The sequence below is a fragment of the Alkalicoccobacillus murimartini genome (genome assembly GCF_030813245.1).
Taxonomy (GTDB): Bacteria; Bacillota; Bacilli; order Bacillales; family Bacillaceae_D; genus Alkalicoccobacillus; species Alkalicoccobacillus murimartini.
On record NZ_JAUSUA010000003.1, the window covers coordinates 56,630 to 171,972 of the forward strand.

The 115,343-nt window shown below is 39.4% G+C and carries 116 protein-coding genes, 5 tRNA genes, 2 riboswitches and 1 other annotated feature (2 of these 124 running past the window's edge); of the genes, 85 read left to right on the top strand and 36 right to left on the bottom strand.

The window, feature by feature from the left end; genetic code table 11:
• Nucleotides 1–611, bottom strand: partial view of an alpha-L-rhamnosidase gene (locus J2S05_RS11110; RefSeq protein WP_306982796.1) — the 5' end (the start) only. 2,065 nt of this gene lie to the left of the window's left edge; only the first 611 of its 2,676 coding nucleotides appear in the window; it begins with the start codon at nucleotides 609–611; its stop codon lies off the left edge, out of view.
• A gap of 214 nt (nucleotides 612–825) precedes the next feature.
• Nucleotides 826–926: riboswitch (purine riboswitch) on the top strand.
• Nucleotides 927–983: 57 nt separating this feature from the next.
• Here J2S05_RS11110 and J2S05_RS11115 point away from each other — a divergent pair.
• A complete protein-coding gene (locus tag J2S05_RS11115) occupies nucleotides 984–2,321 on the top strand; it encodes a 5'-deoxyadenosine deaminase (RefSeq protein ID WP_306982798.1) in 1,338 nt (445 codons plus the stop codon).
• Between the two features lie 1,067 nt (nucleotides 2,322–3,388).
• Nucleotides 3,389–4,039 carry a DUF421 domain-containing protein gene (locus J2S05_RS11120; protein ID WP_306982800.1) on the top strand — a complete coding sequence of 217 codons (651 nt, stop codon included), beginning with the start codon at nucleotides 3,389–3,391 and terminating at the stop codon, nucleotides 4,037–4,039.
• Here J2S05_RS11120 and J2S05_RS11125 read toward each other — a convergent pair.
• From J2S05_RS11125 to J2S05_RS11135, 3 genes are all read right to left on the bottom strand, one after another.
• Nucleotides 4,023–4,364: a hypothetical protein gene (locus tag J2S05_RS11125; RefSeq protein WP_306982802.1), complete on the bottom strand. Its 342-nt coding sequence runs from the start codon at nucleotides 4,362–4,364 to the stop codon at nucleotides 4,023–4,025. The genes J2S05_RS11120 and J2S05_RS11125 overlap by 17 nt on opposite strands.
• A gap of 194 nt (nucleotides 4,365–4,558) precedes the next feature.
• Nucleotides 4,559–4,747 carry a YjcZ family sporulation protein gene (locus J2S05_RS11130; RefSeq protein ID WP_306982804.1) on the bottom strand — a complete coding sequence of 63 codons (189 nt, stop codon included), beginning with the start codon at nucleotides 4,745–4,747 and terminating at the stop codon, nucleotides 4,559–4,561.
• 92 nt (nucleotides 4,748–4,839) lie between these two features.
• Nucleotides 4,840–5,022 (bottom strand): hypothetical protein, encoded by a 183-nt coding sequence (locus J2S05_RS11135; RefSeq protein WP_306982805.1) that lies wholly within the window; start codon nucleotides 5,020–5,022, stop codon nucleotides 4,840–4,842.
• A gap of 162 nt (nucleotides 5,023–5,184) precedes the next feature.
• Between J2S05_RS11135 and J2S05_RS11140 the strand changes: the two genes are divergently transcribed.
• The 5 genes from J2S05_RS11140 to J2S05_RS11160 all read left to right on the top strand — a co-directional run bounded on the left by J2S05_RS11140 (nucleotide 5,185) and on the right by J2S05_RS11160 (nucleotide 5,804).
• Nucleotides 5,185–5,256: transfer RNA gene (locus J2S05_RS11140), tRNA-Glu, on the top strand.
• 178 nt (nucleotides 5,257–5,434) lie between these two features.
• Nucleotides 5,435–5,510 (top strand) — tRNA-Val (locus J2S05_RS11145).
• 25 nt (nucleotides 5,511–5,535) lie between these two features.
• A tRNA-Tyr gene (locus J2S05_RS11150) sits at nucleotides 5,536–5,620 on the top strand.
• 7 nt (nucleotides 5,621–5,627) lie between these two features.
• Nucleotides 5,628–5,702 (top strand) — tRNA-Gln (locus J2S05_RS11155).
• Between the two features lie 29 nt (nucleotides 5,703–5,731).
• A tRNA-Lys gene (locus J2S05_RS11160) sits at nucleotides 5,732–5,804 on the top strand.
• 128 nt (nucleotides 5,805–5,932) lie between these two features.
• Here J2S05_RS11160 and J2S05_RS11165 read toward each other — a convergent pair.
• Nucleotides 5,933–6,097, bottom strand: a complete 165-nt coding sequence (locus J2S05_RS11165; protein WP_306982806.1) for an aspartyl-phosphate phosphatase Spo0E family protein — start codon at nucleotides 6,095–6,097, stop codon at nucleotides 5,933–5,935.
• A 181-nt stretch (nucleotides 6,098–6,278) separates the two neighbouring features.
• Here J2S05_RS11165 and sigW point away from each other — a divergent pair, with 181 nt between their 5' ends.
• The 14 genes from sigW (at nucleotide 6,279) to J2S05_RS11235 (ending at nucleotide 19,534) form a co-directional block, all read left to right on the top strand.
• On the top strand, nucleotides 6,279–6,842 hold the full coding sequence (sigW, locus tag J2S05_RS11170; protein WP_306982807.1) for an RNA polymerase sigma factor SigW: 564 nt from the start codon (nucleotides 6,279–6,281) through the stop codon (nucleotides 6,840–6,842).
• 18 nt (nucleotides 6,843–6,860) lie between these two features.
• Nucleotides 6,861–7,493: an anti-sigma factor family protein gene (locus tag J2S05_RS11175; protein ID WP_306982809.1), complete on the top strand. Its 633-nt coding sequence runs from the start codon at nucleotides 6,861–6,863 to the stop codon at nucleotides 7,491–7,493.
• 133 nt (nucleotides 7,494–7,626) lie between these two features.
• On the top strand, nucleotides 7,627–8,163 hold the full coding sequence (locus J2S05_RS11180; protein ID WP_306982811.1) for a tubby C-terminal domain-like protein: 537 nt from the start codon (nucleotides 7,627–7,629) through the stop codon (nucleotides 8,161–8,163).
• A gap of 217 nt (nucleotides 8,164–8,380) precedes the next feature.
• Complete coding sequence (gene cdaA / locus J2S05_RS11185; RefSeq protein ID WP_306983465.1) at nucleotides 8,381–9,217, top strand: diadenylate cyclase CdaA; 837 nt, start codon at nucleotides 8,381–8,383, stop codon at nucleotides 9,215–9,217.
• On the top strand, nucleotides 9,210–10,448 hold the full coding sequence (locus J2S05_RS11190; protein WP_306982813.1) for a CdaR family protein: 1,239 nt from the start codon (nucleotides 9,210–9,212) through the stop codon (nucleotides 10,446–10,448). Before cdaA ends, J2S05_RS11190 begins: the two co-directional genes overlap by 8 nt.
• Nucleotides 10,449–10,470: 22 nt before the next feature.
• On the top strand, nucleotides 10,471–11,823 hold the full coding sequence (glmM, locus tag J2S05_RS11195; RefSeq protein WP_306982815.1) for a phosphoglucosamine mutase: 1,353 nt from the start codon (nucleotides 10,471–10,473) through the stop codon (nucleotides 11,821–11,823).
• 78 nt (nucleotides 11,824–11,901) lie between these two features.
• Entirely contained in the window at nucleotides 11,902–12,825 is a 924-nt protein-coding gene (locus J2S05_RS11200; RefSeq protein WP_306983467.1) for a zinc-dependent alcohol dehydrogenase family protein, read from the top strand.
• Nucleotides 12,826–13,278: 453 nt separating this feature from the next.
• On the top strand, nucleotides 13,279–13,716 hold the full coding sequence (locus J2S05_RS11205) for a hypothetical protein (protein ID WP_306982817.1): 438 nt from the start codon (nucleotides 13,279–13,281) through the stop codon (nucleotides 13,714–13,716).
• A 77-nt stretch (nucleotides 13,717–13,793) separates the two neighbouring features.
• Nucleotides 13,794–14,252 carry a hypothetical protein gene (locus tag J2S05_RS11210; protein ID WP_306982818.1) on the top strand — a complete coding sequence of 153 codons (459 nt, stop codon included), beginning with the start codon at nucleotides 13,794–13,796 and terminating at the stop codon, nucleotides 14,250–14,252.
• A 189-nt stretch (nucleotides 14,253–14,441) separates the two neighbouring features.
• On the top strand, nucleotides 14,442–15,302 hold the full coding sequence (locus tag J2S05_RS11215; protein ID WP_306982820.1) for a D-alanyl-D-alanine carboxypeptidase family protein: 861 nt from the start codon (nucleotides 14,442–14,444) through the stop codon (nucleotides 15,300–15,302).
• Nucleotides 15,303–15,398: 96 nt separating this feature from the next.
• Complete coding sequence (locus tag J2S05_RS11220; RefSeq protein ID WP_306982822.1) at nucleotides 15,399–16,520, top strand: sensor histidine kinase; 1,122 nt, start codon at nucleotides 15,399–15,401, stop codon at nucleotides 16,518–16,520.
• A gap of 128 nt (nucleotides 16,521–16,648) precedes the next feature.
• Nucleotides 16,649–17,716, top strand: a complete 1,068-nt coding sequence (locus tag J2S05_RS11225) for a D-alanine--D-alanine ligase family protein (protein WP_306982824.1) — start codon at nucleotides 16,649–16,651, stop codon at nucleotides 17,714–17,716.
• On the top strand, nucleotides 17,713–18,858 hold the full coding sequence (gene alr, locus J2S05_RS11230) for an alanine racemase (protein WP_306982826.1): 1,146 nt from the start codon (nucleotides 17,713–17,715) through the stop codon (nucleotides 18,856–18,858). Before J2S05_RS11225 ends, alr begins: the two co-directional genes overlap by 4 nt.
• The gene (locus J2S05_RS11235; protein WP_306982828.1) at nucleotides 18,851–19,534 is read left to right on the top strand and encodes a response regulator transcription factor; all 684 of its coding nucleotides are present in this window, start codon (nucleotides 18,851–18,853) and stop codon (nucleotides 19,532–19,534) included. Before alr ends, J2S05_RS11235 begins: the two co-directional genes overlap by 8 nt.
• 147 nt (nucleotides 19,535–19,681) lie before the next feature.
• On the opposite strand, the gene J2S05_RS11240 is transcribed toward J2S05_RS11235, so the two are convergent.
• The gene (locus tag J2S05_RS11240; protein ID WP_306982830.1) at nucleotides 19,682–20,071 is read right to left on the bottom strand and encodes a MerR family transcriptional regulator; all 390 of its coding nucleotides are present in this window, start codon (nucleotides 20,069–20,071) and stop codon (nucleotides 19,682–19,684) included.
• Between the two features lie 186 nt (nucleotides 20,072–20,257).
• Here J2S05_RS11240 and J2S05_RS11245 point away from each other — a divergent pair, with 186 nt between their 5' ends.
• The 6 genes from J2S05_RS11245 (at nucleotide 20,258) to J2S05_RS11270 (ending at nucleotide 28,686) form a co-directional block, all read left to right on the top strand.
• The gene (locus J2S05_RS11245) at nucleotides 20,258–21,298 is read left to right on the top strand and encodes an NAD(P)-dependent alcohol dehydrogenase (RefSeq protein WP_306982831.1); all 1,041 of its coding nucleotides are present in this window, start codon (nucleotides 20,258–20,260) and stop codon (nucleotides 21,296–21,298) included.
• A 325-nt stretch (nucleotides 21,299–21,623) separates the two neighbouring features.
• A complete protein-coding gene (locus J2S05_RS11250) occupies nucleotides 21,624–21,902 on the top strand; it encodes a hypothetical protein (RefSeq protein WP_306982833.1) in 279 nt (92 codons plus the stop codon).
• Nucleotides 21,903–22,354: 452 nt separating this feature from the next.
• Entirely contained in the window at nucleotides 22,355–24,157 is a 1,803-nt protein-coding gene (glmS, locus tag J2S05_RS11255) for a glutamine--fructose-6-phosphate transaminase (isomerizing) (protein WP_306982836.1), read from the top strand.
• A gap of 253 nt (nucleotides 24,158–24,410) precedes the next feature.
• Entirely contained in the window at nucleotides 24,411–24,941 is a 531-nt protein-coding gene (locus J2S05_RS11260; protein ID WP_306982837.1) for a GNAT family N-acetyltransferase, read from the top strand.
• A gap of 196 nt (nucleotides 24,942–25,137) precedes the next feature.
• The gene (locus J2S05_RS11265; protein ID WP_306982839.1) at nucleotides 25,138–26,154 is read left to right on the top strand and encodes a 2,3-butanediol dehydrogenase; all 1,017 of its coding nucleotides are present in this window, start codon (nucleotides 25,138–25,140) and stop codon (nucleotides 26,152–26,154) included.
• A 597-nt stretch (nucleotides 26,155–26,751) separates the two neighbouring features.
• On the top strand, nucleotides 26,752–28,686 hold the full coding sequence (locus J2S05_RS11270; RefSeq protein WP_306982840.1) for a serine hydrolase: 1,935 nt from the start codon (nucleotides 26,752–26,754) through the stop codon (nucleotides 28,684–28,686).
• Between the two features lie 412 nt (nucleotides 28,687–29,098).
• Here J2S05_RS11270 and J2S05_RS11275 read toward each other — a convergent pair whose 3' ends face one another.
• From J2S05_RS11275 to J2S05_RS11290, 4 genes are all read right to left on the bottom strand, one after another.
• On the bottom strand, nucleotides 29,099–29,797 hold the full coding sequence (locus J2S05_RS11275; RefSeq protein WP_306982842.1) for an ABC transporter permease: 699 nt from the start codon (nucleotides 29,795–29,797) through the stop codon (nucleotides 29,099–29,101).
• Between the two features lie 13 nt (nucleotides 29,798–29,810).
• The gene (locus J2S05_RS11280; protein ID WP_306982844.1) at nucleotides 29,811–30,734 is read right to left on the bottom strand and encodes an ABC transporter ATP-binding protein; all 924 of its coding nucleotides are present in this window, start codon (nucleotides 30,732–30,734) and stop codon (nucleotides 29,811–29,813) included.
• A gap of 94 nt (nucleotides 30,735–30,828) precedes the next feature.
• Nucleotides 30,829–31,764: a sensor histidine kinase gene (locus J2S05_RS11285; protein WP_306982846.1), complete on the bottom strand. Its 936-nt coding sequence runs from the start codon at nucleotides 31,762–31,764 to the stop codon at nucleotides 30,829–30,831.
• Nucleotides 31,761–32,459, bottom strand: coding sequence for a response regulator transcription factor (locus J2S05_RS11290; RefSeq protein ID WP_306982848.1), 699 nt, complete (start codon nucleotides 32,457–32,459; stop codon nucleotides 31,761–31,763). Before J2S05_RS11290 ends, J2S05_RS11285 begins: the two co-directional genes overlap by 4 nt.
• 283 nt (nucleotides 32,460–32,742) lie before the next feature.
• Between J2S05_RS11290 and J2S05_RS11295 the strand changes: the two genes are divergently transcribed.
• From J2S05_RS11295 to J2S05_RS11310, 4 genes are all read left to right on the top strand, one after another.
• Entirely contained in the window at nucleotides 32,743–33,567 is an 825-nt protein-coding gene (locus tag J2S05_RS11295; protein ID WP_306982850.1) for a methyl-accepting chemotaxis protein, read from the top strand.
• Between the two features lie 152 nt (nucleotides 33,568–33,719).
• Nucleotides 33,720–33,977, top strand: coding sequence for a hypothetical protein (locus J2S05_RS11300; RefSeq protein ID WP_306982851.1), 258 nt, complete (start codon nucleotides 33,720–33,722; stop codon nucleotides 33,975–33,977).
• A gap of 87 nt (nucleotides 33,978–34,064) precedes the next feature.
• Complete coding sequence (locus tag J2S05_RS11305; RefSeq protein WP_306982853.1) at nucleotides 34,065–34,958, top strand: phosphotransferase family protein; 894 nt, start codon at nucleotides 34,065–34,067, stop codon at nucleotides 34,956–34,958.
• Between the two features lie 87 nt (nucleotides 34,959–35,045).
• The gene (locus J2S05_RS11310) at nucleotides 35,046–35,645 is read left to right on the top strand and encodes a peptidoglycan-binding domain-containing protein (RefSeq protein ID WP_306982854.1); all 600 of its coding nucleotides are present in this window, start codon (nucleotides 35,046–35,048) and stop codon (nucleotides 35,643–35,645) included.
• Nucleotides 35,646–35,755: 110 nt separating this feature from the next.
• Here the strand turns inward: J2S05_RS11310 and J2S05_RS11315 are convergent, their stop codons facing one another.
• The 4 genes from J2S05_RS11315 to J2S05_RS11330 form a co-directional block, all read right to left on the bottom strand.
• A complete protein-coding gene (locus J2S05_RS11315; protein ID WP_306982856.1) occupies nucleotides 35,756–36,274 on the bottom strand; it encodes a DoxX family protein in 519 nt (172 codons plus the stop codon).
• 356 nt (nucleotides 36,275–36,630) lie between these two features.
• The gene (locus J2S05_RS11320) at nucleotides 36,631–37,221 is read right to left on the bottom strand and encodes an ATP-dependent Clp protease proteolytic subunit (protein ID WP_306982858.1); all 591 of its coding nucleotides are present in this window, start codon (nucleotides 37,219–37,221) and stop codon (nucleotides 36,631–36,633) included.
• Between the two features lie 30 nt (nucleotides 37,222–37,251).
• Entirely contained in the window at nucleotides 37,252–37,911 is a 660-nt protein-coding gene (locus J2S05_RS11325) for an RNA polymerase sigma factor (protein ID WP_306982860.1), read from the bottom strand.
• A 352-nt stretch (nucleotides 37,912–38,263) separates the two neighbouring features.
• Entirely contained in the window at nucleotides 38,264–38,785 is a 522-nt protein-coding gene (locus J2S05_RS11330; RefSeq protein ID WP_306982861.1) for a tubby C-terminal domain-like protein, read from the bottom strand.
• 229 nt (nucleotides 38,786–39,014) lie between these two features.
• On the opposite strand from J2S05_RS11330, the gene J2S05_RS11335 reads away from it, so the two are divergent.
• On the top strand, nucleotides 39,015–39,893 hold the full coding sequence (locus tag J2S05_RS11335; RefSeq protein WP_306982863.1) for an oxidoreductase: 879 nt from the start codon (nucleotides 39,015–39,017) through the stop codon (nucleotides 39,891–39,893).
• A 371-nt stretch (nucleotides 39,894–40,264) separates the two neighbouring features.
• On the opposite strand, the gene J2S05_RS11340 is transcribed toward J2S05_RS11335, so the two are convergent.
• Nucleotides 40,265–40,552 carry a hypothetical protein gene (locus J2S05_RS11340; protein WP_306982864.1) on the bottom strand — a complete coding sequence of 96 codons (288 nt, stop codon included), beginning with the start codon at nucleotides 40,550–40,552 and terminating at the stop codon, nucleotides 40,265–40,267.
• Nucleotides 40,553–40,731: 179 nt separating this feature from the next.
• On the opposite strand from J2S05_RS11340, the gene J2S05_RS11345 reads away from it, so the two are divergent.
• The gene (locus J2S05_RS11345) at nucleotides 40,732–41,559 is read left to right on the top strand and encodes a YitT family protein (protein ID WP_306982866.1); all 828 of its coding nucleotides are present in this window, start codon (nucleotides 40,732–40,734) and stop codon (nucleotides 41,557–41,559) included.
• Nucleotides 41,560–41,640: 81 nt separating this feature from the next.
• Here J2S05_RS11345 and J2S05_RS11350 read toward each other — a convergent pair whose 3' ends face one another.
• A complete protein-coding gene (locus J2S05_RS11350; protein ID WP_306982867.1) occupies nucleotides 41,641–41,988 on the bottom strand; it encodes a DUF3139 domain-containing protein in 348 nt (115 codons plus the stop codon).
• Between the two features lie 275 nt (nucleotides 41,989–42,263).
• On the opposite strand from J2S05_RS11350, the gene J2S05_RS11355 reads away from it, so the two are divergent.
• The 4 genes from J2S05_RS11355 (at nucleotide 42,264) to J2S05_RS11370 (ending at nucleotide 45,739) form a co-directional block, all read left to right on the top strand.
• Nucleotides 42,264–42,965 (top strand): ferredoxin reductase domain-containing protein, encoded by a 702-nt coding sequence (locus tag J2S05_RS11355; RefSeq protein WP_306982869.1) that lies wholly within the window; start codon nucleotides 42,264–42,266, stop codon nucleotides 42,963–42,965.
• A gap of 171 nt (nucleotides 42,966–43,136) precedes the next feature.
• On the top strand, nucleotides 43,137–43,718 hold the full coding sequence (locus J2S05_RS11360; protein WP_306982871.1) for a TetR/AcrR family transcriptional regulator: 582 nt from the start codon (nucleotides 43,137–43,139) through the stop codon (nucleotides 43,716–43,718).
• Nucleotides 43,719–43,867: 149 nt separating this feature from the next.
• Complete coding sequence (locus tag J2S05_RS11365) at nucleotides 43,868–44,869, top strand: NADP-dependent oxidoreductase (protein WP_306982873.1); 1,002 nt, start codon at nucleotides 43,868–43,870, stop codon at nucleotides 44,867–44,869.
• Nucleotides 44,870–44,896: 27 nt separating this feature from the next.
• On the top strand, nucleotides 44,897–45,739 hold the full coding sequence (locus J2S05_RS11370; protein WP_306982875.1) for an alpha/beta fold hydrolase: 843 nt from the start codon (nucleotides 44,897–44,899) through the stop codon (nucleotides 45,737–45,739).
• Nucleotides 45,740–45,836: 97 nt separating this feature from the next.
• Here the strand turns inward: J2S05_RS11370 and zwf are convergent, their stop codons facing one another.
• Complete coding sequence (gene zwf, locus J2S05_RS11375; protein ID WP_306982877.1) at nucleotides 45,837–47,276, bottom strand: glucose-6-phosphate dehydrogenase; 1,440 nt, start codon at nucleotides 47,274–47,276, stop codon at nucleotides 45,837–45,839.
• A 195-nt stretch (nucleotides 47,277–47,471) separates the two neighbouring features.
• Entirely contained in the window at nucleotides 47,472–47,813 is a 342-nt protein-coding gene (locus tag J2S05_RS11380) for a winged helix-turn-helix transcriptional regulator (RefSeq protein ID WP_306982878.1), read from the bottom strand.
• A gap of 178 nt (nucleotides 47,814–47,991) precedes the next feature.
• On the opposite strand from J2S05_RS11380, the gene hxlA reads away from it, so the two are divergent.
• Nucleotides 47,992–48,624 (top strand): 3-hexulose-6-phosphate synthase, encoded by a 633-nt coding sequence (gene hxlA / locus J2S05_RS11385; RefSeq protein ID WP_306982879.1) that lies wholly within the window; start codon nucleotides 47,992–47,994, stop codon nucleotides 48,622–48,624.
• A 3-nt stretch (nucleotides 48,625–48,627) separates the two neighbouring features.
• Complete coding sequence (hxlB, locus tag J2S05_RS11390) at nucleotides 48,628–49,185, top strand: 6-phospho-3-hexuloisomerase (protein ID WP_306982881.1); 558 nt, start codon at nucleotides 48,628–48,630, stop codon at nucleotides 49,183–49,185.
• Between the two features lie 64 nt (nucleotides 49,186–49,249).
• On the opposite strand, the gene J2S05_RS11395 is transcribed toward hxlB, so the two are convergent.
• Entirely contained in the window at nucleotides 49,250–49,528 is a 279-nt protein-coding gene (locus tag J2S05_RS11395) for a hypothetical protein (RefSeq protein ID WP_306982882.1), read from the bottom strand.
• A 243-nt stretch (nucleotides 49,529–49,771) separates the two neighbouring features.
• Between J2S05_RS11395 and J2S05_RS11400 the strand changes: the two genes are divergently transcribed.
• Nucleotides 49,772–50,860 (top strand): response regulator aspartate phosphatase, encoded by a 1,089-nt coding sequence (locus J2S05_RS11400; RefSeq protein WP_306982884.1) that lies wholly within the window; start codon nucleotides 49,772–49,774, stop codon nucleotides 50,858–50,860.
• 156 nt (nucleotides 50,861–51,016) lie between these two features.
• Here the strand turns inward: J2S05_RS11400 and J2S05_RS11405 are convergent, their stop codons facing one another.
• Nucleotides 51,017–51,808, bottom strand: coding sequence for a helix-turn-helix domain-containing protein (locus tag J2S05_RS11405; RefSeq protein ID WP_306982885.1), 792 nt, complete (start codon nucleotides 51,806–51,808; stop codon nucleotides 51,017–51,019).
• 153 nt (nucleotides 51,809–51,961) lie between these two features.
• On the opposite strand from J2S05_RS11405, the gene J2S05_RS11410 reads away from it, so the two are divergent.
• From J2S05_RS11410 to J2S05_RS11450, 9 genes are all read left to right on the top strand, one after another.
• A complete protein-coding gene (locus J2S05_RS11410) occupies nucleotides 51,962–52,771 on the top strand; it encodes a phytanoyl-CoA dioxygenase family protein (RefSeq protein ID WP_306982886.1) in 810 nt (269 codons plus the stop codon).
• Complete coding sequence (locus J2S05_RS11415; protein ID WP_306982888.1) at nucleotides 52,737–53,627, top strand: sugar phosphate isomerase/epimerase family protein; 891 nt, start codon at nucleotides 52,737–52,739, stop codon at nucleotides 53,625–53,627. The genes J2S05_RS11410 and J2S05_RS11415 overlap by 35 nt, the downstream gene beginning before the upstream one ends.
• Before the next feature lie 851 nt (nucleotides 53,628–54,478).
• Entirely contained in the window at nucleotides 54,479–54,928 is a 450-nt protein-coding gene (locus tag J2S05_RS11420) for a GNAT family N-acetyltransferase (protein WP_306982889.1), read from the top strand.
• A 112-nt stretch (nucleotides 54,929–55,040) separates the two neighbouring features.
• Nucleotides 55,041–55,448 (top strand): GNAT family N-acetyltransferase, encoded by a 408-nt coding sequence (locus tag J2S05_RS11425; RefSeq protein WP_306982891.1) that lies wholly within the window; start codon nucleotides 55,041–55,043, stop codon nucleotides 55,446–55,448.
• 134 nt (nucleotides 55,449–55,582) lie between these two features.
• Nucleotides 55,583–55,747, top strand: a complete 165-nt coding sequence (locus tag J2S05_RS11430) for a hypothetical protein (protein WP_306982892.1) — start codon at nucleotides 55,583–55,585, stop codon at nucleotides 55,745–55,747.
• A 114-nt stretch (nucleotides 55,748–55,861) separates the two neighbouring features.
• Nucleotides 55,862–55,962: riboswitch (TPP riboswitch) on the top strand.
• Nucleotides 55,963–56,067: 105 nt separating this feature from the next.
• A complete protein-coding gene (locus J2S05_RS11435; RefSeq protein ID WP_306982894.1) occupies nucleotides 56,068–56,820 on the top strand; it encodes a 3-oxoacyl-ACP reductase in 753 nt (250 codons plus the stop codon).
• A 15-nt stretch (nucleotides 56,821–56,835) separates the two neighbouring features.
• Nucleotides 56,836–58,149, top strand: coding sequence for an LLM class flavin-dependent oxidoreductase (locus J2S05_RS11440; RefSeq protein ID WP_306982896.1), 1,314 nt, complete (start codon nucleotides 56,836–56,838; stop codon nucleotides 58,147–58,149).
• Nucleotides 58,150–58,384: 235 nt separating this feature from the next.
• Nucleotides 58,385–59,125 (top strand): class I SAM-dependent methyltransferase, encoded by a 741-nt coding sequence (locus J2S05_RS11445; protein ID WP_306982898.1) that lies wholly within the window; start codon nucleotides 58,385–58,387, stop codon nucleotides 59,123–59,125.
• Nucleotides 59,126–59,205: 80 nt separating this feature from the next.
• Complete coding sequence (locus tag J2S05_RS11450; protein WP_306982900.1) at nucleotides 59,206–59,961, top strand: class I SAM-dependent methyltransferase; 756 nt, start codon at nucleotides 59,206–59,208, stop codon at nucleotides 59,959–59,961.
• Between the two features lie 81 nt (nucleotides 59,962–60,042).
• Here the strand turns inward: J2S05_RS11450 and J2S05_RS11455 are convergent, their stop codons facing one another.
• Entirely contained in the window at nucleotides 60,043–60,474 is a 432-nt protein-coding gene (locus J2S05_RS11455; protein ID WP_306982902.1) for a PH domain-containing protein, read from the bottom strand.
• A 165-nt stretch (nucleotides 60,475–60,639) separates the two neighbouring features.
• On the opposite strand from J2S05_RS11455, the gene J2S05_RS11460 reads away from it, so the two are divergent.
• Nucleotides 60,640–61,218 carry a YIP1 family protein gene (locus tag J2S05_RS11460; RefSeq protein WP_306982904.1) on the top strand — a complete coding sequence of 193 codons (579 nt, stop codon included), beginning with the start codon at nucleotides 60,640–60,642 and terminating at the stop codon, nucleotides 61,216–61,218.
• 185 nt (nucleotides 61,219–61,403) lie between these two features.
• Here J2S05_RS11460 and J2S05_RS11465 read toward each other — a convergent pair whose 3' ends face one another.
• Nucleotides 61,404–61,760 (bottom strand): DUF2200 domain-containing protein, encoded by a 357-nt coding sequence (locus J2S05_RS11465; RefSeq protein ID WP_306982906.1) that lies wholly within the window; start codon nucleotides 61,758–61,760, stop codon nucleotides 61,404–61,406.
• A gap of 133 nt (nucleotides 61,761–61,893) precedes the next feature.
• On the opposite strand from J2S05_RS11465, the gene J2S05_RS11470 reads away from it, so the two are divergent.
• From J2S05_RS11470 to J2S05_RS11525, 12 genes are all read left to right on the top strand, one after another.
• A complete protein-coding gene (locus tag J2S05_RS11470) occupies nucleotides 61,894–62,310 on the top strand; it encodes a hypothetical protein (RefSeq protein ID WP_306982907.1) in 417 nt (138 codons plus the stop codon).
• Nucleotides 62,311–62,364: 54 nt separating this feature from the next.
• Nucleotides 62,365–62,625: a binding site (T-box leader), on the top strand.
• Nucleotides 62,626–62,692: 67 nt separating this feature from the next.
• The gene (locus tag J2S05_RS11475; RefSeq protein ID WP_306982909.1) at nucleotides 62,693–63,910 is read left to right on the top strand and encodes an MFS transporter; all 1,218 of its coding nucleotides are present in this window, start codon (nucleotides 62,693–62,695) and stop codon (nucleotides 63,908–63,910) included.
• Nucleotides 63,911–64,111: 201 nt separating this feature from the next.
• Nucleotides 64,112–65,758: a glycoside hydrolase family 43 protein gene (locus J2S05_RS11480; RefSeq protein ID WP_306982911.1), complete on the top strand. Its 1,647-nt coding sequence runs from the start codon at nucleotides 64,112–64,114 to the stop codon at nucleotides 65,756–65,758.
• Between the two features lie 267 nt (nucleotides 65,759–66,025).
• On the top strand, nucleotides 66,026–67,282 hold the full coding sequence (locus J2S05_RS11485; protein WP_306982913.1) for an extracellular solute-binding protein: 1,257 nt from the start codon (nucleotides 66,026–66,028) through the stop codon (nucleotides 67,280–67,282).
• 62 nt (nucleotides 67,283–67,344) lie between these two features.
• Nucleotides 67,345–68,220 carry a carbohydrate ABC transporter permease gene (locus tag J2S05_RS11490; protein ID WP_306982915.1) on the top strand — a complete coding sequence of 292 codons (876 nt, stop codon included), beginning with the start codon at nucleotides 67,345–67,347 and terminating at the stop codon, nucleotides 68,218–68,220.
• 26 nt (nucleotides 68,221–68,246) lie between these two features.
• Nucleotides 68,247–69,137 carry a carbohydrate ABC transporter permease gene (locus tag J2S05_RS11495; RefSeq protein ID WP_306982917.1) on the top strand — a complete coding sequence of 297 codons (891 nt, stop codon included), beginning with the start codon at nucleotides 68,247–68,249 and terminating at the stop codon, nucleotides 69,135–69,137.
• 28 nt (nucleotides 69,138–69,165) lie between these two features.
• Nucleotides 69,166–69,597 carry a hypothetical protein gene (locus J2S05_RS11500; protein ID WP_306982919.1) on the top strand — a complete coding sequence of 144 codons (432 nt, stop codon included), beginning with the start codon at nucleotides 69,166–69,168 and terminating at the stop codon, nucleotides 69,595–69,597.
• 16 nt (nucleotides 69,598–69,613) lie between these two features.
• Nucleotides 69,614–70,576 (top strand): glycoside hydrolase family 43 protein, encoded by a 963-nt coding sequence (locus tag J2S05_RS11505; protein WP_306982921.1) that lies wholly within the window; start codon nucleotides 69,614–69,616, stop codon nucleotides 70,574–70,576.
• 49 nt (nucleotides 70,577–70,625) lie between these two features.
• Nucleotides 70,626–72,110 (top strand): alpha-N-arabinofuranosidase, encoded by a 1,485-nt coding sequence (locus J2S05_RS11510; RefSeq protein ID WP_306982923.1) that lies wholly within the window; start codon nucleotides 70,626–70,628, stop codon nucleotides 72,108–72,110.
• A 507-nt stretch (nucleotides 72,111–72,617) separates the two neighbouring features.
• On the top strand, nucleotides 72,618–73,880 hold the full coding sequence (locus J2S05_RS11515; RefSeq protein ID WP_306982925.1) for an ABC transporter substrate-binding protein: 1,263 nt from the start codon (nucleotides 72,618–72,620) through the stop codon (nucleotides 73,878–73,880).
• An 11-nt stretch (nucleotides 73,881–73,891) separates the two neighbouring features.
• The gene (locus J2S05_RS11520) at nucleotides 73,892–74,803 is read left to right on the top strand and encodes a carbohydrate ABC transporter permease (RefSeq protein WP_306982926.1); all 912 of its coding nucleotides are present in this window, start codon (nucleotides 73,892–73,894) and stop codon (nucleotides 74,801–74,803) included.
• Nucleotide 74,804: 1 nt separating this feature from the next.
• Nucleotides 74,805–75,683 (top strand): carbohydrate ABC transporter permease, encoded by an 879-nt coding sequence (locus tag J2S05_RS11525; protein WP_306982928.1) that lies wholly within the window; start codon nucleotides 74,805–74,807, stop codon nucleotides 75,681–75,683.
• Nucleotides 75,684–76,354: 671 nt separating this feature from the next.
• On the opposite strand, the gene J2S05_RS11530 is transcribed toward J2S05_RS11525, so the two are convergent.
• Nucleotides 76,355–77,140: an SDR family oxidoreductase gene (locus J2S05_RS11530; RefSeq protein ID WP_306982930.1), complete on the bottom strand. Its 786-nt coding sequence runs from the start codon at nucleotides 77,138–77,140 to the stop codon at nucleotides 76,355–76,357.
• Nucleotides 77,141–77,351: 211 nt separating this feature from the next.
• Between J2S05_RS11530 and J2S05_RS11535 the strand changes: the two genes are divergently transcribed.
• Nucleotides 77,352–79,748 (top strand): right-handed parallel beta-helix repeat-containing protein, encoded by a 2,397-nt coding sequence (locus J2S05_RS11535; RefSeq protein WP_306982931.1) that lies wholly within the window; start codon nucleotides 77,352–77,354, stop codon nucleotides 79,746–79,748.
• Between the two features lie 43 nt (nucleotides 79,749–79,791).
• Here the strand turns inward: J2S05_RS11535 and J2S05_RS11540 are convergent, their stop codons facing one another.
• Nucleotides 79,792–80,718, bottom strand: a complete 927-nt coding sequence (locus J2S05_RS11540) for an AraC family transcriptional regulator (RefSeq protein WP_306982933.1) — start codon at nucleotides 80,716–80,718, stop codon at nucleotides 79,792–79,794.
• Between the two features lie 122 nt (nucleotides 80,719–80,840).
• Here J2S05_RS11540 and J2S05_RS11545 point away from each other — a divergent pair, with 122 nt between their 5' ends.
• The 6 genes from J2S05_RS11545 to J2S05_RS11570 all read left to right on the top strand — a co-directional run bounded on the left by J2S05_RS11545 (nucleotide 80,841) and on the right by J2S05_RS11570 (nucleotide 85,952).
• A complete protein-coding gene (locus tag J2S05_RS11545; protein ID WP_306982935.1) occupies nucleotides 80,841–81,101 on the top strand; it encodes an Atu4866 domain-containing protein in 261 nt (86 codons plus the stop codon).
• A 21-nt stretch (nucleotides 81,102–81,122) separates the two neighbouring features.
• The gene (locus J2S05_RS11550; RefSeq protein ID WP_306982937.1) at nucleotides 81,123–81,860 is read left to right on the top strand and encodes an SDR family oxidoreductase; all 738 of its coding nucleotides are present in this window, start codon (nucleotides 81,123–81,125) and stop codon (nucleotides 81,858–81,860) included.
• A gap of 312 nt (nucleotides 81,861–82,172) precedes the next feature.
• Entirely contained in the window at nucleotides 82,173–83,126 is a 954-nt protein-coding gene (locus J2S05_RS11555; protein WP_306982939.1) for an ABC transporter permease, read from the top strand.
• Entirely contained in the window at nucleotides 83,116–84,066 is a 951-nt protein-coding gene (locus J2S05_RS11560) for an iron chelate uptake ABC transporter family permease subunit (RefSeq protein WP_306982941.1), read from the top strand. The genes J2S05_RS11555 and J2S05_RS11560 overlap by 11 nt, the downstream gene beginning before the upstream one ends.
• Nucleotides 84,066–84,881: an iron ABC transporter ATP-binding protein gene (locus tag J2S05_RS11565; RefSeq protein ID WP_306982942.1), complete on the top strand. Its 816-nt coding sequence runs from the start codon at nucleotides 84,066–84,068 to the stop codon at nucleotides 84,879–84,881. Before J2S05_RS11560 ends, J2S05_RS11565 begins: the two co-directional genes overlap by 1 nt.
• A 105-nt stretch (nucleotides 84,882–84,986) precedes the next feature.
• Nucleotides 84,987–85,952 carry a siderophore ABC transporter substrate-binding protein gene (locus tag J2S05_RS11570; protein ID WP_306982945.1) on the top strand — a complete coding sequence of 322 codons (966 nt, stop codon included), beginning with the start codon at nucleotides 84,987–84,989 and terminating at the stop codon, nucleotides 85,950–85,952.
• Nucleotides 85,953–86,305: 353 nt separating this feature from the next.
• Here the strand turns inward: J2S05_RS11570 and J2S05_RS11575 are convergent, their stop codons facing one another.
• Nucleotides 86,306–87,358 (bottom strand): hypothetical protein, encoded by a 1,053-nt coding sequence (locus tag J2S05_RS11575; RefSeq protein WP_306982947.1) that lies wholly within the window; start codon nucleotides 87,356–87,358, stop codon nucleotides 86,306–86,308.
• A gap of 168 nt (nucleotides 87,359–87,526) precedes the next feature.
• Here J2S05_RS11575 and J2S05_RS11580 point away from each other — a divergent pair, with 168 nt between their 5' ends.
• Both J2S05_RS11580 and J2S05_RS11585 read left to right on the top strand, forming a co-directional pair.
• Nucleotides 87,527–88,597, top strand: coding sequence for a M42 family metallopeptidase (locus J2S05_RS11580; protein WP_306982951.1), 1,071 nt, complete (start codon nucleotides 87,527–87,529; stop codon nucleotides 88,595–88,597).
• Nucleotides 88,598–88,930: 333 nt separating this feature from the next.
• Nucleotides 88,931–89,731: an alpha/beta hydrolase gene (locus tag J2S05_RS11585; protein ID WP_306982952.1), complete on the top strand. Its 801-nt coding sequence runs from the start codon at nucleotides 88,931–88,933 to the stop codon at nucleotides 89,729–89,731.
• A gap of 58 nt (nucleotides 89,732–89,789) precedes the next feature.
• On the opposite strand, the gene J2S05_RS11590 is transcribed toward J2S05_RS11585, so the two are convergent.
• The 4 genes from J2S05_RS11590 to J2S05_RS11605 are packed head-to-tail and all read right to left on the bottom strand — an operon-like array spanning nucleotide 89,790 to nucleotide 93,732.
• Nucleotides 89,790–90,593, bottom strand: a complete 804-nt coding sequence (locus J2S05_RS11590) for an ABC transporter ATP-binding protein (RefSeq protein WP_306982954.1) — start codon at nucleotides 90,591–90,593, stop codon at nucleotides 89,790–89,792.
• Between the two features lies 1 nt (nucleotide 90,594).
• Nucleotides 90,595–91,626, bottom strand: coding sequence for a FecCD family ABC transporter permease (locus tag J2S05_RS11595; RefSeq protein WP_306982955.1), 1,032 nt, complete (start codon nucleotides 91,624–91,626; stop codon nucleotides 90,595–90,597).
• Nucleotides 91,623–92,648, bottom strand: a complete 1,026-nt coding sequence (locus J2S05_RS11600) for a FecCD family ABC transporter permease (protein ID WP_306982957.1) — start codon at nucleotides 92,646–92,648, stop codon at nucleotides 91,623–91,625. The genes J2S05_RS11595 and J2S05_RS11600 overlap by 4 nt, the downstream gene beginning before the upstream one ends.
• Before the next feature lie 4 nt (nucleotides 92,649–92,652).
• Entirely contained in the window at nucleotides 92,653–93,732 is a 1,080-nt protein-coding gene (locus J2S05_RS11605; RefSeq protein WP_306982959.1) for an ABC transporter substrate-binding protein, read from the bottom strand.
• 254 nt (nucleotides 93,733–93,986) lie between these two features.
• Between J2S05_RS11605 and J2S05_RS11610 the strand changes: the two genes are divergently transcribed.
• On the top strand, nucleotides 93,987–94,349 hold the full coding sequence (locus tag J2S05_RS11610; protein ID WP_306982961.1) for a VOC family protein: 363 nt from the start codon (nucleotides 93,987–93,989) through the stop codon (nucleotides 94,347–94,349).
• 250 nt (nucleotides 94,350–94,599) lie between these two features.
• Here the strand turns inward: J2S05_RS11610 and pdhA are convergent, their stop codons facing one another.
• The 3 genes from pdhA to J2S05_RS11625 all read right to left on the bottom strand — a co-directional run bounded on the left by pdhA (nucleotide 94,600) and on the right by J2S05_RS11625 (nucleotide 97,338).
• The gene (gene pdhA, locus J2S05_RS11615) at nucleotides 94,600–95,667 is read right to left on the bottom strand and encodes a pyruvate dehydrogenase (acetyl-transferring) E1 component subunit alpha (RefSeq protein WP_306982964.1); all 1,068 of its coding nucleotides are present in this window, start codon (nucleotides 95,665–95,667) and stop codon (nucleotides 94,600–94,602) included.
• A gap of 128 nt (nucleotides 95,668–95,795) precedes the next feature.
• The gene (locus tag J2S05_RS11620) at nucleotides 95,796–96,428 is read right to left on the bottom strand and encodes a YpmS family protein (RefSeq protein WP_306982967.1); all 633 of its coding nucleotides are present in this window, start codon (nucleotides 96,426–96,428) and stop codon (nucleotides 95,796–95,798) included.
• Nucleotides 96,429–96,432: 4 nt separating this feature from the next.
• Entirely contained in the window at nucleotides 96,433–97,338 is a 906-nt protein-coding gene (locus tag J2S05_RS11625; RefSeq protein WP_306982968.1) for a GDSL-type esterase/lipase family protein, read from the bottom strand.
• 324 nt (nucleotides 97,339–97,662) lie between these two features.
• Between J2S05_RS11625 and J2S05_RS11630 the strand changes: the two genes are divergently transcribed.
• The 3 genes from J2S05_RS11630 (at nucleotide 97,663) to J2S05_RS11640 (ending at nucleotide 100,556) form a co-directional block, all read left to right on the top strand.
• Nucleotides 97,663–98,643 (top strand): aldo/keto reductase, encoded by a 981-nt coding sequence (locus J2S05_RS11630; RefSeq protein WP_306982969.1) that lies wholly within the window; start codon nucleotides 97,663–97,665, stop codon nucleotides 98,641–98,643.
• A 154-nt stretch (nucleotides 98,644–98,797) separates the two neighbouring features.
• Entirely contained in the window at nucleotides 98,798–99,787 is a 990-nt protein-coding gene (locus tag J2S05_RS11635; RefSeq protein WP_306982971.1) for a phosphotransferase, read from the top strand.
• A 4-nt stretch (nucleotides 99,788–99,791) separates the two neighbouring features.
• Nucleotides 99,792–100,556, top strand: a complete 765-nt coding sequence (locus tag J2S05_RS11640) for a kanamycin nucleotidyltransferase C-terminal domain-containing protein (RefSeq protein ID WP_306982973.1) — start codon at nucleotides 99,792–99,794, stop codon at nucleotides 100,554–100,556.
• A 249-nt stretch (nucleotides 100,557–100,805) separates the two neighbouring features.
• Here the strand turns inward: J2S05_RS11640 and J2S05_RS11645 are convergent, their stop codons facing one another.
• From J2S05_RS11645 to J2S05_RS11655, 3 genes are read right to left on the bottom strand one after another with little or no spacing between them, the layout of a single operon-like run.
• Nucleotides 100,806–101,279 (bottom strand): FixH family protein, encoded by a 474-nt coding sequence (locus tag J2S05_RS11645; RefSeq protein WP_306982975.1) that lies wholly within the window; start codon nucleotides 101,277–101,279, stop codon nucleotides 100,806–100,808.
• A 26-nt stretch (nucleotides 101,280–101,305) separates the two neighbouring features.
• A complete protein-coding gene (locus J2S05_RS11650) occupies nucleotides 101,306–101,638 on the bottom strand; it encodes a c-type cytochrome (RefSeq protein WP_306982977.1) in 333 nt (110 codons plus the stop codon).
• A gap of 1 nt (nucleotide 101,639) precedes the next feature.
• Complete coding sequence (locus J2S05_RS11655) at nucleotides 101,640–103,016, bottom strand: PepSY-associated TM helix domain-containing protein (protein ID WP_306982979.1); 1,377 nt, start codon at nucleotides 103,014–103,016, stop codon at nucleotides 101,640–101,642.
• Between the two features lie 110 nt (nucleotides 103,017–103,126).
• Between J2S05_RS11655 and J2S05_RS11660 the strand changes: the two genes are divergently transcribed.
• The 6 genes from J2S05_RS11660 to J2S05_RS11685 all read left to right on the top strand — a co-directional run bounded on the left by J2S05_RS11660 (nucleotide 103,127) and on the right by J2S05_RS11685 (nucleotide 110,825).
• Complete coding sequence (locus tag J2S05_RS11660) at nucleotides 103,127–104,140, top strand: S66 family peptidase (protein WP_306982981.1); 1,014 nt, start codon at nucleotides 103,127–103,129, stop codon at nucleotides 104,138–104,140.
• Nucleotides 104,141–104,340: 200 nt separating this feature from the next.
• Complete coding sequence (locus J2S05_RS11665; protein WP_306982983.1) at nucleotides 104,341–105,696, top strand: cytochrome ubiquinol oxidase subunit I; 1,356 nt, start codon at nucleotides 104,341–104,343, stop codon at nucleotides 105,694–105,696.
• Nucleotides 105,686–106,699 carry a cytochrome d ubiquinol oxidase subunit II gene (locus tag J2S05_RS11670; protein ID WP_306983468.1) on the top strand — a complete coding sequence of 338 codons (1,014 nt, stop codon included), beginning with the start codon at nucleotides 105,686–105,688 and terminating at the stop codon, nucleotides 106,697–106,699. The genes J2S05_RS11665 and J2S05_RS11670 overlap by 11 nt, the downstream gene beginning before the upstream one ends.
• A gap of 28 nt (nucleotides 106,700–106,727) precedes the next feature.
• Nucleotides 106,728–108,461 (top strand): thiol reductant ABC exporter subunit CydD, encoded by a 1,734-nt coding sequence (cydD, locus tag J2S05_RS11675; protein WP_306982985.1) that lies wholly within the window; start codon nucleotides 106,728–106,730, stop codon nucleotides 108,459–108,461.
• Nucleotides 108,458–110,176: a thiol reductant ABC exporter subunit CydC gene (gene cydC, locus J2S05_RS11680; protein ID WP_306982987.1), complete on the top strand. Its 1,719-nt coding sequence runs from the start codon at nucleotides 108,458–108,460 to the stop codon at nucleotides 110,174–110,176. Before cydD ends, cydC begins: the two co-directional genes overlap by 4 nt.
• 40 nt (nucleotides 110,177–110,216) lie before the next feature.
• On the top strand, nucleotides 110,217–110,825 hold the full coding sequence (locus J2S05_RS11685; protein ID WP_306982988.1) for a DUF1349 domain-containing protein: 609 nt from the start codon (nucleotides 110,217–110,219) through the stop codon (nucleotides 110,823–110,825).
• 54 nt (nucleotides 110,826–110,879) lie between these two features.
• Here the strand turns inward: J2S05_RS11685 and J2S05_RS11690 are convergent, their stop codons facing one another.
• Nucleotides 110,880–111,491: an FMN-binding negative transcriptional regulator gene (locus tag J2S05_RS11690; protein WP_306982990.1), complete on the bottom strand. Its 612-nt coding sequence runs from the start codon at nucleotides 111,489–111,491 to the stop codon at nucleotides 110,880–110,882.
• A 166-nt stretch (nucleotides 111,492–111,657) separates the two neighbouring features.
• Here J2S05_RS11690 and J2S05_RS11695 point away from each other — a divergent pair, with 166 nt between their 5' ends.
• The 4 genes from J2S05_RS11695 to J2S05_RS11710 all read left to right on the top strand — a co-directional run.
• Complete coding sequence (locus tag J2S05_RS11695; protein WP_306982991.1) at nucleotides 111,658–112,026, top strand: ArsR/SmtB family transcription factor; 369 nt, start codon at nucleotides 111,658–111,660, stop codon at nucleotides 112,024–112,026.
• A 3-nt stretch (nucleotides 112,027–112,029) separates the two neighbouring features.
• Complete coding sequence (locus J2S05_RS11700; protein ID WP_306982993.1) at nucleotides 112,030–114,156, top strand: heavy metal translocating P-type ATPase; 2,127 nt, start codon at nucleotides 112,030–112,032, stop codon at nucleotides 114,154–114,156.
• A gap of 396 nt (nucleotides 114,157–114,552) precedes the next feature.
• Entirely contained in the window at nucleotides 114,553–115,218 is a 666-nt protein-coding gene (locus J2S05_RS11705; RefSeq protein ID WP_306982995.1) for a DsbA family protein, read from the top strand.
• 4 nt (nucleotides 115,219–115,222) lie between these two features.
• A protein-coding gene (locus J2S05_RS11710; protein ID WP_306982996.1) for a disulfide oxidoreductase crosses the window boundary here: on the top strand, nucleotides 115,223–115,343 show its 5' end (the start). Its footprint extends 299 nt past the window's final position; the window shows 121 of its 420 coding nt (coding positions 1–121); the start codon lies at nucleotides 115,223–115,225; its stop codon lies off the right edge, out of view.

The following is a 115,343-nucleotide window of genomic DNA, read 5'->3' on the forward strand; positions in this document are numbered from 1 at the left end:
AGAGTAAATGCAAGGACATTCTCTCCGTTTCTAATGAAATCAGTGACGTCGTAGGTTTGATACTGAATGCGATCATTATAGTTCGTCCAACCAGGAGCAAAGTAAGTATCACTGATTCGTGCTCCATTTAACCTGGCTTCGTATAGACCTGCAGCTGTAGTGTATAATCGGGCGCTTTTTATATTCGGTAGCTCATACGTAAAGCTTTTTCGAAAACGAGGTGATTGATCTGGGTGTATAGCTGAAGGGGGGATCGTAATCCATTCGGCCTGCCAGTTTGATTCTGACTGCAGCCCAGTTTCAAACCATAGATCCTTTTCCCAGTCACTTTCTTCATCTTCTGACCAGACTTTCACTCGATAGTAGTAGCGTGTTGTAGGTGTTGCTTCAAAATGTGGCATGTTAACATGAATCGATTCACTGGATTCAATTCTTCTTGAGTCGGCGAGGATAGATGTGAAATTAGAGTCGAGGGACACTTGGATTTGATACGCGTTTTGTACCATAGAGCGACGAGTAGAAGATAATTCCCAGCATAGTCTCGGTTTCTGACAGTCAATTCCTAATGGTTGCTGCTGGTATTCACACCGTACATTCTGAATAGATAGCAAAAGGCATTCCTCCTATTAGTGATTGTGTAAGTATTATTTCATGCGTAGCTAGTTATAGTATAAAGCAAAGAAAGCGCTTACGCATTATTCTTGGATGCATTATTTAGTAAGCCAGCTCATAGAAAAGTTAATGAAACGTTTGTTTAAAACATTGTTCGTAACATTATGTAACGGGGGTATTGTCGACTCTTTGGTTTTGACCTAAACTAAACATATAGTTTTATATGGTGGTCATCGTATAACCCCAATAATATGGATTGGGGGTTTCTATTAGGAGCCTTAAACTTCCTAGCTACGAGAATAGGTTTGCCCTATTTTTGTGGCTATTTTTTGTGGGCAAATCTTCTTTTATTTAAAAAAGGAGTGATCGAAGTGGGAAGCATTTTAATTAAGCAGGCTGAGATTGTAACGATGAACAAGGACGAGGAAATATTTATTGGGGACCTTTTGATTGAAGGAACGGTCATCAAAGCGATGGGTAAGAACCTTGGTGATATACAGGTGGATAAGGTAATTGACGGTCGAGGAAAAACGGTGATTCCTGGTTTTGTACAGACGCATATTCACCTATGCCAAACAGCTTTTCGAGGCAAAGGCGATGATCTTGAACTAATGGATTGGCTACAGAAGCGCATTTGGCCACTTGAGGCTGCGCACGATGAGGAGTCGATTTATTATTCAGCGATGCTTGGAATAGGTGAATTGATTCAAAGTGGCACGACCTCTATTGTGGATATGGAGACTGTTCACCATACAGATTCAGCCTTTCAAGCAATTGCTTCTACAGGAATAAGAGCTCTTGCTGGAAAAGTGATGATGGATAAAGGAACTGAGGTACCAAAGGCATTGCAGGAAAATACCCAGCAATCCATTCAAGAAAGCGTAGATCTGTTGGAGAAGTGGCATAATCATGACCAAGGAAGAATCCAATATGCATTTACACCGAGATTTGTTGTGTCATGTACAGAACCTCTCTTGAAGGAAGTTCAAAAATTATCGGATCATTATCAAGTGAAGGTGCACACACATGCGTCAGAAAACCGTGGAGAAATAGAAATTGTCCAGGCGGAGACAGGCATGAGAAATGTGGTGTACCTCGATCATTTAGGATTGGCGAACGAACGATTGATCTTAGCTCATTGTGTCTGGTTAGATGCACAAGAAAAACGGATCTTAAAAGAGCGTGGAGTAAAGGTGACCCACTGCCCAGGTTCGAATTTGAAATTAGCATCAGGCATCGCCGAAATCCCTGATCTACTCAGTCAGGACATTGCTGTCAGCCTAGGCGCAGATGGAGCCCCGTGCAATAACAACCTAGATATGTTTAACGAAATGAGAATGGCTGCTCTTATCCAAAAGCCAATACATGGCCCAACCGCGATGAACGCACGGACGGTTTTCCGAATGGCGACTCGTGGAGGCGCAAAAGCAATTGGACTGGAAGATGAAATTGGCAGCCTTGAAGTCGGCAAGAAAGCAGACATCGCCATTTTAGACCTGAACGATTTTCATACGTATCCTTCCTTTGATGTAGATACCATCTCCCGTATTGTCTACTCAGCAACACGGGCAGATGTAGAAACAACGATTATCAACGGACGAATCGTTATGGAAAATCGCATGATGAAAACATTAGACAAACAGCTAGTCCTGAGCGAATCCAATCGAGTCATGAAACGCTTAGTTAAGCGACTTCCGAAGATTTCTTAGAAGGGTTAGAGTTTATCAAGAGGTTTCGGGGTGGGACCAAGATGGATCGGAATTTAGTAAGAGGCGGAAGGCGATAGTAAGAGCGATCATATTTTATTCAAGAAGGATTCAAGCTTAATTAAGAGCCGAGACCTGTTATCAAGAGCTCTGCTGGAGTTATCAAGCGGAGGACCGAATTTAGTAAGAGCGAGAAGCGGGTTTCATTAAGTTCACGTGACCAAAGGAATAAAAATGGACATTTTTATGAAGGGCATTGGATGATGAGGGCGTATCAAGAAGCTTCGTGCTGAGACCAAGATGGATAGAAGTTTGGTAAGAGGTAGAAGGCGATAGTAAGAGCGATCCACTTTTAATCAAGACAGATCCAAGCTAATCAAGAGCCAAGGTCTGTTATTAAGAGCTTTGCTGGAGTTATCAAGCGGAGGACCCAATTTAGTAAGAGCGAGAAGCGGGAACTATCAAGTTCAAGTGACCAATGGATTAAAAATGGCCATTTTTATGAGGGGCATTGGATGATGAGGGCGTATCAAGAGGCTTCGTGCTGGGATCAAGACGGATAGAAGTTTGGTAAGAGGCAGAAGGCGATAGTAAGAGCGATCCACTTTTAATCAAGACAGATTCAAGCTCAATCAAGAGCCAAGGTCTGTTATCAAGAGCTTTGCTGGAGTTATCAAGCGGAGGACCCAATTTAGTAAGAGCGAGAAGCGGGATTCATCAAGTTCACGTGACCAAAGGAATAAAAATGGAAATTTTTATGAAGGGCATTGGATGATGAGGGCGTATCAAGAGGCTTCGTGCTGGGATCAAGAAGGATCGAAGTTTAGTAAGAGGCAGAATGTGATAGTAAGAGCGATCCACTTCTAATCAAGATAGATCCAAGCTCAATCAAGAGCCGAGGTCTGTTACCAAGAGCTCGGCTAGTATCACCAAGAAGTTTTACAACTGAACTAAGAAAAACCCATTCATTCTTCTCGAGTGAATGGGTTTTTGGTGTGTAAGTCCATGAATACTCCACCAACTCCGACAAATACTATAACCAAATCACTCTGTCGGAAGGGGATAGAAGTATGGAAGCTATACTTATTGCATTACTTCGCACAGCTATTGTTTTTTTCATGATTCTGTTTTTCTTTCGTTTAACGGGTAAAAAAGATATTGGAGAAATTAGTGTTCTTGATATTGTGGTTACACTCTTAATTGTTGATATAGCGGTCATCATGATTGAGGACACAAACATTCCAATTTTAAAAGGTTTGGCTCCGGTACTCTTATTGTTTGCGATTCAGTATACATTTTCTCGCCTTTCTTTAAAGAACCAGAAGTTTCGAGATATAGTGGATGGAAGACCGGTCCTTATTATTCGAGAAGGTGAGCTTCAACAGGAGAATATGAAGAAGCAATCATACAATCTAGATGATGTGTTACTTCAACTCCGAACAAAAGATATTTTTGATATTCGTGAGGTGGAGTATGCGTTGTTAGAGACTTCAGGCGCATTATCGGTTTACAAAAAAGGAGATCAATATCCCTTTTCTTTGCCATTCATTTTAGATGGGATGGTTCAAGAAGAGCATTTAAGTATCCTTGGAAAATCTTCTGATTGGCTAAAGAAAGAATTAGAGGCAAGAGGATATTCCAACTTTGAAGATGTGTTCTATTGTGGATTCACGAAAGAAAAGTATTTGTATATTGCTCCGAGAATTACCGATCAGAGTTAAAAAAAGAGCGTACATTCATTTGGAGAACTTCTTCAAGATCCTCTAGACGAATAAGATAATAATCAATATCAGCGGGCATTGAGACTTCTAGATCTTTTGAGGCTTGATCAGTATGTAAGATGAATTGATTCTGATCGGCAGGTCTTATTGCAAGTGCAGCCTGAGTGATTGTGACAATGGTTAGCTCATCATGGAAATCTTCAGCTTCCATTCGTTCAAAAGGAGCGGATAGGTTAACGGTTAGTGAACCAAATGTGTTGGGTGCAGGAAGTAGCAGCCATTGTGGCAGAAGGTTCCCGTCTAGTTCTTCGTAATAGACTTTCATACCATCACTCCTCTGTGTATTCATATGTACAGTATAAAGCACAAACAACCAAGTAAAAAAGAGCCGTCTCAATTTGGGTGCATTCTTGTAAGAATGGCCTTGAAATGAGACAACCCTTTATATTTTATGGCATACAGAATTTCACCAATACTTCTGTATTAAAAGAATTGGTGAGTCGTACATACTACCTCTTATTATTTACAATAAGAAGCACCAATGATAACAAGTAGGATGAAAAGAACAACGATTAGTGCAAAGCCGTTGCCACAACCGCCGCTGTAACCTCCTACAGGTCCTTGCTGTCCGTAACCGTAACCACCGCCACAACCATAATCACAACCGCCGCCGTAGTTACCACCGCCATTACCACCGAAGAAGCCCATGCGTACACCGCCTTTCAAAGGGAATACTTTACTTTATGCAATGACTAACATTTGGCTACGGATGTGGGCTTATTTTTAAATGATCGGGCTAATTACCTACTTTTAGTCAGCTGGCTTTTCTTCAGGCCTGTTACCGCTCCAACAAGATTTATATCGATACCGTAATCAAGCATACATTCAGCTACTTCGAGCTTGGTTTCTTCTCTTGTGGAATACCGGACTCGTTCTAATACAGCAAGGAAATCAGCCTGTGTAAGCTGTGCCTCCGACTTCATAAATCATCATCCTTTAGCGTTTCTTTTTAGTATAACGAATGTATGTTCGTATGGAAAGCAGAAAATAATAGAAATATTTTTGAAAAAAGTTTTGAAAAACGCTTGTCTTATTTATATGGATTGGGTATAATACTTTTTGTCAGTGTTTCAGACACTTGATCTGGCCCGTTGGTCAAGCGGTTAAGACACCGCCCTTTCACGGCGGTATCACGGGTTCGATTCCCGTACGGGTCATCATTATCTAATTGATATTGAGCGAATGACGAAAAGATTCGCAGCGTATCTAAGTTGGCAAGAAGAAGCAAGAAGGTCGAGGACATGAGTTTTTGAAGAAGAGAGCGTACCTTAGTACGTGACTGACTGAAAAAACGTAATGGACGAAGAGATTCGTAGCTTATTCGCAGCCAAAAGTGGAGGATTAGCTCAGCTGGGAGAGCATCTGCCTTACAAGCAGAGGGTCGGCGGTTCGAGCCCGTCATCCTCCACCATTTATTTTTTCAACATCTTTAAGCTGGAGGGGTAGCGAAGTGGCTAAACGCGGCGGACTGTAAATCCGCTCCCTACGGGTTCGGCAGTTCGAATCTGCCCCCCTCCACCATTTTTGTTGGGCTATAGCCAAGCGGTAAGGCAACGGATTTTGATTCCGTCATTCCCTGGTTCGATCCCAGGTAGCCCAGCCATTTTTTAAAAGGCACCACTAAGTAAACATGAGCCATTAGCTCAGTTGGTAGAGCATCTGACTTTTAATCAGAGGGTCGAAGGTTCGAATCCTTCATGGCTCACTCTTTTTTTATTTTACTAATAAATTAACGAACATTATATAATGAGAAGCTTTATCTTCTACTGGGAGTGAAGCTTCTTTTTTTGTGCACAATAAAAAAACATCTCATAAGTTGAGATGTCTATGTGACTAGCCTGCAATAGTTGTTTTATATTCATTAAGTAAGTGATCTAGCTCTTGGCTACGATTAATCATATCTGGTGAGCTTAGCTCTAATGACAGCGCCATTACGTTTAAGTCGTGGCGTACTCTTTCTATATTTGTTAAGAGCGTATGTGTAGTCTTTGAAGTCATTTCACATCACCCCTTTTCTGGGAAAATAGTCCGATTTTAGTGTGGACATTACTTAAGTACCCGATTTTTCTTCATCCAAACGTCTTTTTTCTGATAAAATAAAAAAAGTACATATATATTGTGAAACTTTTTTATAGCCGGTACGTAAACGGTACAGATTGAAGCAGTCAGGGGTATTTCTATGGACACTCTAATAAAGAAATTGATAAAAGAAGTGAAAAAAGGGGACACTGAGGCCTTCAGTGAAATCGTTGATCTATTTAAGGATAAGGTATATCAAGTAGCTTATCGAATGGTCGGACATCCTCAAGAAGCACAAGATGTAGCGCAAGAAGCTTTTTTACGTGCCTATACAAACCTTGATAAGTACGACATGAATCGCAAATTTTCCACGTGGCTGTTTCGTATCGCGACAAATGTGGCCATTGATCGTCTTAGGAAAAAGAAACCGGATTTTCATCTTGAAGATAAGGTGAAAGGAACTGAGGGATTGACGTATGAGTCGCAACTTGCGGCTGATCAAGACCTGCCTGAGGATCAAGTGGTAACGTTGGAGATGCAGGAGTGGATTCAATCAGAAATTAATCAGTTGCCGCTGAAATACAGGTCGGCCATTATTTTGAAATATATAGAGGATCTCTCACTTAAAGAAATTAGTGAAATCCTTGATATGCCAATCTCGACAGTGAAAACAAGAATTCATCGAGGGCGAGAGGCACTTCGGAAACGTATGAGGAATGTTTAGAAAAGGAGGCATATTTCTATGTCGTGCGAGTCACATGTACAAGGCTTAATTCATAAATATTTAGATGGAGATGCAAGTGAAGTAGAGAAAAACGAACTCTATCTGCATGCTGAGACCTGTGAAGAATGTGATTTGCATCTTCGTGAGCTAAAGAAAGTCATCGCATTTACGCAAAGTGCGTCTCATATTGAAGCTCCTGCTAATTTTACAAATCAGGTTATGGCGAAATTACCGCCTAAAAAGCAATCATTTAAATGGAAAAATCAACTAAGCAAGCATCCGATTTTGGTTGCGGCTGCCATCTTCTTTTTATTAATGTCAGCATCGTTCTTCACATCTTGGTCAGGAGATGCTGATAAAGTAACGGTTTCTGGCTCGGGTAATATTCAAATCAACAAAGAAACGGGTGTTGTCACAATACCTGCTGGTGAGACCATTGAAAGCGACCTGGTAGTCCGCAATGGACAATTGGTGGTAGAAGGTAATGTTGAAGGTGACGTTCTTTTAGTCAACAGCAAACCGTACTATGCATCAACGGGGGAAGTAGCTGGTGAGATAGAGGAAGTCAACCAAGCGCTGGAATGGGTATGGTATAACACCAAGCATTTCTTCAGCGAAGTGGTATCTGTTTTTGATTCAGATAACGAATAAAATAAAAAGTAAACGAAGGATCCTCATCTGTATCAAAGGTGAGGGTCTTGTTTTTATGGTGAGAAGTGTACATGTTTGAGCTTGTTGATTAAGTGGAAAATACTAGGTAAAAGGCAGTGTGAAAGGGAGATACATGAAATTCACATATCAGTTACCTAATTATAAGGCGAGCCTTAACGAAATAGACGTGGTAGATAGTACAGAAAGTGTGGTAGGTACCCTTCAACGTTTTGGGCAAAATACGTTTATTGAAAAGGTTGCGCGGCACGTATCAGCTACTTTTGTCTCAAATGTAAAGGTAACAGTCCCTGGATCTCATGACATCTACACGCTACAGTTAAATCATCAGATAAAAGCACTTGTCTCAACTGCCGAGTGGACAATTAAAGAGAACGGGAAAACGATTGGCTCGATAAAAGAAAAAGGTGTTGGCAGAACGTTATTCATGGATCTTATGGGTGAGAGAGTGAAGGCGAAAGCTGAAATTGGATCCTTAAGGGAGATCAAATTCTTTCAGATGAATGGCCGTAAAGAACGGCTTATTGCGGAGGGGAAACGCACCCTACATGTAACAAGACCAATGATGACTCTATCCATTAATCAAGAGCGCACATCGATTATGCCGCAGTTACTTGCGGCCCTAAGTTTTGTACATAGTAATCAAGTATGATGCTAAAACCACAGTTTTTCATATCTTCTCCTTTCTCTTCCATCTCAAATAGTGAGATTATATGGTATAATGAGGCAGCTAATGTCGTAAGGTAAGTGTATGGTATTTTGATTGCGCTTGCGTTAGCTGATAGAGAGACATTAAGTTGGACAAGTTTTATGTCCAATTCACTTGAGTAGAGTAGATTGATTTGTTTGGAGGAAAGGCAATGCTGGCTATGCTTCCGTTTGATTCGCCATTTGAAAATGTTGGTTGGCTGAGCTATATTGGCCAGATTATTGATATATTGCTTGTAACATACGTGGTTTACAAGTCTATTATGATTATTAGAGGAACGCGTGCTGTTCAATTGGTAAAAGGTATCACGGTTATTCTAATTGTTTGGTTTATAAGTGGTTTCTTTGGTCTGAGGACACTTGAGTTTATTATGTCTCAGACACTTACATATGGGTTACTGGCAATTATCATTATCTTTCAGCCGGAGCTTAGAAGAGGTTTGGAGCAGCTTGGGAGAGGACGTTTCTTTTCAAGTCGAACGACTCCTAAAAATGAGCCTGTACAGAAGTCTATTGATGCCATTATTAAATCATGTACATATATGGGAAAAAGACGTATTGGGGCTTTGATCTCCATTGAGCGTCAAACAGGATTGAGTGATTATGCAGAGACAGGGATACCGATGAATGCTAATCTCACCTCTGAGCTTCTCATTAATATCTTTATACCGAATACACCGCTTCATGATGGAGCCGTTATCCTTAAAGATCAGACGATACTAGCTTCAGGCTGTTATCTGCCTTTATCGGAGAATCCATTTATTTCTAAGGAGCTTGGAACAAGACACCGTGCTGCTCTAGGAGTAAGTGAGGTGACAGACTGTATCACCATTATTGTCTCTGAAGAAACGGGTAATATTTCTGTGACAAAAAATGCGGATCTTCATCGTGATCTCTCGGAAGAGCAACTGCGAGAGATCCTAGAGAAAGATATGCTTTCTGAAGAGAAGGCGTCAACACATTCGCGCTTCAAGTGGGGAGGGAAGAAAAATGGATAGGTTGTTCAATAGCCATTGGTTTGTACGCGTCATCGCTTTTTTTGTAGCGTTAATGCTATTCGCCATGGTCAATCAGGACAACCTTGGCAACCAGCCAAGTGTACTGCCGACCATTAGCAACAGCTCCTATACACTTGAAGAAGTTGATCTACAAGTACTTTATAATGAAGATGATTTAGTGTTAACAGACGCACCAGCCACGGTCCAGGTTAATCTTAGCGGGTCAAGGAGTGCGCTGGCCTATTTTCAAATGATGAGACCTGCCTATGAAGTGTTCATTGACGCGAATGAGCTTGAAGAGGGAACACACCGAGCTCAAATTCAGTATAGAGGATTCCCTAGTGAACTATCTGTTTCGGTGACACCGTCTGCTGCAACCATTGAGCTTCAGGAGATTCAGACGTCATCCTTCCCAGTTCAAGTTGATCTCATCAATGCAGATAATGTTGAAGAAGGATACACGGTAGGGACACCAATTGTTACACCAATTAATGTGGATGTGACCGATGCCAGAGAATGGCTTTCCTATGTCGAATCTGCGAAGGTGTTTGTAGACATGGAAGGTGCAGACAGTACGATCGAAGACGAATACCCGGTTCATCTATATAACTCAGATGGACTAGAGCTTGAAGTGGAATCGAATCCTAACTTTGTAACTGTGCGTGTACCAGTTACTAGCCCAAATAAATTGGTGCCTGTTAGTATTAAACGAACAGGCGAGCTACAAGATGGCTTAAGTATTGAGAACATTGAGCTTGAACCAGGAGACGTCACTGTTTATGGACCAAGTGATTACATCGAGAATCTAGATTCTTTAAGTGGCGTAGAGCTTGATCTTAGTGAGATAGAAGAAACAACCACTGTTGAGCTGGATGTGCCTGTGCCTGAAGGGGCAGAGCGTGTTGAGCCTGAAACGATTTCAGTGGAAGTAACATTGGGTGAAGAGGAAGAACGTGAGCTGTCTAGTGTACCTCTTACGATTATGGGCACAACAGATGATAAAACGGCGGTCTTTCAACTAGAGCAACCGTCCAGCATCAGTGTCATGGCATATGGAACAGAAGAGCAATTGGATCGTATGAGCACCTCAGATTTTCAGGCATATGTTGATATTAGCGAAGTCTCTTCTGGAGATAAAGAAGTCCCAATTGAATTCAATGGGCCACAAAATATTCGATTTGAAACAGAAGACTCAGATGCGCTACTGACAGTTACTGATCAGTCAGAGTAGGAGAGTCGAAGGAGCGATAACAATGGGAAAATATTTTGGAACGGATGGTGTCAGGGGAGTAGCGAATACAGAGCTAACACCTGAGCTTGCCTTTAAGCTAGGACGAATAGGCGGATATATTTTAACTAAACATAGTGAAGGTCAACCACGTGTAATCATTGGAAGAGATACAAGAATCTCTGGAGAAATGTTGGAGAGTGCGCTAGTTGCGGGCCTTCTATCAATGGGCGCAGAAGTCATGCGCCTTGGTGTCATTTCGACTCCGGGAGTAGCTTTTTTAACAAAGAATATTAGTGCGGATGCAGGTGTCATGATTTCCGCATCACATAACCCGGTACCTGACAATGGGATTAAATTTTTTGGACCAGATGGTTTCAAGTTAAAAGATGACCAAGAAACGGAGATTGAAGCACTTCTTGATGCGGAAGAGGATACATTACCTCGTCCAACAGGTGCGGCCCTTGGTCAAACCAACGACTATTTTGAAGGTGGACACAAGTACATTCAATTCTTGAAGCAGACGGTTGAAGAAGACTTCACTGGTATCCATGTGGCGCTCGATTGTGCAAACGGAGCTGCATCTACTTTGGCGCGCCATGTATTTGCTGATCTGGATGCAGATATCTCAGCTATGGGTAGCACACCGAACGGCATTAATATCAATGAAGAGTGTGGCTCGACCCATCCAGAAAAGCTAGCTGAATTTCTATTAGAAAAAGAAGCAGATATCGGATTAGCCTTTGATGGCGATGCAGACCGTCTAATCGCAGTAGATGAAAACGGAAAAATCGTCGACGGTGACCAGATTATGTATATCTGTGCTAAGTATTTCAAGGAACACGGTCGATTAAACAACAGTACCGTTGTTACAACAGTGATGAGTAACCTTGGTTTTTACAAAGCACTAGAAGAAGCCGGAATCGATACGAAGCAAACAGGTGTCGGTGACCGTTACGTGATGGAAGAAATGCGTAAGGGAAGTTTTAACCTTGGTGGAGAGCAATCTGGACATATCATTTTCCTTGATTACATCACAACAGGAGACGGAATTTTATCTGCCCTGCAGCTTGTTAACATTATGAAAATGACAGGCAAAAAACTTTCTGAGTTAGCAGAGCCTATGCAAGTTTTCCCGCAAAAGCTAGTTAACATTCGAGTCACTGATAAGAATGCAGTCGAAGAAAATTCACTGGTAAAAGCAGCGATTGATAAAGTAGAAGAAGAAATGAACGGCAACGGACGTGTGCTCGTTCGCCCTTCTGGAACAGAACCTCTTGTCCGTGTCATGGTTGAAGCCGAGACCGAAGAGCAATGTAATCAATTTGTAGAGGACATTGCTGTGGTTGTGCGCGCAGAAATGGGCTTAGCTGAATAATAGAATGAATCATAAGCCGTTCTCCTTGCATGTCTAGGAGGCGGTTTTTTTAGATGGGGTGAGTACCAATTGCAGATAATGTGTGAACAATTTGGAGAGCCAAAAAAGGTTCTGACCATTAGGGATCAGGAACAGCTAGTTTTGGAGGAACATCAACTTCGTGTGAAAATGATCTATGCCCCAATTAATCCATCAGATCTTATCCCAATAAGAGGCTCCTATGCCCAACGGATCTCACTCCCTTATATACCTGGCTATGAAGGAGTTGGCAAAGTGGTGGATGTAGGCTGTGGTGTATCTGAAACTTGGATAGGTAAGCGAGTGTTGCCGTTACGTGGAGAAGGAACGTGGCAGGAGTATGTCACGTCTCCAGCAGAATGGGCAGTAGAAGTACCAGAAACAATGTCTGACTTCATAGCCGCACAGGCTTATATCAACCCATTAACAGCGTGGATCATCGCTACAGAAACCCTTGATCTCCAGCCAGGAGAAACGATCGCAGTGAATGCAGCAAACTCTGTATTAGGACGATTGCTTATTCAACTATCCCAGCACCTAAGGTTTAATGTTATAGCGATTGTTAGACGAACAACTCAGGTGGACGAGCTCCAACAACTAGGAGCGTATCAAGTCCTTTTGAAAGACATCGATTCAGTGGACGCAGCCATAGACATGGCAGGAGGAAGCTCTGGAACCGAACTTGCCTGCTGTGTAAAATCAGGAGGAACCTGCCTAAGTGTTGGACTTCTATCAGGAAAACCAATGGATGTGGCCAGTGTACTCGCTCGCAAACACATTAACCTAAAGATGTTCCATCTCCGACATTGGAATGCCAAAACAACCACTGAACAATGGCACAAAGCCTTTTTGATGATCAAAAAGCTACTTGAACAAGACATTATTCAAATTAAGAGCCCGTGCGCTATTTACTCATATCAAGACTGGAAAGAAGCCGTCGTTGAAGCAGAGAATAGGCAAGGTAAGGTATTTCTGTCTTTTTAGAAAAGAACCTGTGTCTGCGTAAGTGAAAACCGCTCTCCAAAGCAGGAGAAGCGGTTTTTTGTATGGGAAAATGCAGAGAGTGAAGGTGGGATCTAGCGTGGGAAGAAGAGGATCTAACGTGTAAAGAGAGACTCTAGCATGGGAGAAAGAGGATCTAACGTGTAAAGAGAGACTCTAGCATGGGAGAAAGGGGATCTAACGTGGGAAGAGAGGCTCTAACATGGAAAGAAGAGGTTCTAACGTGGAAAGAAGAGCTCTAACATGGGAAGAAAGGGATCTAACGTGGAAAGAGAGGCTCTAACATGGGAAGAAAGGGATCTAACGTGTAAAGAGAGGCTCTAACATGGGAAGAAGAGGTTCTAACGTGGGAAAAAGCAGCAGCCCCCTACTAAATTAAGCTTGGTACTAAATTCAATTAGCTCTATAATAAAAGGAAAACCTAAGGAGAATTAGATGAAACATCCATTTGAATTCTTACCTCTCGTACTTATTGTGGTTCTTACTGCTGGTTGTTCTAATGAATCTAAGTTGAATTCTGATGCTTGTGTTCAATTTGATCGAGAGCCTTTTGACTTTGACAGAGCGGTGGAAAGCGTAGATTTATTGGCCCATGTGAAAATCTCTGAACTGCACTCGGTTATTCATGAACATGGAGTGAATGCGCCGGTTTTTGAAGTGGAGATTTTAGAGGTTATCAAAGGTGAATCAGGCCAAGAAACAATCACAGTTTTTCAGGATAAAGAATGTGAGTTCGATCTATTTGAAGAGGGAGAGGAATGGATACTCTTTCTAAATGAGTACGTGGACTTTCCAGAAGCGGAATACTGGATTGAAGGATCAAAAGATGGTGTGTTTCGAATAGATGACGCTGTTATTGAAGAGATAAGGTAGGAAAAATGAGTCAATGAGGGATTTGAAGACTATCCAAAATAGTAAAGAAATCATTCATTTGAAATGGGGAACTAAATGTGAAAAAACTGATTTTCTCTCTATCCATCCTATCGATAATAATGTTGACCGCCTGCACAGAAAATCCTGAGGCAAAATTAAAAGAAGATATCTCAACCTTTAAAACCTCTGTATGTGCAGAAGTATCAATGGAGGCATTCATATTTGATGAGGCGGTAGAGCATGTAGACTTGATTGCTCATGTGAAAATGAACGAGATTGTAGGGATTCGTAAGAGAGAACTGCCTAAGGCCATATTCGAAGCTGATATTCTAGAAGTGATTAAAGGAGAGACAGACGAAGAGAAGATAACGATCATGCAAGAAAATCTATGTGGATTTGATCTCTTTGAAGAGGGAGAGGAATGGGTGCTCTTTTTGAATGAAACAGTGGATGCTCCAGAAGCTGACTATTGGATTGAAGGATCTTACCAAGGTGTCTTTGAGGTGGGAGATGAGATGGTAGAGAATCTTAAATAACAAAAGAAACAAAGAAGGGCTATTAAATAATTGGGTACGAGTCTTAAATAAAACCGTTATTGAGTAGAACTCGATGACGGTTTTACACATTTTATGGAGTCGTGTCTAACCACTTTAGAATTCTTAAGTTTTTCTTTGCAATTTCTTATGTTTTCATCGGTAAGCTCTGTTAATAAGGAGTTGATGGGGATGATAAAAAGTATGTTCACAATGGGGTGCATAGGGTTAGGGCTATTGTTTTTTTTGGTACCTATATTTCAGGCTGATAATGAACCAACATTGCTGTTAGATATGAATAAAGACATGAATCTGATTGAATCTGAGATTAATAAGGCGGTACCAGTTGCAAGTATTTCAAAAATAATGACAGAGTATCTTGTTCTCGAAGAATTAGAAGCAGGCACGATTACATGGGAAGATTCCGTTCGAGTAAGTGAGTCGGCAGCTAATAAAGAGGGCACACGAATTGAGGTTTCGGAAGGTGATGTTGTTTCAGTGCGTGATTTGTACATGGCTATGCTTCTCCCATCGGCGAATAATGCAACAACTGCGTTAGCTGAGCATCTTGCTGGTAGTGAAGTAGTTTTTGCTAGTCGCATGAACGAAAAGGCTAAGGCACTAGGTTTAACAAATACAAGCTTTGTAAATTCGACTGGTCTTAGTGAGATAGATACAAGAAGTAACCAAATGAGCGCGCGGGATGTAGCGTTGTTAGCGAAAGCCTTAATAACTGATTTTCCTAATGTTCTTCAGGATACATCAAGATCCTCGTACAAGCTTGATTATTCAAATGAACGTATTTATTCAACTAACCACATGTTAACGAAATCTTCTCTGGCTTTTGATGGGCTTGATGGATTAAAGACAGGCTATACAAATGAGGCGGGATATTGTTTTGTGGGGACGGCAGAAAGAGGTGGACAACGGTACATAACTGTTGTGTTAGGGACTTCAGAATATGATTCGCGCTTTATCAAGACTCAAAAGTTGTTATCATTCGCATTTGATCAGGGTTACGTCCCTACATTAGAGGCTTCTATCGGAAATTAGAATGAGGGTTCGCTCTGGAACGAATAGTGAATGGTATGATGGGTTTGTACGATACGGAGAAGACATTTACAAAGGTATATAGAGAGGAAGAGATTATTGAATAAGAGATATATGAGTCTTGTCTTTAAATGGGCAATGTTTTTGCTGATAAGTGGTTTTTTTACTAGTGTAGTTATTGCGGGGCTTTACTTTATCTATCGTATGACTTCTTCAAATGGATATGTAAATGTATTTGATCGTATTGCTGTGTCCTTTGCCGAAGTCGTATCTTTTTATTCAGATCAATTCTTTTCTCTGGTTTTTATTTTATTTTTTGTAGGTATTCTATTTAGTTTTTTAATAATCAGTCATAGATATATCTGCTATTTTGTTAAGCTGGAGAAAGACCTAGACCGGATGGCTAATGGTCAACTTACTCAACGATTAGAAGTTAAGGACAATCATGAATTTGGTCAATTGGCCAGGCAGGTTAATCAACTAGTTGAAAAGCTTGAAAAAACGGTTTATGAAGAGAGAGTTGCTGAACAATCGAAAACAGAACTCATTACAAATGTCTCTCATGATTTACGAACACCACTCACTTCAATTATGGGATACCTTGATTTGATTGAAAGAGATCAATATAAAGACGAAGTCACATTACGCTATTACACAGATATTGCATACGAAAAAACCAAACAAATGAACACGATGGTAAATGATCTATTTGAATATATTCGTACGAACAATCCGAAACTGATTCTGAATAAAGCGCACATCGATTTGAAAGAAGTCATTAATCAGTTGGCCTCTCATTTTTACCTTCAAATGAATGACGCAAAATTAAATCTCAGGTTGCACCTTCCGGATGAAGAAGTGAAGCAGCTTGTAGATGGAGAAAAACTTTCAAGAGTATTTGAGAATATCATTAGTAATGCGATCAAATATGGATCAGACGCTCCATTTATTGATCTTACTTTAAGTTGTGATTCTAAAGGATCCGTAATCGAAGTTCGGAATTATGGAGAGCCTATTGCTCAATCTGAGCTTCCGTTTATATTTGAACGGTTCTATCGTGTTGATCAATCACGCTCTAAAGACACAGGTGGATCCGGTTTAGGCCTGGCGATTGCAAAGAATATTGTTGAATTACATGGTGGTTCCATTCGAGTGACAAGTGATCAGGCAGGAACAGCTTTTACTGTAACACTACCTATTGAGAAGGCTCCTAAGGACTAATTCCTAGGGCTTTTTCTTTTGGTTTAAAAAATATTAATTTCTTTATGTTTCTTAAGATTTTCTTTCCGGTTTCTTTAACGGCTTTCCTTATGATGAAGATATTATAAGAAGTTAGGGGAGATTATAAGATGGAAAGAAGAACGGTAGCCGTCCTTTTTGGTGGAGTATCAACGGAACATGAGGTGTCACTGCAATCTGCTGCGGCTATTATTGAATCGATTCCTACAGCCAAATATAATGTAATTAAAATTGGTATTACTAAGAATGGTAGTTGGTATAAGTTTGATGGTATTAGTAAACAAATTAAAAATAAAAGCTGGGAAAAAAGTCCTTTTCTAAAAAGAGTCGTTATTAGTCCGGATCATCAGAAGCCAGGTTTAATTGTACTGGATGAGTCAGAACTAACCTATCTTAATATTGATTGTTACTTTCCTGTTCTTCATGGGAAAAATGGTGAGGATGGAACCATTCAAGGGTTATTTGATATTTCAGATGTTCCATATGTTGGTTGCGGTACTCTAAGCTCTGCTCTTTGCATGGACAAAGTATTCGCTCAGCAAATAGTAAGAAGTGAAGGCTTGCGCACAACGGAATTTATCTCTTTTCATAAGCATCAATACCGTTACCAAGAGGTAAAGACGTGGGCAAAGGAACAGGTTGGGTATCCAATCTTCGTTAAACCGGCTAATTCTGGTTCATCATATGGAATTACAAAAGTATCGAATGAGTTGGAGTTACATGCTGCAATTGAAGAAGCTTTTACCTTTGATGAGAAGGTCCTTTGTGAGGGAGCTATAAAAGGAATGGAAGTCGGGTGCGCAGTATATGGTAATGAGTCTCCTGAAGCTGGGCTAATAGGAGAAATTGAACCTAGTAAGGAGTTTCTTGATTTTAACGATAAGTATCTTTTAGGTGAGATAAAACAATATGTTCCTGCAAGACAGGAGCAATATCTGCTGAGTAAAGTGCAAGAACTAGGTATTCAAATTTATCAATTATTAGGCTGTAAAGGGTTAGCGAGAATTGATTTTTTTATTCAAAACGATGGTGAAATCATTTTTAATGAAATTAATACGATGCCCGGTTTTACGATGTCAAGCAGATACCCAACAATGATAGAAGCATCTGGCATCTCATATCCAGAATTACTTAATGAATTAATTGAGCTTGCTATTAGCAGGGGTAAAGCATCGTGAACCATCCTAGAGCCTGGGTAGATATTCATCTTAATCGTCTCAATCATAATGTTCAGCAAATAAATGCCTTAATCTCTAAGAAAACTAAGATTATGGCTGTTGTCAAAGCGGATGCATATGGTCATGGCTTAGAGCAGATCGTCCTAAGCTTACACAAGGTAGGAGTCACATCCTATGCTGTGGCAACGCTTGAAGAAGCCATTGAGGTAAGGGGCTTACTTCCTACAGCAGACATTTTGATTCTAGGTTTAACGCCTATTCATAATGTCTACCTGTTAGCTCACCACAGATTGATCCAAACGGTGTTTTCCGAGAGTTATGTGAAATCATTGGCTGCTGCTGCTACTTCAGCTGGCATTTTAATTGAAATCGAGATTAAAGTGGATACTGGAATGAACCGAATTGGCTTTGCTTACGATCAGATAAATGCCATTAAAATAGTATTTTCCTATAATAGTCTGAGAGTGAATGGAATCTATAGTCATTTGTCTGTAGCAGATAGTTTTAAGCCGGAAGACGTGGCTTTTACTCAGGTCCAGATTAATAGGTACGAGCTATGCTTAAAAGAACTGGATGGTTTTTCGTATGGTCGCACTCATCTGCAAAATAGCGCAGGAATTATTAATCAATCACATCTACAATTTGATTATGTGAGGCCTGGAATTATGCTTTTTGGGATTCCGTCTGGTGAAGTAAAAAAAGTAGATTTAAAACCAGTTTTAGAACTGAAAGCAAGCATCTCTATGATCAAAACAGTTAGGGCAGAAGAATATATTGGATATGGTCGTATTGTCAAATTTACGAAACCAAAGAAAATTGCAACCGTCTCCATTGGATATGCAGATGGTTACCCCAGAAGTTTATCCGGTAAGGGGGTGCCTGTTCTAGTGAATGGGCAATATGCCAATTTAGTTGGAAGGGTGTGTATGGATCAACTGATGATTGATGTAACTAATATAGATGGAGTAAGTGAAGAGGATCAAGTAATATTAATAGGGACTAGTCAAACCAAGAGAATCATGATGTCTACAATTGCAGAACAGACTCATACCATTACCAATGACCTCGCGTGTCAATTTTCGCTCCGCACGGTTAGACTATATACAACAAGTAATAAGAAGGATGTGGAAACAGTTGTCTAAGCATATTTTGATTGTAGATGATGATCATGAAATTGCTCATCTAGTAAGTATTTCTCTCAAAAATGAAGGATTTACGACAACGACAGCAAGTAATGGAGTAGAAGCACTTAGAAAAATGGATGAACATCAAATTGATTTAATTGTCTTAGATGTTATGATGCCTGAAATGAATGGGTTAGAGTTCTGTCAAACGGTTAGACAAACTCAAGACCTGCCTATTCTGATGATTAGCGCCAAATCAGAAGATATGGATAAAATTACTGGGATTATGACTGGTGCCGATGACTACTTAATCAAACCTTTTAATATCCTTGAGCTTATTGTCAGAATAAAAGCCTTATTAAGAAGAGCCTACTACTATCGAGATGTACCAAAAGACAACTCGTTACTCGAGTTGGGGGAACTTACTATTAATAAAAAGAAATATCAGGCAATAGTTGGAGGATTGGAAATTAAACTAACCTCAAAAGAATTCGAGATCTTATATTTACTAGCAAGTAACGCGGGCCAAGTATTTGACTCAGAAACAATTTTCCAACGCGTATGGAAGGAGAAGTATTACGATTCAAACAATACGGTCATGGTTCATATCAGCAATTTACGAGATAAGCTGGAAAAGGCACTAGGCTACAAAGTCATACAAACAGTTTGGGGAGTAGGGTATAAAGTTGAATAACTATATAGGAGTAAGGAGAAAGCTCCTATACACGCATCAGATCCTTCAAAACTTAAAACTATACATAAGTATTTTTATCATGAGCAATATAACATGTCAGAAGCTACTCATTATCTGCAAACAAGATAATAAATAGCTTCTATTCCGTTATTTTTTATGAATAGCCTCAGTTCCGGCTTCCAATGCTGTCATGTAATAGTGACATTTATGATTAATGATGTCCATGGTCTGTTTTAATTCTTCCATCTGAGCTTCTACAGTGGCTTTTCGTTCCAAAAACATCTCATATCTTTGCTTTAAGGTTGAATCACCCTCAGCACACCATCCGATAAATCCTTTAATTTCTTTTATCGGCATCCCACTAGATTTAAGGCATTGTATGATCTTTAATGATTCTAAGTCAGATTCTTTGAACAGACGAGTTCCACTTGGAGAACGCTCCACAAAAGGCATGAGCCCTTCCTTATCATAGTAGCGCAATGTATGTACGGTTAAATTCATTTCTTCTGCAACTTCGCCAATTGAGTAAGTCATCATCCTATCTCTCCTATTCGTAAACTATAGAGTTCGAGTTAACTTTAGCTTTAGTGTATCTTAGCATATGCATCTTTAACGATCCATATCAGATCTTTTTACTTGACCTAGAGTTAACTTTAGGGCTTACGCTAGTGTTGTTAGAGAGCAGGTTTCTCTATAAAACAAAAATGTTGGAGGTTCGATACTATGGTAAAAGCAAAGGCTCGTGCAGTAGATGGTCCAGATAAGGGATTTCGGGAAGCGGAGATTACTAGGCGTGACCTCGATCAACATGACGTTCTGATTGAAATTAAGTTTGCAGGCATATGCCATTCAGATATCCACACGGCTCATGGAGAATGGGGAGAGGTCAATTATCCGTTAGTTCCTGGACATGAGATTGCTGGGATTGTCACAGAGGTTGGTCCTGACGTAACCAAGTATAAAGTTGGTGACCGTGTAGGTGTTGGTTGTATGGTTGATTCATGTGGAGAATGTGAGAACTGCCAAAAAGGGGAAGAACAATACTGCAATAAAGGGAATATCCCTACATATGCAGGCGTTGATAAATATGGCGAGCCTACACAAGGTGGATATTCTACTCATATCGTTGTGACGGAAGGGTTTGTTGTTCAGATTCCTGATAACATTGCGTTAGATGCCGCAGCACCACTACTTTGCGCCGGGATTACTACCTATTCCCCATTAAATCGTTGGGAAGCAGGCCCAGGCAAAAAAGTAGCGGTCGTTGGTTTGGGAGGACTTGGACACGTAGCTGTTAAGATTGCACATGCGATGGGAGCTGAGGTAACCGTCCTTTCACAAACATTAAACAAAAAAGAAGATGGATTAAAATTTGGAGCAAAAGAGTATTATGCAACAAGGGAACCAGAAACGTTTGAAAAACTTGCAAATACGTTTGATCTAATCATCAATACGGTTAGTGCAAAAATCGACGTGGGTGCTTATATTAACTTGCTAGCCCTTGATGGAACAATGGTTAACGTGGGTGCTCCTGCAGAACCATTATCTGTTCATGTTATGTCATTAATAGGACGTCGCCGTTCATTTGCGGGATCGATGATTGGTGGAATTCGTGAAACACAGGAAATGTTGAATTTCTGTGCGGAGCATAATATCGCACCGGATATAGAAGTGATTTCTGCCGATGAGATTGATACAGCCTACAAACGTGTCCTAGGATCAGATGTCAAATACCGCTTTGTCATTGATACGAGCACAATGTAACTTAAACAAAAGGAAGGTGTCCCAACATTACATTGGGGCATCTTTTTTCTTCCATTAACACCCAATAAGCTGCATATATGTTAAATTATATAGGAGAGGTGATAGGGGGAGTTTGATTGAGAGTCATTCGATTACTATGTTTCTACTGTATCATGTTCATTGGAGGCTTATTGTTCGTCTCTTTCATTTTCGGTATGGGAGATCTAAGAAACGAATACTTACCATATGCTTTATTGGTATGTGCTGTATTATCAGCTATACACGTTGCTTTACCTAGTGATCAAGAGAGCAAAGCCAAAGAGATAGGAAAGGTTGATCAAAATTCATGAAAACAATAAGGAATTTAACGTTAGTTTTTTTTGTTTTATCATTTATTTTAATTGTCATAAGAGCGATTAACCATCTAAGGTTAGATCATGGAGAAACGACTAGTATGTGGTATATGATCTTGATCAATTTATTTTTTGCGTTGGCCGTTTCTTTCACTATCATAGACAGACAAAAAGAGGAGAAGGGGAACAAAGCGATTTGGATGTATCGATTCATGTGGGTCATTCCGGTGATATTAATCGTGAGAGTTGTACTTGAGGTTATTTATGTTTGATGGTCTCTTTAATTGAAATAAAAAAAGCCTTCCAAATGCCACAAAATTAGACAATTCCCCGAATCCCACACCACTCGTGAGTTTCCCGCATACACTACACGGTACACCCCACTCACAGCTTAACAATCTTGATTGACGGCACTTAGTCAATCGGGTATGATTATCCTGGATTAGATGAGAGGAGGATCGCAAGTAGTACAGCAACATAAAGCGCCTGAACTGCCCCACGATCGGAATTTTGGGTCAGTTGACGAGGAGAGGGTTTATCGATTTTTTCGGCGGATGCCCTCCGGCTGACGCATGACAGCCGCCAAGCTTCTGTAAAAAACATCAGGGTGACCTGATGGACAAAGCCAGAAGTGCCATGCCCATATAAAAAAACTAAAATTGATAAGAGTGGGGGCAAGTATGCCCTCAGGTTGCTTGCCCCCGACTATGGGAGGTAACCATTTATGTGTGGAATTGTAGGTTATGTAGGAACGGAAGATGCAAAGGAAATCTTGCTTCAAGGACTTGAAAAGCTTGAGTACCGTGGCTATGACTCAGCCGGTATTGCCCTGACTAACGGAGAGGGTGTACATGTATTCAAGGAAAAAGGACGTATTGCTTCCTTACGTGAAGTTGTAGACAATGATACCAGCGCAACAGTTGGAATTGGACACACTCGCTGGGCAACGCATGGCGTACCAAGTCAGTTGAATGCACACCCGCATCAGAGCACGAGTGCCCGTTTCACCCTCGTACACAATGGTGTCATTGAGAACTATAAAGAATTAAAAGCAAACTACTTAAATAATAAAGAGCTAACAAGCGATACAGACACAGAGGTTATTGTTCAAATCATTGAGCATTTTGTTGAACAAGGCCACAGCACAGAACAATCGTTCCGTGAGACATTATCTCTTCTTAAAGGATCATATGCTCTTGCATTGATTGATAAAGAAAACAAAGAAACTGTATTTGTCGGCAAGAACAAAAGCCCACTTCTAATTGGTGTTGGAGAAGATGTGAATGTTATTGCGTCTGATGCGATGGCTATGCTTGCTGTAACTAATCAGTTTGTTGAGATCATGGATCAGGAAATTGTGATTGTGAAGCGTGATTCTGTAACAATTGAAACCCTTGCTGGAGTGAAAGTAGAGCGCGAGCCTTATACAGCAGAGCTAGATATGAGCGATATTGAAAAAGGAACGTACCCTCACTTTATGCTGAAGGAAATTGATGAGCAGCCATTTGTGATGCGTAACATCATCCAAAAGTATCAAAATGAAGATGGTGGCCTTCGTATCGACGCAGATATCCGTGAAGCTGTAAAAACAAGCGACCGTATCTATGTTATCGCAGCTGGAACAAGCTATCACGCAGGTCTTGTAGGTAAGCAGCTCATTGAAAAGCTAGCTAACCGTCCAGTAGAAGTGCATATTGCCAGTGAGTTTCTTTACAATATGCCAATTTTATCAAAGAACCCACTCTTTATCTTCATCTCTCAAAGTGGCGAAACGGCCGACTCAAGAGGTGTATTAGTCGACGTGAAGAAGAAAGGCTACAAAGCCTTAACGATCACAAACGTACCAGGATCTACGCTTTCTCGTGAAGCAGACTTCACTCTTCATACGTATGCTGGACCTGAAATTGCTGTAGCCTCTACAAAAGCATACACAGCTCAAATCGCTGTATTCGCGATTCTTGCTGTAGATGTTGCCCGTTCTGCTGGTATCGAGCTTGATTTCGATCCCATTCAAGAACTAGGTATCGTAGCAAACGCAATGGAAGTCCTAACAGCGCAGAAGGAAGAAATGGAGAAAGTCGCACGTGACTTCCTATCTGTTACACGTAACGCCTTCTTTATCGGACGCGCATCTGACTACTATGTAGTCGTTGAAGGTGCCCTGAAGTTAAAAGAAATCTCTTACATCCAAGCAGAAGGATTTGCTGGAGGAGAGCTTAAGCACGGAACCATTGCCTTAATTGAAGAAGGCACACCAGTCTTTGCCTTAGCAACACAAGAGCACGTCAACCTAAGCATTCGCGGAAACGCCCAAGAAGTAGAAGCACGCGGCGCCCACGTCTGCACCATCAGCATGGAAGGCACAAACGAAGCCGACGACCAAATCGTACTTCCACGCGTGCACGAGCATTTGACTGCTCTAGCCGCTGTGATTCCAATGCAGTTGATCTCTTACTACGCAGCATTGCACAGAGAGTGTGATGTGGATAAGCCACGTAACCTAGCTAAGAGTGTGACGGTGGAGTAGGTATTACAATTTTCTCTATAGAAATTGTTGAGTTACAAAAAAGATGGTAACTGAATTAGAATAAATTCAATGCCAATTTGTAATTTCACATCAAAGATCCCTCATACTTTATAAGTGTGAGGGATTATTTATTAGGGGATAATTTGTGAAATGTCTAGTTTAGCAACTTGATAGAAAAGAGCCAAATAACGATTATAGTAGATTCGAGATCTAATAAATAGTATAACTTCTGAAATTACCGGGGGATGATATTGTGTTATTTCACAACGGAAATTTAAAAGTAAGACAGTTAGAAAAAGAGGATAATGTTTTATTAGCAAAATGGCTATCAAGCTCATCGGTACTTGAATTCTATGAAGGTAGGGATAACCCTTTTGACGTAGAGAAGGTGAATGAAGTTTTTTACGAGACTGATGATGAAGAAGTTAAATGTATTGTAGAGTATAAAGGCAAAGAAATTGGCTATATTCAATACTATCAATTGAATGATGAAACTAAAAAAGAGTATGGATATCAAGACGAAAATATATACGGAACAGACCAATTCATTGGAGAATTAGAGTTTTGGAATAAAGGAATCGGCACGTTACTTGTGACATCTATGATTAATTTCTTAGTTGAACACAAAAGAGCAGACCGAATAGTTATGGACCCACAAGCAAGAAATATAAGAGCAATAAAGTGTTATGAGAAATGTGGATTTAAAAAAATTAAAGAACTACCAAATCGTGAACTTCATGAAGGGAAATATCAAGATTGTTGGTTAATGGAGTACCATAAATAGGGGTGCTTTTTGTATTGTTCGGTATAACTTTTGTTTTATTAACACGAGCATGTGTCACTAGGTCAGTGAACATATACATATCGAGAGTCAAATAAGGCCTTGGGAGATGTGGTAATTGTAATAAGTAACTAGTATAATAAGTTGGTATTTCAGGGTTATAAATTGACACACTGCAGTCTGAGGAGATAAGAACAATATGAATGCTTTAATGTACTACGGATCAAAAAATGTCAAGGTTGAAAGTATTGCTGAACCAGAGGTTACTCAGGATAGTGTAAAGATAAAAGTTAAATACGCGGGTATATGCGGTACGGATTTACACGAGTATCAACATAAGAGCTTTGTGACGGAAGACAAAATGATTCTAGGGCATGAGTTTACAGGAGAAATTGTCGAAGTAGGCGACCATGTGACTAAATATAAAGCAGGGGACAGAGTTGCTGTTGAACCCATTTGGGGATGTGGCGAGTGTGATACCTGTAGAACAGGAAATTATAATATATGCGCTAATATGAAATCATACGGAATCCATGAGAATGGCGGATTTGCGGAATATGTCGTAGTAAAAGAAGCGAATGTGTTTAAGCTACCGGATACACTCAGCTATGAGCTTGCAGCATTGGTAGAACCAATTGCTGTTGTATTGCAGGCAATAAGAAAAAGTACATTTAAAATTGGAGACAGTGTTGCACTGTTTGGTGCTGGCCCAATTGGATTGCTTCTATCAGAATGTTTAAGAGCAGCAGGAGCAAGTAAAATCTTTGTAGCCGAAGTTAGTGAGGAGCGCAGAGAGTTAGCCTTAAAAATGGGTGCCGATGTTGTGTTAAACCCTGTAAAAGAAGATGTCGTGCAAGTCATCAAAGATCATACCAATGGTGGTGTAGATGTTTCTTTTGATGTTGCTGGAGTAGAAGCGACATTTGTCCAATCAGTAGATGTCATTAAACCTAATGGTGAATTTATGATCGTGAGTATATTCGCAAAGCCTATTAGCTATCACCCCACAACCCAAGTTATTGGTGAGAAAAAAATTAACTCATCTCTGGGTTATAATAACATCTTTGCTCAAGCGATTAATCTGTTATCAAAGGGCTCATTAAATGTCGAACCAATTATCACAAGTACTATCACATTAGACAATATAGTAGAAGATGGCTTTGAAAAATTACTAAATGATAAAACAGAATGCAAAATTTTGGTTCGTCCAAATTGAATGAATCCGAAAACAAGTACCTCGTTAGATCATATCTAATGAGGTACTTGTTTTTATGATGGAGACTAATTATTTGATAACGTATAATCCAACTAATATTACGGCTACGAAAACTATAGAAAGATATACATAACTCTTAATCGCTTTTTTGGGATCTTTTCTATAGGTGAGTGTAAAGTCTATGATAAAAACTACTAAAATTAATGATAAAGCCACATAAGTCGCTTGGGGATGTGGGAAAAACCCGACTATAATAAAACTAAGTATCAATGCTAATACTCCGAATAATCCAGGCATAGGGAAAATCTCTCCTTATATACTATGAATAATAAACTGATTAACAGGTTGTTCAACATCAAATATATTGAAATCATTAATTACTCCGTTGGATACTATCTAACGGGGTACTTTCAATTTTAATAATATAACCATCAAGAATTAATAAACGTACTCGTTTTCACCGTGATTTATACAGCCTAACATCTTTAAACGTTCAACGTGACAAAAACGTGAGATTTACGATAGAGAAATGAAACACTGACTTATTATACTTAGTCTTATAAGAGTCATATCTATCGTAGAGGAGAACAACAAAACATGAAGAAACTAGTATTAACGATGTTGGTGTGGATGATTTTAGCTATGCATTCACCTAATGGATACGCTGAGGAAACAACGACACCATCCGGAATTCCTATCTCGGATATGGAAGAAACGGTTGATCAAATTATGAATGCTCATATTGGAGATGAGGTGCCTGGGGCATCTGTATCCATCGTCCAAAATGGGGAGATTGTTTTACAGAAGGGGTTCGGTTCAGCCAACCTTGAAGAGAATGTACCTGTCGATGCTGAGTCCACCTATATGGAAGCAGGATCAGTGTCTAAATTATTCACATGGACCGCCATTATGCAATTGGTTGAAGAGGGTCAAATCACGTTAGATACGGATATTCGTGAGTATCTTGGAGAAGGCAAATTAAACCTAACCTATGATGAACCTATCACATTTAATCATCTAATGACTCACACAGCCGGTTTTGAAGAGCGTGTGGAAAACTTAATTGTTTATGATGCAAACGATATTTATGAACTGGAGGATTATCTTACTTCTGATAAGCAACCCAAACAAATCTATCCACCAGGTGAAGTCATCGCTTACTCGAATTTTAGTACTAGTCTTGCAGGGTACATCGTTGAGCAAATAACAGGGATGGCCTTTAAGGATTATATTCAACAATTTATTTTAGAACCGTTGGAAATGGATCACTCCACGTTTGATTCACGTTATGAACTAATTCCTGGTCTAATGGAAGATAAGGCGATTGGTTATACTCGAGCAGGTGATCTTTGGTCCGCAAAGCCAACCTCGTATATTAATGATATCCCGGCTGGTGCGTTAATAACAACGGCTAATGATCTGGCTCATTTTATGATTGCTCATTTAGATACACAAGGTTCAGGTCCTTACTCATTGTTTAAAGATCAAGAAACATTAAATACCATGCATCAAACATTATATACTCCTCACCCGGAGCTTTCTGGGAATGCTCATGGTTTTTGGGAGCGCCAGGCAGGTTCTCACCGCCTGCTTGAACATGCTGGTAATACGGATGCATTCAGTTCGATGCTTTCTATTGTTCCGGAAGAGCAATTTGGGATTGTAGTACTGTCCAATATGGATGGGGAAATGGCTGGTATTAGGCGTGAATTAGCCGATGCTCTCATTGGCACATACAACGAGGAACCTTTAGTCTCGCAGGAGTTTAACCATAGTGAAGATGTAGAGGGACGTTATCGGTCAGCTCGCGCGGTAGAGACTGGTGCAATGAAGATCATGCCTTTTTTATCTGATTCAGATTCTGTCATTTCTGCTAATTCAGATGGAAGTATCAATTTAACTGTTGCAGCAATGGGAGTAGACATAGACTACATTGAAACTTCACCTTATCTTTTTGAAAGAGTTAGCTCAGAAAATACAGTACTGGATAACGCAGGAATGAATACGAGTAAGCTGTTCTTTAAGACCGACGAGAATGGCGACGTTGTAATGCTAACAAAAGGAAACATAGCGGATGAGCTACCTGTACCGTTTACGGAATCACTTGTATTTTTCTTTGTATTAATTGGAAGTGCAGCGATTCTATCAATTGTAGGTCTAGTGTGGAGCATCATTCGATACATCAGAAACTATAGACGTGCTAAACGAAATCAACCTCTCATAAAGTCTCTTTTATATCGAGCAGCGACTTTATGGTCGCTAGTAGGGCTCTTGACTGTAATTAATTTCGGGTTGATTCTAGTTCAATTAGCTGGTGATCCATTTCAAGCATGGTCAAACTTTACGATTCAAGTGATCGGTTTTTGGTTCCTAATCCTAGCTGCCTTTGTACTTCTTTATCCTGTGATTAAAGGATGGCGTGCTCAAAAAGGATCGTACATTCTTAAGACCTTTATTGTACTACTAGGTTTATCACTAATCGGACTCTTTTACATCCTGTTCTTTATAAATTTCGTATTCTTAGCTAGCTAAACACCTAAAATCCCATGCCAATCTAAGGTATGGGATTTTAGTTTGTCTAAAGTTTATAAGCATCAAAATCGACCAGAGATGGAGGAGCTACTAGTATTGTTGATGTTGAAGCATCATATACGCCATGCACGTTGCCCGCAAGAAGAGCGGCCAGCCTATCAAGGATAGTAAGAAGAAATAACCACCCGATGAAAGCTAGGGACAGCTTTCATCGGGTGGTTATTATTTCTTTGGAGGTTTTAGCTAAATAAACCTATTTTTTATTGTCTTCCACACAACAAGCGTGCCCCAATCCCAGGAGCGTCATCAAGGCACCTAATCAATCTCCAATCTCCTTACCTTCACTATGAACTTGAATTTTATAGACATAACAAAAGGTCATGAACAACTACCTCATGACCCCTAATGATTCTTAATTCAATTCTAACTGGTTCATGTTACGTATAGTGAATATGATAATTCCAATAGCCATAAACGTTAAAACTATAGGTATATAGAATAGATTCACTAAAGAAAAGTCTGGACCAAAAGAAGAATTTGTGATGATCGTAATAAGCACACCTGATACAATCGTAGCCGGTATAGAGAACTTTCGCATGCCAAAGTAAAGAGGGACAAGGGCCGATCCAGCAGCAGCTAAGTTAAACACCATCATACTCATTAACTCAGGTCTGATAAGCTGCTCACTAAACTCCACGTTAGGTGTTAATTGAAACACTTCATTTAATCCGATAAAACTGAACACGACAAAACATGTGGAAAGAATCATCGTGATTAGCGTTAAGGAAAAGATAAGGATCAGTTTTGTAGCCATTATTTTTTTACGATTAATGGGATACGAAAACATAACAAAGCTTGTTCGATTCTTAAACTCATCAATGATGATTTTTGATATAAGAACAGCTGCAAATACAATGAACGTTCCTCTAACAAGTAATCCACTAAACATAAAGAAATCGTTAGCTGTTCTAAAGATCGTTTCGCTCTCAAGCTTCTCTATTAATGTAAGTAGAGCGAGCATTCCTACTATAATAAGATTAGCGAGAATAGCTCCTTTTATATACCAACCCATTTTGTGTTTTTTTAGTTCTAATTTCATTAAATAGTACAATACAACCCCTCCTTTACTTATCGATTTTATTCAATCCGATTTTCCGAATGAAATAATCCTCTAATGTGGTTTGTTTTGTATTAATCGAATGAATATCAATATCCTTTAATATTAGGGCTTTAGCAATGCTAGCTTGAGGTACATCCGTTGAAAAAATTCGAATGGCCTGACCTTCAACAAATTTGAAATTCGCTATATTTAATTGATCATGTAGAATAACAGAAGCTTTCTTCGGGTCACTTGTTACGAGCTCGATGTATTCCGTATTCTGTTCCTTGAGTAGATCCATAGACGTTTCTTCAACGAGCTTACCTTGTTTAATCATACTGACCGTGTCTGCAATTTGTTCGATTTCACCGATAATATGGCTTGAGATGAAGAGAGTGATTCCATATTCTTTATTCAACCTTTTGAACAATCTTCTCATCGATTGAATGCCTTCTGGATCAAGCCCATTAATGGGCTCATCTAATATAACCAATTCAGGTTTTGTTATGATGGCTCGTGCGACACAGAGGCGCTGTCTCATTCCTAGTGAAAAGTCTTGAGGGGGTTTATGTGATACATTGGACAGTCCAACCCACTCCAAAACGTCAGAGATCGCTTGTTTATTGTGGTACCCCATGTATGCACAATGTAGTTCTAGGTTCTCCCACGCTGTCATTTTTTCATAAAAGATCGGATATTCAATCATACTTCCTATTCGTTTTAGGTAAGTAAATGAATGTTCTTTTATGGGCTCACCAAACATTTCGATCTCCCCATTGGAAGGTTTTATTAAGTTCATGAGCATCTTCATGATGGTTGATTTACCTGCCCCATTAGAACCAAGAAAGCCATAGATTTCACCTTTTTTTATATTGAGGGACACATTAGATACGACATCCTGTCCATCATAGGTTTTGGTTAGATTCCTGGTTTGTACGATATAACTCATGTCTTTCCTCCTTTTTCTTTATCTGCTTCTAGTGTAGTCAGTGAACATTTCTTTTCCCTATCTTAAATCTCACAAAATCCTCAAGAAAAAAGACTTAATCGTGCTCACGCTTTAGTGTGCAAATAAAGGAGGTTTTTTCATAGGGTTTTGAATAGACAGAGATCCTTCCTTGCATCTCCTCGATTAGCCTTTTCGTAATCGTTAAACCCAATCCGCTTCCTTGAAAATCCTTGTTTCTTGATTCCTCAAGCGTATACATACGTTCAAATACCTTTTGCTGATCCGTTTCACTAATCCCAACGCCCTGATCATAGATTTCAAAGGAGACAGATGTGTCATCATAGCTAACGTGTAAGCCGACTACTTTGCCATCTGCCCCATAACGCAGTGCGTTCGATAACAAATTAGAGAGTACCCGGTTTAGGGCCTCTTCATTCGCAAGCACATAGATAGGAGTACTCGGCAGGTCAATGTCTACCTCCAATCCCTTTGCTTCAATCATTTCATAGAACATCAAGATATTTCGTTTACAAATCTCGGTTAGATTGACTCGATCCAATGGGATATTCTGATCTCCAGCTTCAAGCTTAGCCAAATCAAAAAAAGAATGAATCAAGTTGGTGATTTCATCCGTTTTTTTATTAACTTGATTGATAATTCGATTGCGTTCCTCTTCAGACATTGTTGTTTGTTCTTTAAGTAATTCGGTGTAACCTGCTATAACAGTTAATGGCGTTTTTAAATCATGCGAGATATTTGAAAGCATTCGTTTCATTGATTGTTCCGTTCGGATAAACTGACTTGAATGCTCCCTATTTTGTTCAATGAGCTTATTTAATAAGATGAGAAGCTCAGCCATTTCCTTATTTTCCGTCACAATGAGTACCGGATTCCTCGCATGTTCGTCGACGATCTCAGTCAATTGATCCTTTATAGAAACCATTTGCTTATAAAGCGTTCGTTTCGTTTGAATTTGATAGGCGATTACACAGAGTAGAAGAAGTAAAAGTACTATCAGAAAAATGATCATTTAAATTCACCTAGCTTATAGCCGATACCCCATACGGTCTTAATATATAGTGGTTTTGCGGGATCATCTTCAATTTTCTCGCGAAGGCGACTCATATGTACGTTAATCACATGATCATCACCATAATAGTGATCGTCCCAAACGGAGTGATAGATCTGTTCTTTTGTCATCACTTTTTTAGGGTTCTCAAAAAACAGCTTTAATATCTTCCACTCTTTTGAGGTCAAACTAATCTCGTGTCCACTCTTTTTTACAATAAAATTATCTACGTCCATTTGAAGGTCATGTATAGTAATAAGAACTGGAACTTCTTGATGAGTGGTCGCTTTATATTGGGTAGATCGTCGAATGACTGCTTTCACTCTAGCTAAGAGCTCGATCATGGAGAAGGGCTTCGTTATGTAATCATCTGCTCCGAATCCTAACCCAACGGCCTTATCTGCTTCTCCGTCCTTAGCTGACATGATAATGACCGGAACAAAACTATTCTGTCTAATAACCTGCAGGAAATCCATTCCACTCATCTCAGGTAACATCAGATCAAGAAGCACCAAATCATAGCTATCATTCTCGAAACGCTGAATCGCTTCCTTACCAGTGAATACAGGATCAACTTTGAAGCCTTCCTTAGTTAAATAAGTTCGTACCATATCACTAATGGCTACATCATCTTCCACAAGTAAAAGTCTCTCCATATAAGTAACACCGTCTCTCGTTATAAATTAAAGATAATTTCTATTAGATCATATAAAAATTAATTAAGGAAGCTCGTTTTTATGTAACGCGTCTTTTAACGATTACCCCAAGTGAAACCTGTATCTCATTGTTCACGAATGGTTGAAATAAGATTAGGTGTTTTATGATTCGAGATTTTTACATGAAATACCTTACTATTATTCGACATTTTTCTGCAAATTTCGTTGCTTATCTCCGATATATTCCTCATACGCTTATAGATAGAGAGAGGAAGATGGAAGAATGGATTTAGTAGAGGGTTTGCAAAAAAATATGCCATTACTAAAGCAGCTATTTAAGGGAGATGTAGCTATTAGTCTTTTAGATGCTAAACACACTTTATATTGGAGTGGGAGCGAATCGTTACAAATGGATATTAAGGTGGGGAGTCCAGTTGAAAAAGGCTTTGAAAACTTTAGTTATATTAAGAATAAAGATGTAACCATTGCTCAATTACCTAAAGAAATATATGGTTTTGCATTTGATATTACGTATATACCCTTTAAAGACGAAAATGATGAGATTGTGGCAGCATTAAGCTTAAATGCAAGTCGAAAAGAGTTAGATCGAATTGAAGAATTAATGGGTGAAACCTCAAATATATCAGATCAGCTTCTTAGTGGAATTCAGCAAGTAGCGGCTCATTCGCAGCAATTATCTGCGACATCAGATCAATTATTAAAAAACGCAGTGAGAACCGTTGATCAGTCAGATGCTGTCACCAATATTACAAACTTTATTGGCGATATATCGAGACAAACCAATCTAATTGGACTAAATGCAGCGATTGAAGCGGCTAGGGTTGGTCAAGCAGGTGCAGGGTTTGGTGTGGTAGCCTCTGAAGTAAGAAAGTTATCAGATGAAACAAAAAAAGCAGCAAATCAAATAGATGATACGTTAAAGAAGATTCAAACATCTATTAAGCAAATGCAGCAAGAGATCAGTGATATAACAGATGCGTCAAATGATCAGGCTCAACTAGTTTCGGATTTTATGAAAAATATAGAAATTTTAAACACTCAAAACAAAGAATTTAAACATTATGTTCATTCTTTAAATAGTTTATGAGAATTTGAACCTCCTTTTGATGATATGGAGGTTTTTTTGCATAATCATCATTAATTAAAGTTTTTCCGTTTTAATTTAGATGAAACCTAAAATAATATGTAACAAACATAGAGTCTGAGAAGGAACTCGATGATTTATATTTTGGTGCGGGGATGGATTTTACGATTAATGGAAAAAATCCTACCTTTGGTAGTGGTAGCTACAGTGAAGAAGTTCTTTCGGCAACGACTCGGACGGCTATTCAAGAAATCAATGTTAATGAAGATACCCCGGATCAGTTCGAACTTGGATTGGTACTTAAGAGAGAGGACGGGGAAAAGTGGTACTTCTCCTTTCCAGTCGAAAAAATTAGTTCCCATGAAGGAGGAGTCGAAATTGATAAGGAGGAGAAAGGCCCTGTGTATATCTAACAGGGCCTGTTTAGTTCATTACAAATCATCCTTTTTTATTTACAATAAAACTAGGGTTTTGTAGACGTCTAAAGGGTGGGGGTTAAGATGGTTATTAATGAAATCATGAACGAATTAAAAGATAAAGAAATCATCAATTCAAGTTCCATTTCGTGTGAGCCATTAAGTGGAGGGACTGTAAGTGAGTTGTATCTCTTAACCACCTTGGATGGAGCGAGATATGTAGTTAAGTTAAATGAATCGCATGTTCTTCAATCAGAAGTTCATTTTCTTGCCTGTTATAAGCACTTAGATCTACTGCCTCATCTACTCTATGTTGATCCGTCTTATCAGTACATTGTGTATACCTTTATTTCTGGTTCTACGAATGGTCCCAAAAGTAAACGTGACATGCTTAAAGTGCTTGTGCAAGGTCTAATAAACAACTATACACCCGTACCCATTGGTAGTGGTTGGGGATGGGTGGATGACGTAACAGATTCATGGGAACAGTTTTTGTTGAGTGAAGTGAATGAAGCAAATACGTTTGTAAATTCACATCTAGGAGAAGGTGAATCCATCTTTGTGCGTAACCTTGTCAAAAAAAAGGGAAGAGCTGGCTTAGACAGAAAGGCAGTTTTACTACATGGAGATTGTGGAGTACATAATTTTATTTTTGAAGATGGAGATTTAAAAGGGGTGATTGATCCTACTCCTGTTATTGGGGAACCTCTTTATGATTTACTCTATGCATTTTGTTCTTCGTCGGATGATTTAACAAAAGAAACAATACTGTCAGCAGCCAATCCAATACTCATTAAAGAAAACATAAGCGAGCAATTATTATTTGAAGACGTATTTATTGTGTTATATCTAAGGTTAGCTATTTGTAGTAGACATCATCCGGATGATTTACCTAACTACCTGGATGCTTTTTTTACTGGAAGGAGATCATCACAGAAACACATCATAGCTCTTCCGATGACCAATAAAGAAATCTAAAATAATATGTAACAACCAAATAAAGCGTTTCGTTCTCTTATAGAAAGGTAGTCAATTAGTAAGACAACATTTTAGGAGGAGAAAAGCATGAAAAAGAAATGGTTAGCTGTTATTCCAGCGGTTGCACTAGTGGCATCACCACTTTCCATTCAGCCAGCATCCGCCTCAAGTGAACAGATCGAACAAGAATCGGACGTACCAAGTGAATTAGAATCGGTATTAAATATTGCACCTGAACATCAGCCTACGTTAACCCAAGGTAGCACTGGAACGTATGGGAATGAAGTTGATTTCGTTCAATTTACAATAAGCCAAGCAGGATTTGAAACAGAAGTAGATGGAGTGTTTGGAAAAGATACGGATGAAAAAGTGAAAAAATTTCAAGCGGAACATGATCTAACGGTTGATGGAGTCGTAGGTTTGAACACATGGACAGCACTTTTCTCTGAGCATTCAGAACAGAGCTTTCCTGTAGAGAGCGCTATATCCTATGCGGAAGAGGCATTAGATAATGATGATCTCATATTTAGCAGTAATGGGGTTCTTCATGAAGATTCAGAAGGAAACGCGTACTACTCTTTAAGAGCTCAAAGCCAAGGTTTAATTGATGGTGGAGGCACAGGTACAGTTGGATATTATGATGTGTATGAAAATGGTGATGTCGTAGAGTCTGAACCACAATCATAATAAGAAGAAAGTAAGTATGTTCTTGCGTGACCAACAACGAATCACCGACTACGTGTTGTCGGTGATTCGTTTTTTATATAAAAGGCGAGCCTTCTATAAAATGTAGCTTATTAAGCGTGTTTCTCATGAACAGTAAGGGTTGGTTTATCGCTTTTTTTGTTCATCATTTGCTTCACACGAGGAGTAAAGCGATCCAGTCCAAGGCGTCCAGCGTTCTTTTTGCTGACAAGAAGTGGAATGGCCATTAATAGCATCAGTGGATTGGTAGACACGGTTCCAGCTAGTAAGAAAGAAGTATTCATAACGCCACCGAAGAATGCGGCGGTTTTAGTGAAGAGACCAATAATTAATGCGGCACCGATTAGAACCTCACCCCACATGACCATAAAGCTAAAGATATCAGCCTGAGGAATGGCTACGTTTTCTAGAAACGCGACATATAATGGATAGGCAACATTTTCCCCTTTTAATACGGGGTTTGCAGCTGAGGCTGCAAGGAATCCACCTGCGTTAAATTCCCCTCCCATGACTTTTCCAATACCTGAACTAAACCACATCCAACCTAGAGAGATACGAGTAACGGTTAATAATACCTGAGCGATTTTAGATGATTGCAAGAATTGTAACATGATGTGTTCCTCCTTTTATTGTGAATGTTTTCACATTCTCTTTATACTCTTAGTATACACGCTTTCATTCATTTGTGAACTAATTCACATGATGATTCACATAAAAGACATATTCATAAAATGGGGCGTCTGTTTTGGGGGAGTGAACAGTAGTGTTTACGCTTTATTTAAGCTTTATAAGTAGTAAAGAATAAGCGGACATTAAATAGAGTAAATCCGTTCTTTTATTTTTGAATAAAAGAACGGATTTACTGATGGTCCAAAGCTTTAAATCATTCTATCTATTCCCTGATCTAGAGCTTGCTCTGCCATATGTTTTCCTAGAAACAACGTCCCACCAAGCAATAGCACTTTCATTAATCAGCTCCCTCTCCTAAAATCGAATCAATAATGCCATAATCCTTTGCTTCCTTTGCCGAAAGAAAGAAATCACGTTCAGTATCGGATGCGATCTTTTTATATGGTTGCCCGCAACGATCGGCTATTAATTGGTTTAATTCTTGTCGTTGTTTGAGGATTCGTTTGGCGTAAATGTCCATATCTGTGGCTTGCCCTTTCATACCACCTAATGGTTGGTGGAGCATAATTTCGGCGTGAGGTAGAGCTAGACGTTTTCCTTTAGTACCGGCGAGCAAAAGTACAGCACCAAATGAAGCAGCTAACCCAGTACAAATTGTCTGCACATCAGGCTTAATATGATTCATCGTGTCCATAATGGCAAATCCAGCTGATATAGAGCCTCCAGGGCTGTTGATGTACATGGAAATATCCTTGTCGGCATCCTGAGATGACAAGAATAAAAGCTGTGCTGTCAAACTATTTGCCAGCGTATCATTTATTTCAGATCCGACAAATACAATACGATCTTTTAATAATCGTGAATATATATCATAGCTTCTTTCGCCAAGATTGGTTTGTTCCATAACGTAAGGAATAGGTACACTCATGAGAAAAACCTCCTATAAATTGATTTTAGTTTAAGCCACCATTTTGCAATCTAATGTAGAATAGATTTTCTGCTGTTGAACGTATAAGGCAGGAATACTCGCATTGTCTGTGAGAAGGCTGGCGATAAGCTGAATGTCTCCTTTTTGCAAAGCCTCACTATATAGCTTTACTCGAAGCGCTTCATCTTCATCTACAGAGTGAACACCCTCTATATCCTCTCTGACATCGTGTATAATTTTTTGTCTTGCACGAAAAAGAGTGGCCTTCACAGCACCTACACTCATATTGGTCAAAGCAGCTATTTCTTTTAAGCTACATCTACATACATCTGATAAAAGAAAAAGGATCTGTTGGTTTATCGTTAGTTTGGTCACAAGCGTATTTAACACATGTCTGAAGTGTAGGGAAGTCATGCGGTCAATCGAGTTTTCAAATGGCTTACAGTTGTCTTCATATGGGACTGTGTTCAGCTTCTTTTTCCGAACCTCATCAATCCACGTATGTTTGGCAATGGTCGTAAAGTACGTCTTTGTTAGTAACTTAGGATTCCTATGCCAACTGCTGTAGGCTTTGACCCATGTGGTTTGCATGAGATCCTCTGCATCATGATGATTGTTTGTAAAACGAACACAAGCTCTCCATGTTGAAGAAGCATATCTTTTCCACTCTTGATTAAACGTTTGATTCATCACCTACACTCCTTTTTAATCGCTTCTTTACTCTTATAACGGAAAACAGGAAGAAAAGGATACGATCCTGTCGTAAAAAGTTTGATACGAAAATATGCTGAACATTTTTTATTAGTAAGGTTATGTTATACATTAGTTTCAATACGACAAAAATCCTGCAATGGCAGGATTTCAGTTCTTTTTGACGTAAAAGTACTAAAAAAATTTAACTTACATTTAAAGGTGAATGTGTAATGTGTCCAATGAAATCAGAGTGATTATGAGGGAGTAAGCCTTATGAAGGAATTTTATTACATAGAAAACAATTTAGATTTTAAAGAAGAAGAGATTAACACAGTTTCTTTCTACAGCCTTATATACTTCTTGATGAGGTATCATAACATCTAAGCAAGCATATTAGCACTTCCACAGGTATATCTAGTTTGTTTGTGGTAGTCATCTCGTACAAAGGAGTGATAAAGTTCAAACCCTTATAAGAGTAAGTATATTGAGCAATCTCTTTATCATCCTGATTATAGATAAACGTTTTTTTGTCCCCTGTGTTTTTGATTATTTTATAATTAAATCCAGAAAAATAGAAGTAATATCTTGGATGAGTGGGTGATTTAGTTTTACACCACATCTCAATCCTATTCTCTAGAGATTCTCCATATGTTATATCCCAAGACGGGTTTTTAAAATGTTTATCTCTCATCTCCGCTGAAACGATCGTACGATTATTCGTATCTATAACCTTGAAATTGTACCTCTTAGTTAAAGAGAAGTAACTCTTGTGCCATCTAGCTAAACCAAAGACTGTCTCACCTATATGGTTAGTTACTGGGGTCACTTTAGTACTATAAACTAATAATGGTACTCTAAATGTATAATTCATTTTTTCCTCCTGTAAATAATACATTTCTAGCCTTATTTATCTGTAATTTTTTTACCCTCCTGTGCTATAAGTAAACTTTAGTGTAAAGGCAAAATATTAGGGTTTATATATTCATAAAAGTAGGCTACTGTATTATGCTAGTGTTGGAGTACGGAACGTCATTGCCCATTTCTATAACAAGTAATTAGATTATCACCATGGCGTATTAAGGATAAATAGGAGCGTATATATGAACCATAAAGTAGTTGTCATAACAGGAGCAAACAGTGGACTAGGCTTAGAAACAGCTAAATACTTTTCAGGTCTAGGACATCAGGTCATTTTAGCAGTGAGAAATATTGAAAAGGGGAGAAAGGCAAAAGAAGAGATAGTACAGTTGTATCCAGAGGCTAATGCTCAAGTGTATCAACTAGATTTATCGAAACTTCAAAGCGTACGAGAATTTGTTGAGACATTATCAAGTCAAGTAGATACGATCGATATACTAATTAATAATGCTGGTGTTATGATGCCACCATACTTTAAGACCGAGGATGGATTTGAATTGCAATTTGCGAGTAACCATCTTGGTCACTTTGCTCTAACTGGTTTGTTGCTCCCTCTACTTGAGAAGGGGGAAGCATCACGAATCGTGACATTATCGTCTATAGCCTATCGAAATGCAGTCATACAGTTTGATAATATGCATGGAAGTCATGGGTATAAAAGTTATACTTTCTATGGCCAAAGTAAGGTAGCGAATTTAATGTTTGCGAAAGAACTAGACAAGCGTTTAAAAGCGAATCACTGTCGCACAATCAGTCTAGCCACGCATCCTGGTATATCTTCAACGAACCTTTTCACATTAGGTAGAAAAAAGACACCATGGTTTGTTAAACCTTTACTGAAGATTGTTAGTCAGCCAGCTGAAAAAGGAGCGCTCCCAGTCATCATGGCAGCAACAGATGAATCTCTTCTTGGTGGCGAACTAATTGGTCCAGATGGTGCTGGTGGGAGAAAAGGAAATCCTACGATAGAAGTACCAAAGAAAGTGACCTATACAGATTCGACAATGGCAGAGCTATGGGATATTTCAGAGGATCTTACCAAAGTAACGTACGATTTTTGAGTAAGAATACAGACTGAGGCATAACCATACAGGTGATATGAAAAGACGAACAAGTTTAATCGTTTGCGCAGCTAAAGCTGACATTTGCTCGTTCGTCAGTAATTCGATCCTTTACGAAGGAGCTAAAACCAGCGTAGGACATACATGTAGATTCCTATGGGAGGATAGGCCTGGGTGAGACTTCGCAGTGCGTAAGCGCAAGGAGGCTCACCAGCCGCCCATGGAAAGCGGAGTGTATGTCCGGAGCGGCGTCCTCACTCTCTTATTTCTAAATGACAAAAAACCGAATCATCTTGCCGTTTAACTCGCATTAATGATTCGGTTTTTTATCTTGCTAAAGCAGTTCTGCCTCAGCCTCATTTCGTCAATTCTCACGAAGCAAAGTGTACACCGAAATAGAAAAAAAAAGCAATCATTACTAATGAAATGAATGTAAGGTTGAGAGCAATGATTGGCATAATCTTATTTTCTTCCTTAGATCTGAAGCTGATTATTAGTAACATAATCATAGCAACAAGACTTACTGGCACAAATAAGTAATATAACGTACCGGTGAATTCATTTAAATAAGGGGCTAAAAGATCAAGTAAAAGGATATTCGAAATTAGAAGGATACTTACAATAAGAATGCTATAGGATCTCCAAGTGATTTGCTTCAATTTTGACTCATCCTTCCAACTGATTTTGTGATTGTTTAGGGTATAGAAAAATCTAATAATTTCTGATACTTTACAATCGGAACGTGGAGGCTTATGATTTGATTTGAAGTAAACAGTATAAATCTAAAAGGAGGCCAATACGCGTCCTTTTTTTATTTTTTGACCATTTGGAGGTTACGATGAAAAACACTATCCTTATGATATCTGGAACAATAATCATAGCATTAAGTATTACACTCTTGGCGATGCCACATTCCATCGCTGACGGGGGAACTCTCGGATTAGCACTTTTAATTTACTATGCGATAGGGTTATCACCCTCTATTGTGGTTTTTGGATTTTTTATTGTCATTTCATTGTTGAGTTATAAGTATTTAGCAAAATCTGTTCTTCTAAAAACGTTGGTGACTGTACCCATGTTATCCTTAGTCACCTATCTAACTGAACCATACGGTATCAAATTGGAAGACCCTTTAGTTGCGGCTGTGTTTTTTGGTCTTTTGTCTGGAGTTGGGTTTGGTTTAATCATTTATTCTGGGAGTTCCATAGGAGGCACTTCAACAATTGCTTTAGTATTACGAAAAAGGTTCGGCTGGGATGTCATATTCACAGCCTTTATCATGGATGTGGTCATTGTATTAGCAGGGGTATTCGTCATCGGTGTCCTTAATACATTGTATACAGTGATTGCATTATTCATTGGTAAAGTAGCTAGTGACTACGTTATTGGTGGATTAGATAGTAAGAAAGCATTCATCATTGTCTCAAGTGAAAATGATGAAATCGCCAAAAAGGTCGTATCAAGTCTTTCGTCTACTGCCACGTACATTAACGGAAAGGGTGTCTATGCAAATCAAGAGCAAAAGATGCTGTACATCCTTATTAAAAATCACAAAGTGATGCAACTAAGAAGAATTGTGAATGAAATTGATCCTGAGGCATTTGTTGTCGTTAACAACGTGAAAGACGTTTCGGGCGGTACTTTTTTTGGCAGTTCAAATACGTAATGTGTGAAACACCCCAGCCATAGGCTGGGGTGTCATTTTTACTCAAAGGTTCGATAACCATAACGTAGCTAGCATCTATTACTAATCTTCACTATGATTACCTACACCTTCGTCACGACCAATCTGCGTAACGCCATCGATATCATTATAGATATACTGATACTCATAGTCTTGTTCATCTGAGAACGTAACAAAGGCTTGGTAAGCTCCCCTTTCATCATTTTTATCGTTTCTCCAATTGTATTCTGATCGAATGGATTCAATCTCTTCATCTTGATAATTTTGTTCTTCAGTCAAATACTCGTAGACACTATCTTCCGTTTGTTCTAGCTGTTCCTGACTTCCATTGAAAAAATTAAATACCAAGATGCCTCCTCCAATTAAGCACATAAGGGTTATTAAGGTAACAAACAATCCTCTTTTTTTCATTATCACTTCACCTCATTTATTTTATAGTAAACACTTTTACTACGTCATTATTCCAAGGAGAACAAGGGTAAGGTGCCATTTTTCTGGAGCCTTTTAATGCCTCCATTTGTTTCTAGTATAGAGATCTCATACCCTGAAATGATTAATGATAAAACCCAAAAGACTATCCTCACGAAGGTATTAAACATATATTCAATCTATTTATTGAGAATTATTATCAGTTAGTGTAGACTAAAAAGTAACGCTTTATAAATTTGAGTAGGGAGGACGATCTAATGCAAATACACTGGATTAAAATTAATAAAATAATAGAAGAAACACCTGAGGTTAAAACATATTTACTCGACTGCCCAGAAGGCTTCACATGGGAAGAAGGTTCCCATACTCATTTTGCACTGGAAGGATTTAATGCAGGAGAGAAACCAAATCGTAGCTTGATTCGGCACATGTCCATTTCTACACTACCGAACGAAAAATCAATTGGGATCACAACACGTATTAGAGAACAGTGCTCTGAATTTAAAACAATCCTAAGAAATCTCAATATTGGCGATGAGGTAGCAGTATTTAAAACCCATTCGAATGTTCCACTTAAAAGAGAAAACAAAAATGTGTACCTACTATCATCAGGTGTCGGGCTAGCAACGTTCAGGCCGCTTGTCCTTGACTATCTTGAACGTGCTGACAACGTTAATCAGGTTCATTCATTAAACATCGATTCGTCAAAAGACTTTTTATTCACCTCTATTTTTGAATCTGCACCTGATAAGAAATTCACCTCTCAGTTTGTCTATAACCGAAATGACTACTATGAAGAAGTGAAACATCTATCTACGGATAAGGATGGACTTTTCTATGTTGTAGGAAGTGACGAATTCCTTGTTCAGAACATCGCATTACTGCGTGAGCAGGGCATTAAGCCAGAACAGATTATACTCGATAAGCACGAACAACAACTACCTGAATTTTTATCTTAATCGATACGATTAAAAGTCTTTAAAATCCCAATTTTTCTCTTATTAAAAGGCAAATTGGGATTTGTTTAATGAAATTTCTTATCTGAACTTGACCAATCATTGTAAAATCATGTACAATTTTTGTTGAATGATCGTTCTAGTAAATTAGAAAAACAGTAAGGGGAAATATAGATGGCTAGAAGCAAGGGATTTGATGAGAAGGTCGTCCTTAAAAAGGCAATGGAACTGTTTTGGCAACAAGGATACGAAAAAACATCTATGCAGGATCTAGTTCAGCATATGGGAATCCATCGCAAAAGCATCTATGATACTTTTGGAGACAAACGATCACTTTTTACAGCTTCGTTAACCAATTATGAAAAGTTTATTGTTGAAACATTTAATGAAATTCTCAGCACTTCAAAACCAGTAAAAGAAGTAATTCGTGATATTTTTACATTTGTTATACAGTCGGCTGAATTAACCGTTTACCCAAAAGGTTGTTTAACTGTAAATGCAGCAGTTGAGTTATCTTCCATAGATCAAGAATTTAATCAACTTGTGACAAGGATGTTTAAAGATACCGAATTAATGTTTGAACATTTACTAATAACTGGCCAAAAGAATGGAGAATTAAACAAAGCGATAGATCCGTATAGTACGTCAAAATTTCTGCATAATAATCTTATTGGTTTCAGAGTGATGGTGAAGACCGATTACACAAAAAAGGATTTAGAAAGTAATATTGATTTAATGATGAAAGTGTTAGATTAGCTTTCTTTTTTCTTTACTTATTGTAGAATGATCGTTCAAAAATAAAGTAGTACTTTTTAATTAGTATGGTTCGTTAGGATACACATACTAAACATCAATAAATGAACGAACGATGTCGGTGTTTTATTTAGAAGGAGGAGAGTTAGAATATGAAAGCAGCTCAAATACAAAAATATTCGAAAAATATTGAAGCGCAGGTTGTTGATATTCCTATACCAAGTATTAAAGATAATGAAGTACTGGTTAAGGTAAAAGTTGCTGCAATAAATCCACTTGAACTATTGAATATTACAGGGAGTGTTAAATTAATACAAGATTACGAAATGCCTCTTGTATTAGGAAATGAACTAACTGGAATTATCGAAAAAGTGGGTAATCATGATTGTGGTTTTAAAGTTGGAGATCCTATTTATACAAGACTCCCTATTGAAAAAATTGGAGCATTTGCAGAGTATGTTGCAGTTGATGCTAAATCTATTTGGCATTTGCCCCAAAATTTAGATTTTGTTACTGGAGCAGGTGCACCATTAACTGGATTGACGGCATACCAAGGTTTAATTGAAGAGTTAGAAGCAAAGAAAGGACAAACAGTATTTATTCCAGGAGGCTCAGGAAGTTTTGGCCAGATGGCTGTTCCTATAGCTAAAGCAATGGGATTAAAGGTTATTGTTTCTGGTAGTCCTTCGGCTAAAGAGAGAACGTTGAATGCGGGTGCAGATCAATATATTGATTACAAAAAGGAAAAGTATTGGGAAGAACTAGATGAAGTTGATTTTATAATTGACACGTTAGGTGCGGATGAATTTGAACGCGAGTTATCCATTATCAAGCCAGGTGGTCGGTTATTAAGTCTTCGTACTGCACCAAATAAAAAGTTTGCCATAGACAAAGGTCTTCCTAAATGGAAGCAATTTATCTTTGGTTTAGTTGGCGGGAAGTTTGATAAGAAAGCCAAGAAAAAAGGTGTTCAATATCGATTCATATTCGTAAGAGCCGACGGTAAACAATTGAAGGAAATCACGAAAATCATTGAGGATAATAATATAGTTCCAGCCATTGATCCTACCAACTTTACAATTGACGATATTAATGAAGCACTAAAATTAGTGGCTAATGGTCATACAAAAGGAAAAGTAGTAATTAAATTTTAAAGAAGGTAAAGAGGGGTAGAAGTAGTAATGACTATTCATTATTCTTATATTGACGCACCTAACTTATTTATCCAAGATCAGCATGGTAAACGGTTTGCTTATAGAGAATTAGGAGAAAAAAAAGGAACTCCAATTATCTTATTGACTCATCTTTCAGCGAATCTTGATAATTGGGATCCTAGGATTATCGATGGTCTTGCAAAAAGTCATTGGGTCATCGCATTTGATAACGTTGGGGTGGGACTTTCAGATGGTAAAGTACCAAACAACATTCCTCAAATGGCAAATGATGCAATCGCATTTATAAAATTATTAGGATTCTCAAAAATAGATTTGATAGGTCTATCCATGGGTGGAATGATTGCTCAAGAACTAATTGTAAAGGAATCAAGTATCGTTCGAAAACTGGTATTAGTTGGTACGGGACCTCGAGGAGGAAAAGGGATCTCCAATGTCACAAATATTACTAACCTTGATTTTGTCCGTTCCATCTTTACTTTTAGAGACATAAAGACCTATCTTTTTTTCCAAAACACAAAGAATGGTAAGAATAAGGCTAAAGAATTTCTCATTCAAATAAAAAAGAGAAAAAACCATCGAGATAAATCAATTAGTTTGAGGGCGTATAGAAGTCAATTAGAAGCAATTAATAAATGGGGCAAAGACAAGCCTGAGGATCTATCCAAGATTGTTCAGCCAACACTAATAATAAATGGAGATCATGACCGCATGGTTCCAACGGAGAATTCTCATGACTTGGCAAATAGAATACCAGGTAGTAAGTTGAAAATATTTGAACATGCAGGACACGGTTCCTTATTTCAATATCCAAAAGAGTTTGTTGAAATAGTAATAAAGTTTTTGAGTTAATGCTGATAGCAGAATTTTACTTTTTAAAGCCAATTGTGAACCCAGGATATCGCTTGTTAGGGGTTCACAATGGCTTTTTCTAATGTTTTAATGCAAATTACCACCATTGAAATCCATATTTATTAACGAATTGATTTGCTGCTTCTGGACCAGTTGAACCTGCTTGATACAGGCGGAGTGGGACCTGATTGTTCTCAAAGTCTTTAATGATGGGTTCAATAAGCTGCCAAGCTAGTTCCACCTCGTCCCAATGGGTAAAGTAAGAAGGATCTCCTTTTATCGCATCTGCAAGTAAGTATTCGTATGCTTCTGGAATTTCCCTGTGGCTAGCTGAAAAATTGATTTTAATCGGTTCTAACTCTCCAGTTAAGGGATGTTTGCTATTCAACTTAAGGGAAACTCCGTCATCCGGGTTGATATGAATAATTAACAAATTTGGCTCAGCATCTTTCGTATTTTCGCTACTACTCAATGAGTTTTTGAACTCGACTACAATTTTGGTTTCTTTTTTATTAAGACGTTTTCCAGTACGAATAAAGAAGGGTACCCCTTGCCATAAGGGTATTTGAATAGAAAGACGAGCTGCAATAAATGTATCGGTGGTTGAAAATGGATCAACTCCGATTTCTTCTCTATATCCTTTTATGACGGAGTCTTCATATACAGCCAAGGGTGAGTATTGACCACGGACAACATCCATTTGGGTGTCTATTTGAATCGACTTCATCAAATGTATTTTTTCCTTTCTTAGTGTTTCGGCTTGGCCTCTCTCAGACATCCGTACAGCTGTCATCATGACTAATTGCAGCATATGATTTTGAACCATATCCCGAATAGCGCCTGTTTGCTCATAGTAAGCAGCTCTCGAGCCTACTCCAACTGTTTCATTTGCTGTAATTTGTACATTAGAAATCATATCTTTACTCCAAATGGATTGCAAAATAGGATTGGCGGAGATGAGTGTTTCCAGATTTTGAACCATAGGTTTACCTAGATAATGATCAATCCTGAAGATTTCCTCTTCACTAAATGCCTGCTGAACGACGTTATTAAGCTTGCGAGCAGATTGGAGGTCGTGCCCAAAAGGCTTTTCAATAATGACTCTCTTCCATCCGGTTGTTTCGCCTAACCGACTCTTTTTGATGTTTGTTGTAATGACATCAAATAATTCAGGAGCTACTGATAAGTAAAAAATTCGATTCTCTTGAATGTTTTTTTCAGATTCTACTCTTTCTACGTGAGTGAATAACGCTTGATAACTTCCTTCTTTGTAAAGATCTAAACGGATATAAGAGAGCTGTTGAACAAACGCTATTTTCTGAAGCTTATCATCTGTCGAGTGTCTTGAGAATTCATACAGTGAGTCAATAACAATCGCTTGAAACTCTTCGTTTGAGAGCGACTCTTTTCCAACGCCAACCACAGAAAAAGACGCTGGAAGCTTCTTGTCCATATAGAGATTAAAGAGCGCAGGAAATATTTTTCGCTTTGCCAAATCTCCAGTGGCTCCAAATAATATAAATGACATGGATTCCATCAAAAACGCATCCTTTATCGTAAAAACTAGTTTTAACTCGCTTGTGCTCACATAGTATAGTTCTTATGTTCAAAACGTGTAAGTACGCACTTTTTTTGCAGATAGTGTGTATTTATTCACTATGTGTGTTAGAAGGAACGACAAAAAAGCAGCTCTCCATAAGTAAGAAGAACAGCTCCAATCGATTATTTAAAATCAATCTTTTTCTAAAACATTCTCAATGTAATCTTTTCCCCACTCATACATTGCATCTAAAATGGGCAATAGGTTGTGTCCATGTTCTGTAAGCGAATATTCAACCTTAGGAGGAACAACAGGGTATACCTCACGATGCAGAATCTGATGATCTTCCAATTCGCGTAACTGGTTCACTAACATACGTTGTGTAATTCCAGGCATAAGGGCCTTTAATTCACCAAAGCGTTTTGTTCCTTGTTTACCTAAATGCCAGAGGATGAGCATTTTCCACTTTCCTCCGATCACAGATAACGTAAGCTCCTTCTCACAGTTAAACGTTCGTTCTCCTAAATTTGGCATGCTTTACACTCCTTATATTCATCCACAGTATACTTTTTTACACTATATGTGTTAAATGTGCGTACTATTAATTTGACGATGTACTTAGTATAGTTGTCTCCAGGCAGATTAGTAAATAGTGAAATTTTAGAGATACTATGAAGGCTGTCAAAAACATTTTCTAAAGGGGATCAATAAAATGAAATTGCAATTAGCGTTAGACCTTGTAAATATACCGGAAGCCATTGAGCTTGTATCAGAAGTTCAAGACTCCATCGACGTAGTTGAAATCGGAACGCCAATCATTAACAGCTGGGGACACGCTGCTGTTCGAGAAATGAAAAAGGCTTATCCACACCTTACTGTATTAGCAGACGTGAAAATCATGGATGCTGCTGGCTATGAAGTTCAACAAGCTTCAGCTGCTGGTGCTGATATTGTAACGATTCTTGGTGCAGCAGAAGACAGCTCAATCCGTGGCGCTGTTGAAGCAGCAAAAAAAGAAGGAAAAGAAATTCTAGTTGATATGATTGCCGTGAAGGATATTGAAACACGTGCAAAAGAACTAGATCAGCTTGGTGCAGATTATATCTGCGTTCACACTGGATATGATCTTCAAGCAGAAGGCAAAGATTCTTTTGAAGATCTACGTAAAATCAAAGCTGTTGTTAAAAATGCAAAAACAGCGATCGCTGGTGGTATCAAGCTAGAGACTCTTCCGGAAGTCATCAAAGCACAACCAGATCTTGTGATTGTTGGTGGCGGCATTACAACAAAAGAAGATAAAAAAACAGCTGCACAAGAAATCAAAGCACTTATCAACAAAGGGTAATGTATGAACACGACTCATTATCTTAAGACCATTATTCAAGAGCTGCAAGGGACTGTGCAGGCCATCTCGGAGACTGAGGCTGACCAGCTAGTAGAAGAAATTCTCAAAGCGAAGAAAGTCTTTGTCGTAGGGGCAGGCCGCTCCGGGTTCATGGGTAAATCCTTTGTTATGCGTATGATGCACATGGGTATTGATGCTTATGCAGTCGGAGAGACGGTGACAGCAAATCTTGAAGAAGGAGACCTATTGATCGTTGGGACAGGCTCTGGAGAAACCAAGAGCTTAGTTCCAATCGTTGAAAAAGCGAAGATCTTAGGAGGCACAATTGCCGCAGTAACGCTTTCTCCAGATTCAACGATCGGGGAGCTTGCAGATTTAACGGTAATTTTACCCGGAGCACCAAAAGACCGAGAAGAAGGCGAATATGAGACCATTCAACCAATGGGCTCACTTTTTGAACAAACCTCACTTCTTTTCTATGATGCAGTGATCCTTCGCTTTATGGAGAAACGAGAGCTGAACTCAAAGCAAATGTATGGCAAACACGCGAATCTTGAATAGAAGAAAATAAACACCTTCCAATCCCTGTATCATCCGGGGTGGAAGGTGTTTTTTATGCATTGAGTTATTTTTTCCGAAGTGAAACGACGATAGCTACAACAGCTGCTAATACAGTCATAAACCATGTGTAAAAATAAGCTAAACCAAGCCCTATGTTGGCATCTAAATAATCTTGTGTGTAGTCATCGTATAGCATATAAATAAGCGGCCCTGCAGAGATCACTAGAAAAACAAAGAACCATATCTTACCCTGTTGTGTTGCCCTATTTAACTGTATAAATAGAAATCCATAAACAATAATAAACAAGAGAATGGTCAGTAACATAATCATCTCAGTACTCATTGTACACCCCTCAAAGTTTAGCTTACTTACGATACCTTATTCCCTGTACAGAGAATTCCAAGCATAACGCTTTAACATAGTAGCAAAGAGACTGGGACATAACCCTATGAATGAAACGTGCAGCGATAGCTATCCTCGGACTATAATTAGGGTTTTATGATAAATAAAGTAGTTAGTAAATTAAAAATGTGTATATATTTGTTAATTGCTATCCGATATAATTAGTATGAAGGAGGGTTTGCTATGAAGGCGTTAATTCCTGCTGAAGAAGTCGGAGTGATCTGCGTTAAATGGTACAGTTGTATTGTGGCACAAGATTATGACGAAGCGGATGCTTTGAGATTAGAAGCGACAGAGTCTATTCAGAACATGTTTCCGGATGATAAAGTAATCGCTTATTATTCACTTATTGAGTACCGTCACAAATTGATGAAAGAAGGGGCAACAAGTCAATTAGATGAATCAAAGCTTAAAAATATCAAAAACTTAGATCCGATCCTTACGTTTTATTATTATTTTATGTCAGGTCTAGGGGGGTTCTATAAAGCTCATTATAAGGATGCTATTAGGCTCTATAATAAGGCAGAGTCATTATTAGAACATGTGGCAGATCCTTTTGAACAAGCTGAGTTTTATCAACGAATTGGTGAAGGCTATTATCGTATTTATCAATATACCTTTGCCGTATCATACATCGAGCGCGCATTAGACATCTTTAAGCAAGATGCTATTTATATAGAAAAAGAATTAGATAATCGTCATTTACTAGCAGCGATAACGTCTGAAAGAAACCAAGAGCGTGAAGCAGAAGATCAATACTTAGAACTAATAGGAGTGGCCAAAGATTACTCATCACCTCTATCCTTGATCTATCAAAGTTTTGCTTTTCACTATCTTAGGAAAAATGACCAAAATCAAGCAAAAAAGTATATAATAAAAGCGTTAGAATCAATCGAACATTCATCTACGATTAATGGGATGAAAAGTAAAGGAGAGCTTGCTTTCATTCATCTACGTATGGGTGAAATAGATCAAGGTCTTCCATTACTAGAAGAGGTTGAAGCTAAAGCGGATAAAGTAGAAGATATTGAATATCAGTTACGTTGTTTGATTAATCGTCACCTGTACATTGATTTTGATAAGTCTAGAGTTGACGAAGGAATAAGGCAGTTGGAAGAGGCAGAATTATATTTTGATGCGATTGAAGTTTGTCAGGATGTTTCAAGATTCTTTGAAGAACGAGATCATCATATTGAGGCTTTACACTACCTGAAACACGCTCTTTACTTAAAAGGATTTCAATTTACTATTGGAGGTGAGGGTACAGAATGAGAAAATTATCATGGATTCTAGCGATTGCTATTATCATTAGTGTTTCTGGTCCTATTGCAACAACCGGAGGATCTAAAGTTGTATCAACTCAAGGACAAGCTAATACTGGTAGATAACAATGCTGAACTCCATTACTGGGGTTCTTTTTTCTTTGTCTCATTCGTTTGTCATCCGGACTGTCTGAATGAACTCTCGGGGTGACATGCCAATATACTTATTAAATTGACGTGTGAAATGGTTATAGTTTTGGAAGCCAACATTAAAAGCAACCTCAGATGCCGTTAAGTTTGTATGGGTAAGAAGGTACGTTGCTTGTTTGATTCTCATTCGGTTAAGAGTAGCTACAATAGACTCACCAGTATTTTCTTTAAAAACGTGTTGTAATCGGGAAGGAGATAGACCTATGCTATTTCCTAACTCTGTGATTTGGATGTTCTCATTCATGCGTGTTGCAAGGATATAAAGTACTTCTTCAACACGGGGGTCCAGCTTGCTATTTTCCTGTTTGGAATACAATAAAATAATTTCACGTAACGAACTCAAACATAATTCGTGCCATAGATGACCTTGTTCACGAAAATCAGAGAGGATTCGTTTAAACGCATCAAAGATACGATCCCTTAACACCTGTTGTTCAAAATGGTGTGTGATTAGACCATCCTGTGGTAAAACGTTCGTATCAGCAAAGCTATTGCTAAAATGTATCCAAACAAACTCCCAATTCTTTTGTTTAGCTGTTCCGTATACATGCGGAACTCTTGGTCTTAGTAATGACAAATCACCAACCCTTAAGTTTTTAATTTGTCCCCCTGCTTCCATATATCCTTCCCCGGCTAAAGTAAAGGTCATTAACCAATCATCCATTCCTTCTAACCGTGTAGTAGAATAGCTATCATTTTCATTGAAATGACCTGCGATTATCATAAAGTTCTTGGGAGCGTTATTCATATCTAATTACCTTCTTTACATTCTTTGATGTAGTAAGTATAACTAAAAACAGCATAATTGTATGCGTTTTCAGCAGGATCGATCATTCTTTTCTAATGGATATAGAGATTACAATGGAATTAGCTTATAACAAAAAAAGGAGGAAAGATACGTATGACTAGTAAAAATATAATCCTAACGAGTGAAGATATAAAACAATTTGAAACAGAAGGATTTGTTATTGTTAAAGGCTTATTTTCTGAAGAGGACTTAGTTGAGATCGATCAAACATTTGAGGAAATCAGTAATCAGATAATACCTGGTTATTTTACGCCAGATTTAAACCCAGAAAATACGGATCCGTTAAAAAGATATCCTAGAGTGATGCACCCGCATAGATTTAACGAAACTGCCAAACGATTTATGCTTCATAAACCAGTGTTAAATGTGTTATCTGAACTATTTAATGAAGAAGCATTGGCTGCACAAAGTATGTTCTACTACAAACCACCTGGTGCACGTGGGCAAGCGCTTCATCAAGATAATTTTTATCTAAAGGTAGAACCAGGTAACTGTATTGCGGCCTGGACTGCAATGGATCAAACAGATCAGGAAAACGGCGGACTATTAGTTGTACCGAAGACAAGTAATTATGAGCTTGTATGCCCTGAATCCTCCGATTCCAAGGAGTCATTTACGACTCACTATGTAAAACCACCTAAGGATAGAAAGCCTATTCCGGCAATTATGGACAGAGGAGATGTACTTTTCTTCAACGGAAATTTGATTCACGGATCGTACCGTAATAAAACAAAAAATCGTTTCCGCCGCTCCTTTATCTGTCATTACGCTAACAGTTCAGCTACATCCATTGGATCTCCTTATCGACCGCTGTTTCGTGCGGATGGTTCAGAAGTAGATATGGACGCAAATCCAGATGGAGGACCATGTGGAATTGAATATGACTCACCGTACATCCACTAAGCGCCTTGAAGTCATCATGTCTTGGTGGGGAATGACAGGATTGCAAATGTGTGAGGAGTTAGGAACTGAAGACAAAGTCCGTCTGATAGCGGAAGCGGGTTACGATGGAATTAATGGATTTCTCCCAAAGGAAAAAGAAGCTGAGAATTGGCACCGTTTATTAGAAAAATATAACTTAACATTCAGTGTGAATGCTTATCCTAAATCAGCTCAAGAGTTGGAGATATTTTTAGAGGATGCAAAAGCATTTGGTAAAGTAGACTTTGTTAATGTGCAGGTAATGAGGCCATTCCTTACAGGAAAGAAAGCCATACACCTATTATCTGATTTAGAAAAAGTATCTCAATCTGTAGGGATTCCTGCATACATTGAGACACATCGTGGAACGATTACACAAGATTTAATCCGAACAGTAGAGTATGTTCAAAGCCTTCAGGATCCTAAGCTAACTATCGATCTCTCACATTATATTCTTGCAGGTGAAATGCTTACTATTCAAGATGAGGCTGAACAAATGATACAGACCCTACTCTCGAAAACTAAAAGTATTCACGCTAGAGTTTCAAATGGACAGCAAATTCAAGTTGCTATACCAGAACCAAGAAAGATTGATCTTCATCAGATGAACTGTCCATTATTAGATCAGTTTCAAGATTGGTGGTTAATGGGTATGCGAAACTGGATGGAGAGTGCGAGTGATAAGGAGGATATGTTTCCATTCATATGTGAACTAGGACCCCCTCCATATGCTATGACATTGTCAAATGCTAAAAAGAGCAATATTGAGACAAGTGACAGGTGGTCACAAGGTTTGTTGTTTGCAGAGATCGCTCGATCGCTATGGAAGCAAGTCTAAAAACATTCACGAATCTCTCATATATCCCATTTATCAATTTTGATAAATGGGATATATGTACGCAATTAATTCTAATCTAATAGTTTTCTTCTGCTTATGATTATGAAAATGATGGAAGCTAAGATACCAATACATGATAATATCATCAAAAAAGGATATGGAAAGAACAGATTTGAAAAAGCATACCTAAAATGATCGATGGCAGTTAACCCCTCTTCAATTCGTAGAGGTCTTCCATCTGAGCCAAGTCTCCGCTGCGTTACAATACTTCCTACGTACCATGTAAGGAAAGCAGAAAAGATAAACAACATGAATGATAGTCCTAAAGTTATAGATGCCAGATAGAATCTCATTTCAACTGTCCTCCTCCTTATCCTATTTATGCTGGTTGGGCTATATCCCATCTTGGTATATAACTGAAATGCTCGTTTATTGTGCCTGGAAGCATGTAGCCCAATAACCATCGATCTATTCAGACTTAGGTAATAGAGAAGTGGGATTTTACTATTGAGATATGAAGAAAAGACCAGCAGATAGACCTTATGCTGGTCTTGTTTATGGTAAATTAAGGTGAGTCGTTCAATATGTACTCATTCATACATAGCTATAACGTAAATAATATTATTCAATCCTAAAACCCTTTGACCAATAAACTAAACAAAGTCTAATATTCATAGTTAAATAATTAAGTTTATCTTAACGAGTTTAACACGGCACTACAAGCATAATATTAACATTCGGAAGATGTAATTCAGTAGAATTAACGTTTTGAAAACATCAAAGTTTGTAATAAAAGGAGTTGGATAATTCTATCGTCTAAAAGACAATATTCTTTAAGGAGAGGTTTTAACATGATTGTCAGAAAATTTCAAAATGAAGATCGTTTGAGTATATTAGAGTTATCCAAAAGGTTTAATAATATTGATTATTTAGCTTTTAGAGATGAACATATAATGTGTGAAAAGCAAGAGGGTCTAGCAATTCAAGCCATTACAAACAATAAGGAAAATGTATACATAGCGGAATGTAATGGAGCCATGTTAGGTTATATAGAACTTGCTATTCAAGAGGATTATTTTACAAATAGAAAGCAAGCATATGTTTCAGCAATAGCTGTTTCCGAAAAAGGTGAAGGAAAAGGAATAGGGAAAGAATTAATGAAACAAGCGGAAGAATGGGCTGCTGATCAGGGTTTGACTGAAATAATCTTAGATGTATTCCTAAATAATAAGAGGGCTGTAAGTGTGTATGAACACTTAGGATATCAAAAAGAAATAGTGAAAATGGTTAAAATATTATAAGTTTACTTTTGATAACGGATTATCCAACTGGCTAATAATGCGAGGAAGAAAAAAACGATCGTACAGTCAAAGTGATGAATTTAATGTCTAGTTTTTTACGAGGGAGGATCACATGCCATTTAATGTTGAAATCAATCTACAGTTAACTCCCGAAGAAGTGCCAGAGTTAAGAGCAAATGTTGGCTGGAGTAGAAGAGATAAAGATTATCCAACTTTATTTGAGCGCTGTAACTTTTGGGCAGGTGTGAAAGATCACAACGACAAATTGATTGCTTTTGGTTATGTTTGTGGCATGGGATTAGAGCATGGCTATATGGAAGATATCATCGTTCATCCTGATTACCAGGGACGAGGTATTGGAGTTCAATTGGTTAAAGAATTGCTAAAGGAAGCTGAGAGATTTGGCTTAGAAATCATAACGGTTTCTTTTGATGGAGACAGATCAAACTTCTATGAAAGATGCGGATTCTCGGTTGGAGCAGGAGGAGTCTGCCAACTAAGAAATGCAACACATACATAACGGTATTCTACATTGAAGTCTTAAAAGACGTAGTCAGTAACTGGAAGAGAATTAAGAGGATCGATAGAGCTTGGATGGAATAAGACAATGGAATAACAAATAGTATATCTAAAGAAAAGGGGGCGGTTCTCTCAATGGATAATCAATATGTTATGGGATGGGGAACACTTGCATTAATAAATGCAGGGTTAGCACAAGGTAAAAATAGAACAGGACTTAATTGGTTTTTGCTTTCTTTAGTTTTGGGACCTGTGGCGACATTCATTTTGTTATTTGTGGAGAAGAGAAGTAATGACTAATAAAAAATCCAAATAGACTTTACGTAGCTATCAATCTACTATATAGTAAAATCAAGATATAATATAACCTAAAAAATACCAACGATTCAAAGGTAAATTAACAATTTTATATGTTTAATGCACTAGGGGTGTTATTTAACTGAGATGAGTACAAACTCAAACCCTTTGAACCTGAACTAGTTAGAACTAGCGTAGGAAAGTGTGAGCACAAATACATATTTGAAGTGGATTCATTTACTATGTATTTACTTGTTTGCGCAACATTCCTACGGGAGTGTTGCGCATTTTTATTTTCCAATAAAATGATAGGAGTGGTTATGATGACGAGAACGGTATTAGTTACAGGCGGTAGTAGAGGATTAGGTTCAACGATTGTAAAAACATTGGCTCACCAAGGGTTTAATGTAGTCATTAATTATAATAAAAGTAAAGATGCCGCAGAAAAGCTTGTGTCTGAGATTGGTGAAGACAACGCGATTGCGATTCAAGCGGATGTAACAAAACGTAATGAAGTAGATCAATTGATAAAAGAAGCTACAGCATATTTTGGTCAAATAGATGTGGTCGTTAACAATGCATTAGTAGACTTTAAATTTGATCCAAGCAAACAGAAGTCATTTACAGAACTGACGTGGGACGATTATCAAAAGCAAGTGGATGGTACCTTGAAGGCTGCCTTTAATATCGTTCAAAGTGTCGTACCTCAATTTATTGAAAGACAAAATGGAATGATTATAAGCATAGGTACCAATCTATTTCAGAATCCTGTTGTACCCTACCATGAATATACAACAGCTAAAGCTGGGCTAATCGGTTTTATGCGTAATATCGCTTCTGAACTAGGTGTACATGGAATAAAAGCCAATGTCGTTTCAGGTGGATTATTAAAAACCACTGATGCCAGTGCTGTTACGACACCAGAGGTTTTTGATTTAATTGCTCAGTCAACGCCATTAAAGAAAGTCACTGAACCTCAAGATGTAGCCAATATGGTCGCTTATTTATCATCGGAACATGCAACGGGTATTACGGGTCAGAATTTCACGGTAGATGGCGGATTAACGATGAATTAATTGAGGTGTAAACACATGACAAAAACCAAAGAAAAACAAGTGCACATAGGGGTTTTACTATATGGTTGTGGCCATCATCAAGCATCCTGGTTAATGCCCAATTCAAGCGTTGAACGGATAGGGGACATCTCTTATTATCAATCTTTAGCTCAATTATCGGAGAAGGGTTACTTTGATGCGGTGTTCTTCGCAGATAATCATTCATTTCAAGGGAACGATTCTAGCGAAATGCCAGCATTTTGGTTTGATCCGATTGTGAATCTAACCGCTATTTCTCAAGTCACAAGTCACATAGGATTAGTATCAACCATCTCAAGTACCTTTGCTAATCCTTTTACAGCGTCACGCCAATTATTAAGCTTAGATCACTTAACAAAAGGACGCGTAGGGTGGAATCTCGTGACATCGATGAGGGATGTAGAGGCATTAAATCATAGCATGAATGAACTCCCTTCACACGATGAACGCTATGAAAAGGCAGACGAATTTGCAGCTCTTATGAATAAACTATTTCTTTCATGGGAACCTGAGGAGTTTGTACATAATCGAGAAGAGGGAACATTAATAAATCCTTCAAACATCAAGCCTTTTCATCACATTGGTGCACATTTTAATGTACAAGGTCCGTCTACTACGCCAAGAAGCCCACAAGGTAGACCTGTGTCAATGCAAGCAGGCGCATCTAAACAAGGTATTGCATTAGCCGCTAAATATGCCGATGCAGTCTATTCAGTGTCATGGAATCTAAAGCAAGCAAAAACCTTTCGCAAAAAATTAGATGAGCAGGTTAAACAAAGTCAGAACAGTCATAGACACATTAAAGTATTACCGGGATTAGTCACATATGTTGGCCGCACGTACGAGGAAGCGCTTGAAAAGAAAGCAGAATTAGATGAGCAATTACCTATTGAGACGGGGTTAAAACAATTGAGCTTTTTTACACAGCAAGACTGCTCTCATTGGGAACTGGATAAAGCAGTGCCCCCATTACCCCCAGTAGAAGAATTTACAGGTCCCGTTGGTCGTTACGAAACCATACTCGAAATGATAAATGATACACAACCAACCGTAAGAGAATTAATAGGATATCTGAGTGCAGGCGGTGGACATCACACACTGATAGGAACCCCTGAGCAAATAGTCGATCAGATGCAAGTCTGGCTCGAAACGGGTGTCGCTGATGGATTTAATTTAATGCCTCCTACATTACCAGGTAGTTTAGATGACTTCGTTGAACTTATTGTTCCTGAAATGCAGAGGAGGGGGATTTATAGGGAAGAATATGAAGGTCAGAGTTTTCGTGAGCATTTGGGGTTGGAAATAAATTAGTTATTAAAAAGATAGTAAGGTAGTAAAGGAATTACACATTTTAAAGATGAAATTATTGAAACAAAGTATCTTTTCTGGCTTATCATGATCTGATAAAAATGAATGACGAATGTGTTTGTTTTGGCAACTAAAAACTCAATACTTATATAATAATTCAAAATCCTGTATATGCAGGATTTTTTCTTTCAATATTGAAGGGTTTAAAAGACATATATCCTGAAAGGTGGCTTTTTCCGTGTATGAATTAGATTTCTACAATAAAGTCGGAAAAATAAATGGCTGGGATTTTAGTCATTTACAGGTTAGTACAGAAGGAGTTAAGTGGAATTTTTATGAAGAAGTTAAGAAGAGGAGTCTACAGTCTGATGTCCTTTTGGATCTTGGTACTGGCGGTGGGGAGAACTTACTAAGACTAGCTCCTGCATTTTTATTTTTAGTTGGAATTGATTTCTCGAGTGGAATGATTGAAAAAGCAAACAAGAATCTTGGTGAATCTGACCACTTGAATATACGCTTCTCTCAGATGAATAACGATGATTTACAATTTCCTCATCAATTCTTTGATAGAATTTCCAGCTGTCATGCCCCGTTTCATTCAATGGAAGTGGCTAAAGTGCTAAGAGATGGGGGAACCTTCATGACACAACAAGTAAGTGAAGCTGATAAGTTAAACATCAAGCTAGCTTTTGGAAGAGGTCAAGCTTATGAAGAAAAGGATGGATCGTTAAAGGAACGCTATGTTAAGGAACTAGAAGAAGCAGGATTCTCGTCTGTTCAATCCTATGAGTATGATTCAATAGAATATTATAAACGACCAGAAGACTTGCTATTCTTACTTAAACATACTCCGATCATCCCTGAATTTGCAGAAGACGATAGTGACATAGACATATTCAATCAATTTATTAAAGAGAATATGACGGAGAAAGGGATTAGAACAAATTCTAAAAGATTCTTATTGGTAGCTAATAAGTAAATAGTTATTCAAATCTTTAAAATGTAAAAGGACAGTTCTATGATAACAGAGCTAAAGAAATAGGGAGGGGCAAGAATCACATGTCTGAAACAAATCTAGAGAAATATCAAAATCCTGAAAAATATGATGAGCTGTATGAGCATTACCAAGATGATTATCTGTACATAATGGAATACGCGCGTCACATTAATCGACCTATCATCGATCTTGCTTGTGGAACAGGCAGAGTAACCATCCCACTGTCTAAAAAGGGATTAACCATGATAGGCGTAGATTTGCACGCGGGTATGTTAGATAGAGCTAAGCAAAAGGCTACTCAAGAGCAACTTGATATCCGATTTGAACAGCAGGATTGCAGCAATCTTGATTTGGGAGTTCAATCTCCGTTGATCTTCATGACGGGTAATTCATTTCAGCATTTTCTCACGAACGAAAGTCAGGATGCGTTATTTGAATCTGTGAAAAAGCACCTGGCATCTGGGGGGGGATTTATCTTTGATACAAGAAATCCTATATTGGCTGAATTATCAGCGGGGGATGTTTCAGAAGAGCGTTATCTGAATTCGAATAATCAAACGGTAATTGAAAAACATACAGAAGAGTACGATCATCATTCTCAGATTTTACATTGTACGACTGAAACAATAATTCAAGAGCGAGAACAGAGTATTCAACAATCAACCGAGTCGATTGCTCTTCGCTATACATATCCATTGGAACTCAAACGATTACTGGCAACGCATGGCTTTGAATGGATAAACATACATGGGTCCTGGAAGAAAACTGTTTTTGAAGAAAGCAGTCCTCAAATGATTGTTCATTGTAAAATTGGATAATTATTTATATAGCTTTAAAGACAAATAAGTAATTTACCCTAGTATACCTCAGCTATGTAGCGTGGATTACTTTATCAGTATTTAATTACGAGTAAATTTTATATGATTATGTTTTTCTTGTAATATACGTACAAATTCCTCGATATTTTCTGGAGCGATGATGAACGTCTTATATGGCTTATATTGTATGATATAGCTTTCTAACGAGAGGGCTGTACTTGAGACTAAGGGCATAGTGTTTCGTTCAATTGTTTCTATTTTCTCAATACTAATTGAACGACTAAAAGGTCCTTGTTTGACGACTAACGTATTCTCTGAAATCCAATAGGAAGTACCGAACCAACACCATAAAAAGTATATGCCAAATGGTATGAGCAAACCCGTTATTACAAAAATAGAGACAAGGTCAGCGTCAAAAATAAAAGGAAATGAAGCACCGAAACCAATTAAAAATAAACCTACTGGTAGCAGAATAAGACCATATAGTAAATCTTTTTTCGGTTTGAATATCATACAATAACACCCTTTTTTTATATGGTTTATCTTTATTATATAGAAAATTTTGGGTGGATGAGAGTTTATTTTAGAATAGTACGCTATTTTAGTTTTACGCATGGATTAAACTGGTTATGGGTATATGTGGAATAAGTCACTCGTAATGCTGAGAGGGGAACATAGATGATGACCAGTTGGGTACGAGTTTGGATTCAGCCAGGGGAGGTTACAAGGGAAAAGATTGAGGGAAAGAGAAATGAAACATTGTCTTTTTTACTTGTTGCCGTTTTTGGAGCCATTTTTTCATTTTTACTGATTGACCAAATAAATCGAGATTTTGATGTGTCGTTTAATCTGTGGATAGCCAGCACAATTGGACTTATAGTCTCTCCCATTTTATTTACCTTGAGCGCTTGGTTCGTAGCGGTAATTGGTAGATGGATGGGTGGAGAAGGGCTTGCCTCTGATGTCAGAATAGCTCTATTATGGGGGCAAATCCTGCCCTCAGTAGCAATTTGGGGTATACGACTTGTAGAATTTCTTATAAATGGGGAGGCTTCTGTCGTTCCTTCATCACGTGATCAATCTCTAGCTAATATGGTTGTGGCTGGATTATCGATATGGATTTGGGTTCTTTCTTTACAAGCAGTTGCCGAAGCGCATCGTTTCTCAGCCTGGAAATCATTATTAATCTACATCATATTCATTCTTTTTCTTTTCTTATTCCAAAGGTTGATGGATTTTATACAGTGGTTGATTTAAGGATTAGGAATTCTTTGAATCAACTTAATGTTTTTATTACATTGAGCTTACAGAAGAGCTAGACATGTAGGGAGCACATTTACTCGGAAGAGATATCTGTAAAAAGAAGCACTTCTCATAAACTTACAGTTGAATAAGGAAGAGTAAAAACACCAATTCTCATTAAAGAATCGGTGTTCTTTTAATTATTTTTCTTTCCGCAAAATCTTCTCCATCTTTTTTCCTTTTGCCAATTCATCGATCAACTTATCTAAATAACGAATTTCACGCATCGTTGTTTCTTCAATATCCTCTACCCGTACACCACAGACCACGCCTTTGATCAAGCTTCGAGATGGATTCATGTTCGTTGCTTCTGCAAAAAACGTCTCAAAATCGGTTTTATTTTTTATCACGACTTCTAACTCTTCCTGGCTATAGCCGGTTAACCAACGGATGATTTCATCGACTTCTTCTTTGCTGCGGCCTTTCTTCTCTGCTTTCGTAACGTAATGAGGATAGACACTTGCGAAGCTTGTTGTATAAATTCTATGTTTGTTCATGAGATACCCTCACTTATCTAATTTTTCTTTAGTGTAGCATGAAAATTAATGGACAACACCTTACGCAGTAGTGAATTAACCTGGTTTGAAGTTTTTTCAAGTAAGGTATATCCATAAAAAGGGGATGTTCTGAATGAAAAGTTTACTATATCTTATATCCTGTACTATTTTTCTTATGGCATGTGGTAATCCTGGTTATGAACCAAGATACTTTTCAGGAGAGTCTGAGCATTTTCAAGGAGAAATCGAGCTAGAATTAAAACCAACAACTGAAGCAACTTTTGAAACAGCGCATGTGGAGCTCACATATAGTGGAGAGGGAGAGTACAAGGGTTCCATAAGAATAGAAACCATTGAGGGCTATGGTATTCCAAGCACAAGTAGCGGAGCATCTCCTAATGAAGAGGGTGTCTACATGAAAGAATACGGGAATTATGGGGTAGAAGGTGCGTACGAAAATGGAGGGAACTTTGGAATAGAAATTCACTGGAGAGATGGGGGAGAGGAACATTCAGAAAGTATCTATTTTGAGGAAATGGATGATAGTTGAAAATTTCTATTTACAAACAACCAACAACAGCGTAGTATAAATAAAAATTCCATATAAAAGGCAATGAAGAGAAGAGTAGGCATATAAGCGGTCTACAGAGACCTCCGGGAGCTGAGAAGGAGGGGTTAGGGAATATGCTGAAACAAGTCTCGGAGCTGTGTATCGGATTGATGAGGTTGATCATGATGGTGCAACGGGTTCTCCCGTTATAGAGATAGAGTATCGCAGGTTATGACCATGCCGTACTTGATGAGGCTTCTTTAGTGATACAAGAAGCAAAATGGGGTGGCACCGCGACGGATACTCGCCCCCAAAACAATTTGTTTTGGGGGTGAGTTTTTTTTATTTGATTTACACATTCAAATAAAAGGGTGGCGTGTCTATGTATAGATGGAAATATCCATTATTGCTTTTAGGTGGGATTGGCGTCTCTAATATTGGTGGATGGGTGTATTTAATTGCTCTGAATCTTATTGTGATTAAAGAAACGGGTTCGGCGCTTGCTGTTTCAATGCTTTATATATTAGGACCGCTTGCAGCGATTTGTACGAATGCATGGGCTGGGAGTTTTATTGATCGAATGAATTCACGCAAGCTGATGATTGGAATAGATGTCTTCAGAGCTATATGTATTGCCTTGATTCCATTTATGCCTTCACTTGTGTATGTATATGTATTGGCCTTTATCATCAATTTGGGTTCGGCCATTTTTGAACCGACTGCAATGGTTTATATGACAAAGTTGATCCCTGAGAAGGATCGGCAACGGTTTAATGCATTGCGTGGATTTATCGATTCAGCTGGTACACTTTTAGGTCCTATGATTGCAGGTCTTTTATTCTGGATGGGCACGCCGTATACAGCGATTCATGTAAATGCGGTAGCTCTTATCCTATCTTCACTTGTTATTCTACTCTTACCAAATGTGGATTCATTAAAAAGTAACGAGATAGAAGAACGGATTACCTGGAGAATGATCAAAGATGATTTTCGTGTAGTCCTCAGGTTCAGTCGAAAGTCCACTTATGTGGTGAAGGTCTATCTTTTATTTTGTGGAACAGTTGTTTTTATGACCGCAATTGATTCAATAGAAGCTGTCTTTGCAAAGGATGTTTTATTCATGTCTGATACGAATTACGGCTTTCTATTAAGTATTTTTGGAGGGGGAATTATCCTAGGTACCATCATTAATTCTGTCTTTTCAAAACAACTGGCTTTAAATTTTCTAATGGGCTTTGGTACGGTATTTTGTGCAATAGGTTATCTCATTTATTATAGCTCAATAAATTATTATAGCGCTGCGATAGGTATGTTCATCATGGGCTTTGCCTGCATATTTGCAAATACGGGTTTTCTGACATTCTACCAAAATCAAGTGCCTGTTAAGATGATGGGCCGATTTAGCAGTATATTTGACATCATAGAATCTGCACTCATTATCGTTTTTGTCATTTTGGTGGGTGGAGCGGCAGAACTCACAGCTATTCGTCCAGTTGGATTAATAGGATCTGGAGGTTTTCTACTACTCGGAATTGTACTATACGTTGTTGTTATGAGGAGAGGGCGGAGGCGTTATTTTAGTAGTGAAAGCTCTGTATAAAGAAGTACCCGAGAAGATAGTAAGTCTTCTTGGGTCTTTCATTACACGTCGGATTTCTTCCTATAGTTACTTCTAACGATATAACACTATTGAAGGGATAAGAGGATAGGGTTAATCATTTAGATAGTTGTACGTATATGCTAATGGTGTTAGCATATAAATGAAAGCGTTATCATAAAACAAGCGAAGGGAGTTTGAACAATGAAAATATCTCGAAGAAGAGGGTGGATTGTTTGTGCCTTGATGATTTGTTTGTTGACGTTGGGATTGTACAGTGAAAATGGAGGGGCTAAGATGAATGGTCATGTGAACGAGGACGCAATAGAATTTCAAAATGCTACTGTACATGACCCATCAATTGTGAAAGAAGGGGACATGTACTATGTGATAGGTTCACATATTGATGGGGCTAAATCTAATGATCTGATTAATTGGGAGAATTACACGAATGGATACACCACTCCTGGTAACACAATGTACGGAGATCTCTCAGAGAATTTGGCGGAATCTTTTTTATGGGCTGGAGAGAATGATGCAGACAGTCGTGGTGGGTATGCCGTCTGGGCACCTGAGGTTATTTGGAATGAGCAATATGTTCATGAGGACGGAACGGAAGGTGCTTATATGATTTACTATAGTGTTTCTTCTACCTATATACGATCAGCTGTTGGTTACGCCGTTTCTAAAGATATGGAAGGGCCTTTTGAGTATGTAGATACAGTGATGTATTCAGGGTTTTATGATCATGAAGCTTATGATCATAATAGTGATGTGAATAAACATTGGGCAAATACGAATATCTCCGACTTAATAGACGAAGGAGTATTTGAGGAACCTAATCCTGAATGGTTCACGGATGATGGTCGCTACAACTATCGTCTTTTCACTAATTCTATTGATGCTAATTTATTCTTTGATGAATCCGGAGATCTTTGGATGACATACGGTTCTTGGGCGGGAGGAATATTTGTTTTAGAAGTAGATCCTACAACTGGTAAGCCAATATATCCTGGTGAGGACGGAGTAACAGAGGATGGAAGAATGATCGATCGGTATTTTGGAACGAAGATTGCTGGAGGGTTTGGACATTCCATTGAAGGTCCCTACGTTTATTATGATGAAGAGGAAGAATATTATTACCTTTTCACAACTTATGGAGGATTAAGTTCGACAGGTGGGTATCAGATGAGAACATTCCGATCAACATCACCTGCGGGTCCATACGAAGACGGATCGGGTCAAGCCGCTGTTTTTCCTGATTCATTAGATGATGGAACAGTACGAAACAAAGTAGATAGTCGCGATCACGAAGGAATTGGAAATAAGTTAATGGGTAATTTTCTTATGGAAGACGGTAATCCAAGTTCGGGCTATGCGTCTCCAGGGCACAACTCAGTGTATGTAGATCCGGACTCTGGTAAGAGATTTGTAGTGTTTCACACACGTTTCCCTGATAGTGGAGAAATGCACGAGCTGCGTATTCATCAACTGTTTATGAATCAAGAAGGTTGGCCAGTGGCTGCGCCTTACCGACACGCTGGAGATGTTGGAGAAAGGGTAGAACGTCAGGACGTTATTGGAGAGTATGAAGTAATTGATCATGGAACAGACATAACTGCTGAAATTAAAAAGCCAAAGAATATCACGTTGGAGAAAAATAATAAAGTCACAGGTGATATGAGTGGAAAATGGAAACGAATGGGGCACAATCGAGCAGAATTAGAAATAGAAGGACAGACATACGAAGGTGTTTTTCTAAATCAATATAACCCGAACGAAGGCAAATACGTTATTACATTTACGTTAATGTCATCAGATGGAGAAGCATTATGGGGGACGTATAAATAAAATGTGAGCAAATCGCGAGAGGTAGACTCTCGCGATTTTTGATGAAAAAAGTCGAAATTATTTGAGTCATTTAACTAAATAAATGGTTGCTAATCATTTAAACTGTCGTTATAATTTGATTAAGTTATACGTACAAATGACATATTTGAATATATTTATATAAATACGTGCGTATAAAAAAGAAAGTCGTTTAATAGAATAGAAAAGGTGCTTTTTTTATTTGTTTTATATGAAAGCGTTATCATATTTGAAATAGGGGGAGTAAAGATGAAGAAGTTAAAAGGGTTATCTGTTCTTCTAGGTCTGTCAGTTATGTTAGTGGCTTGTGGCAACGATGAGTATACGATTGAATTTTGGACACCGTTAACCGGGGATGATGGAGTAAATATGGACGAGTTAGTGAAACAGTATAATGACTCGGATCCAGAATATGAAGTAAATCATGTCATAACGTCTGACATGTATACAAAAATGTATACCGTCCTAAACTCAGGCAGAGGAATTCCTGATCTATCTATTATTCACGCAGATCGGGTACCAAACTTTGTTGATCAAGACTTGCTTGAGCCTATGACTGAAATTATGGCTCTACAGTCGGAGCTAAAAGAAGAGAATTATTTAACAGAAGCATGGACATCAGGTGACGTTGATGGAACGCAATATACGATCCCGTTAGATATCCACGGTAGCGCTATGTACTACAACGAGGATTTACTTGCGAAATATGGTGTTGAAGACTTCTTAGATGATGACGTTGTTACGTTTGAAGAAATGCTGTCATTGCAGGGTCAATTGGATGAGGGAGATTACGTACTAAATGACTCTTTATTAAGCTGGGTTATCTTAGCTCAAATTCAGAATCTTGAAGGAGAAATTGAAGATGAAGCTGGTAATCCTACCGTTAATACTCCTGAAATGAAGCAATCTTTTGAAGCAATTAAGGAGTTATCTGAGGCGGGCATAATGACTCCATACGGGGAAGACGGATATTTAATGTTTCAATCTGGAAATGTTCTATTTTCTACTGATGGAACATGGAGCTCTATAGGACATTCACAGGTCGAAAATTTGAACTACGGAGTGACAAATGTATATGCATTTGAACCAGCAACCTTTCATAACCGCGCCTCTTCTCATCTGTTCGCACTACTAGCTACAGATGAAAGAACTGAGGAGAAAGAAGAAGGCATTGCGGCATTTTTAGAATTTATGAGAGAGCATTCGATTGAATGGGCTGAAGCTGGTCAAATTGTTGCAAGTGTTGATGTGGTAGAAAGCCCTGAGTACACAGAGTATCCGCAATCGTTTTTCACCTCTACAGAAGAGCAAACAGATTCACTACACATTTATACGTATCGCCACTACCCATATGTAGCGGAGGCTCTAGATATGTACTCTGCAGATATTGTGCATGGAGAGATTGATATTGATGAGGGCTTAGCTGAGATGCAACGATTTGTAGAAGATAAAATTCAAGAAGGTGCTCTAGATCTAGAAAATGTGGTAGAGGAAGACACAGAATAATAGAAAATGAGCAGTGTGCGTAGTCGCGCATTGCTCTATATAAAGGAGTGTCAAAATCGGGAATGAAAAAAATTAACTATAGTCCTATATTCTTTGTTGGCCCTCATATTTTGTTGTTTCTAGTTTTTATCTTACTGCCAACCATTTTTGGAATCTACGCATCTTTTACTAAGTGGAATCTGGTTGGAGATCCAGTTTGGGTCGGGTTAGATAATTATCGTACGATTTTATTTAATGAAGATTCAACTTTTTACCATCAATTTTACAATGGTATGAAAAATACATTTCTATTTGTGCTTATATCCGTGCCACTTATGATTATCATTCCGCTGTTAATTGCAGTTGCATTAGAGCATAAGGAAGTTAAATTCAAGAACTTGTTTCAAACGTTGCTCTATATCCCTGGTCTCATCTCAATTTCTGCTGCGTCTCTTATCTGGTCACTTATCTTTAATAAGCAGCTTGGGGTCGTTAATAATTTATTTGGATCAGAGGCAGTATGGGCGTCTACTCAACCCTATGCATGGATTACGATCATTGCGATTACGATATGGGCAGGAATTGGTGGAAATATGATTATCTATCGTGCTTCCATAAATGGGGTTTCACCAGATTTATATGAGTCTGCAGAAATCGATGGGGCCGGTTCTTTTAGGAAATTTATTAATATAACCTTGCCCTCGATTCGCTTTCCATTAATTTTCACACTTGTTATGACTACCGCTGGTTCCTTTAATGTGTTTGCTCAGCCTCTTATGATGACGAGTGGCGGTCCTCAACAAAGTACAACGGTTCTCATGATGTATATTCGTGATTTAGCCTTCAGTCATGGTCAATCCATAGCAGGCGTAGCTTCAGCTATGGCCGTCATGTTAGGTTTGGTCATTCTAGTAATCTCAGCTATTCAATATTACTTAATGAATCGTAATGCTGTATAGATGACAAAATGCAAAGGAGGATCATGATGTCAAATACAACCTTAGCTAAATCAAAACCGTTGAAAGTAAAAAAGAACAGGCGATTTAATCCTTCCATGTACTTAGCTTATACGTTTTTAATTATTGTCAGCGGAGTCTGGTTAATTCCAGTCATATTTGGAATTACAACATCGTTTCGTTCACAAACAGAAGTCGTCAACGAGGGGTTTCGTTTATTACCTGTCAATTGGATCGTCGATAACTATGTAGCGATTTTAGAGAACACTTCTAGTGCGCCTATTTTGCAATGGATTTGGAACTCTATTTTTATCTCAACCACACACACTTTACTCGTCATTGTTGTCATTTCGATTACTGGATATGGGTACACACGTATGAAGTTTAAGGGAAGAGATGCTTTGTTTTTTACGTTATTAGCAATCTCATTTTTTCCAAATGTCGTAAACTTAATTCCTTCTTATAAAATTATTGATACCTTAGGCTGGGTTAATACTCCATGGGCAATGATTGTTCCTGGCTTAGCAGGTATGGGGAATATATTTTTAGTCAGACAGTTTATGAAAGGGATCCCAAAAGAGCTTGATGAATCTGCAAGAGTGGATGGAGCGAGTGACTTTGTCATTTTCTTTCGGATTATCCTGCCGCTAATTAAGCCAGTATTAATTGTATGTGGACTGTTCTCTTTTGTTGGGTCTTGGAATGATTTTCTATGGCCAGTTATTGTGTATACGGACGTACAAAAAATGCCAGTGACAGCGGGATTACTTCTGTTACAGGATGTATATGGTAATTATCGAATGATTGGTCAACTAATGGGGTCTGCGATCCTAGCCATCATTCCAACATTGTTACTATTCTTATTCGCCCAGAAGTACTTTGTTCAAGCGATTAAATTAAATGCAGGTATAAAAGGATAAGGACAAATTTCTAACAAAGGACGGATTCATGATGGTGACGATCAAAAGAGGGATTGAACGAAAGTTACTCATCGTTGGTTCAATGTGGAACGCGTGTACAGCGTTGCTTACCATATTTAGTTACTATAGTTGGTTTGATCAAGAAGGAGCTGCAAGGTTAGAGAGCCAAGAATTAAATACAATGATCGCAGGCTCTCAAATGGTGAACAATATACTTCAAGTTATTATGTTGTTTGGTATTTTCATGTTAATAGGAGCATTAATAAATTTTGTGGTGGCCGTAAAATTGAAAGATCATGAAATTCAAAAAGGCGTTGTTATTTGGATGGTTGTGTGGGGTCTAATATTAATTGTTTCAATGGATATCATCGGATTTTTGATTGTATTATTCGCATTAGTCATTTATTTAGCAAAAAATAAAGCTATTAAACTATCAAAAGAAGAGATGGCACATGAATAAGAGAAGGAGTGGGGAAATGAATAATATTATGCCTTATCAAAATCCTGTAGTTGAGCAAAGAGCAGATCCATGGGTGTACAAACACTCGGATGGTTATTATTATATGACAGCCTCCGTACCCGAGTATGATCGAATTGAATTAAGAAGATCTGAAACGATAAATGGGTTAGGAGTAGCGGAACCTCAAGTAGTCTGGAGGAAGTATGCGACTGGACCTTTGAGCGCGAATATATGGGCACCAGAAATTCATTTTATCGATCAAAAGTGGTACATCAATTTCGCCGCGGCAAGAACAACTGATACCAAAGAGGGACTATTTGATCACCGGATGTTTGTGCTTGAAAACGAAACAGCGAATCCGCTAGAGGGTGAATGGATAGAGAAAGGGCAGATCAAAACCAAATGGGAGTCATTTGCATTAGATGCAACCTATTTTGAGCACAAAGGTATTTCATACTTAGTTTGGCCACAGAAGGATCCAGATATCGTTGGCAATTCTAATCTTTATATTGCGGAACTGGAGAATCCTTGGACGCTTAAAGGGGAGCAGGTCATGATTGCGACGCCTGAATATGACTGGGAAAAGATCGGATTCTTAGTTAATGAAGGACCTGCTGTTATAAAGCGAAATGGTAAGATTTTTATCTCCTTTTCAGCTAGTGCTACAAATCATCATTATTGTATGGGGATTTTATCAGCAGATGAGAATAGTCCATTATTGGACGCGTCATCCTGGCACAAAAAAGCAGAACCTCTCATGACAACAAACGAACAAACTGGTCAGTACGGTCCAGGTCATAATAGTTTTACTGTTTCAGAAGATGGGGAACAGGATGTTTTAATCTATCATGCAAGAAATTATAAAGAAATAACAGGTGACCCACTATACGATCCGAACAGGCACACAAGGGCCCAAGTATTCACATGGGATCAAGATGGATTTCCGGTATTTGGTGAACCGGTACCAGATAAAGAATAACGCAATCTTTGAAAGCGTTCTATTAAACACAAAGAGGGAGAGATTCACGATGAGTCAAAAAGTTGTTATCAATACAGATATTAAAAAAGGAACAATTAATAAAAATATATATGGGCATTTTGCAGAACATTTAGGTCGTTGCATCTATGAAGGATTCTGGGTTGGAGAGGATTCTAGTATGGATCACACAAACGGAATTCGTAATGATGTAGTGGCAGCTTTGAAAAATTTGAACATTCCTGTCTTACGTTGGCCGGGCGGTTGTTTTGCTGATGAGTATCATTGGAAGGATGGTGTAGGTCCTAGAGAAAACCGCAAACGAATGGTCAATACTCATTGGGGTGGTGTGGTTGAAAACAATCATTTTGGTACCCACGAATTTATGATGTTGTGTGAAATGCTTGAAACGGAACCATACATTTGTGGTAATGTGGGGAGCGGAACGGTGCAAGAGATGTCGGAATGGATAGAGTACATGACGTTTGATGGTGAGTCCCCAATGGCTAATTGGAGACAAGAGAATGGACGAGAGAAATCATGGGACCTCAAATATTTTGGCGTAGGAAATGAAAATTGGGGATGTGGTGGAAACATGCGTCCCGAATTCTATGCAGATTTATATCGTCAGTATCAAACCTATGTGCGTAATTATGGTGAAAATAAACTATACAAAATTGCTGGCGGAGCAAATGTAGACGATTTTAATTGGACAGAAACCTTAATGAGAGAAGCCAGTTGGCTAATGGATGGACTAAGTCTCCATTACTACACGATTCCTGGTGACTTTTTCAAAGGAAAAGGTTCGGCCTTAGATACAAGTGAAAAAGAATGGTATATCACTATGCAAAAAGCGCTGCATATGGATGAATTGATTACGAAGCATTCTACGATCATGGACAAATATGACCCAGAGAAAAGAGTAGGGTTAATTATAGATGAATGGGGAACATGGTTTGATGTTGAACCCGGAACAAATCCAGGTTTCCTCTATCAACAGAATACCATTCGTGACTCACTTGTAGCTGGTTTACACTTTCACATTTTCCACAAACATAGTGAACGTGTGCAAATGGCTAACATTGCTCAAACAGTGAATGTTCTTCAAGCGATGATTCTAACAGAAGGCGAAAAGATGATTCTCACTCCAACCTATCATGTTTTTGAAATGTTTAAAGTTCATCAAGATGCTGTGAAGGTAGATATAGATGTTTCAAGCCATTCATATGAATTAAATGGAGAAGAGATTCCAGCGGTTAGCGTCTCTGCCTCTACAAAAAATAATCAAATTCATATTAGCTTTTGCCATTTAGATGACAAGCAATCGACGTCGATAAAAATGGATGTAAGAGGGTTAGGGAAAGAATTAGGTGAAGTAACGGGAAGAATTCTAACAGCAGATCATAAAAATGCACATAATACATTCGAAAATCCAGAACATGTAACACCTGTTGCTTATGATGATTTTACAGTGAACGACCATCAGATAGAATTACGTTTACCACCTATGTCTGTTGGCGTTTTAACAATTGGATAAGCGAAAAGATGAAACAGATCTTTAAGTAACAAGATATTTCCAATGAACACCCCTTTGGATAAAATTGTCTGAAGGGGTGTTTCATATGTATCGGTCTCAATCTTACGTCCTCATATTTACCCTCACTTATTTCAAAGTTTTATTGATCTTAATTTAATAGTATACGGGAGTCAAGATTGTATTATGATCGTGAATCTTTTTTGATGCAGAGAAAAAGATTAAACAGTAATCTGCTTATAAAATAACTAAATAAACTTAGTTTAATGGATAGACAAAGTTAAACATGGCTGTTACAATCTAAAATGAAAGCGCTATCATTAAATATTGAATTTATATTTAAAAGTGTGAAGTCCAAACATGATGAGAAGAAGCTTGAATGTACTGATGGGAAGACTAATTTTTTTTTGCTAAATAATGATAGCGCTTTCATTTTGTCGTTTCACTGCCTAGGAAAGTAGTCAGTCCATTTGATTTAGACAAGTCTAAATAGAAATTGGGAGGTAGGGCATGAAAAAGATAGTTGCGCCATTTTTGCTGTTCATGTTATTGATTATCACAGCCTGTCAGAGCACAGAAGAACAAGAGGAAATAACAGTCTGGAGCTTTACTGATGAAGGAGAGTACGCGGTAGAAGCCTTTCAAGAAAAGTATCCGGATGTGAAGGTGAATTTTGAGTTTATACCAGATAGCCAATATGAAACAAAGCTTCGTTCTGCTTTGGCAACGGGAATTCGGGCACCAGATGTGTTTGCTTTAGAGGCAGCGTATTTGCGTAAATTTATTGATCATCCTTCTTTGGAATCATTAAGTGATGCTCCATACAATGCTGAGGAGTTAGTTGGTGAACATTATGAATACATTCAGGAGTTGGAGAGGGATTCAGAAGGGGTTTTACGCGCCGTTGCCTATCAAGGAACAACGGGTGGTTTTTATTTTCGGAGAGATCTAGCGGAGGAATTTTTGGGAACGAGTGACCCCAAAGAAGTTAGTGCCATGATAGAGACGTGGGACGATATCTTTAATCTAGGCGAGAGAATACACGAGGAGAGCGAAGGTACAATTAGTATCTTGCCTAACTCAGCTTCAATTGGTGATGTTCAAGATGCTCGTGTGGAACAGCCTTGGGTTGTTGACAACGAGTTGGTAATAGATCAAGCCAAAATAGATGCGCTTGATTTAGTTGATCAAGCCATTGAAACCAATTCGTTAGCGATGCTCGACAGTTGGTCTCCTGGCTGGGTAGCATCCATGCAACAGGGTTCCGTTCTTTTTTATCCAGCTCCATCATGGTTTTTAAATCATGTATTGCAATCCAATGCACCTGATACAAGTGGTCAATGGGGATTAGCAAGTGGGCCAGCTGCGTTTAGTGGGGGTGGGACCTTCTATTCCATCTATTCTGAAGGAGAAAATAAAGAGCTCGCTTGGGAATTCGTGAAACACTATGGCTTTGATGAAGAGTTTTTGCAGAATCTAGCGATAGATGAGTCGTACTATACAAGTCACCGCGGGGCAAATGAAGGTGTTGCTGACGAGATTTCAAGTGACTTTTTAGCAGGACAGAATTACTTTGAATTTTTTAACGAAGAATCCGAAAAAGTAGATTCGGTTGTCCGGACTGCATTTGATGGAGATATTGGAGAAATATATGGTGATTTATTAGGGTCGTATGCGAGAGGGAATTTTGATTCGAAAGAGGCTTTTTGGGAACGTTTTAAGCGGGATGTTCAAACTTATTATCCAGAATTAACAATAAATGATGGAATATAAGGAGGAATTCTATGTTCGCGAACCGTATTAACAAAGGCAATTACGGCTACTTCTTTATTGCACCATTTTTTATTGTTTTTATCTTGTTTGGTTTGTATCCCATTCTTTATTCATTTTACCTGAGTCTGACGAATTGGGATGGGCTTAATCCACCGGAGTTTATCGGTCTAGCTAATTACTCCCGTGCTTTTCTGGATCCTTTGTTTCTTCAATCGTTGTTTAATACCTTTTTCATATGGATCGTCTCTGTTATTCCGCAGCTAACAATTAGCTTGATTCTTGCTGTGGTTTTGACTAATCGTTTTCTTCGTGGCAAAGATTTTTTTAGAGCGGTTTATTTTTTCCCGAACATTGTTACAGCGGCCTCTCTTGGACTATTAATTAGCTTAATGTTCGATTGGCAGACAGGTAGCGTTAATCAATTACTGATGTCAGTGGGTTTGATAGATAGTGCAGTTGATTGGAAGAATAATCCTCTTTTTATGCAGATACTCGTTTCTTCGATTCTGTTTTTTCAATACTTTGGTTACTCTATGTTAATCTACATTGCTGGCTTACAAGGAATTTCACCAGATTATGCAGAGGCTGCGAGAGTAGACGGGGCCTCAAAAACACAGATCTTCTTGAAAATTACGGTTCCATTATTACGACCGATTATCATCTTTCAGGTCATTACCTCACTTATTGGTGGTGTGCAAATTTTTGACCAACCTTATATGTTAACAGAGGGTTCTGGATCACCTGATCACGCCACGCTTACAAGTGTTATGTATCTATACCGGACAGCTTTTGAACAGGGTCGATTTGGTTACGGGGCAACCATTGCTTTTTGTTTATTTCTTATCATCGTAACGTTATCTGTGATATCTTACTTGATTGCCAGAGATCGCAGCAGTGGAAAAATCTCGAAGGAGGAGAGATGATATGGAACCAAATAAAGCTACAACCTCACTCAACCAAAACACTGAAGAAGAATTGTTGCGTAAACAAAAGATAACAAACTTCATTTTATATACATTTTTGATAATGCTCGCTGCAGTCTGCTTGTTTCCGTTTTATTTAATGATTATGTACTCCACGCACTCCAATGCCGACATCGCCTCAAGCTTTTTGTATCTACCAGGAACTCATTTGTTAGAGAATTTGTCGAGAATGACTGAGAATGTAAATATATTCAGAGGTTTTATGAACAGCTTTATCATTGCGGGTGGCTCCACCGCGTTAACCATCTATTTTGGAGGCATGACAGCATACGGATTCTCAAAGTTTAAGTTTAAGTACAATACGCCGTTGTTTCTATTTATGTTAGCGACGATGATGATACCAGCCCAGCTTTCCTTGATTGGTAGTTATCGTTGGTTAGGAATGATTGGTTTACTTGATTCTCATGCTGCGATCATATTGCCAGCCGCAGCAAATACCTTTGCTGTCTTCTTTATTAAACAATTTATTGACGGAAGTATACCGAATGAAATACTAGAGTCGGCACGAATTGACGGTGCTGGGGAGTTAAGAATCTTCCACAGAATTATCTTGCCTATGATCGTACCAGCTCTTGCAGCGATAGGGATCTTCACTTTCATTGGATCCTGGAATAACTTTATTAGTCCGCTTGTATTGTTGTTCTCAGAAGAGAAGTATCCATTGCCTGTATTAGTAGCTATGATCCAAGGTTATTACACGACTGATTATGGATTGATGTATTTGGGAGTTGCTCTTTCTGTTGTGCCTATTATTATTGTTTTCTCGATTCTCTCGAAACGAATCATGGGAAGTGTTGCGATAGGCGCAGTTAAAGGGTAGAAGGTAGGCGAGGAGATTAAGCAAGAGCCATCTCTACTTTACCAAGCCGCAGACTCTATTAAATGGGTTCAAAAGATATAAGGATTAAAATGGACATTTTTATCGGACATATTGGAATTTGAGGGTGCATTAAGAGGGATCCCTGCTATATCAAGATGGATAAGAATTTAGTAAGAAGTAGGAGGTGTTAGTAAGAGAGATCTATGTAATACCAAGCTGAATCAAGGTTCATCAAGAAGAAGAGGTCGTTAGTAAGAGGGGTGAGTATGTTATCAAGATAGATAGAGATTTACAAAGAGCTGAGAAACTTGGCAAGAAGTACGTCTCGTTCATCAAGAGCCATCTCTACTTTACCAAGAGACCGACGCTATAAAATGGGTTCAAAGGGCATAAGGAATAAAATGGACATTTTTATCGGACATATTGGAATTTGAGGGGATATTAAGAGGGATTCCTGCTATACCAAGATGGATAGTAATTTAGCAAGAAATAGAAGGCTGCGCCAAGAAAGAGAGATGTTCTATCAAGTTAGATAAAGTTTTACAAAGAGCTGAGTGACCTGACCAAGAAATACGACTAGTTCATCAGGAACCTGCGCCACTTCACTAAGCCGCCAACGCTAAAAAAAGCCAAGATCGACAACTTAGTTGTCGATCTTGGCTTTTGATGTTTTAAACCTCGTCCTTCCAGACTCCTTGTTCAAATTCCTTCATCTGATCTTCTGTGCTTTGTGGAAATGCGGTACGGAATGGGTGGTGATCGGCTGGGATTACTTCAACCATTTTAGCGATCATATCCTCTGGATCATGTTGTTGATCTAGGATTTCTTCTTGTTTAGCGATTGATTTTTCTGGGGTGAAATTTTTATCGGCATTGTACCATTTCCACTTTTCTTCAAACATACGATCGTTAAATCCGGTTTCAAAAGGACCTGGATTAATAGTTGCCACTTGAACATTAAATTCCTTTAACTCTGCTCGCATGGTTTGAGCAATGGCTTCTATCGCGTGTTTAGTGGAGCTATAGGCACCTAGGTAAGGCATTGCGACTACTCCGACTATGGAGCTTAAGAAGACAATTTTTCCAGATTTCTTCTGAACGAACTTTTTCGCGGCAAGCTGTGCGGTTTCTAGTGTGCTGAATACATTGGTTTCATAAATTTCTCGAACTCGATCTACCGGAATTTCTGAGATTGGTCCACCTTCTCCAATGGCTGCATTGGCTACAAATACATCAAACTCAAACTCATCAATTAATGACTGATCTTTTTTGTTTGTGATATCTAATTTTATGACGTTCAGCTCTACTCCAGCTTCTTTAGCCGATTGGCGCAGGCTTGTTATTTGAGAAAGTATTTCTACAGCTGCAATGACATGATGACCTTCTTTGGCAAGTCCAATTGCGGTTCCTTTACCTAATCCAGTACCGGCACCTGTAATGAAAATTGTTTTTGACATGATTAGCCTCCTACATTTGCTGTGTGTAATAGGCTATTCCCATTCTATTTTGTTAGTAAACAGGAGTTTCTGAGAAGGTACGAAGGGGATTCAATTATTATTTTACTCATCAAAACGTATTGACCTCTACAAAGAAAGCGCTTACACTTTTATGAGTAGCTTGTCTTTCCTTTTGAAAGTGGTAAAAAAATATGACGTAGGAGTTGAATCAATGAAAGCTGTGTCGAAAACGGTTCTTTCGTTTCTGGTCTTTGTCTTGTTTTTTAGTCATGTGCAGGTGAGTCATGGTGAGACTGTTGATCCCTCAGAATTAGTCTGGGAGTCGATCACATTTGGTCAATCAACTGATCTTGATTTTGCGGCGAATACGCTGCCAGAGAAGGTTGGTGTGAATTATGCAGACCCTGAGAATCCGGGAACGATCGAAGGGGATATTTTTATGGAAAGCCGTGGCGGGAAGTTAGCGCCTGGGCATGATGGTCTTACATTTTATTATACAACCTTAGATCCAACGACAGATAATTTTGTTCTTGAAGCAGACCTTACCTTTCATCAGTTAGGACCTGAGACTGGAGCAACGCCAAGTGGGCAAGAAGGTGCGGGTATTATGGTTCGGGATGTAAATGGTAGTGAACGTCAAGATCCTATGGTTCCAGGTTTTGAAGAAGTACCTGCTGCTTCCAACTTAGCAGCGGTCGGCTTAATGCGAGGAGGTATTAGTGCACTTGCAAGAAAAGGAGTCGTTCAGCCTTGGGGGAATCCAGGTAGTACGTGGATAAATAACGTCATTCCAGGTGTTCCGAATTTGCCGATGGATACTCCGATACGTTTGAAGCTTGAACGTACAGATACTGATTTTGTTATGACTGCAACGTTTACGCATGTGGAGGGTTCACCTACGTTTGAAAGACGAATAGATGGAGCCGATTTGGTTCAAGAGATGGACCCGGAGGCTATGCAAGTAGGGTTTTACGCTTCTAGAAACGTGGAGATGACTGTTAGTAACGCAAGCATCTCATTAAGTGAAGCCAATACCGTGCCATCTCCCGAAGAACCAGTAGAAGAGCCAGATGTTGCATTTCATGTTGTTTCAGCAGCTGAGACGGGATCAGATTCATATGAGTTAAGAGCATTGGCGAATTATGATGGGAACGTTTCAGTATGGAAAGATGGAGAAGAAGTAGTGACCGAGGAAGAGGTCACAGCAAACGGCGTATTCTCCTATGAGTCAAAACTCAATCAGGATAAGACTTCATTTGAATTAGAATATACACCAAATGGAGCTCCATCAGATCAATTAATAAAACAGAATCTAACAGTAACTAAGAAGATATTTAAAGGTGGAGAAGGTCTATTTGTTTCACCAAAGGGGACAAAGGATGCAAGTGGAAAAAAGAATGATCCACTAGATTTGGAGACAGCTATAAAATATGTGAACCCTGGTGAGTCGATCTTCTTACGAGAGGGAACATACACTAAAGCTATTAATATCAGCAAACCTTATAGCGGGAAAGAAGGAAAGCTGAAATCTCTCGTTCCTTACAAGGGAGAAAATGTGGTGTTTGATGGAAATAATCAGGCTGGAAACTTAATTAGTTTAAATGCAGATTATTGGCATATCGGCGGATTTGAACTGACAAAATCAACGGGTAACGGAATGAGAGTGAATGGTAGCCATAACCTGATTGAGTTGATGACCTTTAGCTACAATCAGAGTACAGGCTTTCAAATTACGGGGAGTGGCACGGACCCAGAACAATGGCCGAGGCATAACTATATTTTAAATAGCGTGGCTCATGATAATCGTGATCCTTCAGACATTAATGCAGATGGCTTTGCAGCTAAGCTTGGAGTCGGGGAAGGAAACGTCTTTCAAGGGAATATCGCGCACAATAACATTGATGACGGTTGGGATCTATACAACCGTACCAATGAAGGGGCCAATATGCCGATCACAATGGACGGGAATATTTCTTATTCAAACGGAAAACTGAGTGATGGCTACAATGAAGAAGGAACGTCTGGCAGTGGGTTTAAGGTTGGTGGTGAAGGACTTCCAGTTGCTCACATCCTAAAAAACAATCTAGCCTTTGATAATAATATGGATGGATTCACTGACAATTTTAATCCAGGGAAAATCATGATGAAGAACAATACATCCTTTGATAACAAGCGGTATAACTATATTTTTAGGATCAATCCATACTTTGAGCCTGAGGATCAGGGTGTATTTACAAATAATTTATCCTTCCATACCGATCCAGAGAATGCCCCTGCTGATTTTGTTTCTGGTGCAGTGGACAAAACCAATTTCTTTTTTGACGGTATGCAAACCGTTAATAGTGAAGGAGTTGTCATTGATGAGTCGGATTTCATAAGCCTAGCGGTACCAGAAGCTTATGAAAGAGATAAGAATGGTAACTTGATTTGGACAGACTTTCTACGGTTGTCTGAGAATAGTTCATTAATTAATGCAGGTGAAGGGGGAAGCTATGTTGGAGCATTACCACCAACAAAAATAGCCAAAAACCCTACACCACCTAAGCGTCCAGTCACTCCGCCTGGACCACCAGTTACACCACCGGGGCATAAGGATAAAGGAAAATAAGAGAGAGCAGTGACCCTTGTTCGTGGGGCACTGCTTTTTTATTTTATAGATTTATTTGATTAATGTTGCGTATTCTTTGCATATCTCTAATTGGAGGTAGACCGAATAGTCGTGCGTACTCACGACTGAATTGAGAAGGACTTTCGTATCCTACTTGGAAGCTTGCGTTAGCGGCATCGATTGTTTGAGAAAGCATAAGTCGTCGTGCCTCTTGTAACCTTAGTTGCTTCTGATATTGAAGGGGAGTTGATCCAGTGACTTGCTTAAAATGATGGTGAAGAGAGGACTCACTCATGTTAGCAATTGAAGCTAATCTTTTTATACCTATGGGGCGTGTAAAGTCCTGCTTAATTTGTTTAATAACATTCACTACACGCTCAGCATGACTGCCAATCATAGCGACCTGTTTCACAGAACGACCCTGATCGCCTTGAAGAATACGGTATAAAATTTCTCGAATCACAGAAGGAGCGAGAACAGAAATATCTTCTGGAGTATCTAATAAATGAACAAGTCTTAAAACAGCATCTAACAAAGAAGAATGTATATTGCTGACAAATAACCCTCTATGTGAATCTGTTTCCTTGATTTTAAGCTGTTCTGATTCCTTGAGTATGTCGAAGATCTGTTTTGATTCAAAATCTAATCTGAGACACAAGTAGGGAAGCTCATCTGATGCCTCAATGATTTCACCTGATAAGGGTAAGTCTACTGATACAACGAGATACTTTGAAGGATCATATTGATAGATTTCCTCCGCCATAATCACGACTTTTGTCCCTTGGGCGACAATGCATAACGCGGGTTTATGAATTTGATATAAGGGTTCCAGCTTATGAGAAACACGAATGAAGTGTAGGCAAGGTATATCAGTGCTGAAAATACCGTCTTTATCACAGAATTGCTGAATGAATTGAGCTAATTCTTTTTGCTTTTCCATGAATGAGTTGCGTACATTTTCTCCTTTCACGATCTCATCTCCTTTTTGGTACATTTTATGGTTTTTCAGAGGATTAGGCAATGATTGTCTGTTATTCGGCTACCTTATAAACATTTTATTCTGCCATAGTAAATGACAAAGGGGGTGAATACATGCCGAATCAGTTTAGTGATGAAGGGCACTCGTATATTGGTATGTGGGTTACACGTGATGGATATATTCGACATGAACTTCTACCTAATGGACGTTATGATGAGGCACGCGGAAATAAGCTTAGTGCTTATCAAGGTACGTATACGATCACAGAGAACCATATTGATTATGTAGACGATACAGGTTTTACAGCGGATGGGGATTTTCGAAATGATGTCCTCTATCACGCAGGAATGATTCTTTATCGTGAAATTAAATAAGAAAAATATGAGGAGGTTATTATGTCTATTCTTGAGGGGAAAGTTATTGCAATTACTGGAGCAAGCAGTGGAATTGGAGAAGCAACGGCACGGCTACTTGCCAATAATGGAGCGCAAGTTGTTTTAGGGGCAAGAAGAACCGAAAACTTAAAGTCCATTACATCATCGATCCGTTCAAAAGGGGGAAATGCAGAATATCAAGTGCTTGATGTTACTAAAGCAGATCAAATGAATGATTTCATAAACTATACAAAAGAAACATTTGGAAAAGTAGATGTGATTATAAATAACGCAGGAGTGATGCCACTATCAAAACTGGAAGCGCTCAAAGTGGATGAATGGAATCTTATGATAGACGTCAATATTCGTGGTGTTCTTCACGGTATTGCAGCAGGACTTCCAATTATGAAGGAACAAGGATTTGGTCAGTTTATAAATATTTCTTCGATTGGTGGCCATGCGGTTTCCCCCACGGCAGCAGTCTATTGTGCTACAAAATTTGCTGTACGTGCTATATCTGAAGGACTTCGTATGGAGGTTGAAGAAGGCATCCGTGTAACGAATATCTCACCTGGTGTAACAGAATCAGAGTTAGCAGAAACGATATCAGACGAGAAGGCTCGTCAAGTGATGAAGGAATATCGTAAAAATGCAATTCCTTCAGAGGCCATTGCCCGTGCGATCCAGTTTGCAATTGAACAACCGGCAGATGTGGATGTCAATGAAATGATTGTAAGACCAACTGCTAGTATTAGTTAAGTAGGTCAATGAGTACACCTGTTGTCTTATAGCTTCCCCAGAAAACGCTGACAGCTACAGTATTTAAAATCAAGGTAGCAAAATAATTAGATTGAAAACGAGCCTATTAAAAGATTTTGTTAATAGGCTTTTTATTATGAGCAAGAGTACTCACACAACCTTATTAAGCTTTTTGAACTCTAGTAATGGTTTCTTTACCCTTGACGTATGGTCAAAAGATGATAACATTAAGGTGGTAATTGATAATGAGTATCATTATTATACATATGTGAGAAGGAGGCAAGCAGCATGTTTCTTTCATGTTAACTGAATATGCGAATCAAATACTTACTGCCATTACTTATTTTATTATCTCTTTCTTCGTTATTTATCGGCGTACAAGACATATCACCGCTTGACCTATTCCGGTTTACAGACGATCAAGTCCAGACCATTCTCATTAGTCGTGTTCCAAGATTGCTTAGCATTCTCATTGTCGGCATGAGTTTGAGTGTTTGTGGATTGATTATGCAGCAACTAACTCAAAATAAATTTGTGTCACCCACAACTGCGGGTACAATGGATTGGGCTCGCCTTGGTATTTTGGTTGCTATTCTTGTATTCTCACAAGCAAGTACCATTGAACGGATGTTTGTCGCTTTTTTATTCGCTTTAGGCGGTACCTTTTTATTTATGAAAATCTTAGAACGTATTCGATTTAAGAACGTCATTTTTGTTCCTTTAGTCGGACTGATGCTTGGAAGTGTAGTTAATTCGGTTACGACATTTTTGGCGTACCGATACGATTTGATTCAAAGCCTGTCTTCATGGATGCAGGGGAGTTTTTCACTTGTTATCCGTGGTCGTTATGAAATCTTATACATAGGCATTCCTCTTGTTGTGATTGCATTCTTGTTTGCGAACAGGTTTACAGTTGCTGGATTAGGGAGGGACTTCTCAACAAACCTCGGGATGAATTACCAGAGGATTATGAATGTTGGATTATTAATTGTTGCCATGATTACCGCAACCATTGTTGTAACGATTGGCTCCATTCCATTTTTAGGCTTAATTATTCCAAATATCGTTTCGATTATGAGGGGCGATAATTTAAAAAATAGTTTGCCTCAAACTGCTTTATTTGGTGCGATATTTTTGCTGATCTGCGATATTTTAGGGCGTGTCCTTATTTATCCATACGAAATTCCAATCGGCTTAATGGTTGGCGTTATCGGGAGCGCAATCTTCCTTTACTTGCTCTTAAGGAGACCTAAACATGCAGCCTAAATGGATTTATATTATATTCGGAGCCGTGTCACTCGGACTAATTCTAACATTTTTGTTTGTTGGTTTAACACCAACAGGGTGGGATTACGCCTTGCCTAGAAGGGGAAAAAGTGTAGCTGCCATTATTATTGTTGGAGGAGTCATCGCTTTTTCTACATTGATATTTCAAACAATCACAAACAATCGAATTTTAACGCCAAGTATAATTGGCCTTGATTCTTTATACATGCTTATCCAAACCACGCTAGTGTTTGTTTTTGGAACGGTAGGGTTGGCCACTATTAGTCGCTATGTGAATTTTGGAATCTCGATTGTTGGTATGGTACTGTTTGCCCTTTTACTGTATGCCTTGCTCTTTAGAAGAGAGCAGCAGAATTTATACTTCTTATTGCTTGTAGGGATAGTATTTGGGACTTTATTTTCAAGCATGTCGACATTTATGCAAGTCTTGATTGATCCAAACGAATTTTTAACAATCCAAAATCGAATGTTTGCTAGTTTTAGCAATATTAATGTCGAGCTTCTCTGGATTTCTATTGCATTAATCGCGCTAACTATTTTGTACATATGGCCCTATTTAAAATACCTTGATGCTATTTCTTTAGGACGCGACCAAGCAGTGAACCTGGGTGTACCTTACGATAAGGCCATTCGGAAATTTCTAATTGTCATTGCCATGTTTGTTTCCATTTCCACAGCACTTGTCGGTCCCATATTATTTCTTGGTTTGCTTGTTGTTAACGTCGCGAGAGAGCTATTAACAACGTATAAACATACCCACTTGGCTATCACGAGCTTACTTGTAAGCATTATTGCCTTAGTCGGGGGAACATTGCTTGTAGAAAGAGTCTTTGCTTATTCAGCGCCACTTAGCGTCATGATTAACTTTGTTGGCGGCGTTTACTTTATTTACTTACTTTTAAGGGGGACAAAAACATAATGACCACTCCAGTGATTGAGCGCGACGTACAGCCATTACGAAAGACGAAACCCATAGCAATAGAAGTAAAAGGAATAAGTAAATCCTACGATGGAAAAAAAGTTCTGGATGACGTTAGTGTCGGCGTGGAAAAAGGGACCATTACATCATTTATTGGTCCTAATGGGGCTGGGAAAAGTACGCTGATCTCGCTCATGAGCCGATTGACGAAAAAGGATACAGGTCAAGTACTTGTAGATGGAAAAGAAATTGATTCATTTCAAAGTAGGGAATTGGCAAAAAAAGTGTCCATTCTAAAACAGGCAAACAACATTAATATTCGATTAACGATTCGTGAGCTTGTCAGTTTTGGACGCTTCCCGTATTCGCAAAATCGACTGTCAAAAGAAGATTGGCTTCACGTAGATGATGCAATTGATTATATGTCTTTGCGAGAGATGCAAGACAAATACTTAGATCAGCTCAGTGGTGGGCAGCGTCAACGTGCGTATATTGCGATGGTGCTTGCTCAAGACACGGACTATATCATTCTCGATGAGCCTTTAAACAATCTAGATATGAAACACTCTGTCTCGATTATGAAGACATTGCGCAATCTTGTTGATAAACGTGGAAAAACAATTTTACTTGTTGTACATGACATTAATTTTGCATCTTGTTATTCAGATAATATTGTGGCGATGAAAGACGGTCGAATTGTTGAAGAGGGTGCCTGTCATGACATTATTAACCCTCAATCCTTGCGTACTATTTATGACATGGATATTGCTATTGAAGAAGTGAACAGTAATCGAATTTGCGTGTACTTTACTTAAATTCAATGAAAAGCAGGTAAGGGAGGTGAGGCAAGTAAGAACACGCTTGCTACATATACAAAGAATATTCCCAATAGAGAGAAAATCACAGGAGGCTATTTTATTATGAAAAAACAATTACTATGGGCATTAACAGCATTTACAGCAGTAGGTCTTGCAGCATGCGGCGGAGATTCAGATTCAGAAGATAACGACACAGGATCTGCGGACGCAGGAGGAGATACACCTGAGACAATTGAAGTTGAGTCGCTAGGCGGGGAAATGGTAGAGGTTCCGGTTAATCCTGAAACAGTGGTTTCTTTTGATAACGGAGTGACTGACTCCATTCGTGCCATTGGTGGAACGATTACGGGTGTACCTAAAGCGAATAATGTTCCTAGTTATTTGTCTGAATTTGAAGGCGATGAGTACGAAGATGTAGGTTCATTGTTTGAGCCAAACTTTGAGTTAATTAATGAAATGCAACCAGACGTCATCTTTATTTCTGGACGAGCTTCTGATAATTTTGATGAACTAAATGAAATTGCTCCAACGGTTTACTTAGCTGTTGACCAAGAAAACTTCATGGAAAGTTTTGAAAGCAATATGCACGTATTAGGTGATATTTTTGATGCACAAGACCAGGTTGATGAACAGTTGGCTGGTATCCAAGAGACAATTAGTGAAGTAAATGATAAAGCATCAAACTCTGATCAGAATGCACTGATCTTATCGGTTGATGAAGGTTCTGTAAGTGCGTTTGGTGAAGGTTCACGTTTTGGTATTATTCATGGTGAGCTAGGTATTGAAGCAGCGGATGAAATTTCAGCAGAAAACCATGGTGAGACAGTCAACTTTGAATACATTGATAGCGTGAACCCTGACAATATCTTTGTCGTTGATAGAGGTGCTTCAATTGGGAACGAAGCGAGTGCTTCAGAGACATTAGACAATGACATTGTTAACCGTACAAATGCTGCTCAAAACGACCAGATCCACGAATTGAATGCTGAGGTATGGTACCTAAGCGGAAGTGGACTAGAGTCTGTTAAAATTATTGTTGATGAAATTAATGAGTATTTCGAAGGGTAATTAAAGGAGCTAGGACAGAACTGTTTTAGCTATCTAAAAACCCGGATCATTATGCTGTTTTACTCGCATAATGATCCGGGTTTTTGTCAATTAGAAATAAGAGAGTAAGGCTACCGCTCCGGACATACACTCCGCTTTCCGTGGGCGGCTGGTGAGCCTCCTTGTGCTGACGCACTGCGAAGTCTCACCTAGGCCTCTGCTCCCACCGGAGTCTCCGTGTATGTCCTACGCTAGTTTTAGCTTATTTGAATGAGATTGAGTTACTGACAACTGAGCAAATCAGCTTTAACTGTGCAATCGATTCAAATTGTTCCTCTTTTTATATCATCTGTATGGTTATGTCCCAGTTCAATTTATTGACCTACTAATGGGTACGTAATGATTTCTTGCTTGGTGTCATTAATTAAGCGTAGCTCCGAGACATGAAAGTCGAGAGCTGCGAGCTGGATCGCGTTTTCGAAGACAGTCTGATCCGCTTCTGTTACGTTTTCGTCGTCCATCGTATATTGAACTGTAGCCACTCCGTTTTCATTTGTTGCATGAACGATTTCGATTCCATCCACTATTGCGGAAGTGTAGAATGCTTCCTCATGATCTACTGTCTTCATCTCTTCGACTGTCTCTGAAAAGGATAAAGGTTCTCCATTTTCACCTTCAACTTGTTCCTCTAACGCTCCACCAGTTAGAAACAAGGTTTGCTCTAATTCCTCATCATAGACTGTATAATAGCCCCGTGTTAGACCTCTTTCGTATTCATCTTCAATAATAATAGGTTCTTGAACGCCTCGTTCAGCGACATAAATATCTTCCTCTCCGTCAGGATTTAAGAAGATAATTTCTTCTATTCCATATAAAGCACTAATTCCAATTAATGAGTCATAGAATAAACTACTTTGTGCGGTTGTTGCTGATAGTTGATTGTCATCTACATTAAAATTCACATAGAGAGTCGGCCATTCTACAGACATTTCAGTAAAGGAGCTAAGAATATCTTGTTCAGAAGGATCACTGTCGATCAGTGATCTCTCTAAGCGGTCTTCAGGTTGCAAGTCTTGCTCTGCATCACGCTTGATATAGAAGGCTGTGTAAAAGGCATTTTCATAGCTAACCATGTGTGTATCAATGAAATAATCTGGTGTTTCTTGAGTTCCGCCATAGGTATCTGGATTATCCTCTTCCTCTTCATTTTCATCTGATGGTTCATCGTCATTATCCTCATTGAGCTCGTTCTCGTCATCATGATCTTCCGGTTCTACTTCTTCATTTTCATCTGAAGCTCTCTCGTCTTCAGGGCTTTCTTCAGCCTGATTGGCATTCATTGTCTCTTGCTCATCCTCTGAGCTTTGGCATCCAACGAGTAGAAATGCGATCGAAACCATACCAGCGGTTTTCTTCATTTTCTTCATTCGTAGCGCCCCCTTTTTTAGTTGGATACCCTTACAAAGTAAAACGTAAAAGCTAATTTCTTCTATTAAGAGGAATTTTTTTCACGCTCCTTTGCTCTTTATTTCGCTTTGCTAAATAAAAAGGTATACTATCCTATAAGAATGGTACCTACTATAGGAGGAATCAGAATGAAAAAATTACTAGAAGAGTTAACGGGATTGCATGGTCCTTGCGGGAATGAGCAGCCAGTGAGTAAATGGGTAAGGGATAGAGTAACGTCTCTTGTTGATGAAGTCAGGGTGGACGCTTTAGGGAATGTATTTGCTACAAAAAAAGGAACGAAGCCGGGTCCAAAAATGGTTATGACCGCACATATGGATGAAGTTGGTTTTATTGTGAAGAAGGTTGAAGCAAATGGGTTACTACGCTTTGAAAAACTTGGAGGAAATGATGACCGTTTATTGTTAACCCAAAAGGTCCAGCTCCGGACGAAAAAGGGGTTATTAACGGGAGTGATTGGCAGTATTTCCGCTCATTACGCAAAATTTGATGATGCAAGCAAGGTGCGAAATCACCGTCAGCTATACATAGATATTGGTGCTAAAAACAAAGAGCAAGTGACTCAAATGGGTGTTGAAGTGGGCACACCGGTTACGTGGAAGCCGAACATGGAGTATCTAGGAGATGAAACGACGGGCCGTTTTGTTGGAAAGGGATTTGATGATCGCGCAGGATGTGCAGTAATGATTACCCTATTAGAGGAGTTAGATCGTACTGACTTTACTGGAACTGTAACGGCTGTGTTCACTGTACAAGAAGAAGTTGGTTTGCGTGGTGCTCAAGTAGCAGCTAGACAAGTAGAAGCAGATGTTGCCATTGCACTCGACACTACAGCTGTAAGTGATACACCTGAGGAAACTATGGATGGTACGCTAGCGATTGGAGAGGGTACGGGAATTAAGGTTCTTGATTTTAGCTTGATCTCTCATCCGGCTGTAAAAAACGCACTGGTTAGTTTAGCTGATGAAAAAGAGATTCCATATCAATTGGAGGTGTTCCCTGGCATTGGCACAGACGGAGGCGCAATGAGCCTTGCTAATAATGGTGTGCCTACAGGGGTGTTGTCCATTCCATCACGCTATGCCCATTCGCCGGTTGAAGTCATTGATATGAGAGACTTGGTAGCAACTAAGGAATTACTTAAAGCATTTATCCTGTCTTTGGAGGAAGCTTCAAGATTCACTTTTATCGAAGAGTAGATGAATATAGGTTAATCAAGTTTTAGAGCATGAGTGTAGAACTCATGCTCTTTTTGTGTTGCTTCTGTATCTTTGAATTGTGGTGATGAGGTCCTTGCCAAGAACAATGGCTGAGGAATCAAGACAAACGCCGATTTACTAACGGGAAGACGGTGTTATTAAGAGGAATCTATGTTTTACCAAGTCAGAATTCAATTGACCAAGCTCGAACCTTCAATACTAAGAGTCAGGTGACTGTTATCAAGAAGGAGACATGTATCTATCCCTTAAATACAGTATAATGATAACTATTATCAGTTGAAGAGTTAATCTACTAACAAAGGAGCTCCTACTATGTTTAAGCAAACAGGCTCTTATCAAATTCCCAATACTGTTGTTTGGGAATGCTCTGATGAGGGATTTCCAAAACGACGAATTTTTATATCAATCCCAACAGGAGAGGTACCAAGTGAGGGATTCCCAGTCATGTTTGTGTTGGATGGGAATGCATGGTTTGCAGCTGTCACGGAAATTAGCCGCTTACAAACTCGACCTCCGCACGGGTACCCTCCTGCTATAATCGTTGGGATCGGTTATGAGACAATGGAGCCATTTTGCCGGAAAAGCCGATTCTATGATTACACAGAACAGGTTGATAGCTCAGAATTAGGATTTTTGAAACAGGTTGAAGCCAGTCAGACAGGAGGTATAAGCCATTTCCTAGATTTCTTAGAGCATATGCTCATTCCTGCTCTTGAAAAGGAATTTCCTCTACATAAAACGGATCGCGCACTCTTTGGGCATTCTTTAGGCGGTTTGTGTGTGGTGCACACTTTGATCAAGAGAAACAATCTTTTCTCGACATACTTGGCAGGTAGTCCATCTATTTGGTGGAAAGGTGGCTATCTTAAAGAGTTGATTCATTCATTTGATCTTAAAGAAAACAAACGAATCATCATAGGTGTCGGGGAAAAGGAAAAAGGGCATATGGTCGATGATGCAAAATGGGTGTATGAACAGTTAGAGAAGCAACCGAATATAGAAGCTCAATACGTTTGTATCGAGGGTACTGGTCATATGACTGTTGTTCCACCTTTTTTAAACTCAGCGCTGAAGTTCTTTTTAGCCAATGGTTTGGAGTCAGGGAAACTATAACAAGCGAAAAAAGAGTCTTCCTTTAATTAGGAAGACTCTTTTTTAGTGAATACGGTGCTTAATTATGAACATGATATCGTCCTTTTGGTATGACCATAGGAGAGAGCGATACAGGGTCCTTAACCACCGTGCATTCAAGGTCAAAAATGTCTTTGACTAATGCGGTTGTGATCACTTCAGATGGTGGACCTTCAGCAATCAGTTCTCCTTCGCGAAGCGCAAAGATATGATCGGCATAGCGAGCTGATAAGTTGATATCATGCAGGACCATAACAATGGTTGTTCCGCGTTTGCGATTGAGGTCTGTAAGCAAGTCCAGAATCTCCACTTGATACGTGATATCTAAGAAAGTGGTTGGTTCATCTAGAAATAGAATATCTGTTTGTTGTGTCAGTGCCATGGCAATCCAGACGCGTTGCCTTTGACCGCCTGAGAGTTCATCGATATTCCGGTCTGCAAGCTCTGTGATATCCATAATTTCCATTGCCTCAGCAACGGCATCGTAATCTTTCTTTGACCATGTTTGGAGCAAAGATTGGTGCGGGAATCTTCCTCGTCCAACGAGGTCCGTTACAGAGATGCCTTCCGGAACAATTGGAGATTGTGGAAGGATACCTAGTACTCGAGCTAGTTGTTTAGGTGGAAATTTGGCAATGGATTTCCCGTCAAGAGTGATGTTTCCTGATTCTGGCTTGATAAGTCTTGCCATCGTTTTAAGTAGTGTTGATTTTCCACAGGCATTCGCGCCAATAATGACATTGATGCGATTGCTTGGGATCACAACATCAATGCCATGCAGAATGGTTTTGTCGTCATAACCCGCTACGATTTGTTCAGTTTGGAACGTATGTGTAGGTTTCATTTTATAAACTTCCCTTTCGATTCATGCGAATGAGTAAGTAGAGCAAGTATGGCGCTCCGAGCAAACCAGTAATGATGCCAACGGGAAAGCGGACTTCAAACATAAACTGTCCAATCAAGTCAGCAGCCAAAACCAGGTTTAACCCAACAAGACCTGATGGGATCACATTTGAAAAGCCAATTCCGACTAGGCGTTTGGCAATCGGTCCAGATAAGAAAGCAACAAATGCAATGGGTCCAGTCGTTGCCGTAGCAATGGCGATCATACAAACTGAGCTCAGAATAAGCAACATCCTGGACTTGTCTGTATTTAGACCAAGTGAAGAAGCTGATTGTTCGCCAAGCTCCAATATACTTAGGTGTTTACCTAAAAGGATGACGATCGGAGCACAGATCAATACCGTTAAGATTAAAGGGAAAATCGCATTCATTTGCGAACCGTTTAGACTTCCGCTGAGCCACCTAAGAGCAGTAGCAATATCTTGTTGAGCACCTATCAAAAGAAAATATGAGATCACCGCACTTAGCATAGCTTGGATACCAATTCCGACTAAAATAAGTCGTCCAACTGAAAAAGACTTCCCTTTAGCTAGTAAGTAGAGGATGACAACGGTAACCAGACCTGCAATGACCGCAGCAATCGAAATGGTTGTATTGCTTGTACGTAGAATCAAAATACAAAATAGAGCGGCCACACTTGAACCTGCCGTTATCCCTAGTATATCTGGGTTAGCAAGAGGGTTTCGCAACATGGTTTGAAAGGTATTTCCTGCGATGCCAAATGCAATACCAGCAAAAAGGCCAGCTAGCATTCTTGGTAGGCGAATGGTATTTACTGCGAATGTAGCTCCATCAACGGATTCTCCCATTAAAACCCGAATCACATCGCTAACTGGGTAAATGGTGTTCCCGATCATTAGCATAGCGATGGAGAGGATACAGGCAAGTAATAGTAGAATGCTATTAACAATGATCCACCGGCGACGTCTTTTTCGTCTGCCTGCTGCTAGGTTTTCAATTATAGTTTGTCTCATAATGATCGCACTTTCATTCTTGTCGCCAAGTATATTAGGATAGGAGCACCTAAAAATGCAGTGAGAACTCCAGCTTCAAGCTCTCCGGGGCTACCAATGATTCTACCACTTACATCTGATATGGTCAGGATAGCGGCTCCTGATAGAGCGGACATAGGAATAATATACCGCAGATCGGGTCCGAGAATAAGCCTCATCAAATGAGTGGATAACAGTCCAACAAATCCAATAGGTCCGGCGAGCGCAGTAGCGGCTCCACATAAAATGACACCCGCAAAAGCCGCAGCCAACCGTAGTACTCCTGTTCGAACACCTTGCCCGGTCGCCACTTCATCTCCAAGTGCTAATGCATTAAGAGCGGGGGCCGTTATAAGAGCTAAGATGACTCCCACAATAAGAAATGGAAGAAACGTAGTAATGGCATTCCAGTTGGCAGATCCGAGGCTACCCACTTGCCAAAATCTAAATTGATCCATGACATACGAGCGAGGAAGCATAATCGCACTAACTAAGGAAGATAAGGCTGCACTTGTAGCTGCACCAGCCAGAACAAGCTTAAGAGGCGTAGCTCCTGCTCGCCCCATCGAACCAATTCCGTATACAAAAATGGCAGTAAGCATAGCGCCAGTGATGGCGAGCCAAATATATTGACCGGCTGTGCTGATATTTAAAAAAGCAAGGCCAATCACAACAAATAAGGCTGCACCTGTATTAACCCCTAGAATACTAGGATCAGCAATAGGATTTCGCGTTACTGCCTGCATAAGCGCCCCTGACACACCAAGTGCCGCGCCACAGAATAAGCTAAAAATAGTTCGGGGAATCCTCTCTCGTACCACGCTTGCTCCATAGGATTCAACCTCTGGATAAAATAACCCAGCTAGCAGATCAGCCTTTGTTACAACCCTAGAACCAAAAATGAGAGAGGCGAGAATACAGGTTAATAGCATGACAAAAGAAAGAATGAGCACCTTCCAAAAATGTTTTGGAAGATGCGCGTTTGTTTTCTTATTCTTATTCAATGGTCTATTCCTCGATCTTGTCGACCGCTTCTCCGATTAAATCTACATATTGATCAATAGTATAAGAGATTGAAAGTGGATTCGGTGTTCCAGCAGCAGCTAAATCAGAGTTCCCATCAATGAAGACAACGGAGCCTCGTTCAATAGCTGGAATTTGTCCTAGACGAGAATCACCTTGTAATGCTTCAAGAAGGTCATCATCACCATACCCAACGATTACATCCGCTTCGTTTAGAGCATCTGCATTCTCTGCACTTAAGCTTAATGAATAATCCGTATCATTCTCAATCATTTCTGAGATTCCCTCAGGAAAAACTAATCCTAGCTCTTGTAAAAATGATACACGCGTATCAACTGGTGTATAAAGGTGCAAGCTTGATAAGTCGTTGGCTGAGAAGTTCACCCATAAAACATTTTTTCCTTCAATTTCAGGGTGCTCTGCAGCTGTTTCTTCAATTAAGCTTTCTGTTTCTTCAACGAGTTTTTCACCTTCTTCTTCCATACCCATACCCGCTGCATTCATTGTAATCTGTTCACGCCACGTTGTTGTCCAAGGAGACGTTGGATACGCTACAACTGGAGCGATTTGGCTAAGAAGATCATAGTCTTCTTGAGTAATGCCAGAGTAAGCAGCAAGAATGACATCCGGATTGGAGTCAGAGATTGCTTCAAAATCAAGACCGTCCGTATCTTGGTACACATTAGGATCTGATTCACCTAGCTCTTCTACTTTTTCTGCTGTCCAAGGTAGAAGACCTCGATCATCCATAATCCCAAAATTTGCTGCTGAGAAACCTACAGGTACGACATCAAGAGCAAGCGCAATATCCTGATTTCCCCATTGAACGGTTGCCACTCGTTCAGGTTTTTCTTCAAGTACAGATTCCCCAAAAGCATGTTCAATTACAAGTGGATATTCAGCACCCGTTTCTTCAGAAGCTGTTTCTGTTTCCGTTGTTTCTGTATTTTCTGCGTCATTCTCCTCAGGAGCATCAGAAGACTCGCTTCCGCACCCTGTAAGTACCACTGCAAGTGCAGCCGAGCTAACTAACCATTTAAATGAGACCGTTTTCTTTAAAGTCATTTTTAATTCCCTACCTTGTCATGGAGTTTTGTTTAACCTATGTGAGTGAATACGTCCGTATATTATGTATTCAATAACAATAATCATTCTCAATGAGTGTATAACCAGATAGAGTAATTGTCAATTGAATTTTTGTACAATAATTACAACTGTTCTCACTAATACTATAATTTTAGAGGAATTTACTTATTAGAAGAGAAGTAAGGGTAGGTTAGAGAATGCGCAGGATTACATTAAGAATAGATTGAAAGAAGGTGAAGGCAATTCATAGATATGAAGGCGTCACATTTCAATTGAGAATTTCAGATTATCAAGAGGGATTGCAGTGGTACAAAAAACTTTTGAACAGAAATCCGGACTTTATTCCCCACGAAGGATTTGCAGAGTGGGAGCTAATTCCTGGAGCGTGGCTCCAAGTAGCGGAAGGCAAACCACCCATTGATTCCGCCCCCATACGTCTAGGAGTCATCAATATTAATGAAGAACGCCAACGCCTCATGCAAGAATTAGAAATACACATCGAAGAAATACAAACCAGAGAAGGCGTGCCTGCCGCATGGTGCACATTCAAGGACCCTTTTGGAAATGACATAGGATTGTATCAGGACCTGTCATAGAGTGTCTACGGAATTTGGGAATGCGCGAAAATGGAAGGAGGGTGCGCGGAAATTTTGAGAATGCGCGGAAATAGGAGGAAAGTGCGCGGAAAAATTAAAGGATGCGCGAAAACGGAAGGGAAGTGCGCAAAAACAGTGAGAATGCGCAAAAAGATGAGGTTAGTGCGCAAAAACCGTAGACAGTGCGCAAATTCAATCACAGCGCATAGCCGCAATACCCCCGACCATGCGCTGCACCCGTGTTCAATTTTTACTCGTAATCCTTACGTTGTTCCTTAATATGAGGTAGTTCCTGTTCATACATATTTTTAAGCAACTCATCTACTTGCTGCTCAGGTATGCTTTCTGCTTTTTCAATCGCTTCTTTTAATTCATCCTCTGCTTGTTTTGCTGCGGCTTCCTCGTCTTCTTCGTTCCATAAATTTTTTTCTTCTAAATAGCTGCGGAAGCGGATTAAGGGATCTCTTTCTGCCCATTTTTCATCTAATTCATCTGAACGATAGCGAGAGGGATCGTCACCTTGTGTAGAGTGGCCGCCATATCGATAGGTGAGGGTCTCGATGAGTGTAGGACCGTCTCCATTCACGGCTCGATCTCTTGCTTCTTTGCAAGCTTGATACATGGCAAGTACATCCATTCCGTCGACTTGGATGCCTTTGATTCCAGCAGCTACGGCCTTTTGGGCGATTGAATTAGCAGCTGTTTGTTTTTCAAAAGGAACCGATATAGCGAAATGATTATTCTGGACAACAAACACACCCGGAACGTTAAAGGCACCAGCAAAGTTAATGCCTTCATAAAAATCACCCTGTGAGGAGCCGCCGTCTCCTATAAAAGCCATGGCTATGTTATCAGGGCTTTTACGTTTTAAACCAAGAGCAACACCCGCCGCTTGAATAAATGCAGCTCCGATGATAATTTGCGGTATAACCATGGGCACATCATCAGGGATTTTTCCACCTTCCATATGGCCTTTTGACCATAGAAAGGCTTGATAAAGAGGAAATCCATGAAACACAATTTGCGGGATGTCTCGGTAACTTGGTAGGATCCAATCCTCTTTATCAAGGGCGAATTGAGAGCCAATCATTGATGCTTCTTGTCCAGCAGTCGGCGCATAAAATCCTAAACGGCCCTGTCGATTTAAATTAATCGCACGTTTTTCCCATGTACGGGTATACACCATACGACGCATGATTTCTCTTAATTGGTCGTCATCTAAATCAGGTATGACTGACTCATTCACGACTTTTCCTTTTTTATCGAGGATTTGTAATGGGTCGGGATCAATCTCTTGCAGATTATTTAATAGGGCCACTCCTATCAATCCTTTCTACTTATTGTTGTATTCCGTTCTATTTACATTGCCTTACACGTTGTATAAACGAAAAAGATCATTTCTAAACAAAAAACCCCTCAGCTTATTTAAAAGCGAGGGGATTCCAATTATTGTTCAATGGGTTCTGCATCGATTCCTAATGTCCGGTAAGGCACAATGATTTTAAATGCTAGATCATCCTGCTCGAGGTTGATCCGTTCTACTTGAACCTGGAAATTACTACGGATATCCATATCCGTGACGGCGACATAGATTTCCTCATCCGCGGGGTTTACGGTAACCCACGGAGGCATCGGCAAGTATCGATCGAGGTATTCCATAATCTTTTGATTTGGGAGCTCAAGTAAACCTAATGAAATAGACTGTTGTCTTAGGATCAGATCTCCATTGTCTTGTACGAACGGTTCAAAGCGAACGGACAAGGGAAGAGTGGTCGAGAAGACTGGTAGCTCTCCGATTAAATGGATGTCTTCATCTATTTCAAGTTGATAGTTATGAGTTGTTCCATCTAAAAATTGGTCAATATATGCATTTGAAAGGTCATTTATATTTTGTTTAGTGGTTTGCACAATAAATTCAGAGCTTCTGCCGTAGTCATTACTTTGATCGGGTGGGTATTCCGCACTTGGTGGTGGCCAGAAGATAAAAATAACCAGACCGAGCACTACCGCGATATTAAGAGAGATCAATCCAATAAACCAAACCTTCCAATTCGCTTTTTTCTTATCTTCAGTCTTCATACACTCATCCTTCGTCTTCACTTAAATAATCTAGTACACGTTGGGCCATAAGTTTGTAACCCGCATCATTCGGATGGAATCGATCATCAGCTAAAAGATCACCTTCAGTATCTTCGCTAAATAAGTCTTCTGTTGGCACGTAGAAAATCTGATCGTTGTCATCAGCGATATTTTCCGTGGTATCATTCCATTCCTCTAGGATTACACCTAATTCCTCCACATCACCAAAGTATTGAAGATAAGGATTATAGATTCCTAGAAGGTAAATATCAGTGTTCGGATTCATTTCAAATATAGTGTCAGTAATTTCATTTAGTGTTTCTTCATATAAATCTCGTTCTTCATAAAATGGATCTAGATTCAAATCAGTAATATTTTCTCTTAACACGCGCATAATATCATTAGCGCCAATTGTAATGAGAACAATATCAGATTCTTCGATAGAATCAACCACTTCCGGCAGCTCTAGACGCTCTAACATCTGAGCCGAACGATTCCCACGTCTACCAAAATTGTTAACTGTGACAACCTGTTCTGATTGATTAATAGACCGATCCAAAATCCCTACATAACCGCCTTCTTCATTCACTGAACCAATTCCTTGAGTCAGAGAATCTCCGATAGCTGTAATCTTGGTTTCCCTATTTGAAAAGAAATGAACCGTGTTTTGAGCAGCTCTTACAATGAAGTCAGATAACGGACCTTGTTCGGTTTCTTCCACATTGTCATCCTCAATGGTCTCCGGTTCTTCCTCTGGAGGATCTGTTTGCTCAGATTCATCAATCTCTTCATTATCAACAATCGTTACCTCTTGAAAGGATGGTTTTGATTGAGTTGAACCATTTATATATATCCCTATTCCAATAGCAATTATCAAAAGTAGTAAAAGAACAATCCATTTTTTCTTCATTTTCATCACACCTATAAGTAGTGGGTTAAGGTTGGTTTCATATGTTGACATATTTCGCACAACATAGCTTTTGCAGAAGTTTATCACGTTTCCTTAGAATTGCCTACAAAAGTCCCTAGTTTACTATTGTATATGAGAAAGGGCAGGACAATCAATGATTTGTGAGATTGATAAATATGGTAGTGAATGTACTTAGTAGAGAGTAGTTGAATTTATCTATATTCTAATCTTTATTCTTGGATAGGGAGAAATATTGATGTTTAATTCCTCCTCAGAAAGGAAATTTTGAATTATAGATAAGTAATCCGAGGAGGAAACATAAACATGAAGCATATAATAAGCCAAAAGATCGGTCTAGGTACAGCACCACTGGGAAATATGTTCCGAGAAGTTCCGGAAGAGGAAGCACAAGCAACGATTGAAGCTGCTTGGAATGCAGGGATCCGTTATTATGACACAGCTCCTTTTTACGGGGCAGGGCTTGCAGAGATTAGGCTAGGTGCATTTCTGTCTAAACAAAATCGCGATGAATATGTATTGAGCTCTAAGGTTGGAAGAGTGATCGAAGAAGAGATAGAGAATAAAGAAGGGTTATTTGAATTTGGACGTGCAAATAAGGTGATTACCGATTACTCAGCTGAAGCTACACACCGTTCAATCAAGCAAAGTCTGGAGCGTTTGAAAACAGATCGGCTGGATATGGTATTTGTACACGATCTATCACCTGATTTTCATGGAGATGAATGGATTGCTAAGTTTGAACAGGCCAGAACAGGTGCCTTTAAAGTTTTAGATGAGCTTCAAGAGCAAGGTGTCATCAAAGGATGGGGACTTGGCGTCAACACAACGATCCCAATCGAGCTTGCGTTACAGTTAGAAGAGGCGCACCCAAGCATTAGTCTGCAGGCGACTCAGTATACACTGTTAGATCATAAGGAAACTTTGCGTCGCATGATGCCCGAAGTCGAAAAGAAAGACATGGGAATTGTAGTAGGAGCACCATATAGCTCAGGAGCACTTCTTGGTGGTGAAAACTATAACTATGGAGAAATTCCTCCAGAAATCAAAGAAAAAATTAAGCAATTTGAGGATATAGCGGAGAGCCATGGAGTTAGTTTAAAAGCAGCGGCTCTGCAATTTTCAACAGCTCATCCCGCTGTGGCCGCAGTGATCCCTGGTTCTACAAGACCAGAACGGATACAAGAGGACCTTGATGCATTAAGTGTCCATATACCAGAGGCTTTCTGGCAGGAATTAATTGAGAAAGAGTTGGTATCTGTATTGGCACCGTTGCCGAAGTCATAATATGATGGAAAGACAACGCCTTATTGGGGTGTTGTCTTATTTTTGGTGGGAAAAAACACGCTCTTAACAGTGACCGTGTTTTTTTATTTAAAGGGAAGTCAGAAATGAATATAGAAGTATGTAGCGAGATCATGTGAAAGAAAGGATTTATATCATGCCAATATCGTTCACTGAAGATGACATACTTCAAGATATTCTCGATACCTGTACAGAGCTTTTTAATCTAACTATTTTAGATGCTACTCCAATCCATCGCGGATGGTTGAACCTAAAATGGAAGGTGAAGACTCAACAGGGCGTGCTATTAATTAAACAATACAATAAGGAACGTTTAAAGAAGTATAAGCTGACTGATATAGAAAGGGCGCTAAATCAACAAAATCGATTACGTAGTGAAGGACTTACAACGCCAAGAATATGGACTTGTAATGGAGAAGTGATACAAAGGTCTAAGTGTGATGAGTTATTTATTGTGATGGATTTTTGTGATGGAAGAATTCTTCGTGCTGGCCAGCTTGAGAAAGATCATATGTTTGAACTTGGCTTGATGACTGGAAAAATGCATGATTTATTGAATGATGGGAGACTGCCACCTAAGGCACATCCCATATTTTTACCTCCTAGACGAGAGCAAAGGCTTCAACACTGGGAGAATCTTCTGAATGATGTTGGTGATCGTACTATATCAACTACGTTGGTAGCGAAAATTGAAACACAAATTGTAGCCACAGAACAGATGGAAGGTGTTTGTTTTGGAGCTACAGGTTGGTCTCATCGTGATTTATGGTTTGATAATCTTCTATTTGAAGACCAGCAGCTTACGTCCATATTAGATTTTGATCGATTAGGCTATGATTATCCTGAACTCGATGTGGCAAGAGCTGTTATTGGCGGGTCATTGTATAAGAATGAATGTGATACGAGTTTAGCTTTAGCATTTTTAGAGGGGTATAATCGATTTCGGACATTCGGCACGGAGCAATTAATAGGTGCATTAAAAGGCTTATGGTACATGGAAAGCGAATGGTGGATAGATCATAATACTGAGCAGTTAACGGGACCACCTGCAAGATTCGCAGAGGAAATGCACTGGCTTGCGAATAACCTGGTAGTGCTCGAGTCAATGTTTCTAACGAAGGAGTGATCATATGTTGCCCTACCCAACACCTACTACACTCAATGAAAAACAAAAATTAGCAATTATGATTAAGGATAAACTGCTCGCGAAATATGATGATACCATCTTAGCTATTGGTCTCTATGGATCTATGGGTTTAGGGACAACAGGACCTTATTCTGATATGGAGATGCACGTGATTACGAGGGAGGGTCACCCTGTTCCTAGTCACGAGCTTATTTACGGTCGGTTTAAAGTCGAGATTAGCTCAATAGAAAAGCAAGCAATGCTGAATCGGGCAAGTGAGATGAGTGATGCTTGGCCTGTTAGTGCAGGATCGTATATACATATTCAGCCCATTTATGACCCGAAGCAAATCTTTGAGGAAGTTAGAAGGCTACCTTTGGAGATTCCTAATGAGCGATTTCGTGAAACGATGAGAGAGTTTATGATATGGGAACCATATGAGACGTTAGGAAAGCTGCGGAATACCTTTCATCATGCAGATAACGCTCATTATATTCCAATGGGTGCGTGTGATTTAACTTGGCAGACTGCAAAGCTGATAGGTTTAGCCAATAAGCAGTATTATAGTACTCGTGCTAGGACGTATGAGGAATCCTTACTCATGAGCTCGAAGCCAGCGGGTTATGAGGAGCTGGCCCGCAAGGTGATGGAGGGAAAACTTGATGATACAGACCAGATCTTTCAATTATGTGAAGCTCTTTGGGCGGGTTTAAATAACTGGTTTGAAGAATTAGGAATTGAGTATCGTACGGAGGAACTTCCTTGGTGAAATAATGTTCATTCATCAAGAGCTATACCTAGATAACAAGAAAGAACAATGGCTTACCAAGAATACATACCCTATAGCAAGATGATTACATATTTAAGCAAGACGCCTACACTATTTAGCAAGAGGAGGTCCCTCTTAGCAAGAAGAAGTAAGGTGTTACCAAGCCAAAAGGAGAACCACCAAGAGCCAGCGTTCACGCTTAGCTATAAACAGCAAAAACCCCCTCCGAATCGGAAGGGGCTCAATACTTTAATGGTGATGATTGCTTTCGCCTTGTTCTTCAGATGAGGCTCCACCTGATTCGTTAAAAGCATTAATATCCTGTTCAGAGACGTCTCCGATGATGATTGGTTTGGTAGGCATGGAGTGCATGTCTCGGGCGGTGACATGAGCTTGTACGAGATAGATGCCATCTGATTCGAATAGGTAATCAATCTGATAAATTCCGTCTGATTGAAGTTTTGCTTCTTCTAAAAATCCATTTTCTCGGTCTTGGTCTTCCCATATTTCAATGACAACGTCTCTTGCGTCATCCACTGGTTCATCGCCTTGTGTTACTTGAACAGGGATCTCTATCTTTTCATTTGTAGGGGACGATTCTGGTAGGTCGATATGGACTTCTATAATTTCAGCTACTGGCATTTCCGTTTCTTCCCCACTATTACAGGCACTTAGAATCAAGATAGGTAAAGCGAGTAGAAGGCCATAGTTCTTTTTCTTCATGTTCAATCATTCCTTTTTAAGATAGATTATTGGGTAGATAGCCAGTTGGCTAGATTCTCCTTATCATCGTCTGAAAGACTGATTGGTGGCATGGTTCCTTGTCCATTCTCGATGATTTCTTTAATTTCTTCCGGTGTAAATGGATTGTCTATAAGAGACGGTCCACTCGCACCACTGAGATCCCCACCATGACAGCGTATGCACGAAGTTGCGTACGTTTCTTGTGCTGCATCAACGTTGATGTCTAAGTCTGTCTCAATTGGATCTTGTTCTGTAATGGTTGAATCGAGTTCCGGTGCAGAGCCACAAGCTGCAAGGAAGAGTAAGAGTACCATCATGATAGATAAACGAAATGTCATATTATCCAGTCCTTTGTTGTGTCTTTTCGTGTTTTGATGAGAAAAATGATAGTTTAGAGAAGATAAAACGATCTAAAAGATAGATACATATAATAGATAATCCAACTAAGGGTAAAATTAGCCCAAGTCCAAGCATAATAAAGAATACGACTCTTGTCACCTTTTTATCTTTAGATCCTGGTGGGGCACCTAGCTTTCCGCTTGGTTTGCGTTTTTTCCACATAACAAATGAACTGACGACAATACCCATCAACCCTAAACAAGTGATCAGACCAAGTACTTGGTTTGGCCAGCCAAATAGTCGCCCTTCATGCAAGGCAATCCCTGCTGATACTAGCTTTGGAATAAGATCGAAATCTTGAAAACTTCTACTTACTAACACTGTGCCGCTATATTGGTCAATGTGCTTTGTAGAAAGGTCCAGACGATTTGTTTCATGAGAAATGGTGTATACACCTGTTGGACCATCAGGTAAGGATAGTGTATAGGGATAGGCCATGTCTTCCATTTCGGCAATGTGAGTTACATCTTCTATTGAGATAGGTAGATACTCGCTTTCAAACTCAGATTCGGGCATCTCCAAATTTTCATTGGCCCATGGAATACCATCTGCTGCGTCCTTTGAGAGTGTGATGGATTCCGGACGTTCCTGCCAAGCATAAGAGTGATCAGGGGCAGTCGAAAGCTTTTGGATTTGTTGGCCTAATACGCCTGACCATGGTAGTCCAGTTGCGATAAGAATTAGAATGAAAATGGATAGCCAAAAGGCGGGAACTGCATGCATATCGCGCCAAAAAAGCCTTCCTTTTTTACGAACTCTTGGTAACACGGTTCCCCAGATAGATGCGCGATTTCGCGGCCACCAAATGTATAAGCCAGTTATTAATAGAATGATAGCCCAACAGGCAGCAAGTTCAACAATTCGGTTTCCGATTGTGCCGGCAATCCAGAGCTCACTATGTATTTTCTTGAAAATAGTCATAAGTCGATTATCATCAGCTAGCTTTCCTTGTATGTCTCCGGTGTAAGGGTTAACAAAAACCGAGGCAGATTCCCCATCTTCGCTGATGAGAAACTCGGTTGTCGCGTCGGGTTCGTCCTTTAAGACAAAAGATGAAATCGAGGCATCGGGATAGGTTTCTTTTACTTGATCTCTTTGAGCGGAAAAGGATAATCGATCCTCAGTTACATGATCAACCACTAAATAATCCTGGTATAAAAAAGCTTCAATTTGAGGTTTAAACAAGTATACGCTTCCACTAAATGCTAAAATAAATAAAAATGGTGCTGAAATAATGCCAGCGTAAAAATGCCACTTCCAAACGACTTGATAGATGGAAGCACTGGTTTGTTTTTTCTTTTTCTTTGTTGTGCTCATGACGATCCTCCTAGTTTTTCAAGCATTTGCTTTAGTCTATAAATAAGATGTTAAATGCAGGTGAAGTTTTGGAAGATAAGAAAAAATAATTTGGAAGGATGCGATAGACCTTGATTACATACCCTCACATGAGAAAAGGCGCCAAAATTGGCGTGACAGCCCCTTCATCCGGTGTACCAATCGACCTGCATCATATTGTGAAGGAAGCCTCCGCTCGCTTAGAAGAGAAGGGCTACCGTTTGCAATATGGAGAGACGGTTTGGACGCAGATTAAGGCTAAATCTGCTTCGGCTGAAAAACGGTCAGAAGAGTTCAATCAGATGATGACAGATAACCAGGTGGACCTAATTATCCCTCCATGGGGTGGCGAGCTGTTAATGGAAACACTAGAGCATCTTGATTTTGAATCGATACAATCGAAATGGATCCTAGGTTACTCAGATGTGAGTATGCTCCTTTTAACCGTGACACTACAGACAGGTATTGCAACCGCACATGGAACAAATCTAGTGGACCTAAGAGGAGAAGAGTATGATGCGACTACGGCGATGTGGGAGCAAGTGCTTTCAACCGAATCAGGTGGCGAGGTCATACAATATTCCTCCGAAATGTATCAAAAGGAGTGGGATTTTGAAAATCCAAGTCCTCACGTTTTTCATTTGACAGAAACAACAGAATGGAAAACGACAACGGGTCAAAGAGTAGAAATTGAAGGTCGTCTACTTGGAGGTTGTGTGGATGTGATTCATCATCTAGTGGGTACTCCATATGGCGATGTAGCAACCTTTAGAAGACGGTTCATTGAAGAAGAGCCAGTGCTTTGGTATTTTGAAAACTGTGAGATGACAACAACAGATTTAAAACGAGCACTCATTCAAATGAAATTAGCGGGATGGTTTGAAGATTGTTCAGGTATCTTATTTGGCAGAAGTGCAGCAAACACTCCAGTTGAGGGGTATACAGCAGAAGATGTGTATCAGGATCTAACCGAAGAATTAGGTGTGCCGGTTATTTATGACATTGACTGTGGACATGTCCCTCCACAGTTAACGTTGATTAACGGTGCTTATGCGAAAGTGGAGTCAGAAAATGGAAAAGGAAAAGTGACGCAGTGGTTTAAATAATGAGTACGCTTAACAAGCAGGGGTGCGGGCATCCTTGTCTTTTTTGCGTTTCATGCCGTTCAAAAAATTTGTCGAAAAGTTGTGTCGATCTTTCAAACATTTGAATGATTTCACCCTTATTTAACAAACTAGTATTAGAATATGCTCAATAGATCACAAACTTTAGTGTGGTCATGGTTGTTAGGTGGGAGGAAGAGTCAATGGAGATGGATACGGTATTACTGAGCCGCTTAATTACGGCTATGACACTAGGATTTCACGTCATTTTTGCGACGATAGGTGTGGGTGTGCCTTTAATGATTTGTATAGCTGAGTTCGTTGGAATCAAAAAGAAGGACAGGCATTATATTCTGCTGGCTAAACGATGGGCGAGAGGGTTTGTGATTACGGTCGCCATTGGTGTGGTAACAGGTACAGCCATTGGTCTACAGCTATCGCTTGTTTGGCCTAACTTTATGCGGGTTGCAGGGAATGTTATTGCCCTGCCTTTATTTATGGAGGTATTTGCTTTTTTCTTTGAAGCGATTTTCTTAGGCATTTATTTGTATACATGGGACAGATTTAAGAACCCAATCATCCACTGGTTGCTTTCTATTCCAGTAGTCATTGGTTCGATGTTCTCGGCCATTTTTATTACAACAGTTAACTCATTTATGAATACACCAGCTGGATTTGTCTTAGAAGGTGGAGATCTCTCCGAGGTAAATCCCATTGAGGCGATGTTTAGTCTCGCTACTCCTTCTAAGGTCTTTCACGTATTAACTTCATCATACTTAACCTGTGCGATTTTATTAGCTGCGATTGCGGCTTTTATGATCCTAAAAAAAGGAGCATCTAGCTATCACAAAAAAGCATTAAATCTCATGCTTGCAGTGGCTTTTGTGTTTGGGGCAATTAATTTGTTATCAGGAGATACATCGGCAAAGTTTCTAGCTGAGCATCAACCGGAAAAGCTAGCTGCTGCTGAGTGGCATTTTGAAACGGAGAAAAATGCAGATTTGATTCTATTTGGTTGGTTGAATGAAGACAATGAACCGACTGGGGTTATCCGTATTCCAGGAGCATTAAGTTTTCTGGCTCATAATGATTTTAATAGTGAAGTCATAGGTTTGGATCAGTTTCCTGAAGAAGAAATTCCTCCACTTTGGGTTCACTATATGTTTGATTTCATGGCTGTAATTGGCATGGTTTTGGTAGCAGTATCATTCTTCTACTTTGTATTAAAGAAACTCAAGAAATGGAACGAGCTAAGTAAACCGATGCTGCTGATGATTGTCAGTACTGGACCACTCGCATTTCTAGCTGTTGAATTTGGTTGGATTTATGCGGAGGTTGGAAGACAGCCGTGGATTATTAGAGGCTATATGACTGTTGCAGAAGGGGCTACCACCTCTCCGTATCTTGGTTTAATGTTCTTCTTATTCTTAGGTTTGTATATTGTTCTTGCAATCGTCTGTTTGACAACATTAACAAAGCTATTCCGACAGAATCCAGTGGAAGCAGAGCTTGAGAGACAGTATCCAGTAAAAAAGGAGAGTGAACATGATGAGCTATGAGATGATTGGAATTTCCGTTCTTTGGATTTTCTTATACGGCTATATCATTGTAGCCTCTGTTGATTTTGGTGCTGGTTTCTTTGCTTATTATGCAAAGCTTACAAAAAAAGATCACATCATGAATCAATTAATATCCAGGTACTTATCACCAGTATGGGAAGTTACAAATGTATTTTTTGTATTCTTTTTTGTTGGCATTATTGGATTTTTCCCTGACACTGCCTACTACTACGGAACAGCGTTACTAGTGCCAGCAAGTATTTCGATCATTCTCTTGGCTATCCGTGGATCCTTTTATGCGTTTCATAATTATGGGGCAAAGAAAAGTAATATCTATATGTTTCTTTACGGGTCTACAGGGTTATTCATTCCAGCTTCCTTATCCGTAGCTTTAACCTTATCTGAGGGTGGATTTATTGTGGAAGAGAATGGCACGGTCTCGCTGCAATTTGCAGAGTTATTCAGTAGCCCACTTTCATGGAGTATTGTAGTGCTTGCTATTGTCTCCGTGCTATTTATTAGTGCAGCTTTCCTTTCGTTTTATGCGAACCGAGCTCAGGATACGGAATCATTAAAAATAGTGAGAGGATATACGTTATTCTGGGGAACGCCAATGATTGTGTCTGCCTTAACGGCCTTTATTGCGATAAGCCAGCATAACGAGCGTCACTTCTCAAATATGATGGATCTTTGGTGGCTACTTGGGCTCTCAGTCGGATTTTTTATGATTGCGATGTGGTTGATCTATAGAGGGAAGTATTATGGTTTGGCATTTGTGAGTATCATGCTGCAATTTCTAACAGCCTTTTTTGCATATGGGATCGGACACTATCCATATCTACTCTATCCGTATGTAACCATTAGTGATGCTGCAACAAATGAAGCGATGGGGCTAGCATTAATCATTGCTTTTATTGGTGGATTGTTATTGCTTATTCCTTCTCTCATGCTACTGATGAAGTTGTTCTTATTTGATGCGGATTATGTGAAAGGAAAGAAATAGATTAGCAGGTAGATAGGATGGGTGAACCATGCGTACATTAAAAGAGCGTGCATTTTCATATAAAAAAAGAATGATCTTTCTATTGCTCTCTGCTGTTTTGATTGGGCTATCCATTGTGGGACAGGCTTATTTCCTTGTGAAGATTGTAGACGGTGTATTTTTGCAAGGGAAATCCTTTGAAGAGGTTTTAGTTGATTTACTGTGGCTGCTTCTTTGTTTGTGCGCACGCTCATTGTTTATCTACCTTAGTAGACGATCTGGGCTAAAGTTAGCCACAAAAGTAAAGAGCGAGTATCGTGGTGAATTTCTAAAAAAATACGCATCGCTTTCGTTTCTCGCGTCCAAACAAGGACAGTCGGGAAGGAAAATCAGTGTGGTGACAGATGCTATAGATGAGATTGATGGGTATTTCAGTCAGTATATACCGCAGCTGATGCAGACTGCCTTTGTGCCCATCTTAATCCTCGTGGTTGTGGCATCTCAGCATCTTAATTCAGGTTTGATTATGCTTGTAACAGCTCCATTTATTCCACTCTTTATGATTATTGTTGGTCTGCAGACGAGGGATAAGTCAGAGGAACAGGTGGAGAAGCTTGCTTCTTTTTCCGGACGTTTTCTTGATTCATTGCAAGGCTTAACCACTCTTAAGCTATTCGGGCGTGCCAATCAACAGAAACAAACGATATTGAAGAGTAGCTTGGGATTCAGAGATGCAACGATGGCGATCTTGAAAGTAGCCTTCACACAAACATTCATGTTGGAGATTATCTCCATGCTTAGTATTGGAATTATTGCGTTAGAGCTTGTCATTCAGATCATTATCTATGATCAGTTAACCTTCTTTACTGGCTTCTTTGTGATGATCCTTGTTCCAGAGTTCTATTCGTCATTAAAAGAGCTTGGAAGTGCCTTTCATAATGGACGATCAAGTATTGGCGCTGCAAAAAAAGTGGATGAAGAGCTGGCTCGAGAAGAGGAGACAGTGACTTGGGGTGACGCGCCACTTGTGAAAAAGATGACACCTCCTAAGCTTGAATTACGTCAACTAAGCTATAGCTATGGTGAAGAGAAATTTCAACTAGAGTCAATCAATACAGAGGTTAGCCCTTATAGCAAAATAGCTATTGTTGGTCCTAGTGGATCGGGTAAGACAACGTTATTACAGTTAATCGCTGGATTAATTAGACCTACGAATGGTCAAGTGATGGTAGATGGGAAACCCTTATCTGAATACGAAGAAAAAAGTTGGTTTAATCAATTGAGTTATATCTCTCAAAATCCGTATCTTTTTTCAGGAACAATTGCTGAGAATATCGCGATTGAAGGCGGTCGTTCGTTTACACAAGATGAATTGGGTCGAGCCATCGAACGAGCTGGATTAAGTGGAATGATCCGAAACTTAAAAGATGGAGCACACACACTGATTGGTGAGGGAGGACGTGGCTTATCAGGTGGAGAAAAGCAGCGGGTCGCGTTAGCTCGTGCTTTTCTAAAAGAGCCGTCTGTTATTCTCTTTGATGAACCAACAAACGGTCTTGATCTAGAAACGGAAAGGTTATTGCAACGGTCCATTCAGCAGCTGTCTAAGCAGGCGACAATCATCACTGTGGCTCATCGCCTCTATACAATCAAGGATGCAGATCAGATTCTCTTTATGAAAGAGGGACAGCTTAAGGCTGTTGGCAGTCATGATGACCTGTATGACAGGGTAGCTGAGTATCGGGAAATGGTTACAGTGCAAAGAGGGGAGAGTGCTTCATGAGAGATCTAGCGGCTATATGTAAGTTAGTATTAACTGAGAAGAAGGATATTCTCTATTCAATCCTGTTCGGTTTTATCGCAGGAATCGCGGCAATCGGAATGTTTGCTGCTAGCGGCTATCTCATCTCAAAAGCATTTCTCTTAACACCCTTGTATGCCTTAATTATCGTGACTTCATTTGTGAAACTACTTGGCTTTACGCGAGCATTCAGTCGTTTTGGTGAGCGTTATGTCTCTCATCGGGCGACATTCACTATATTAGGGAATCTACGAGCCACTTTCTTTGAAAAACTTGAACCCTTAGCTCCAAGTATCTTTACTAAATATCGGAGCGGGGATCTCTTGGCGAGAGTGGTTAGTGATGTAGAAAGTTTACAAAACTTCTTTTTACGAGTACTCTATCCACCAATCGTCTTACTCATTGTCTTTTTGAGTACCGTGGTATTCACAATGTTCTTTTCGGCTTACATTGCGTGGATTTTACTTGCTGGAATGCTTCTCACTGTTTTTGTGATACCAATGAGCTTTGCTTACAGACAATCAAAGATTGATCCGATGGTAAGACAAAAGCGTAGTGAGCTATCAAATGAATTAAATGAATTCTTTCAAGGCTTCCGAGACTTAAAGGTTCACTCAAAATTATCAGAGAAGAAACAAGCTGTGTTAGGTGTATCGGAATCCTATATTAAGGAGCAGGAGCGCGAAAGTATAAATAAGACGTATAATCTATCATTAAATACGTTTGTCACGTTACTTTTTTCATGGATCATTGTGGCTGTGGGTGCTTATCTAGTTTCAGTAGGTGACCTTGAAGGAGTGTTCCTGGCGATGTTAATTATGATCTCGCTGACGGTATTTGAAGATGTTTCTCCTATGGCGGTTTTTCCTGCTTATTTGCAAGAAAGCAAACACTCTGCAACGCGGCTCTTTTCGATTTTTCGAAAGGAGGAGCAACCAGAAGAGCACCTGTATGAAAAACATCAGGTTCAGGATGGTCCACTTTCAATAGAGATGGATCAGGTGTCATTTAGCTTTCAACAAAAACATGAGACAACAACACTTAGTAAGATAAATCTCCAAATTAAAGCAGGGGAGAAGATTGCGATTGTCGGTCCAAGTGGATCAGGGAAATCTACCTTACTTCAACTTATACTAAATCTTTACCAGCCAAATGAGGGGCAGGTGAGGATTAATAACAGGGCGCTTCATGAAGTGGACGAGCAGTCACTATGGCAACAGACGAATGTCATGTTACAAGAGAATCAATTTTTCTTCGGAACCATTCGTGACAATTTGAAATTAGCTGGTGATCATCTATCTGATCAATCGTTCATTCAAGCCCTAGAGAAGGTTAACCTCCATCATTTTACACTTGATGACGCGATCTTCGAAAAAGGAGATAATCTTTCAGGCGGGGAGAAACAAAGGTTGGCGATTGCTAGAGCTATGCTCAAAGGAGGAGGCCTGTGGCTATTGGATGAACCAACATCCTCATTAGACGCGGTGATGGAACAATCTATATTATCGAGTCTATATGAACAGGCGCATGAAGCAACCGTTGTGCTAGTGAGTCATCGCTTAAAGGGCTTAGAAGAGATGGATCAAATCATTCAGATGAGTGAGGGTACGATTGTTGAATCAGGCACATTTGCTGAATTGATGAGCAAAAAAGGGTATTTTTATGAGATGAAGCAGTTGGAGAAGGAAATGCTCTGATAAAAGTCGAAAGGCACTAAGGTAGAGGGGGGAAGGTATCTTGGACAATAGAACAATTCCTTGGCAGCAAGGAACATGGACAAATCATCCATCATCGATAAGAGAACAAGATGGATCTTTAACGGTAGAAGCACAAGCACAAAGCGATTACTGGCAAAAAACCTATTATGGGTTTGAACGGAGCAGTGGCCACGCCTTACTCGATGTGTGGTCATTAGATAGGGCTGTTGAAGTTGGTTTTTTGACGGATAGCTTTGTTGAAAAGTATGATCAGGCGGGTTTAATGATGTATCTGGATAAGCAGAACTGGATTAAAGCTGGCGTTGAGATGAATGATGGTGTTCCGCATATAGGAGCCGTTGTGACTAAGGGGCATTCGGATTGGTCGCTGTTTCCGGTTCCAGATTGGGCAGGGCGTCAGATTACCATTCGTGCTTCTTATTTTGAAGGAGCGGTCATTATTCGGGCAAAAGCAGATGAAGGAGCTTGGCAGACGATTCGAGTATCGGAGTTTCCGGAACAAGATAATAAGTCAATTCAAGCCGGACCGTTCATCTGTTCTCCAGAGAGAGCTGGTTTTAAGACAACCTTTGTTAAATGGGCATCTTGTGAAAAAGAAGACGATCTACATGCGGAAATTCCAAAATGAAACAAAAAAGATGGGGTGTAGAAGATTTCTACTCCATCTTTTTTTCGTGCGTCTCTAACGGATTTGATTATACGATCTCATATACGCAGCGATCTGGCGCTCATTATCCGATTGAGATTTCTCCAATTCCTCTATCACTCGCTTATTTCTTTCCTTAGAATGGTTCTGACTCAATTTTGCTGTAGCTTCTATTGATTTTATTTTGATGCGGAACCCTACAACACCTTTTGATAAGCCTGCTATATATTCAGCATCAACGGTAGCCAATTGATACGTACTGTCTGGTTTTTCATATTTGGAGACCAACTCACTAAATGATTGAGCAAGCTCTTGATCTCCGACTAATTCAATGTCTCCATACACATGTACAGCTACATAATTCCAGGTAGGTACAGCTTGATTTGTTTCGTACCAGGAGGGAGAGATATAACTATGTGGCCCTTGGAAAATAGCTAATACTCGCTGATTATCAAGGTCTTTCCATTGAGGATTCGCTTTTGCAAAGTGCCCATACAAGCAATTCTTCTGTGCATCTAACATAAGGGGCAAGTGTGTAGCTGAAAGATCTTTCAACTGGTCTGAAATGAGAGTCGCAAATCCGTTCTCTTTAATCACTTGATGGATGGTCTCATCATCCTTTATTCGAAAGTATTCTGGGGTATACATGCTGACACACTCCTATTCTTTTAAGCTATTATAGAGTGCTATTGGTAGGAAGAAAAGGATTGATTCAATATTACATTCAAATATTCATTTGATTATATGATTGACATTTAACGTGAACTCACATAAACTAATAATCAAACAAACATTTGAATGAGGTGTCCAACCTATGAAAACGATAAAAGATAATCAAGATACATGTGAAATTTTTAGCTACGATGAGCAAAAGGTAAAACGAGTAACGGGGCTTGTTCAAAAAGTCGATTTTGTTCCTGTTGCGGATGTCTTTAAAGCTTTATCTGATGTGACTCGCTTAAAGATTGCGTACGCACTTCTTCAAGAAGAAGAATTATGCGTATGCGATGTAGCAAACATTATTGGAATGACAACAGCCAGTACTTCCCATCACCTGAGACATTTGCGTAATCTACGTATTGCTAAAAGTCGCAAGGAGGGCAAGCTTGTTTTTTATTCATTGGATGATGAGCATGTCCGTCAATTAGTTATGATGGCGGTTGAGCACGGTCAGGAGGTTTAAACGATGAGCCATCAGCATACAGATTCACAAGTATATCGTGTAGAAGGATTTTCATGCGCGGGATGTGCCGGTACCTTTGAGAAAAATGTGAAGAAGCTTGATGGCGTAAGTGACGCAAAGGTAAACTTCGGTGCCTCAAAAATTACAGTTGAGGGAACGACCTCTGTTGAAGCGCTTGAGAAAGCTGGAGCATTTGAGAAGCTAAAGGTCCGACCAGAACATGATCGATCAGCTCCACGAGTCGAAGAGCCAACAGTTAATCAAACGTTTATTCAAAAACATATAACGGTGATTGGATCGCTTCTTTTCCTTGTATTTGGTTTGATTTCACAAGGAATTAATGGAGGGGACAATCTCGTTACAGTTTTAGCATTTGCCACGTCTATGGTTGTCGGAGGTTATTCTTTATTCAAACAAGGATTAGTGAATCTTAGTCGATTCCAGTTTGATATGAGAACACTAATGACCATCGCAGTCATTGGGGCAGCCATCATCGGTGAATGGACAGAAGGGGCCATTGTTGTCATCTTGTTCGCGATTAGTGAGGCACTTGAACGTTTCTCGATGGACAGAGCAAGACAGTCCATCCGATCTCTAATGGATATTGCTCCTAAAGAAGCCCTAATTAAGCGAAATGGTCAAGAAATGACGGTTCGAGTAGAAGAGATAGCTATTGGTGATGTCATGATAGTAAAGCCAGGTCAAAAGCTAGCCATGGACGGAATAGTGGTGGGCGGTCATTCCTCTGTGAACCAAGCGGCCATAACAGGTGAATCCATTCCGGTGGAGAAGAATACGGATGACGATGTTTTTGCTGGAACTTTGAATGAAGAAGGATTACTAGAAGTCCGTGTCACCAAGCATGTAGAGGACACAACCATCTCTAAAGTGATTCAATTAGTCGAGGACGCACAGGCAGAACGAGCTCCTTCCCAAGCTTTTGTTGATCGATTTGCTAAGTACTATACACCAGCTATTATTCTAGTTGCCGCACTTGTCGCTACCCTACCACCATTATTTATGGGTGGGGATTGGTCAACGTGGATCTATCAAGGTTTAGCTGTGTTAGTGGTAGGGTGTCCTTGTGCACTTGTCATCTCAACTCCTGTTGCGATCGTGACTGCAATTGGCAATGCGGCCAAACATGGCGTATTGATAAAAGGTGGGGTGTACCTAGAGGAAACAGGTTCGTTGAAGGCTATCGCTTTTGATAAAACTGGGACGCTGACAAAGGGTGTACCGGTTGTGACGGATCTATCTTTGGTAGAAGACACAGATAGACAAGATGTACTTAAGATTGTAGCAGCACTCGAATCAAGGTCTCAGCATCCTTTAGCTTCGGCTATTGTGAGAAAAGCAGAGCAAGAGCATGTGCAGTATAAGAGTGTGTATGTGACTGAATTTTCATCGATTACCGGTAAAGGGGTAACGGGAGTCATTGATGGCGTAACCTATTATGTCGGAAGCCCAAAACTGTTTGAAGGTCGGATAGAAGAACAGTCTACATTCATTAAGCAACTGCAGGATCAGGGTAAAACCGTTATGGTTGTAGGCACGGAGCAAGCAATTATAGGATGTATTGCTGTGGCAGATGAGGTGCGCGAGTCGAGCAAAAGTGTCATCTCTGCTTTACATGAGATTGGCATTCGTACCACGATTATGTTGACTGGTGATAACAAAGGTACTGCTCAAGCCATCGGGCAACAAATTGGTGTAACGGATGTTAAGGCTGAATTGATGCCTGAAGACAAATTGACCTATATGAAAGAGTTTAAGAAAACACATGGTAAGGTCGCCATGATTGGTGATGGCGTCAATGACGCGCCGGCATTAGCCGCATCAACCGTTGGCATAGCGATGGGAGGAGCGGGTACGGATACAGCTCTTGAGACCGCTGATATTGCCCTTATGGGAGATGACCTCAAGAAACTACCTTATACCATAAAACTAAGCCGTCGTGCGCTAACGATTATCAAGCAAAATATTACTTTCTCACTTGGTATTAAGCTTTTGGCTCTTATGCTAGTCGTACCAGGCTGGTTAACGCTCTGGATTGCCATTTTAGCAGATGTTGGAGCCACCCTGCTCGTTACAGCAAACGGATTACGCTTGCTTAGAGTGAAGGAATAGATTGAAGGGACGTCGGACTGTAAGGGTCCGGCGTTTTTTAGTGTGGTGAGGATTTAACAAACTCGTTGAATGTAAGGGATTAAGAGTGAGGTTCTTTATTAAGATGAGCACTAGAAATACTAAGCTAAATAAAGGTTTAACAAGAGGTAGAAGCCTTTTTCAAGAGACATGCTTATGTTACTAAGCTGAAATTGATTCTGATAAGAGACTGACCTCTTTACCAAGATAGTAGGAGTTTTACAAAGGAAGATGCTTACATTACTAAGACCGTTTCCGTGTAGAATCATAAACGTCCTCTGATTGTCATGAATCCGACCAGAGGTTCATTAAACTAGTCATGTATCCTTGTTATACTAATTAAAGCGATTGTAGTAGAGAGAGAGGAGTAATGAAGAAATGAAACGGATCGTTTTGATTTCTGTAGCCGTGTTTATTTTGGCTGTTGGTGGTTTTTTAGTTGTCGAATCTATTTCTACTCCTGAAGTGAATGGAGTGGAGTATAGTGAGGCACCAGATATGGAAGGCCAGCCAATTAAGGGAGAAGCGGATGCCCAAATTACTATTACTGAATTCGGGGATTACAAATGTCCCTCGTGTAAAGCATGGGATGAGGAAATCCTTCCGAAACTAGATAAAGAGTTTATCCAAACGGGTCAAGTGAACCTTGTTTATGTTAATACATTATTTCATGGACAAGAGTCGGGTCTTGCTGCACTAGCTAGTGAATCCGTGTGGGCCAACCATCCAGAGTCTTTTTGGGCGTTCCATAGTGGGATTTATAGGGAGCAGCCAGATATACAAAGTCACGATGACCCGTGGGTGACGCCTGAGACACTAATCGATGTCGCACACTCGCTCGATTCAGAGATTGACCTAGAGAATTTGGCTATCGACATGATTGAGCAAACGTATGTGGATTATGTACAAAGAGATATGGCTTTAGTGGAAAAATATGAAGTGAGTCAAACGCCAACCATAATGGTGGATAATCTAAAATTAGAGGACCCTTTTAACTATGAACAACTCAAAAAGGCGATCGAACAGAAGTTAGAAGAGAGGTAACAGAATGGCATCTATTAAACGGTCAAACTTCTTTCTTTATGTTTCTTGGGTCACAGCGATGATTGCCACATTTGGTAGTTTATATTTTAGTGAAGTCAGAGGATTTGAACCATGTGATATGTGTT

Bases quoted from the DNA above. Each gene is read 5' to 3' on its own strand.
- J2S05_RS11520 (WP_306982926.1), top strand. From the start codon at position 73,892: ATGTTCGCGAACCGTATTAACAAAGGCAATTACGGCTACTTCTTTATT.
- J2S05_RS11405 (WP_306982885.1), bottom strand. From the start codon at position 51,808: ATGAATAACGCTCCCAAGAACTTTATGATAATCGCAGGTCATTTCAAT.
- cdaA (WP_306983465.1), top strand. From the start codon at position 8,381: ATGCTTCCGTTTGATTCGCCATTTGAAAATGTTGGTTGGCTGAGCTAT.
- J2S05_RS11575 (WP_306982947.1), bottom strand. From the start codon at position 87,358: ATGAAGAAAATGAAGAAAACCGCTGGTATGGTTTCGATCGCATTTCTA.
- J2S05_RS11570 (WP_306982945.1), top strand. From the start codon at position 84,987: ATGAAAAAACAATTACTATGGGCATTAACAGCATTTACAGCAGTAGGT.
- zwf (WP_306982877.1), bottom strand. From the start codon at position 47,276: ATGGAATCCATGTCATTTATATTATTTGGAGCCACTGGAGATTTGGCA.
- J2S05_RS11130 (WP_306982804.1), bottom strand. From the start codon at position 4,747: ATGGGCTTCTTCGGTGGTAATGGCGGTGGTAACTACGGCGGCGGTTGT.
- J2S05_RS11265 (WP_306982839.1), top strand. From the start codon at position 25,138: ATGAATGCTTTAATGTACTACGGATCAAAAAATGTCAAGGTTGAAAGT.
- J2S05_RS11475 (WP_306982909.1), top strand. From the start codon at position 62,693: ATGTATAGATGGAAATATCCATTATTGCTTTTAGGTGGGATTGGCGTC.
- J2S05_RS11215 (WP_306982820.1), top strand. From the start codon at position 14,442: ATGATAAAAAGTATGTTCACAATGGGGTGCATAGGGTTAGGGCTATTG.
- J2S05_RS11290 (WP_306982848.1), bottom strand. From the start codon at position 32,459: ATGGAGAGACTTTTACTTGTGGAAGATGATGTAGCCATTAGTGATATG.
- J2S05_RS11505 (WP_306982921.1), top strand. From the start codon at position 69,614: ATGAATAATATTATGCCTTATCAAAATCCTGTAGTTGAGCAAAGAGCA.
- J2S05_RS11635 (WP_306982971.1), top strand. From the start codon at position 98,798: ATGCCAATATCGTTCACTGAAGATGACATACTTCAAGATATTCTCGAT.
- J2S05_RS11135 (WP_306982805.1), bottom strand. From the start codon at position 5,022: ATGAAGTCGGAGGCACAGCTTACACAGGCTGATTTCCTTGCTGTATTA.
- hxlB (WP_306982881.1), top strand. From the start codon at position 48,628: ATGAACACGACTCATTATCTTAAGACCATTATTCAAGAGCTGCAAGGG.
- J2S05_RS11490 (WP_306982915.1), top strand. From the start codon at position 67,345: ATGAAAAAAATTAACTATAGTCCTATATTCTTTGTTGGCCCTCATATT.
- J2S05_RS11430 (WP_306982892.1), top strand. From the start codon at position 55,583: ATGGATAATCAATATGTTATGGGATGGGGAACACTTGCATTAATAAAT.
- J2S05_RS11200 (WP_306983467.1), top strand. From the start codon at position 11,902: ATGTGTGAACAATTTGGAGAGCCAAAAAAGGTTCTGACCATTAGGGAT.
- J2S05_RS11370 (WP_306982875.1), top strand. From the start codon at position 44,897: ATGACTATTCATTATTCTTATATTGACGCACCTAACTTATTTATCCAA.
- J2S05_RS11410 (WP_306982886.1), top strand. From the start codon at position 51,962: ATGACTAGTAAAAATATAATCCTAACGAGTGAAGATATAAAACAATTT.
- glmM (WP_306982815.1), top strand. From the start codon at position 10,471: ATGGGAAAATATTTTGGAACGGATGGTGTCAGGGGAGTAGCGAATACA.
- J2S05_RS11295 (WP_306982850.1), top strand. From the start codon at position 32,743: ATGGATTTAGTAGAGGGTTTGCAAAAAAATATGCCATTACTAAAGCAG.
- J2S05_RS11545 (WP_306982935.1), top strand. From the start codon at position 80,841: ATGCCGAATCAGTTTAGTGATGAAGGGCACTCGTATATTGGTATGTGG.
- J2S05_RS11425 (WP_306982891.1), top strand. From the start codon at position 55,041: ATGCCATTTAATGTTGAAATCAATCTACAGTTAACTCCCGAAGAAGTG.
- J2S05_RS11705 (WP_306982995.1), top strand. From the start codon at position 114,553: ATGAAACGGATCGTTTTGATTTCTGTAGCCGTGTTTATTTTGGCTGTT.
- J2S05_RS11355 (WP_306982869.1), top strand. From the start codon at position 42,264: ATGCAAATACACTGGATTAAAATTAATAAAATAATAGAAGAAACACCT.
- J2S05_RS11350 (WP_306982867.1), bottom strand. From the start codon at position 41,988: ATGAAAAAAAGAGGATTGTTTGTTACCTTAATAACCCTTATGTGCTTA.
- J2S05_RS11440 (WP_306982896.1), top strand. From the start codon at position 56,836: ATGACAAAAACCAAAGAAAAACAAGTGCACATAGGGGTTTTACTATAT.
- J2S05_RS11650 (WP_306982977.1), bottom strand. From the start codon at position 101,638: ATGACATTTCGTTTATCTATCATGATGGTACTCTTACTCTTCCTTGCA.
- J2S05_RS11470 (WP_306982907.1), top strand. From the start codon at position 61,894: ATGAAAAGTTTACTATATCTTATATCCTGTACTATTTTTCTTATGGCA.
- J2S05_RS11325 (WP_306982860.1), bottom strand. From the start codon at position 37,911: ATGAATCAAACGTTTAATCAAGAGTGGAAAAGATATGCTTCTTCAACA.
- sigW (WP_306982807.1), top strand. From the start codon at position 6,279: ATGGACACTCTAATAAAGAAATTGATAAAAGAAGTGAAAAAAGGGGAC.
- J2S05_RS11480 (WP_306982911.1), top strand. From the start codon at position 64,112: ATGAAAATATCTCGAAGAAGAGGGTGGATTGTTTGTGCCTTGATGATT.
- J2S05_RS11670 (WP_306983468.1), top strand. From the start codon at position 105,686: ATGAGCTATGAGATGATTGGAATTTCCGTTCTTTGGATTTTCTTATAC.
- J2S05_RS11565 (WP_306982942.1), top strand. From the start codon at position 84,066: ATGACCACTCCAGTGATTGAGCGCGACGTACAGCCATTACGAAAGACG.
- J2S05_RS11240 (WP_306982830.1), bottom strand. From the start codon at position 20,071: ATGATGACTTACTCAATTGGCGAAGTTGCAGAAGAAATGAATTTAACC.
- J2S05_RS11395 (WP_306982882.1), bottom strand. From the start codon at position 49,528: ATGAGTACTGAGATGATTATGTTACTGACCATTCTCTTGTTTATTATT.
- J2S05_RS11320 (WP_306982858.1), bottom strand. From the start codon at position 37,221: ATGAGTGTACCTATTCCTTACGTTATGGAACAAACCAATCTTGGCGAA.
- J2S05_RS11695 (WP_306982991.1), top strand. From the start codon at position 111,658: ATGAAAACGATAAAAGATAATCAAGATACATGTGAAATTTTTAGCTAC.
- J2S05_RS11175 (WP_306982809.1), top strand. From the start codon at position 6,861: ATGTCGTGCGAGTCACATGTACAAGGCTTAATTCATAAATATTTAGAT.
- cydD (WP_306982985.1), top strand. From the start codon at position 106,728: ATGCGTACATTAAAAGAGCGTGCATTTTCATATAAAAAAAGAATGATC.
- J2S05_RS11285 (WP_306982846.1), bottom strand. From the start codon at position 31,764: ATGATCATTTTTCTGATAGTACTTTTACTTCTTCTACTCTGTGTAATC.
- J2S05_RS11165 (WP_306982806.1), bottom strand. From the start codon at position 6,097: ATGACTTCAAAGACTACACATACGCTCTTAACAAATATAGAAAGAGTA.
- J2S05_RS11555 (WP_306982939.1), top strand. From the start codon at position 82,173: ATGCGAATCAAATACTTACTGCCATTACTTATTTTATTATCTCTTTCT.
- J2S05_RS11510 (WP_306982923.1), top strand. From the start codon at position 70,626: ATGAGTCAAAAAGTTGTTATCAATACAGATATTAAAAAAGGAACAATT.
- J2S05_RS11330 (WP_306982861.1), bottom strand. From the start codon at position 38,785: ATGAATTATACATTTAGAGTACCATTATTAGTTTATAGTACTAAAGTG.
- J2S05_RS11460 (WP_306982904.1), top strand. From the start codon at position 60,640: ATGATGACCAGTTGGGTACGAGTTTGGATTCAGCCAGGGGAGGTTACA.
- J2S05_RS11310 (WP_306982854.1), top strand. From the start codon at position 35,046: ATGAAAAAGAAATGGTTAGCTGTTATTCCAGCGGTTGCACTAGTGGCA.
- J2S05_RS11500 (WP_306982919.1), top strand. From the start codon at position 69,166: ATGATGGTGACGATCAAAAGAGGGATTGAACGAAAGTTACTCATCGTT.
- J2S05_RS11380 (WP_306982878.1), bottom strand. From the start codon at position 47,813: ATGCCAAATTTAGGAGAACGAACGTTTAACTGTGAGAAGGAGCTTACG.
- J2S05_RS11190 (WP_306982813.1), top strand. From the start codon at position 9,210: ATGGATAGGTTGTTCAATAGCCATTGGTTTGTACGCGTCATCGCTTTT.
- J2S05_RS11590 (WP_306982954.1), bottom strand. From the start codon at position 90,593: ATGAAACCTACACATACGTTCCAAACTGAACAAATCGTAGCGGGTTAT.
- J2S05_RS11605 (WP_306982959.1), bottom strand. From the start codon at position 93,732: ATGACTTTAAAGAAAACGGTCTCATTTAAATGGTTAGTTAGCTCGGCT.
- J2S05_RS11345 (WP_306982866.1), top strand. From the start codon at position 40,732: ATGAAAAACACTATCCTTATGATATCTGGAACAATAATCATAGCATTA.
- hxlA (WP_306982879.1), top strand. From the start codon at position 47,992: ATGAAATTGCAATTAGCGTTAGACCTTGTAAATATACCGGAAGCCATT.
- J2S05_RS11270 (WP_306982840.1), top strand. From the start codon at position 26,752: ATGAAGAAACTAGTATTAACGATGTTGGTGTGGATGATTTTAGCTATG.
- J2S05_RS11435 (WP_306982894.1), top strand. From the start codon at position 56,068: ATGACGAGAACGGTATTAGTTACAGGCGGTAGTAGAGGATTAGGTTCA.
- J2S05_RS11305 (WP_306982853.1), top strand. From the start codon at position 34,065: ATGGTTATTAATGAAATCATGAACGAATTAAAAGATAAAGAAATCATC.
- J2S05_RS11205 (WP_306982817.1), top strand. From the start codon at position 13,279: ATGAAACATCCATTTGAATTCTTACCTCTCGTACTTATTGTGGTTCTT.
- J2S05_RS11120 (WP_306982800.1), top strand. From the start codon at position 3,389: ATGGAAGCTATACTTATTGCATTACTTCGCACAGCTATTGTTTTTTTC.
- J2S05_RS11365 (WP_306982873.1), top strand. From the start codon at position 43,868: ATGAAAGCAGCTCAAATACAAAAATATTCGAAAAATATTGAAGCGCAG.
- J2S05_RS11485 (WP_306982913.1), top strand. From the start codon at position 66,026: ATGAAGAAGTTAAAAGGGTTATCTGTTCTTCTAGGTCTGTCAGTTATG.
- J2S05_RS11645 (WP_306982975.1), bottom strand. From the start codon at position 101,279: ATGAAGAAAAAGAACTATGGCCTTCTACTCGCTTTACCTATCTTGATT.
- J2S05_RS11315 (WP_306982856.1), bottom strand. From the start codon at position 36,274: ATGTTACAATTCTTGCAATCATCTAAAATCGCTCAGGTATTATTAACC.
- J2S05_RS11300 (WP_306982851.1), top strand. From the start codon at position 33,720: ATGGATTTTACGATTAATGGAAAAAATCCTACCTTTGGTAGTGGTAGC.
- J2S05_RS11525 (WP_306982928.1), top strand. From the start codon at position 74,805: ATGGAACCAAATAAAGCTACAACCTCACTCAACCAAAACACTGAAGAA.
- J2S05_RS11665 (WP_306982983.1), top strand. From the start codon at position 104,341: ATGGAGATGGATACGGTATTACTGAGCCGCTTAATTACGGCTATGACA.
- J2S05_RS11125 (WP_306982802.1), bottom strand. From the start codon at position 4,364: ATGAAAGTCTATTACGAAGAACTAGACGGGAACCTTCTGCCACAATGG.
- J2S05_RS11515 (WP_306982925.1), top strand. From the start codon at position 72,618: ATGAAAAAGATAGTTGCGCCATTTTTGCTGTTCATGTTATTGATTATC.
- J2S05_RS11245 (WP_306982831.1), top strand. From the start codon at position 20,258: ATGGTAAAAGCAAAGGCTCGTGCAGTAGATGGTCCAGATAAGGGATTT.
- J2S05_RS11690 (WP_306982990.1), bottom strand. From the start codon at position 111,491: ATGTATACCCCAGAATACTTTCGAATAAAGGATGATGAGACCATCCAT.
- J2S05_RS11550 (WP_306982937.1), top strand. From the start codon at position 81,123: ATGTCTATTCTTGAGGGGAAAGTTATTGCAATTACTGGAGCAAGCAGT.
- glmS (WP_306982836.1), top strand. From the start codon at position 22,355: ATGTGTGGAATTGTAGGTTATGTAGGAACGGAAGATGCAAAGGAAATC.
- J2S05_RS11225 (WP_306982824.1), top strand. From the start codon at position 16,649: ATGGAAAGAAGAACGGTAGCCGTCCTTTTTGGTGGAGTATCAACGGAA.
- J2S05_RS11620 (WP_306982967.1), bottom strand. From the start codon at position 96,428: ATGAAGACTGAAGATAAGAAAAAAGCGAATTGGAAGGTTTGGTTTATT.
- J2S05_RS11700 (WP_306982993.1), top strand. From the start codon at position 112,030: ATGAGCCATCAGCATACAGATTCACAAGTATATCGTGTAGAAGGATTT.
- J2S05_RS11630 (WP_306982969.1), top strand. From the start codon at position 97,663: ATGAAGCATATAATAAGCCAAAAGATCGGTCTAGGTACAGCACCACTG.
- J2S05_RS11625 (WP_306982968.1), bottom strand. From the start codon at position 97,338: ATGAAGAAAAAATGGATTGTTCTTTTACTACTTTTGATAATTGCTATT.
- J2S05_RS11595 (WP_306982955.1), bottom strand. From the start codon at position 91,626: ATGAGACAAACTATAATTGAAAACCTAGCAGCAGGCAGACGAAAAAGA.
- J2S05_RS11450 (WP_306982900.1), top strand. From the start codon at position 59,206: ATGTCTGAAACAAATCTAGAGAAATATCAAAATCCTGAAAAATATGAT.
- J2S05_RS11420 (WP_306982889.1), top strand. From the start codon at position 54,479: ATGATTGTCAGAAAATTTCAAAATGAAGATCGTTTGAGTATATTAGAG.
- J2S05_RS11560 (WP_306982941.1), top strand. From the start codon at position 83,116: ATGCAGCCTAAATGGATTTATATTATATTCGGAGCCGTGTCACTCGGA.
- J2S05_RS11495 (WP_306982917.1), top strand. From the start codon at position 68,247: ATGTCAAATACAACCTTAGCTAAATCAAAACCGTTGAAAGTAAAAAAG.
- J2S05_RS11400 (WP_306982884.1), top strand. From the start codon at position 49,772: ATGAAGGCGTTAATTCCTGCTGAAGAAGTCGGAGTGATCTGCGTTAAA.
- J2S05_RS11655 (WP_306982979.1), bottom strand. From the start codon at position 103,016: ATGAGCACAACAAAGAAAAAGAAAAAACAAACCAGTGCTTCCATCTAT.
- J2S05_RS11250 (WP_306982833.1), top strand. From the start codon at position 21,624: ATGAAAACAATAAGGAATTTAACGTTAGTTTTTTTTGTTTTATCATTT.
- J2S05_RS11360 (WP_306982871.1), top strand. From the start codon at position 43,137: ATGGCTAGAAGCAAGGGATTTGATGAGAAGGTCGTCCTTAAAAAGGCA.
- J2S05_RS11580 (WP_306982951.1), top strand. From the start codon at position 87,527: ATGAAAAAATTACTAGAAGAGTTAACGGGATTGCATGGTCCTTGCGGG.
- J2S05_RS11180 (WP_306982811.1), top strand. From the start codon at position 7,627: ATGAAATTCACATATCAGTTACCTAATTATAAGGCGAGCCTTAACGAA.
- J2S05_RS11455 (WP_306982902.1), bottom strand. From the start codon at position 60,474: ATGATATTCAAACCGAAAAAAGATTTACTATATGGTCTTATTCTGCTA.
- J2S05_RS11530 (WP_306982930.1), bottom strand. From the start codon at position 77,140: ATGTCAAAAACAATTTTCATTACAGGTGCCGGTACTGGATTAGGTAAA.
- J2S05_RS11280 (WP_306982844.1), bottom strand. From the start codon at position 30,734: ATGAGTTATATCGTACAAACCAGGAATCTAACCAAAACCTATGATGGA.
- J2S05_RS11640 (WP_306982973.1), top strand. From the start codon at position 99,792: ATGTTGCCCTACCCAACACCTACTACACTCAATGAAAAACAAAAATTA.
- cydC (WP_306982987.1), top strand. From the start codon at position 108,458: ATGAGAGATCTAGCGGCTATATGTAAGTTAGTATTAACTGAGAAGAAG.
- J2S05_RS11585 (WP_306982952.1), top strand. From the start codon at position 88,931: ATGTTTAAGCAAACAGGCTCTTATCAAATTCCCAATACTGTTGTTTGG.
- J2S05_RS11535 (WP_306982931.1), top strand. From the start codon at position 77,352: ATGAAAGCTGTGTCGAAAACGGTTCTTTCGTTTCTGGTCTTTGTCTTG.
- J2S05_RS11465 (WP_306982906.1), bottom strand. From the start codon at position 61,760: ATGAACAAACATAGAATTTATACAACAAGCTTCGCAAGTGTCTATCCT.
- J2S05_RS11335 (WP_306982863.1), top strand. From the start codon at position 39,015: ATGAACCATAAAGTAGTTGTCATAACAGGAGCAAACAGTGGACTAGGC.